105 protein-coding genes and 1 tRNA gene (2 of these 106 cut by a window edge) are annotated in these 111,292 nt (G+C 69.6%); 43 read left to right on the top strand and 63 right to left on the bottom strand.

Going from position 1 to position 111,292, the window contains the following annotated elements; all coding sequences use genetic code 11:
* Both ACZ5KW_RS02490 and ACZ5KW_RS02485 read left to right on the top strand, forming a co-directional pair.
* Positions 1–703, top strand: partial view of an extracellular solute-binding protein gene (locus tag ACZ5KW_RS02490; RefSeq protein WP_343779571.1) — the 3' portion only. It extends 446 nt beyond the left edge of the window; only the last 703 of its 1,149 coding nucleotides appear in the window; its start codon lies beyond the left edge, outside the window; it ends in the stop codon at positions 701–703.
* Positions 704–752: 49 nt separating this feature from the next.
* The gene (locus ACZ5KW_RS02485; RefSeq protein WP_343779568.1) at positions 753–3,074 is read left to right on the top strand and encodes a DUF7846 domain-containing protein; all 2,322 of its coding nucleotides are present in this window, start codon (positions 753–755) and stop codon (positions 3,072–3,074) included.
* 423 nt (positions 3,075–3,497) lie between these two features.
* Here ACZ5KW_RS02485 and ACZ5KW_RS02480 read toward each other — a convergent pair whose 3' ends face one another.
* The 3 genes from ACZ5KW_RS02480 to ACZ5KW_RS02470 all read right to left on the bottom strand — a co-directional run bounded on the left by ACZ5KW_RS02480 (position 3,498) and on the right by ACZ5KW_RS02470 (position 6,552).
* Entirely contained in the window at positions 3,498–4,151 is a 654-nt protein-coding gene (locus ACZ5KW_RS02480) for a dolichyl-phosphate hexose transferase (RefSeq protein ID WP_371152828.1), read from the bottom strand.
* 191 nt (positions 4,152–4,342) lie between these two features.
* Positions 4,343–5,986 carry a GMC family oxidoreductase gene (locus ACZ5KW_RS02475; RefSeq protein ID WP_343779563.1) on the bottom strand — a complete coding sequence of 548 codons (1,644 nt, stop codon included), beginning with the start codon at positions 5,984–5,986 and terminating at the stop codon, positions 4,343–4,345.
* Complete coding sequence (locus ACZ5KW_RS02470; protein ID WP_343779562.1) at positions 5,983–6,552, bottom strand: gluconate 2-dehydrogenase subunit 3 family protein; 570 nt, start codon at positions 6,550–6,552, stop codon at positions 5,983–5,985. The genes ACZ5KW_RS02475 and ACZ5KW_RS02470 overlap by 4 nt, the downstream gene beginning before the upstream one ends.
* A 113-nt stretch (positions 6,553–6,665) precedes the next feature.
* On the opposite strand from ACZ5KW_RS02470, the gene ACZ5KW_RS02465 reads away from it, so the two are divergent.
* From ACZ5KW_RS02465 to prf1, 5 genes are all read left to right on the top strand, one after another.
* On the top strand, positions 6,666–8,276 hold the full coding sequence (locus tag ACZ5KW_RS02465) for an ABC transporter permease (RefSeq protein ID WP_343779560.1): 1,611 nt from the start codon (positions 6,666–6,668) through the stop codon (positions 8,274–8,276).
* Between the two features lie 90 nt (positions 8,277–8,366).
* On the top strand, positions 8,367–9,302 hold the full coding sequence (locus ACZ5KW_RS02460) for an NAD-dependent epimerase/dehydratase family protein (protein ID WP_343779557.1): 936 nt from the start codon (positions 8,367–8,369) through the stop codon (positions 9,300–9,302).
* 56 nt (positions 9,303–9,358) lie between these two features.
* Complete coding sequence (locus tag ACZ5KW_RS02455; protein WP_343779555.1) at positions 9,359–10,099, top strand: deoxyribodipyrimidine photo-lyase; 741 nt, start codon at positions 9,359–9,361, stop codon at positions 10,097–10,099.
* Between the two features lie 55 nt (positions 10,100–10,154).
* Complete coding sequence (argS, locus tag ACZ5KW_RS02450) at positions 10,155–11,936, top strand: arginine--tRNA ligase (RefSeq protein WP_343779552.1); 1,782 nt, start codon at positions 10,155–10,157, stop codon at positions 11,934–11,936.
* A 427-nt stretch (positions 11,937–12,363) separates the two neighbouring features.
* Entirely contained in the window at positions 12,364–13,614 is a 1,251-nt protein-coding gene (gene prf1 / locus ACZ5KW_RS02445) for a peptide chain release factor aRF-1 (RefSeq protein WP_343779550.1), read from the top strand.
* A 62-nt stretch (positions 13,615–13,676) separates the two neighbouring features.
* Here the strand turns inward: prf1 and ACZ5KW_RS02440 are convergent, their stop codons facing one another.
* From ACZ5KW_RS02440 to ACZ5KW_RS02415, 6 genes are all read right to left on the bottom strand, one after another.
* Positions 13,677–14,120 carry a metal-dependent transcriptional regulator gene (locus ACZ5KW_RS02440; protein ID WP_343779548.1) on the bottom strand — a complete coding sequence of 148 codons (444 nt, stop codon included), beginning with the start codon at positions 14,118–14,120 and terminating at the stop codon, positions 13,677–13,679.
* A gap of 43 nt (positions 14,121–14,163) precedes the next feature.
* Entirely contained in the window at positions 14,164–14,649 is a 486-nt protein-coding gene (locus ACZ5KW_RS02435) for a ferritin-like domain-containing protein (protein WP_343779546.1), read from the bottom strand.
* Between the two features lie 174 nt (positions 14,650–14,823).
* On the bottom strand, positions 14,824–16,056 hold the full coding sequence (gene sufD / locus ACZ5KW_RS02430; RefSeq protein WP_343779544.1) for a Fe-S cluster assembly protein SufD: 1,233 nt from the start codon (positions 16,054–16,056) through the stop codon (positions 14,824–14,826).
* Between the two features lies 1 nt (position 16,057).
* Positions 16,058–17,488: a Fe-S cluster assembly protein SufB gene (gene sufB / locus ACZ5KW_RS02425; RefSeq protein WP_343779542.1), complete on the bottom strand. Its 1,431-nt coding sequence runs from the start codon at positions 17,486–17,488 to the stop codon at positions 16,058–16,060.
* Positions 17,489–17,540: 52 nt separating this feature from the next.
* On the bottom strand, positions 17,541–18,464 hold the full coding sequence (locus tag ACZ5KW_RS02420) for an ABC transporter ATP-binding protein (RefSeq protein ID WP_343779541.1): 924 nt from the start codon (positions 18,462–18,464) through the stop codon (positions 17,541–17,543).
* 145 nt (positions 18,465–18,609) lie between these two features.
* The gene (locus ACZ5KW_RS02415; RefSeq protein ID WP_343779538.1) at positions 18,610–21,441 is read right to left on the bottom strand and encodes a DNA-directed DNA polymerase; all 2,832 of its coding nucleotides are present in this window, start codon (positions 21,439–21,441) and stop codon (positions 18,610–18,612) included.
* Between the two features lie 102 nt (positions 21,442–21,543).
* Between ACZ5KW_RS02415 and ACZ5KW_RS02410 the strand changes: the two genes are divergently transcribed.
* The 3 genes from ACZ5KW_RS02410 to ACZ5KW_RS02400 all read left to right on the top strand — a co-directional run bounded on the left by ACZ5KW_RS02410 (position 21,544) and on the right by ACZ5KW_RS02400 (position 22,819).
* Complete coding sequence (locus ACZ5KW_RS02410; protein WP_343779536.1) at positions 21,544–21,717, top strand: DUF7331 family protein; 174 nt, start codon at positions 21,544–21,546, stop codon at positions 21,715–21,717.
* A gap of 122 nt (positions 21,718–21,839) precedes the next feature.
* The gene (locus ACZ5KW_RS02405; RefSeq protein WP_343779533.1) at positions 21,840–22,346 is read left to right on the top strand and encodes a DUF7322 domain-containing protein; all 507 of its coding nucleotides are present in this window, start codon (positions 21,840–21,842) and stop codon (positions 22,344–22,346) included.
* 26 nt (positions 22,347–22,372) lie between these two features.
* The gene (locus ACZ5KW_RS02400; protein ID WP_343779530.1) at positions 22,373–22,819 is read left to right on the top strand and encodes a DUF7346 family protein; all 447 of its coding nucleotides are present in this window, start codon (positions 22,373–22,375) and stop codon (positions 22,817–22,819) included.
* Positions 22,820–22,845: 26 nt separating this feature from the next.
* On the opposite strand, the gene rad50 is transcribed toward ACZ5KW_RS02400, so the two are convergent.
* The 4 genes from rad50 to ACZ5KW_RS02380 form a co-directional block, all read right to left on the bottom strand.
* Positions 22,846–25,539, bottom strand: coding sequence for a DNA double-strand break repair ATPase Rad50 (gene rad50, locus ACZ5KW_RS02395; RefSeq protein ID WP_343779528.1), 2,694 nt, complete (start codon positions 25,537–25,539; stop codon positions 22,846–22,848).
* Positions 25,536–26,945, bottom strand: a complete 1,410-nt coding sequence (mre11, locus tag ACZ5KW_RS02390) for a DNA double-strand break repair protein Mre11 (protein WP_343779526.1) — start codon at positions 26,943–26,945, stop codon at positions 25,536–25,538. Before mre11 ends, rad50 begins: the two co-directional genes overlap by 4 nt.
* Positions 26,942–27,328 carry a hypothetical protein gene (locus tag ACZ5KW_RS02385; RefSeq protein ID WP_343779523.1) on the bottom strand — a complete coding sequence of 129 codons (387 nt, stop codon included), beginning with the start codon at positions 27,326–27,328 and terminating at the stop codon, positions 26,942–26,944. The genes mre11 and ACZ5KW_RS02385 overlap by 4 nt, the downstream gene beginning before the upstream one ends.
* A 67-nt stretch (positions 27,329–27,395) precedes the next feature.
* On the bottom strand, positions 27,396–27,659 hold the full coding sequence (locus ACZ5KW_RS02380; protein ID WP_343779520.1) for a helix-turn-helix domain-containing protein: 264 nt from the start codon (positions 27,657–27,659) through the stop codon (positions 27,396–27,398).
* A gap of 195 nt (positions 27,660–27,854) precedes the next feature.
* On the opposite strand from ACZ5KW_RS02380, the gene pan1 reads away from it, so the two are divergent.
* Entirely contained in the window at positions 27,855–29,072 is a 1,218-nt protein-coding gene (pan1, locus tag ACZ5KW_RS02375) for a proteasome-activating nucleotidase Pan1 (protein ID WP_343779517.1), read from the top strand.
* Positions 29,073–29,208: 136 nt separating this feature from the next.
* Here pan1 and ACZ5KW_RS02370 read toward each other — a convergent pair whose 3' ends face one another.
* The 12 genes from ACZ5KW_RS02370 to ACZ5KW_RS02315 all read right to left on the bottom strand — a co-directional run bounded on the left by ACZ5KW_RS02370 (position 29,209) and on the right by ACZ5KW_RS02315 (position 42,140).
* Complete coding sequence (locus ACZ5KW_RS02370) at positions 29,209–29,340, bottom strand: hypothetical protein (RefSeq protein ID WP_343779514.1); 132 nt, start codon at positions 29,338–29,340, stop codon at positions 29,209–29,211.
* 100 nt (positions 29,341–29,440) lie between these two features.
* Positions 29,441–30,616, bottom strand: coding sequence for a DHH family phosphoesterase (locus ACZ5KW_RS02365; protein WP_343779511.1), 1,176 nt, complete (start codon positions 30,614–30,616; stop codon positions 29,441–29,443).
* 123 nt (positions 30,617–30,739) lie between these two features.
* Positions 30,740–31,642, bottom strand: coding sequence for an NAD-dependent epimerase/dehydratase family protein (locus tag ACZ5KW_RS02360; RefSeq protein WP_343779508.1), 903 nt, complete (start codon positions 31,640–31,642; stop codon positions 30,740–30,742).
* Positions 31,639–32,091 (bottom strand): DUF5791 family protein, encoded by a 453-nt coding sequence (locus ACZ5KW_RS02355; RefSeq protein WP_343779505.1) that lies wholly within the window; start codon positions 32,089–32,091, stop codon positions 31,639–31,641. The genes ACZ5KW_RS02360 and ACZ5KW_RS02355 overlap by 4 nt, the downstream gene beginning before the upstream one ends.
* Before the next feature lie 73 nt (positions 32,092–32,164).
* Positions 32,165–35,380, bottom strand: a complete 3,216-nt coding sequence (locus tag ACZ5KW_RS02350; protein WP_343779502.1) for a DUF7286 family protein — start codon at positions 35,378–35,380, stop codon at positions 32,165–32,167.
* Positions 35,374–35,985: a DUF7284 family protein gene (locus ACZ5KW_RS02345; protein WP_371152757.1), complete on the bottom strand. Its 612-nt coding sequence runs from the start codon at positions 35,983–35,985 to the stop codon at positions 35,374–35,376. The genes ACZ5KW_RS02350 and ACZ5KW_RS02345 overlap by 7 nt, the downstream gene beginning before the upstream one ends.
* A complete protein-coding gene (locus ACZ5KW_RS02340; protein ID WP_343779497.1) occupies positions 35,982–36,446 on the bottom strand; it encodes a DUF7285 family protein in 465 nt (154 codons plus the stop codon). The genes ACZ5KW_RS02345 and ACZ5KW_RS02340 overlap by 4 nt, the downstream gene beginning before the upstream one ends.
* A gap of 6 nt (positions 36,447–36,452) precedes the next feature.
* Entirely contained in the window at positions 36,453–36,953 is a 501-nt protein-coding gene (locus tag ACZ5KW_RS02335; protein WP_343779494.1) for a DUF7283 family protein, read from the bottom strand.
* A gap of 91 nt (positions 36,954–37,044) precedes the next feature.
* Positions 37,045–38,841 (bottom strand): type II secretion system protein, encoded by a 1,797-nt coding sequence (locus tag ACZ5KW_RS02330; protein ID WP_343779492.1) that lies wholly within the window; start codon positions 38,839–38,841, stop codon positions 37,045–37,047.
* Positions 38,838–40,814, bottom strand: a complete 1,977-nt coding sequence (locus tag ACZ5KW_RS02325; RefSeq protein WP_343779489.1) for an ATPase, T2SS/T4P/T4SS family — start codon at positions 40,812–40,814, stop codon at positions 38,838–38,840. Before ACZ5KW_RS02325 ends, ACZ5KW_RS02330 begins: the two co-directional genes overlap by 4 nt.
* Positions 40,815–40,918: 104 nt before the next feature.
* Positions 40,919–41,383, bottom strand: a complete 465-nt coding sequence (locus tag ACZ5KW_RS02320; RefSeq protein WP_343779486.1) for a DUF7311 family protein — start codon at positions 41,381–41,383, stop codon at positions 40,919–40,921.
* Positions 41,384–41,438: 55 nt separating this feature from the next.
* The gene (locus tag ACZ5KW_RS02315; protein ID WP_343779483.1) at positions 41,439–42,140 is read right to left on the bottom strand and encodes a DUF7310 family coiled-coil domain-containing protein; all 702 of its coding nucleotides are present in this window, start codon (positions 42,138–42,140) and stop codon (positions 41,439–41,441) included.
* 74 nt (positions 42,141–42,214) lie between these two features.
* Between ACZ5KW_RS02315 and ACZ5KW_RS02310 the strand changes: the two genes are divergently transcribed.
* Positions 42,215–43,294: a tubulin/FtsZ family protein gene (locus tag ACZ5KW_RS02310; protein ID WP_343779480.1), complete on the top strand. Its 1,080-nt coding sequence runs from the start codon at positions 42,215–42,217 to the stop codon at positions 43,292–43,294.
* 114 nt (positions 43,295–43,408) lie between these two features.
* Positions 43,409–44,107: a phosphoglycerol geranylgeranyltransferase gene (locus ACZ5KW_RS02305; RefSeq protein ID WP_343779477.1), complete on the top strand. Its 699-nt coding sequence runs from the start codon at positions 43,409–43,411 to the stop codon at positions 44,105–44,107.
* Between the two features lie 44 nt (positions 44,108–44,151).
* On the opposite strand, the gene ACZ5KW_RS02300 is transcribed toward ACZ5KW_RS02305, so the two are convergent.
* Positions 44,152–44,343: a multidrug transporter gene (locus ACZ5KW_RS02300; protein WP_343779474.1), complete on the bottom strand. Its 192-nt coding sequence runs from the start codon at positions 44,341–44,343 to the stop codon at positions 44,152–44,154.
* Positions 44,344–44,487: 144 nt separating this feature from the next.
* Complete coding sequence (locus ACZ5KW_RS02295; RefSeq protein ID WP_343779471.1) at positions 44,488–45,093, bottom strand: riboflavin synthase; 606 nt, start codon at positions 45,091–45,093, stop codon at positions 44,488–44,490.
* A 119-nt stretch (positions 45,094–45,212) separates the two neighbouring features.
* On the opposite strand from ACZ5KW_RS02295, the gene ACZ5KW_RS02290 reads away from it, so the two are divergent.
* Positions 45,213–45,482, top strand: a complete 270-nt coding sequence (locus ACZ5KW_RS02290; protein ID WP_343779468.1) for a DUF7533 family protein — start codon at positions 45,213–45,215, stop codon at positions 45,480–45,482.
* A 15-nt stretch (positions 45,483–45,497) separates the two neighbouring features.
* Here ACZ5KW_RS02290 and ACZ5KW_RS02285 read toward each other — a convergent pair whose 3' ends face one another.
* From ACZ5KW_RS02285 to ACZ5KW_RS02260, 6 genes are all read right to left on the bottom strand, one after another.
* Positions 45,498–46,538, bottom strand: coding sequence for a BGTF surface domain-containing protein (locus ACZ5KW_RS02285; RefSeq protein ID WP_343779465.1), 1,041 nt, complete (start codon positions 46,536–46,538; stop codon positions 45,498–45,500).
* A 72-nt stretch (positions 46,539–46,610) separates the two neighbouring features.
* A complete protein-coding gene (locus tag ACZ5KW_RS02280) occupies positions 46,611–47,990 on the bottom strand; it encodes a M24 family metallopeptidase (protein WP_343779462.1) in 1,380 nt (459 codons plus the stop codon).
* Positions 47,987–49,831, bottom strand: a complete 1,845-nt coding sequence (locus ACZ5KW_RS02275; RefSeq protein WP_343779459.1) for an ATP-dependent helicase — start codon at positions 49,829–49,831, stop codon at positions 47,987–47,989. Before ACZ5KW_RS02275 ends, ACZ5KW_RS02280 begins: the two co-directional genes overlap by 4 nt.
* Before the next feature lie 106 nt (positions 49,832–49,937).
* Positions 49,938–50,096 (bottom strand): DUF7563 family protein, encoded by a 159-nt coding sequence (locus tag ACZ5KW_RS02270; protein WP_343779457.1) that lies wholly within the window; start codon positions 50,094–50,096, stop codon positions 49,938–49,940.
* Positions 50,097–50,183: 87 nt separating this feature from the next.
* The gene (locus ACZ5KW_RS02265) at positions 50,184–50,366 is read right to left on the bottom strand and encodes an HVO_0416 family zinc finger protein (RefSeq protein WP_343779455.1); all 183 of its coding nucleotides are present in this window, start codon (positions 50,364–50,366) and stop codon (positions 50,184–50,186) included.
* 204 nt (positions 50,367–50,570) lie between these two features.
* Positions 50,571–51,113: a CDP-2,3-bis-(O-geranylgeranyl)-sn-glycerol synthase gene (locus tag ACZ5KW_RS02260; RefSeq protein ID WP_343779453.1), complete on the bottom strand. Its 543-nt coding sequence runs from the start codon at positions 51,111–51,113 to the stop codon at positions 50,571–50,573.
* A 139-nt stretch (positions 51,114–51,252) separates the two neighbouring features.
* Between ACZ5KW_RS02260 and ACZ5KW_RS02255 the strand changes: the two genes are divergently transcribed.
* Both ACZ5KW_RS02255 and ACZ5KW_RS02250 read left to right on the top strand, forming a co-directional pair.
* On the top strand, positions 51,253–52,092 hold the full coding sequence (locus ACZ5KW_RS02255; protein WP_343779451.1) for a proline dehydrogenase family protein: 840 nt from the start codon (positions 51,253–51,255) through the stop codon (positions 52,090–52,092).
* Positions 52,093–52,184: 92 nt separating this feature from the next.
* Positions 52,185–52,898, top strand: coding sequence for a DUF502 domain-containing protein (locus ACZ5KW_RS02250; protein ID WP_343779449.1), 714 nt, complete (start codon positions 52,185–52,187; stop codon positions 52,896–52,898).
* Positions 52,899–52,917: 19 nt separating this feature from the next.
* On the opposite strand, the gene ACZ5KW_RS02245 is transcribed toward ACZ5KW_RS02250, so the two are convergent.
* From ACZ5KW_RS02245 to ACZ5KW_RS02235, 3 genes are all read right to left on the bottom strand, one after another.
* A complete protein-coding gene (locus ACZ5KW_RS02245) occupies positions 52,918–53,847 on the bottom strand; it encodes a branched-chain amino acid transaminase (RefSeq protein ID WP_343779447.1) in 930 nt (309 codons plus the stop codon).
* A gap of 354 nt (positions 53,848–54,201) precedes the next feature.
* Entirely contained in the window at positions 54,202–54,927 is a 726-nt protein-coding gene (gene ribB / locus ACZ5KW_RS02240) for a 3,4-dihydroxy-2-butanone-4-phosphate synthase (protein WP_343779445.1), read from the bottom strand.
* Positions 54,927–55,685 (bottom strand): DUF120 domain-containing protein, encoded by a 759-nt coding sequence (locus ACZ5KW_RS02235; protein WP_343779443.1) that lies wholly within the window; start codon positions 55,683–55,685, stop codon positions 54,927–54,929. Before ACZ5KW_RS02235 ends, ribB begins: the two co-directional genes overlap by 1 nt.
* A gap of 259 nt (positions 55,686–55,944) precedes the next feature.
* On the opposite strand from ACZ5KW_RS02235, the gene ACZ5KW_RS02230 reads away from it, so the two are divergent.
* Both ACZ5KW_RS02230 and ACZ5KW_RS02225 read left to right on the top strand, forming a co-directional pair.
* A tRNA-Ala gene (locus ACZ5KW_RS02230) sits at positions 55,945–56,016 on the top strand.
* A gap of 413 nt (positions 56,017–56,429) precedes the next feature.
* Positions 56,430–56,558 carry a hypothetical protein gene (locus ACZ5KW_RS02225; RefSeq protein ID WP_343779441.1) on the top strand — a complete coding sequence of 43 codons (129 nt, stop codon included), beginning with the start codon at positions 56,430–56,432 and terminating at the stop codon, positions 56,556–56,558.
* Positions 56,559–56,696: 138 nt separating this feature from the next.
* On the opposite strand, the gene ACZ5KW_RS02220 is transcribed toward ACZ5KW_RS02225, so the two are convergent.
* The 4 genes from ACZ5KW_RS02220 to ACZ5KW_RS02205 form a co-directional block, all read right to left on the bottom strand.
* On the bottom strand, positions 56,697–57,110 hold the full coding sequence (locus ACZ5KW_RS02220) for a hypothetical protein (protein WP_343779439.1): 414 nt from the start codon (positions 57,108–57,110) through the stop codon (positions 56,697–56,699).
* Positions 57,111–57,148: 38 nt separating this feature from the next.
* Positions 57,149–58,450 carry a ribonuclease R family protein gene (locus ACZ5KW_RS02215; RefSeq protein WP_343779436.1) on the bottom strand — a complete coding sequence of 434 codons (1,302 nt, stop codon included), beginning with the start codon at positions 58,448–58,450 and terminating at the stop codon, positions 57,149–57,151.
* Between the two features lie 67 nt (positions 58,451–58,517).
* Entirely contained in the window at positions 58,518–59,351 is an 834-nt protein-coding gene (locus tag ACZ5KW_RS02210) for a hypothetical protein (RefSeq protein WP_343779434.1), read from the bottom strand.
* Positions 59,352–59,388: 37 nt separating this feature from the next.
* Positions 59,389–59,739, bottom strand: a complete 351-nt coding sequence (locus tag ACZ5KW_RS02205) for a DUF7562 family protein (RefSeq protein ID WP_343779432.1) — start codon at positions 59,737–59,739, stop codon at positions 59,389–59,391.
* Positions 59,740–60,033: 294 nt separating this feature from the next.
* Here ACZ5KW_RS02205 and ACZ5KW_RS02200 point away from each other — a divergent pair, with 294 nt between their 5' ends.
* Both ACZ5KW_RS02200 and ACZ5KW_RS02195 read left to right on the top strand, forming a co-directional pair.
* Entirely contained in the window at positions 60,034–60,516 is a 483-nt protein-coding gene (locus tag ACZ5KW_RS02200) for a cation:proton antiporter regulatory subunit (protein ID WP_343779430.1), read from the top strand.
* An 85-nt stretch (positions 60,517–60,601) separates the two neighbouring features.
* Entirely contained in the window at positions 60,602–61,837 is a 1,236-nt protein-coding gene (locus tag ACZ5KW_RS02195; protein ID WP_343779428.1) for a cation:proton antiporter, read from the top strand.
* Positions 61,838–61,933: 96 nt separating this feature from the next.
* Here ACZ5KW_RS02195 and ACZ5KW_RS02190 read toward each other — a convergent pair whose 3' ends face one another.
* From ACZ5KW_RS02190 to ACZ5KW_RS02180, 3 genes are all read right to left on the bottom strand, one after another.
* A complete protein-coding gene (locus tag ACZ5KW_RS02190) occupies positions 61,934–62,386 on the bottom strand; it encodes a DUF302 domain-containing protein (RefSeq protein ID WP_343779425.1) in 453 nt (150 codons plus the stop codon).
* A gap of 87 nt (positions 62,387–62,473) precedes the next feature.
* Positions 62,474–62,764 (bottom strand): DUF5789 family protein, encoded by a 291-nt coding sequence (locus ACZ5KW_RS02185; protein ID WP_343779422.1) that lies wholly within the window; start codon positions 62,762–62,764, stop codon positions 62,474–62,476.
* A 243-nt stretch (positions 62,765–63,007) separates the two neighbouring features.
* Positions 63,008–64,168 (bottom strand): aminopeptidase P family protein, encoded by a 1,161-nt coding sequence (locus ACZ5KW_RS02180; protein WP_343779420.1) that lies wholly within the window; start codon positions 64,166–64,168, stop codon positions 63,008–63,010.
* Between the two features lie 93 nt (positions 64,169–64,261).
* Between ACZ5KW_RS02180 and ACZ5KW_RS02175 the strand changes: the two genes are divergently transcribed.
* Together ACZ5KW_RS02175 and ACZ5KW_RS02170 are read left to right on the top strand one after the other, a co-directional pair.
* Entirely contained in the window at positions 64,262–64,438 is a 177-nt protein-coding gene (locus ACZ5KW_RS02175; protein WP_343779418.1) for a hypothetical protein, read from the top strand.
* Positions 64,439–64,514: 76 nt separating this feature from the next.
* Complete coding sequence (locus tag ACZ5KW_RS02170; protein ID WP_343779415.1) at positions 64,515–64,745, top strand: DUF7543 family protein; 231 nt, start codon at positions 64,515–64,517, stop codon at positions 64,743–64,745.
* An 82-nt stretch (positions 64,746–64,827) separates the two neighbouring features.
* On the opposite strand, the gene ACZ5KW_RS02165 is transcribed toward ACZ5KW_RS02170, so the two are convergent.
* Both ACZ5KW_RS02165 and ACZ5KW_RS02160 read right to left on the bottom strand, forming a co-directional pair.
* The gene (locus tag ACZ5KW_RS02165; protein ID WP_343779413.1) at positions 64,828–65,181 is read right to left on the bottom strand and encodes a VOC family protein; all 354 of its coding nucleotides are present in this window, start codon (positions 65,179–65,181) and stop codon (positions 64,828–64,830) included.
* A gap of 70 nt (positions 65,182–65,251) precedes the next feature.
* On the bottom strand, positions 65,252–66,652 hold the full coding sequence (locus tag ACZ5KW_RS02160; RefSeq protein WP_343779410.1) for a tRNA(Ile)(2)-agmatinylcytidine synthase: 1,401 nt from the start codon (positions 66,650–66,652) through the stop codon (positions 65,252–65,254).
* Positions 66,653–66,850: 198 nt separating this feature from the next.
* Here ACZ5KW_RS02160 and ACZ5KW_RS02155 point away from each other — a divergent pair, with 198 nt between their 5' ends.
* The gene (locus ACZ5KW_RS02155; RefSeq protein WP_343779407.1) at positions 66,851–67,822 is read left to right on the top strand and encodes a transcriptional regulator; all 972 of its coding nucleotides are present in this window, start codon (positions 66,851–66,853) and stop codon (positions 67,820–67,822) included.
* A gap of 5 nt (positions 67,823–67,827) precedes the next feature.
* Here ACZ5KW_RS02155 and minD read toward each other — a convergent pair whose 3' ends face one another.
* Positions 67,828–69,492, bottom strand: a complete 1,665-nt coding sequence (minD, locus tag ACZ5KW_RS02150; RefSeq protein WP_343779405.1) for a cell division ATPase MinD — start codon at positions 69,490–69,492, stop codon at positions 67,828–67,830.
* Positions 69,493–69,658: 166 nt separating this feature from the next.
* On the opposite strand from minD, the gene ahaH reads away from it, so the two are divergent.
* The 8 genes from ahaH (at position 69,659) to ACZ5KW_RS02110 (ending at position 77,850) form a co-directional block, all read left to right on the top strand.
* Entirely contained in the window at positions 69,659–70,015 is a 357-nt protein-coding gene (gene ahaH, locus ACZ5KW_RS02145; protein WP_343779403.1) for an ATP synthase archaeal subunit H, read from the top strand.
* Positions 70,016–70,019: 4 nt separating this feature from the next.
* A complete protein-coding gene (locus ACZ5KW_RS02140) occupies positions 70,020–72,233 on the top strand; it encodes a V-type ATP synthase subunit I (protein WP_343779852.1) in 2,214 nt (737 codons plus the stop codon).
* A 191-nt stretch (positions 72,234–72,424) separates the two neighbouring features.
* On the top strand, positions 72,425–72,679 hold the full coding sequence (locus ACZ5KW_RS02135) for a hypothetical protein (RefSeq protein WP_343779401.1): 255 nt from the start codon (positions 72,425–72,427) through the stop codon (positions 72,677–72,679).
* 22 nt (positions 72,680–72,701) lie between these two features.
* The gene (locus ACZ5KW_RS02130) at positions 72,702–73,280 is read left to right on the top strand and encodes a V-type ATP synthase subunit E (protein ID WP_343779399.1); all 579 of its coding nucleotides are present in this window, start codon (positions 72,702–72,704) and stop codon (positions 73,278–73,280) included.
* Positions 73,277–74,323, top strand: coding sequence for a V-type ATP synthase subunit C (locus ACZ5KW_RS02125; protein ID WP_343779397.1), 1,047 nt, complete (start codon positions 73,277–73,279; stop codon positions 74,321–74,323). The genes ACZ5KW_RS02130 and ACZ5KW_RS02125 overlap by 4 nt, the downstream gene beginning before the upstream one ends.
* Positions 74,320–74,649 (top strand): V-type ATP synthase subunit F, encoded by a 330-nt coding sequence (locus ACZ5KW_RS02120; protein ID WP_343779395.1) that lies wholly within the window; start codon positions 74,320–74,322, stop codon positions 74,647–74,649. Before ACZ5KW_RS02125 ends, ACZ5KW_RS02120 begins: the two co-directional genes overlap by 4 nt.
* A 1-nt stretch (position 74,650) precedes the next feature.
* Positions 74,651–76,426 carry an ATP synthase subunit A gene (locus ACZ5KW_RS02115; protein ID WP_343779394.1) on the top strand — a complete coding sequence of 592 codons (1,776 nt, stop codon included), beginning with the start codon at positions 74,651–74,653 and terminating at the stop codon, positions 76,424–76,426.
* Positions 76,427–76,428: 2 nt separating this feature from the next.
* Positions 76,429–77,850 (top strand): V-type ATP synthase subunit B, encoded by a 1,422-nt coding sequence (locus tag ACZ5KW_RS02110; RefSeq protein ID WP_343779392.1) that lies wholly within the window; start codon positions 76,429–76,431, stop codon positions 77,848–77,850.
* A gap of 51 nt (positions 77,851–77,901) precedes the next feature.
* Here ACZ5KW_RS02110 and ACZ5KW_RS02105 read toward each other — a convergent pair whose 3' ends face one another.
* Entirely contained in the window at positions 77,902–79,077 is a 1,176-nt protein-coding gene (locus tag ACZ5KW_RS02105; RefSeq protein ID WP_343779390.1) for a helix-turn-helix transcriptional regulator, read from the bottom strand.
* Positions 79,078–79,257: 180 nt separating this feature from the next.
* Between ACZ5KW_RS02105 and ACZ5KW_RS02100 the strand changes: the two genes are divergently transcribed.
* From ACZ5KW_RS02100 to ACZ5KW_RS02080, 5 genes are all read left to right on the top strand, one after another.
* A complete protein-coding gene (locus tag ACZ5KW_RS02100) occupies positions 79,258–81,234 on the top strand; it encodes a DUF7096 domain-containing protein (RefSeq protein ID WP_343779388.1) in 1,977 nt (658 codons plus the stop codon).
* On the top strand, positions 81,231–81,950 hold the full coding sequence (locus tag ACZ5KW_RS02095) for a DUF7345 domain-containing protein (RefSeq protein ID WP_343779387.1): 720 nt from the start codon (positions 81,231–81,233) through the stop codon (positions 81,948–81,950). The genes ACZ5KW_RS02100 and ACZ5KW_RS02095 overlap by 4 nt, the downstream gene beginning before the upstream one ends.
* 327 nt (positions 81,951–82,277) lie before the next feature.
* Positions 82,278–82,979 carry a V-type ATP synthase subunit D gene (locus ACZ5KW_RS02090; RefSeq protein ID WP_343779386.1) on the top strand — a complete coding sequence of 234 codons (702 nt, stop codon included), beginning with the start codon at positions 82,278–82,280 and terminating at the stop codon, positions 82,977–82,979.
* 118 nt (positions 82,980–83,097) lie between these two features.
* Entirely contained in the window at positions 83,098–83,487 is a 390-nt protein-coding gene (locus tag ACZ5KW_RS02085; RefSeq protein ID WP_343779384.1) for a DUF6276 family protein, read from the top strand.
* Positions 83,488–83,543: 56 nt separating this feature from the next.
* The gene (locus tag ACZ5KW_RS02080) at positions 83,544–84,632 is read left to right on the top strand and encodes a PAS domain-containing sensor histidine kinase (RefSeq protein WP_343779382.1); all 1,089 of its coding nucleotides are present in this window, start codon (positions 83,544–83,546) and stop codon (positions 84,630–84,632) included.
* A 53-nt stretch (positions 84,633–84,685) separates the two neighbouring features.
* On the opposite strand, the gene ACZ5KW_RS02075 is transcribed toward ACZ5KW_RS02080, so the two are convergent.
* From ACZ5KW_RS02075 to ACZ5KW_RS02035, 9 genes are all read right to left on the bottom strand, one after another.
* Complete coding sequence (locus ACZ5KW_RS02075; protein ID WP_343779379.1) at positions 84,686–85,039, bottom strand: hypothetical protein; 354 nt, start codon at positions 85,037–85,039, stop codon at positions 84,686–84,688.
* Positions 85,040–85,097: 58 nt separating this feature from the next.
* On the bottom strand, positions 85,098–86,603 hold the full coding sequence (locus ACZ5KW_RS02070; RefSeq protein ID WP_343779377.1) for a stage II sporulation protein M: 1,506 nt from the start codon (positions 86,601–86,603) through the stop codon (positions 85,098–85,100).
* Between the two features lie 93 nt (positions 86,604–86,696).
* Entirely contained in the window at positions 86,697–89,618 is a 2,922-nt protein-coding gene (locus tag ACZ5KW_RS02065; RefSeq protein WP_343779374.1) for a DEAD/DEAH box helicase, read from the bottom strand.
* Between the two features lie 121 nt (positions 89,619–89,739).
* Entirely contained in the window at positions 89,740–92,760 is a 3,021-nt protein-coding gene (locus ACZ5KW_RS02060; protein WP_371152732.1) for a PAS domain-containing protein, read from the bottom strand.
* A gap of 109 nt (positions 92,761–92,869) precedes the next feature.
* Complete coding sequence (gene kynU / locus ACZ5KW_RS02055) at positions 92,870–94,279, bottom strand: kynureninase (RefSeq protein WP_343779371.1); 1,410 nt, start codon at positions 94,277–94,279, stop codon at positions 92,870–92,872.
* Positions 94,280–94,372: 93 nt separating this feature from the next.
* Positions 94,373–97,057, bottom strand: coding sequence for a leucine--tRNA ligase (gene leuS, locus ACZ5KW_RS02050; protein WP_343779369.1), 2,685 nt, complete (start codon positions 97,055–97,057; stop codon positions 94,373–94,375).
* A 90-nt stretch (positions 97,058–97,147) separates the two neighbouring features.
* Positions 97,148–99,397, bottom strand: coding sequence for a hypothetical protein (locus ACZ5KW_RS02045; RefSeq protein ID WP_343779366.1), 2,250 nt, complete (start codon positions 99,395–99,397; stop codon positions 97,148–97,150).
* A gap of 69 nt (positions 99,398–99,466) precedes the next feature.
* A complete protein-coding gene (locus tag ACZ5KW_RS02040; RefSeq protein WP_343779364.1) occupies positions 99,467–100,288 on the bottom strand; it encodes a glycerophosphodiester phosphodiesterase in 822 nt (273 codons plus the stop codon).
* A gap of 250 nt (positions 100,289–100,538) precedes the next feature.
* A complete protein-coding gene (locus tag ACZ5KW_RS02035) occupies positions 100,539–103,205 on the bottom strand; it encodes a PGF-CTERM sorting domain-containing protein (RefSeq protein WP_464388579.1) in 2,667 nt (888 codons plus the stop codon).
* A 236-nt stretch (positions 103,206–103,441) separates the two neighbouring features.
* Between ACZ5KW_RS02035 and ACZ5KW_RS02030 the strand changes: the two genes are divergently transcribed.
* On the top strand, positions 103,442–103,831 hold the full coding sequence (locus ACZ5KW_RS02030) for a hypothetical protein (RefSeq protein WP_343779359.1): 390 nt from the start codon (positions 103,442–103,444) through the stop codon (positions 103,829–103,831).
* 28 nt (positions 103,832–103,859) lie between these two features.
* Here ACZ5KW_RS02030 and hisE read toward each other — a convergent pair whose 3' ends face one another.
* The 3 genes from hisE to ACZ5KW_RS02015 all read right to left on the bottom strand — a co-directional run bounded on the left by hisE (position 103,860) and on the right by ACZ5KW_RS02015 (position 105,011).
* Positions 103,860–104,183 (bottom strand): phosphoribosyl-ATP diphosphatase, encoded by a 324-nt coding sequence (gene hisE, locus ACZ5KW_RS02025; protein WP_343779358.1) that lies wholly within the window; start codon positions 104,181–104,183, stop codon positions 103,860–103,862.
* Positions 104,180–104,773, bottom strand: a complete 594-nt coding sequence (pdxT, locus tag ACZ5KW_RS02020) for a pyridoxal 5'-phosphate synthase glutaminase subunit PdxT (protein ID WP_343779357.1) — start codon at positions 104,771–104,773, stop codon at positions 104,180–104,182. Before pdxT ends, hisE begins: the two co-directional genes overlap by 4 nt.
* Positions 104,774–104,849: 76 nt before the next feature.
* On the bottom strand, positions 104,850–105,011 hold the full coding sequence (locus tag ACZ5KW_RS02015; protein WP_004598786.1) for a preprotein translocase subunit Sec61beta: 162 nt from the start codon (positions 105,009–105,011) through the stop codon (positions 104,850–104,852).
* A 180-nt stretch (positions 105,012–105,191) separates the two neighbouring features.
* Between ACZ5KW_RS02015 and ACZ5KW_RS02010 the strand changes: the two genes are divergently transcribed.
* On the top strand, positions 105,192–105,461 hold the full coding sequence (locus tag ACZ5KW_RS02010) for a thioredoxin family protein (RefSeq protein ID WP_004598787.1): 270 nt from the start codon (positions 105,192–105,194) through the stop codon (positions 105,459–105,461).
* A gap of 126 nt (positions 105,462–105,587) precedes the next feature.
* Entirely contained in the window at positions 105,588–105,737 is a 150-nt protein-coding gene (locus ACZ5KW_RS02005; protein WP_017342016.1) for a 50S ribosomal protein L40e, read from the top strand.
* Between the two features lie 86 nt (positions 105,738–105,823).
* Here ACZ5KW_RS02005 and ACZ5KW_RS02000 read toward each other — a convergent pair whose 3' ends face one another.
* Positions 105,824–106,465, bottom strand: coding sequence for an MBL fold metallo-hydrolase (locus tag ACZ5KW_RS02000; protein ID WP_343779353.1), 642 nt, complete (start codon positions 106,463–106,465; stop codon positions 105,824–105,826).
* A gap of 117 nt (positions 106,466–106,582) precedes the next feature.
* Between ACZ5KW_RS02000 and ACZ5KW_RS01995 the strand changes: the two genes are divergently transcribed.
* The 3 genes from ACZ5KW_RS01995 to ACZ5KW_RS01985 are packed head-to-tail and all read left to right on the top strand — an operon-like array spanning position 106,583 to position 108,017.
* The gene (locus tag ACZ5KW_RS01995) at positions 106,583–106,765 is read left to right on the top strand and encodes a DUF5786 family protein (RefSeq protein ID WP_006629442.1); all 183 of its coding nucleotides are present in this window, start codon (positions 106,583–106,585) and stop codon (positions 106,763–106,765) included.
* A complete protein-coding gene (locus ACZ5KW_RS01990) occupies positions 106,766–107,341 on the top strand; it encodes an endonuclease dU (RefSeq protein ID WP_343779351.1) in 576 nt (191 codons plus the stop codon).
* Positions 107,342–107,390: 49 nt separating this feature from the next.
* Positions 107,391–108,017 carry a uracil-DNA glycosylase gene (locus ACZ5KW_RS01985; RefSeq protein ID WP_343779349.1) on the top strand — a complete coding sequence of 209 codons (627 nt, stop codon included), beginning with the start codon at positions 107,391–107,393 and terminating at the stop codon, positions 108,015–108,017.
* A gap of 6 nt (positions 108,018–108,023) precedes the next feature.
* On the opposite strand, the gene ACZ5KW_RS01980 is transcribed toward ACZ5KW_RS01985, so the two are convergent.
* From ACZ5KW_RS01980 to phnD, 3 genes are all read right to left on the bottom strand, one after another.
* Positions 108,024–109,040 (bottom strand): PhnE/PtxC family ABC transporter permease, encoded by a 1,017-nt coding sequence (locus ACZ5KW_RS01980; protein WP_343779346.1) that lies wholly within the window; start codon positions 109,038–109,040, stop codon positions 108,024–108,026.
* Positions 109,037–109,843: a phosphonate ABC transporter ATP-binding protein gene (gene phnC, locus ACZ5KW_RS01975; protein WP_343779344.1), complete on the bottom strand. Its 807-nt coding sequence runs from the start codon at positions 109,841–109,843 to the stop codon at positions 109,037–109,039. Before phnC ends, ACZ5KW_RS01980 begins: the two co-directional genes overlap by 4 nt.
* Before the next feature lie 70 nt (positions 109,844–109,913).
* On the bottom strand, positions 109,914–110,984 hold the full coding sequence (gene phnD, locus ACZ5KW_RS01970; protein WP_343779342.1) for a phosphate/phosphite/phosphonate ABC transporter substrate-binding protein: 1,071 nt from the start codon (positions 110,982–110,984) through the stop codon (positions 109,914–109,916).
* Positions 110,985–111,113: 129 nt separating this feature from the next.
* On the opposite strand from phnD, the gene hisH reads away from it, so the two are divergent.
* Positions 111,114–111,292: the 5' end (the start) of an imidazole glycerol phosphate synthase subunit HisH gene (hisH, locus tag ACZ5KW_RS01965; protein WP_343779341.1), read on the top strand. 475 nt of this gene lie beyond the right edge of the window; only the first 179 of its 654 coding nucleotides appear in the window; the start codon lies at positions 111,114–111,116; its stop codon lies beyond the right edge, outside the window.

The following is a 111,292-nucleotide window of genomic DNA, read 5'->3' as shown; positions in this document are numbered from 1 at the left end:
CACGCAGGCGCTCCCCGACGACGTGACCGAGAAGGTCCGCGAGGAGTTCCGCACCGAACAGTGGGTCGGCACCTCCGGGCGCGCCCGAACGGTCCCGTTCAACACCGAGGAGTACTCCGAGGAGGACCTGCCGGACGACATCATGGCGTACCCCGAGGAGTTCGAGGGCGACCTCGGGTGGGCGCCGTCGTACGGCTCCGCGCAGGCGTTCATCACCGCGATGCGGCTGCTCGAAGGCGAGCAGGCAACCCGCGAGTGGCTCGAAGCGATGGTCGAGCGCGGCGCCACGACGTACCCCGACGAGTTCCGCACGTGTCAGGAGATCGCCGACGGCGAGATCGACGCCGCGTTCACCAACCACTACTACATCCAGCGCGTGCTCGACGGCAACCCGGAGGCCCCGATCGCGACCTCGTTCACCCAGGGCGACGCGGGCGCGGTGTTTAACGTCGCCGGCGCCGCGGTCATCGACACCGCCTCGGACGCGGACCTGGCGTCGAACTTCGTCCGCCACCTGCTCTCGGCGGAGGCGCAGGACTACTTCGCGCGCTCCACCTTCGAGTACCCGCTGATCCCGGAGGTCGAGCCGATCGGCGACCTCCCGTCGATCGACGAGCTCGACGTCCCGGACCTCGACCTCTCGGAGCTGTCGAACCTCGAACCGACGGTCGACCTCATGCGCGACGCCGGCGTCCAGCTCTGAGCGGACGCAGCGCTTCACACCACGCTCACGTCACCACCGCCTCCCGCTCGTGTCACTCCTGCCACCGTCCGTCCGTCCGCGCCGCCTCGCCGCTCGCCTCCGCGAGCGACTCGACCGCGCCGACCGGGTGAGCCTCGCCGCGGCGCTCGTCGCCGTCGCCGCCGGCGTCCTGACGTTCGCGGTCGCGGCCACCGTCTTCTCGCACCACTCCGCGAACCACGACGAGGGCGTCTACCTCACGCAGGCCGCGTTGCTGCTGGCCGGCCAACTGGAGTTCCACGCCGGGCCGCTCGCCGACGCGGTCCACCCGTGGTTCTTCATCGAAGACGCGGGGCGGCTCTACCCGAAGTACAACCCCGTCCCCGCGGCGACGTTCGCCGTCTCGATGGCGCTGTTCGACGAGCCGCGGGTGACCCTCGCGGCTGTCGCCGCCGGGAACGCCGCCCTCGTGTACCTGCTCGGGTCGATGACGGTCGGCCGCCGGGCCGGCCTCGCCGCGGCCGTCCTCTTCGCCGCGTCGCCGATGGCGGTCGCGACCTCCGCGGCGTTCCTCCCGTACGCGCCGACGACGTTCTTCAACCTGATCTTCGCGGTCGCGTACCTCCGGAGCGTCCGAGACCGGTCGCTCGCGGCCGCCGGCGTCGCGGGCGTCGCGATCGGGATCGCCTTCTTCTCGCGGCCGTACACGGCGGTGTTGTTCGCCGCCCCGTTCATCGGCCACGCGCTGTGGCAGGTGGGGTCGGCGGTCCGTCGCTTCGGCGCCGAGTCCGGGGCGTCGACACCGCGCGCGCTCGCGGCCCTCGGCCGCCGCGCGCTCGCAGTCGGCGGGTCCCGCGGCCTCCCGGGTCTGATCCGCCGGCACGGACTCACGGCGCTGTTCGGCACCCTCTTCGTCGGTGTCACGCTCGCGTACAACGTCCGAATGACCGGGTCGCCGCTCACGTTTCCCTACCAGGTCTTCGCGCCGATGGACGGGCCCGGCTTCGGCGAGCGGCGCATCCTCGGCCACTCGGTCGACTACACGCTCGGGCTCGCGCTGGAGTCGAACCGGTACGCCCTTCAGGAGATAGCGACCCGCTGGTTCGCTGCCGGCCCGCTCGGGACGGCGCTGGCGCTCGGCGGCGGCGCGGTCGCGGTCGGCGGGTGGCGCGCGAGCGGCGACCCCCGTGGGCTCCTCGACGGCGGCGCGGCGGGGCCGTCAGAGACGCGCGACGCGTCCGGTTCGGCCGCGTTCCGACGGACCGCGGCGCTGCTCGTCGTCGGCGTCGCGGTCTCGGTCGTCGTCGGCAACCTCTACTTCTGGGGGACACACAACGCGCTCGCCGAGCTCTCGGACCCCACCGACGGGCTCGCGTCGCTGTTCGGTCCGTTCTATCACTTCGACCTGCTCGTCCCGCTGTCGGTGTTCGGCGGCCTCGGCGTCGCCGCCGGCCACCGGGCGCTGTCCGCGGCCCGGACGCGACTCGTCGAGCGCGGCGTCTCGGCGCCGGCCGCCCGCGTCGCGCTCGCGCTCGTCGTCGCGGGCGCGCTCGTCGTCGGCGGACTCGCCGCCGTCGACGCGGCCGCGGACCCGATAGAACGCAACGCCGCGGTCGATGAGAAACACGAGGCCGCGTACGCCCCGTTCGACGAGACGACGTTCGGGAACGGGCTGGTGTTCGTCCCCGCGCCGTACGGCGAGTGGCAGAACCACCCGTTCCAGTACCTTCGGAACGGGCCGGGGCTCGACGGCGACGTCGTGTACGCGCTCGACCGCGATCCCGTCGAGAACTTCGCGGTGCTCGACGCGTACCCCGACCGGACGCTGTTCCGGTACGGCTACCAGGGGGTCTGGACCGCGAACCCGGACGTCCGCGTCACGCCGAAGCTGGAACCGCTGGACCGGCGGTCTGGTTCCCGGATCGACGCCGAGACGACCGTCGGCGTGCCGGACCGCGTCGCCCGCGCGCAGGTCCGCGTCGACCCGCGCCGCGGCGCCCTGGACGGTCCGGACCACGCCTCCTACACGGTGAGCGACCTCGGCGACTCGCTCGCGGTCGACTGGGCGGTGACGCCCGAGGGGGTCCGGCTGCCCGGCGCGGCGGCCGCGGGCGACCCCGACGCGGCCGAACCCGTCCCGTTCGATCCGGAGGGCGACGTGGTCGCCGTGACCGTGACGCTCGTCGACTCCGCGGGGTCGACGTTCACCTACCGGCAGGAGGTGACGGTCCGGGTGACGCAGGATGGAACCGTCGAGGCCGTCTGGCCGCCCGAGCGTTCGACCTGCCGGCTCGTCACGGAGTGCGGCAACGAGGGCACGTACCTCCCCGACGAGCCCGACGCGCACCCCGACTGGGTCGTCTTCGAGACGGACGCTGAATCGAGCGACTAATACGTCGATTTCTTATAAATAATTGTCACCAGACCGGCGGCGAACACCTCCAAAGCCCCAGCCGCGAGGTCGCAGTACGCTCGTTGCGCTCCTCGCTCGCTCCGCTCGCTGCGGTGCTTACGTCGCCTACTGCGACCTCGCGGCTGCCCCTTTGAGTCCCGCCCCGCACAGCACCGCCCCGCGCCTCACGCCTCCCCAGCCTCGTCGGTCGCCGTCGCTTTGCTCGGCGACCGACTCCCTCGCGCGTGCTGACTCGCGGCCGCCGAGGGCGGCCGCTCGCAGGCACGCGCCGACCGCCGTGTTCATTTATAAATAATCGGCGCTGTCGCTCACGAGTGTGAAAACGCCGCCGGCGGCGGTCCACTGTGCCCACAGTGTCCGTCCGGACCGCCGTCCGACGCCGGGTCGAGGAGGGAAGCGTCCTCAGAAGCGCCGCAGTTGTTCTTCGAGACAGACGGTGACGATCGACTTCGCGATGGCGGCGCCGCCGCCGATCGGGTCGAGCTTCGTCTCGCCGAGGCGCTCGGCGTAGCGGATCGGGCGCTCGCGAACGTCGTAGCCGCGCATCAGCGGGCGGACGAGGAGTTCGGCCGAGAGGCCGGTGTTCTCGGTCCAGCCGATGTCTTGGACCACGTCGCGGCGGTACGCGCGCATCCCCGTCGTGGTGTCGTGGACGCGCTCGCCCATCAGCAGGCTCGCGAGCGCGGCGAACGCGTGGTTGCCGAAGCGGTTGAACGCCGGCATCGCCTCCGCGCCGTGGTAGAGCCGGTCGCCGCTCACCACGTCCGCGCCGTCGTTGATCTCCGCGAGGAACTCCGGGAGCGCTTCCATCGGATAGGTGTCGTCGCAGTCGGTCGTGACGACGACCGGGCGGTCCGGCGTCAAGACCGCCTCGCTGACGGCGACGCCGTACCCCTGCGGCTCCTGCTCGATGACCTGCGCGCCGTGTTCGCGGGCGATCTCCGGCGTCCGGTCCGAGGAGCCGTCGACGCAGACGACCTCCGCCTTCCCGTCGGTCACCTCGTCGATGTCCTCGAGGACCGTCCCGATGGCCTCCTCCTCGTTGTACGTCCCCATCACGACGCTGAGGTCGTCGAAGGTGTACTCGCCGGCCTCTGTCGCGGTCTCGCTCTCCCCTTCGGCGTGCGCTGTCGCGCCTACGGCGCTCGCGGATCCGTTCGTCGCGTGTGCTGAGTCGCTCATTACGCGGTACTCCGTTCGGACGCACTTGAGTTTTTAGGTTTGCCTAAAATAGTGGCGGCGAGCCGTCAGGTCTCGTCCGCGAGCCAGTCCGCCACGCCGTCGCCGACGCGGAGCGCGAGCGCGGCGATGGTGAGCGTGGGGTTCATCGCCCCGCTCGTGGGGAAGACGGAGCTGGAGGCGATCCAGCAGTTGTCGAGGTCGTGGGTCCGGCAGTCGGCGTCGACGACGCCCCGGTCCGGGTCGTCGCTCATCCGCGTCGTGCCCATGTGGTGGTAGGCGGGACCGGTCGCGTCCGGGCCGGCGACCCACTCGACGTCGGCGCCGAGCTCCTCGAGGATAGACACCTGAATCTCGTTCGCGCGCTCGATGGTGTCGAGCGCGCGGTCGCCGACGGTCCACTCGATCCGCGGGACCGGGTTGCCGTGGTCGTCGGTGCGGTCGTCCGCGAGCGTCACGCGGCTCTCGGCGTCGGGGAGCTGCTCGACGAGCCCGCCCATCGCGACGTGGGTCCCGTACCCGTCGCGGAGGCGTTCCAAGAGCGCGTCCCCCCAGTCGTCGCCCGACAGGGCCATCTCCACCGGCGAGGGCCCGGCGTAGTTGAAGAACTCCAGCTTGAACGGCGCCTGCGCCTCGTCGGCCTCGTCGTAGAACTGGTCGCAGGCGCTGGTGTAAAAGCCGACGTGGTTCTGTCTGGTCGGCTCGTCGAGCGTGCCGCCCGCGCCCGCGAACAGGTGGTCCATGAAGAACTCGCCGACGTGGCCGCTCCCGTTCGCGAGCCCGTCCGGGTAGCGGTCGGACGCGGACAGGAGGAGGAGCCGCGGCGTCTCCACGCCTCCGGCGGCGACGACGAACGCGTCGGCCTCCTGTCTGTGCTCCTCGCCGTCCGGCGTCGCGTAGACGGCGGCGGTCACCCGGTCGTCGCCGTCGTGGTCGAGCCGCTGGACCGGCGCGCGGTCGATCACCGTCGCCCCCCGCTCCTCGGCGCGCTCGACGTGGACGGTCGCGTCGTACTTCGCGCCGCTCGGGCAGACGGGCTGGCAGGTGCCGTAGCCGACGCAGGGGGAGCGGTCGTCGTACGGCTCGGAGTTGCGCGCGTTCGGGACCGAGTGCATGTCGATCCCGAGCGACTCGCAGGCCTCGGCGAACAGCGAGTCGCTGTAGGACGGCTCGAACGCCGGCATCGGGTGCGGCTCCTCGCGGGGCGGCGCGTAGGGGTTGTCCGAGGCGCCGGCGACGCCCAACTCGCGCTCCGCCTCGGCGTAGTAGGGCCGGAGGTCCACGTAGTCGATCGGCCAGTCGGGGCCGACGCCGCGCTCGCGCCCGGAGTTGAAGTCGTCCTCGTGGAGGCGCATCACCATCCCCTGCCAGTGGAGCGTCGACCCCCCGACGCCCTTCACCCGAGCGTGGTTCAGCGGGTAGAACCGGTTGCCGGCGTTCTCGTGCGCGTCGCGCGCGCCGCCCACGCCCCACACGTCCGGGCGGTCGTAGAACGGTCGGATCGCGCGCTCCTGTCTGGCGAGGCGGTCCGCCGGGTCGAACCGCGGTCCCGCGTCGAGCACGACGACCTCGTGGTCTCCCGCCAGCCGGTCGGCGGCGAGGGCTCCCGCCGGACCGGCACCGATGACGCAGACGTCCGCGTCCGGGACGGGCGTCCTGTCGACCCCGTCGGCGTCCGACCGCTCGTCGCCGACGCTCTCGGCGCCGCTCACGGCGGCCCCCGCTGGTAGCTCTCCGCGCCGCCCGCGTACCCCTGCGGGTTCTCGATGCCGACGAGCTCGCCGCCGGTCGGAGAGGCGTACAGCGCGAGCAGTAGCTCGTTCACGACGTAGTAGCGCACCCGCTCCGCGGCCGTTCCGTCGGGGTTCTCCTCGGCCGTGTCTGCGCCGAGCTCCCGGAGCAACTCGTCTCGGTCCGCGGGCGGGAGGTCGGCGACGGGGGCGTCGTACCACGACCGCGCCGCCGACTCGACCTCGGCGACCGCCGCGCGGATCCCCTCGGCGTGGGGCGACCCGTCGAGGCGGCCGTCGAGGAACGCCCCGACGAACGCGTCGACCCCGGAGACCGCTTCGGGATACGCCGCCTCCGCGACCGCGCTCATCGCCGTCCGAACCGCCTCGTCGCCGGGCGGTTCTCCGCCGCCCCACGGGGGACCGTCCCCGTCGACTCCCGACCCGTCACCCCGCTCGTCGGCCGCCCGACGGACGCCGAGCGCGACGCCGCCGGTCGCACCGAGCGCGGCCAGCGCGGCCGCCGCGTCGCGTCGCGTCAGTTCCATAGAAGAGTTTAGGTAGCCCTAAATTCAAATATCCGTCGGAGCGCGCTCGCCGAGCGATCGGAACCCCTAACGCCGGCCGCGCCCTCCCCCCGACAACTCGCCTCTCCCCCACGATGACTCTGCGACATCGGCTCCGCGACCGCCTGACCGACGGCGACGGCGACCTCCCGCTCGGGCTCACGCTGCTTTGCGCGGCGATCGCCGCCACGCTCGTGTTTCCGCTGGTGTGGCTCGTCATCGAGGCGGTCGCCGTCGAGCGCGAGCGAGCACTGGACCTCCTCTTCAGCGCCGGGACCGCCGACGTCCTCCTCAACAGCCTCCTGTTGATGGGCGGCGTCACGGCCGCGTCCATCCTGATCGGCGTCCCCCTCGCGTACCTCACGGCTCGGACCGACCTCCCTTTCCGCCGCTTCTGGTCCATCGCGGCCGCCCTCCCCCTCGTCGTGCCGAGCTACGTCGGCGCCTTCTCGTTTGTCTCCGCGTTCGGCCCGCAGGGGGAGTTCCACGAGGTCCTCGCGCCGCTTGGCGTCGAGCGCGTTCCCGAAATATCCGGGCTCTCCGGGTCGATCCTCGTTATCACGCTGTACACGTACCCGTACGTCTACCTGACGACGCGGGCCGCGCTGCTGTCGTTCGACACGACGCTCCTGGAGGCCGCCCGCACGCTGAACCACGGGCGGCTCGCGGCGTTCCGCCGGGTGACGCTCCCGACCATTCGGCCCGCGATCGCCGCCGGATCGCTGCTCGCCGCGCTGTACGCGGTCTCTGATTTCGGTACCCCGTCGATCATGCGGCTCCCGGTGTTCACCCGCCAGATCTACGTCGAGTACAACGCGTTCGGAAGCGACTACGCCGCGCTGCTCTCCCTCCAACTCCTCGTCGTCGTGGTCCTCGTGCTCGCGTTGGAGTGGGCCGTGCGATCGGACCGAGAGACGAGCGGCGACGACGCGGGCCGGACCGAAGACCGCGTGTCGCTCGGGCGGCTTCGGTGGCCGGCGACGCTGCTCCCGGCCGGCGTCTCCGCGTTCGCGCTGCTCGTTCCGCTGTGGATCCTCGGACTGTGGCTGGTCCGGTCGGAGGCCGGCCGCCGGCCCTCGCTCGCGTTCGAGCCGATACAGGTGCTGAACTCGGTATCGGTCTCGGCGGCCGCGGCGGTCGTCGCCGCGCTCGCCGCGGTCCCGATCGCCTACTTCGCCGCGAACCACGACTCCCCGCTCGCGGTCGTCTTCGAGCGGGCGACGTACGTCGGGTTCGCGGTGCCGGGCATCGTGCTGGCGCTCGCGCTGGTGTACTTCGGGTCGGGGTACGCGCCGTGGATCTACCAGACCCTGCCGCTGCTGATCTTCGCGTACGTCGTCCGCTTCCTCCCGCAGGCGGTCGGGTCGACCCGGACGTCGATCCTCCAGGTCGACCGGCGGCTCGTCGAGGCCGGCCGCACCCTCGGCGAGTCGCCGACGGGCGCGTTCAGGCGCGTGACGTTCCCGCTCACGCGCTCCGGCATCGTCGCCGGGGCCGCGCTCGTGTTCCTCACGACCATGAAGGAGCTGCCGGTAACGCTGGTGCTCCGACCCACCGGGTTCGACACGATCGTCACGCAGATCTGGCGGGCGCAGTCGACCGCGCTCTACCAGTACGCCGTGGTGCCGACGCTCATCCTCCTCCTCATCTCCGGGCTCTCGATGGTCGTCCTCCTCGCGCAGGAGGGCGGCGAAGAGGGGCTGTGAGGCGACGCCGCGGGCGGCGCTCCGCTCGCGGGCCGTCGATCCCCCGTTCCGATCCCACACGTACTTATCCGACACCGCCGACGAACCGGTATGAACCTCGAAGATTCGCGGGTCCTCGTGACGGGCGGTGCCGGGCTCGTCGGGAGCCACCTCGCCGCCGGCCTGCTCGACCGCGGCGGGACCGTCCGCGTCGCCGACGACCTCTCGAAGGGAACCCGCGACCGGGTGCCCGACGACGTCGAGTTCGTTCAGGCGGACCTGACCGACCCCGACGACGTCGCTCGCGCGGTCACGGGCGACCTCGACGTGGTCTTCCACTTCGCGGCGTACACCGACACGAACTACGACGACGACCGCGCGCTGTTCGAGGACAACACCGCGATGACGTACAACGTCTTAGAGCGGATGCGCGAGGTCGGCGTCGACCGGTTCGCGTTCACCTCCTCGTCGACGGTGTACGGCGAGGCGCCGCGGCCGACGGCGGAGGACTACGCGCCCATGGAGCCGATCTCCGTGTACGGCTCCGCGAAGCTCGCCGACGAGGCGCTGATATCGACGTTCGCGCATTCCTACGGCGTCCAGTCGTGGGTGTTCCGGTTCGCGAACATCGTCGGGCCGCGCCAGCGCGGGAACGTGATCCCCGACTTCATCGAGAAGCTCGACGCCGACCCGACGCAACTGGAGATCCTCGGCGACGGCCGTCAGGAGAAGTCGTACATGCACGTCTCGGAGTGTATCGACGCCATCCAACACGTCGTCGAGCACGCGGACGACGCGTACAACGTCTACAACCTCGGCACGCGGACGACGACTTCCGTCACCGACATCGCCGACATCGTGAGCGAGGAGCTGGGCGTCGACCCCGAGTACAGCTACACCGGCGGCGACCGCGGCTGGACCGGCGACGTGCCCAAGATGCGCCTGTCGATAGAGAAGCTGTCCGCCCTCGGATGGGAGCCGTCGATCGAGAGCGACGAGGCCGTGCGGCGGAGCGCGCGGGAGCTCATCGACGAGATCGTGGAGTAGCGGCTTCCGTCGACCGCCCCATAACCCTTCTTACGCGAGCGCCCCTGTGTGTATACATGCAGCTGCATTGGCACCGTCGCAACCTCCGGCCGCATCCGAATCCGGCGCTTTCGGCCGCCCTCACCGCTGCCGAGCGAGCGGACTCCCGTGTCGTTTCGGCGTTCGTGCTGGACGACGCCATCTTGTCGCGTGCCAATGGGTTGGGCGTCGCGTTCATGCTCGGCTCGCTGCGCGCGCTTCGAGACTGGTACCGGGACCGCGGGAGCGACCTCGTGATACAGCGCGGAGACCCGACCGACGTCGTCGGTCACATCGCCGAGAGCGTCGGCGCTGAACGGGTCGTGTGGAACAGGGACCACTCGCGACTGGCCCGCCAGCGCGACCGTGCGGTTCGGCGCGCCCTCACTCGCGCCGGAGTCGCCTACGCGTCCGTTCCGAGCGGACGGCCGACCGAGCTGACACCGTCCGCCACGCCCCCTTCGGATCCGGCGGCTCGTCTGGCCACCCCGGACGCACTGCGTATCGAGAACGAAGCGGTGCCACGGCTCGAAGACCTCGGTGAGGACGCGTACGACTCCGCCCCGCTCACGTTCGGCACCGAATCCGCTCGAAACCGACTACGAGCCCTGTCGAACGGAACGACCTATCGTCAGTGCGACGAGCGGAGACGCCGTCAGTTAGCGCGATACGGTGAACGACTGCGCCCCGCGGCTCATTCGTATCGCGGTGCCGGTTCGCTCAACATCTTCGAACCCCCGCCCGCGCCGACCGTCCTTCGCTTCGCTTCGGGCGACTGACCCCCTCGCGCGCCGCTTCGGAAGGCCCTTTTAACCCGCCCGTCGAACGGACGGTATGTTCAGGCAGTTCCGGTCGGAGGTCGAGTCGGCGCTTTCCGCGGCGCTTTCAGACCTCGACCTCCCGACCGACGACCTCGGCATCGAACGCCCGCCGGAGGAGATGGACGCGACGCTCGCCTCCAGCGTCGCCTTCCGACTCGCGGGCGCGGTCGGCGACGCGCCGCCGAACGTCGCGGCGACGGTCGCCGAGGCGGTGTCGGTCGCCGACGCCGACTACGTCGCGAGCGTCGACACCGCCGGCCCGTACGTCAACTTCCACGCGAACGACCGCTACCTCGCGGACACCCTCGACGCGGCCGCGAGCGACACCGGATACGGCGCGCTCCCCGACAGGGACACCTCGGTCGTCGTCGAGCACACGAGCGCGAATCCGACCGGTCCGGTCCACGTCGGCCGCGCCCGGAACCCCATCGTCGGCGATGCGGTGGCGAACCTCTTGGAGTACGCCGGCTACGACGTCGACCGCCACTACTACGTCAACGACGCCGGCCGACAGATGGCGGTGTTCACGTGGGCCTACGAGCGCTTCGACGAGTCGGACCTCGACGCCGACCCCGCCCGCGACCGCGCCGAGTACGACCTCGTGCGCTACTACCGCAAGGGGAATTCCTTCCTCGAGGAGGCCGACGCCGACGACGTCGAGGCCGCGGAGGCGGAGATCCAGTCCATCCTTCAGGGACTCGAAGCCGGCGACGAGGAGACCTACGAGCGGGTCGGCGGGGTCGTCGACACCGTTCTCGGCGGGATGAAGGAGTGTCTCGGCCGCCTCCCCGCCGAGTTCGACGAGTTCGTCAAGGAGACGCGGTTCATGCGCGACGGCTCGACCGACGACATCGCCGCGCGGCTCAAGGAGACGGAGCAGGCGGTCTACGAGGAGGACGCCTGGCAGCTGGAGCTCGACGAGTGGGGGATCGACAAGAATCTCGTCTTCCTGCGTTCCGACGACACGAGCCTCTACACCACCCGCGACCTGGCGCACCACGAGTGGAAGTTCGACACCTACGACCGCGCCGTCACCGTCCTCGGCGAGGACCACAAGCTCCAGGCCGACCAGCTCGACGCGACCCTCGAACTGCTCGGCAACGACGCCGACCGGCTCGGCCACGTCATCTACTCGTACGTCAACCTCCCCGACGGGAAGATGTCGACGCGGAAGGGGACGGGCGTGATGCTCGACGACCTGCTCGACGAGGCCATCGACCGCGCCCGCGACGCCGTCGAGTCCCGGATGGACGACCGTATCCGCGACGACGACCTCACCGACGAGGACGTCGAACGCATCGCGCATCAGGTCGGGATCGGTGCGGTCCGGTACGACATCGTCTCGAAACAGCCCGCGAAGGCGATCACCTTCGAGTGGGAGGACGCGCTCGACTTCGAGGCGCAGTCGGCCCCGTTCGTCCAGTACGTTCACGCCCGCTGTGCCGGTATCCTGGGTGAGGCCGCGGCCGCCGGGATCGACGTTCCCGAGCCGAACGACCCCGTCGACGTGGACGCGAGCGTCCTCGAAACCGACGCCGCCCGCGACCTCCTGCGGGAAGTCGCGCGCTTCCCCGCGGTGATCGAGGCCGCCGCGGACGACTTGGAGCCGCACACCGTCGCGACGTTCACCCGCGAGTTCGCCGACGCGTACAACGCCTTCTACCGCGAATGCCCCGTGGTCACGGCCGAGACCGACGCCCTCCGCGACGCGCGTCTCGCGGTCGTCGCGGCCGCGAAACACACCATGGCGAACGCGCTCGACGTGTTGGGCGTCGAGGCGCCGGAGTCGATGTAGGATCGGCGCTGTCGAGTCCGGCCTTCCTCGGGTGCTGACCGAAGATCGGCGGCGAACACCTCTAAAGCCCCAGCCGCGAGGCGGCCGTACGCTCGCTGTGCGCTTCACTCGGTCGCTCACTCTGCTCGCTCCCTCGTTCCAGTGCTTGCGTCGCCTACGGCCGCCTCGCGGCTGCCCCTTCGAATCCCGCCCCGCACAGCACCGCAGCCTCACGCCTCCCCAGCCTCGCGGCTCCCTCCGCTTCGCTCCGGTCGCCGCGTCCCTCGCGCGTGCTGACTCGCGGCCGCCGAAGGCGGCCACTCACAGGCACGCGCCACCGCCGTCAGTTTATAAATACCCACGCGTTTAGCGATCCGTTTGAGCCCGTGTCGACGCGCCGGCCGAGAGGTCAAAGATTACTTACACGCACGCGACCGTATCTCGGACAATGAGTAGCGACGCACAGGAGGCGAACGCGGACCGCCGGAAGTACGAGTTCCGCAAGGTCATCGAGGAACTCAAAGACTTCGAGGGCTCCGGCACCCAGCTCGTCACCATCTACATCCCCGAAGACAGGCAGATCTCCGACGTGGTGGCCCACGTCACGCAGGAACACAGCGAGGCGTCCAACATCAAGTCCAAGCAGACCCGGACCGCCGTCCAAGACGCGCTGACGTCAATCAAGGACCGGCTGCGCTACTACGACACCTTCCCGCCGGAGAACGGCATCGTAATCTTCTCGGGCGCCATCGACGCGGGCGGCGGCCAGACCGACATGGTCACCCGGACGCTGGAGTCGCCCCCCCAGCCGGTCGAGTCGTTCCGGTACCACTGCGACTCGGAGTTCCTCACCGAGCCGCTCGAACACATGCTCGAAGACTCCGGCCTGTTCGGGCTCATCGTCTTGGACCGCCGCGAGGCGAACGTCGGCTGGCTGAAGGGGAAACGCGTCGTGCCCGTCAAGTCCGCCTCCTCGCTCGTCCCCGGCAAACAGCGGAAGGGCGGCCAGTCCGCCCAGCGGTTCGCCCGTCTGCGCCTAGAGGCCATCGACAACTTCTACCAGGAGGTCGCGGGGATGGCCAACGACCTGTTCGTCGACAAGCGCCACGAGCTCGACGGCATCCTCGTCGGCGGTCCCTCGCCCACGAAAGACGAGTTCCTCGACGGCGACTACCTCCACCACGAGCTCCAAGACAAGGTGCTCGGCAAGTTCGACGTCGCCTACACCGACGAGTCCGGGCTGAAAGACCTCGTCGACGCGGGCCAGGAGGCGCTCGCCGACCAGGAGATCGTTCAGGACAAAAACGACATGGAGGAGTTCTTCGAGAAGCTCAACACCGGTCAGGAGGCCACCTACGGCTTCGAGCAGACCCGCCGGAACCTGATCATGGGCTCCGTTGACCGCCTGCTCATCTCCGAGGACCTCCGCTCGGACGTCGTCGTCTACGAGTGTCCGAACGAGCACGAGGAGTACGAGGTGGTCGACGCCCGCCACTCGACGCCCGACCACGAGTGTAGCGAGTGCGGCGAGGAGGCCGCGGTCGACGAGCGCGAGGACGTCATCGAACACCTGATGGCCATCGCGGAACAGCGCGGCACCGAGACCCGGTTCATCTCCACCGACTTCGAGAAGGGCGAACAGCTGCTCGACGCGTTCGGCGGGATCGCCGGCATCCTGCGGTACTCCACCGGCGTCTAAGGCGGACCGCCGTCTCTCGAATTAGCGGCTTCCTCGCGAGAAAACGTCTCCCGTGACAGCCCTCACTGCTGTTCCGGTTCGACCGGCGTCGACGCGATCTCCAGGCACGCGCAGGCGTCGGACTCGGGGTCGAAACAGTCCGGACACTCCGGCTGTCGGTCGATGATCGTGTCGAGCCGCTCCGCGACCGTGTCGTCGATGACCGCCTCCAACTCGCGGGCCTCGGCTCGGAAGTCCTCGACGGCGAGGACGTTCGCGAGGAAGCGCTCGATGATACAGTAGGTCTGGAGCGCGTCTCGGGCCCTGATGATGCCGTCGTCGGTGAGGCGAACGCCCTTGTACTTCTCGTGTTCCGCGAGACCGCGCTCTTCGAGCTTGCCGATCATCTCGTTCGCGCTCGCCGGGCTGACGTCCAGCGCGTCGGCGATCGCGCCGGTCGAGGCGGGGCCGTCCTCCTGCTCCTGTACGACGTATATGGTTTTGAGGTACTGGTCTGCGGTGTTCACGGTGCTCCTCCGTCGGCGGTCGTCCTCGACTCGGTCCCTCGACTCATCGTCGCTCCATGACTGCCGTGACCTCGCTTACCCCGTCGGCCTCCTCGCTCCGGATCGCTTCGAGCGTCGCCACGAGCTCGTCGCGGTCGATCGAGAACTCCGCGTCGGACCCCTCGATCGCCTCGATGAGGTCGTCGTAGAACTTGTACGCCGTTTCCTCGTTGCACAGTTGATCGTACAACACGCCGTCGAAGTCGTCGGGCCGGGTCCGACCGTACCGAGCGTCGACGAGCGACTCTATCTCGTCGAACGGGACGCTGTCGACGCCGAGCCCGTCGATGAGTTCCTCCAATCGCTTGCGGTGTTCGGCGGACTCGTCGGCGGCGTCCGCGAGCAGCGCTTCGACCTCCTCGTCGAGTTCGGCGTCGAGGCTCTGGTAGTGGTGGTGCGCCCGCGCTTCCACGACCTCCTCTAGCACGATCCCGATCTGGAGGAGGCGCGCGAGCTGGTCGTCGGACGCCACGCGCGTTCCGACGCTCATCGTCGTCCCCGGCTCGATACGCCCGTTCGCATACGTACACAGTTCAGCGCCTCTGTGACTTAAGCGGTTCCCTCGCCCACCCGCCGGACGCGGCCGCGTCCCGGGCTGCGCGGCTCGGTCGTCGTCTCGACGAACTATCCGAAAAATACCGGAGATCCGCGCCCGAAAGCGCGGTTACTGGAGCCGCTCGAAGACGAGTTCCTTGACGTCGTCGCGGAACTCGTCGACCGCGATCTCCTCTAATACCGGCACGAAAAAGCCCTCGACGAGCATGTTCCGGGCCGTCAGCGAGTCGATCGACCGACTCTCGAGGTAGAACAGGTCCTCGGCGTCGACCTGGCCGACCGTGGCCGAGTGCGACGCCTCGGTGTCGTGGTTGTGGATGATCAGCTTCGGCGACGCGTCGGCCTCGGCGTCGTCCGACAGCATCAGCGTGTTCTCGCGCTGGTAGCTGGACGTGTTCCACGCGTCCTCCCCGACGTCCTGAACGCCCTCGTAGACGGAGCGAGCCACGTCGTCGAGCACGCCGCGGGTGACGAGGTCGGCCGTCGTCTGCTCGGCCTGGTGCCACACGCGGGCGTTGATGTCGAAGTGCTGGTCGTCGGTGCCGAAGAACGTCCCGACGATCTGGCTCTCGGAGCCGTCGCCGTTGAGTTCGGTCTCGACGTCGGAGCGGGTGAGCTTCGACCCGAAGTTGCTCTCGATCCAGTCGATCGTCGCGTACGTGTCCGTCACGCCGCGCTTCAGCGAGTAGGTGTACGCGTCCGAGTCGAGGTTCTGGAGCGAGCCGAACTGGACGTTCGAGTTCTCGCCCGCGACGACCTCGACGAGGTTCGAGAAGTACCGGTCGCCGTCGACGCTTTCCGAGGCGGCGGCCTCGCTATCGCCCGACTCGATCGATTCGAGGATCGTCACCGACGACGACTCCTCGGCGACGACGAGCGTCTGGCTGAACAGCGAGCGGGAGTTCATCTCCGCGCGCACCTTCACGTCCTCGACGTCGACGCCCTCGGGGACGTAGACGAACGTGCCGGTGGTGAACAGCGCGACCGACAGCGCCGTGAGGTAGTTGTGCTCGGGATCGAGCACGGAGCCGAAGTTGGCCTCGATGACGTCGCCGTACTCTTCGAGCGCCTCGGTGAACGGGAGGACGACCGCCTCGTCGTCGCCCGCCGTCCGCTCCGTCGCGTCCGACTGGTTCAGCGGGTCGACGAGCGACTCGAAGTCCAGCGCCTCCAGGTCCGTCCAGCGGCGCCCCGGCGTCTGGATGACGTCGGGCAGGTCGGCGGTCTCCAGCGCGGCGAGCGCGTTCAGACGGGTCTCCAAGAGCCACTCGGGCTCGTCGCGTTCGTCGGCGATGCGTCGTACCGTGTCCTCCGAGAGGCTCTCGATTGCTTGCGTGCTCATGTTATCCGAGCGAACCTTCCATCTCCAGCTCGACGAGCCGGTTCAGCTCGACGGCGTACTCGATCGGCAGTTCCTCCGTGATCGGCTCGATGAACCCGGAGACGATCATCTGTTTCGCGTCGTCGTCGTCGAGGCCGCGCGACTGGAGGTAGAAGACGTCCTCGTCGCCGATCTTCCCGACGGTCGCCTCGTGGGCGACGTCGACCTTCGACTCGTTGATCTCCATGTACGGCATCGTGTCCGAGGTCGACTCGTTGTCGAACATCAGCGCGTCACACTCCACGGCGGTCGAGGAGTTCTCGGCGCCGTCGGCGATGTGGACGAGGCCGCGGTAGTTGGTGCGGCCGCCGTCCTTCGCGATCGACTTCGACTCGACGGTGGACTTCGTCTCCGGCGCGTTGTGGTACACCTTCGCGCCGGTGTCGATGTCCTGGCCCTCGCCGGCGAAGGCGATGGTGATGTGGTTGTCGGAGGCGCCGCGGCCCTTCAGGATCGTCGACGGGTACAGCATCGTCGCCTTCGACCCCATCGACCCCGAAATCCATTCCATGCGCCCGCCCTTCTCGGCGATGGCGCGCTTGGTGTTCAGGTTGTACGTGTTCTTCGACCAGTTCTGCACCGTGGAGTACTGGACGTGGGCGTCCTCGCCGACGAACACCTCGACGCCGCCCGAGTGGAGGTTGAACGCCGAGTACTTCGGCGCGGAACAGCCCTCGATGTAGTGGACCTCCGAGCCCTCCTCGGCGATGATGAGCGTGTGCTCGAACTGGCCCATTCCCTCGGAGTTCATCCGGAAGTACGCCTGGACCGGCATGTCGACGGTGGTGTTTTCGGGGACGTAGACGAACGAGCCGCCGGACCAGATGGCGCCGTGAAGCGCCGCGAACTTGTTGTCGCTCGGGGGGACGCACTTCGTCATGAAGTGCTCGCGGACGAGTTCCTCGTGCTCTTGGACCGCCTCGTCCATGTTACAGAAGATGACGCCCTTCTCCTCCCAGCGCTCCTGCATGTTCTGGTAGACGACTTCCGACTCGTACTGGGCGCCGACGCCGGAGAGCGCGTTCTTCTCGGCCTCGGGGATGCCCAGTTTGTCGAAGGTGTCTTTGATCTCGTCGGGGAGTTCGGTCCAGTCGTCGACGCCGGCGCGGACGTCGACGTCCGGCCGGATGTACGGGATGATCTCGTCGACGTCGACCTCGCTCAGGTCCGGCTGGCCGGGCCAGTCGGTCGGCATCGGCATCTGCTGGAACTGTTCGAGCGCGCGCAGTCGGCGCTCCAACATCCACTCCGGCTCGTCTTTGTCCTCCGAGATGACGCGGACCGTCTCCTCGGTGAGGCCCTTTTCGCTTTTGAAGGCGGACTTCTCCTCCTTCTTGAATTCGAAGCGGGCCTCAGTGTCTGTCTCTTTCAGTTCGTCCTGTTGTGAGCTCATAGTGTGTTGTTACGGATTTCCGTGTTTACGTGTGTCGCGTGCCCGGATTCGGTTACGCCGTCTCGAAGGCGTCCTCGCGGACCCAGTCGTACCCCTCGTCCTCGAGCTTCTCGGCGAGTTCCGCGCCGCCGCTCTTGACGACTTCGCCGTCGAGCATTACGTGGACGTGGTCGGGTTCGACGTAGTCGAGGATGCGCTGGTAGTGGGTGATCTGGAGGATACCCGTGCCCTGCTCGTCGCGGAGCGCGTTGATCCCCTTCGAGACGTCCTGAAGGCGGTCGATGTCGAGCCCGGAGTCGATCTCGTCGAGCACGGCGACGCTCGGCTCCAACATTGCTGCCTGAAGGACCTCGTTCTGCTTCTTCTCGCCGCCGGAGAAGCCGGCGTTGAGGTACCGCTGCATGAACTTCTCGTCCATGTCGAGCAGCTCCATCTTCTCGGAGAGGATCTCCTGGAACTCGGCGACGCCGATTTCGCCGTCGTCCGCCGGCCCCTCCATCGGAGAGGTCTCGTACCCCTCCTCGTCGTCATCGTCGGCCTCGGCCGACTCCTCGTCTTCGTCCTCGAACAGCTCCTCCCGCTCGTCCGCCTTCGCGTTGAGCGCCTGTCGGAGGAAGTTCGTCATGGTAACCCCCTCGATCTCGGCGGGGTACTGGAACCCGAGGAAGATGCCGAGCGCGGCGCGCTCGTTGGGTTCGAGCTCGAGCAGCTCCCAGCTGTAGTCGTCATCGTCGAGGTCGGCGTCGATGTCTTCGACGTCCGCCTCTTCGAGGTGGAGCGTGATCGACCCGTCGGTCACCTCGTAGGCCGGATGGCCGGCGATCACCTTCGCCAGCGTCGATTTCCCGGAGCCGTTCGGACCCATCAGCGCGTGGATGTCCCCGGATTCGACCGTCAGGTCGACGCCGCGGAGGATGCGTTCACCGCCCTCTTCGGCCACTCGTGCCCGAAGGTCGTTGATTTCGAGAGTTGCCATTGTAGTCTCGTGCCTCGTGTGTGTACAGTGTATGTTACTGGGGTTAACGGTTACGAATCTCCACCTCAAAACTCGCAAATCGAATAAGAAATTTTCTACCGATCGAAAACTGCTTTCAGTAGGCGGGCTTCTCGCTCGCCGCCGCTCACATGAACGACCCGAGACCGGTCTGCTCTTGGCCGGTCTTGACCTCCTCCCACGACATGCCGAGCGCCTCTATCACGCGCTCTATCGGTCCTTTCAGCGTCTTGTCCAGCATCTTCTCCCGGTCGATTTCGAACTCCGCCGGCACCTGGTCCGCGTACTCGAAACAGATCACGTCCGGATCGCGTTTGAACTCCCCGTAGAGGGGATCCCGCTGCGGGTCGAGCCCCTCCTCCTCTTCCATCCGCTTCCAGAAGTCCGGATGGACTTTCTCTAAGTAGAGCCGCTTCGGCTTCGATCCGCTCCCGAAGTTCGTCCCGAGCATCAGGTTGGCGTACTTCGCCCCGCGGACCTGCGCGGTCGGAGTCTCGTAGGCGTCGAGCTTCTTGCCGATACCGCCCGGGATCCCGATGTCCTCGACGTCGACGTCGCCGTCGAGCACCCGCGCGATGACGTCCACGAGGTACGCTTTCACCTCCTCCATGTCCGCGTCGATGTCGTCGCCCGTGACGATCGTCTCGATGACGTTCTGCTGGACCTCCTTCGTGATACCGGCGATGTCCGAGCGCTTGTACTCGAAGCCGGTGATGTCGATGTCGTCGACGTCTTTCCCTTCCTTCCAGACGATGTGGCCCGCGTACCGCTTCTTCTTGCCCGCCTGGAAGAAGCGCCGGTAGAGCTTCTCGAACTCGATCTGGAAGCGATGGAATTCGGCGTTCAGCTCGTCGCGCGCGAAGTCGTCGTAGCGCTCGTTGATGTGGTCCTCGATCTCGAAGGAGGTCTCGATCGCCTCCTCCTTCGACATGTCAGATAAAGATAACATGACGCTGTCAGTATCTCCATAAGCCACCTGATAATTAAGCTCCTCTGCGGCCTCCTCCGTGAAATCGATGACCTCGCGACCGGTCGCTGTGACGGCCGCTGCGCCCTCTTTGTCGTAGAGACGGAACCGATCCCATCCCGTCACGCCGTACAGAGAATTCATAATAACCTTGACAGATGCCTGCTGTCGGTCGTACTGCTCGTACGGCTCGGTGCCGGGCTCGTGGTCGTTCCGGAGGGCCTTTTTCTCCTCGCGCTCGGAGAGCAGTTCGTCGACCATCTCGCGCATGATCCCGTCCGGCTGCTTCCGGAAGTGGGTCCCGTTGGGCGCGACGTACGTCTCGCCGTCGTACTCGTCGGGGTCGACCTTCGTCTCCGGGCCGGCGTTGATCGTCACCATACACATCGGGTAGAGGCTCTTCAGGTCCTGGACCGTCACCATCTCCTTGACGCCCGTGATCGGGTCGAAGACGGCGCCGCCCTCGAAGTCCTCGGACTCCTGTTGGCCCTTCGTCGGGAGCGCGAACTTCCCGAACGCCTTGTGGAGGACGTACATGTCGACGGTGTCGCCCGGAGTCGGCGCGTCCTCGATCTTACAGCCGACGAAGGTTCGAACCTCGTCCCAGAAGGCGATCACGTCCTGTTTCCGGTCGATCTCGACGCACAGCTCCACGTCGCGGATGCTGTACTCCAGCAGGCGCTCGGGGTCCTGCTCCCAGAGGTCGCCGATGTCGCCGGTGTAGCGCTCCTTGCCGACGCCGAGCTCGCGTTCCCCGACCGCGTCGAGGCGGTACGACTCCAACTCGGTGAACATCGTCCGCTTGTAGGCGTACAGCAGGTCGAACACGACCCGTCCCTTCACGTCCGGGCCGCCCCAGCCGGAGCGCCACACCTCGCCGATGCGGGAGAGCCGGTCGACGTCGAGGTCGTACTGGCTGCCGTCGTCGAGCACCTCCATTCGGTCGAGGACGTACGGCATGTCGAAGTCCTCGAAGTTCCACCCGGTGAGCAGGTCCGGGTCGGTCTCGTCGAGGTACGCGATGAACGCGTCGAGCATCGCGGCCTCCTCCTCGAAGGTGCGGACCTCGAAGTCGAGCGTGTCGCCGCCGTCCTCGGCGTCCACGATACCCTCGTAGTCCGGGAGGCCCTCGGGAGACGGCACCGCCGCTTCGGGAGCGTCGTACAGCCAGACGACGTACTCGTCGTCGTAGGAGTCGTGGCTGGTGAGACAGATGATCGGCTCCTCGCCGTCCTCCGGGAAGCCGCGTCGGTCGTCGACTTCGATGTCGAAGGTGTTCACGCGCATGTCGGCGTCGACCTCGGCGGGTTCGAGGTGCCCCTCGTGGACCTGAATGGTCCCGTCCTCGTCGTCGAGGCGACGCTCCTCGACGCGGATCCCGCCGTTGAGCCCGTTGTCGATCAGAAAGCGGTTCGGGAAGAGGATGTCCGCCTCGAAGCTGGTCGCGAAGTCGTCGCGGATGGACCCCACGTCGCGGGGTGTGCGGGTGACGATCCGAGTGAGCGGCTCGCCGCGGATGCTCTCGTACGGTTCGCCGTCCGGGTCCTCCTCACGGGTCCCGATCACCACGTCGTACTCCTCGACGGGGTCGCGGTCGATGTCGGCCGTGGGGACGTAGAAGTACGGCTCGACGCCGAGGACGCGGAGGTGTTCGACGGCGTCGTGGTCGGCGTCCCCGTCGACGTGTTCCGCGTCCCCGTCGACGTTCTCGGCCGGCCGCCGACCGAACACGTGAACGACCGGGTACTCGTCGCTGCCGTACCCCTCGACGGCGTAGTCGATCTGGGTGATCATCAGCTCGACGGTCCCGGTCGACTCCGGGAACTTCGCCTCGTCCACGTCGACGACGTCGCTGACGTGGCCGCGTCCGCCGCCGGCGACGACGGCCGCCTCCTGTGCGGCGAGGTCCGCTCGTTCGGTTTCAGTGCCGCCGTCGGCTCCGTCGCCCGCGTCTCCGCCCGACGAGAAGTCCGACAGCCCCGACTGAGTCATACCCGTCCTTCGGCGTTACCCGGCTAAAAAACTCGGCTTTCGGGTCCGGCGAGGACTCCCGCCACAGAAAGGCATTTAATGTGTTACGACTTACCAAGGTCTATGTCTTCGGACCCACGTTCCGAACCCCAGGCGGCTCGCCCGGCCGGTCACGACGCGGTCGACGCCGAGGTGGAGGTGTACGAGGACGACGGGAGCGTGGTGCTTTTCGACGCCGCGAACCCGCTCGCGTGGGTCGAAGCGAGCCGAACGGTACGGCTCGCCGACGCGATCTGACGGCGGGTCTTTCGCCCGCCCGACGCCGCTCCGCCGACTAGCCGCCGCGTCACCGCCGAGACCCGCCTCGGTGTTCGGGCCCGGACGGAACCCCTTTGCCCCGGCGCGGCGTACGCCGACGCGTGTTCAGCCTCGACGAGGACGACGAGGGCGAGATCTCCGTCGGCGAGAGCTCAGACGCCGAGCGGGAGATGACGCCCGACATCCCCAAGGCGCCGTCGGTGAAGACGTTCGACGACGCCGGCGACTTCGAAGGGGCGAGCGACGTGGATTCGGGCACCCTCCGCGCGTTCGTCGCCGCCGTCATCTACGCCAACGCCGCCGTCCTCCTCGTCGCGCTCGGTCCGATGGTGTGGTACTTCGAAGGGTGGTCTCGGACCGGTCCCGCACTGCTCGTCGTCGGCCTCCTGGCCGGCGTTCGGACTTACCAGACGTACCGCTCGTGGAACCGATCGCGGGACGACGGCGCGGACTCCGACACGGGCTCTGACGAGTCCGAATCCGAGGCAGAGAGCGATGCGAACGGAGCGGCCGCCGCCGACAGTGAGACGCTCCCTGACGACGAGACCGGTCCCGACGGTGTCGACGATACGGGTTCCGAGTCGGATTCGACCCGCCCGGAAGCGTAATGTCCGACGGCCGCGGCCTTTCACTCATGCAGACGGTTCGCGACGGCGACGGCGACACGTACCTCCTCGTGAAACGCTCCGCCGAGTCGAGTCGCGTACGCGACCCCGACACCGGCGCTGAGCGGTACGTCGACAACGGCGACCTCACCGTCGTCGACGGCGAGTCACCCCTCGAAACCGCCGCCTCGGGCGTCCCGGAACCGGTCCGTCGAACTCTCGGTGCGGTCCGTGACGACCGGTCGCTCGGCCTCCTCGCCGTGATCGTCGACGCGGGACCGATCGCCGCCATCGACCTCCTCGACGCCGCCGACATGTGCGAGTCCGACCTCCACGGCGCGGTCACGACGTTCCGCGCGGCCGGCCTCGTCGAGGAAGTCGAGGTCGCGGGACAGCGCGGGTACGAACCGACTCCGGTCGCGGTCGAGGCGATGGGCTCGCTGCGGGGCGACGCCGGCGCCGGAGCCGACCACTGACGCGGAAGCCGATCGTGGACCCGAGCTCAGTCGTCGGCGAGCGACGCGACGCCGAGCTCCGCCGCGTCCTCGCGGCGCACGGTCGAGCGGTTCGAGCGGGGGTCCTTCTCGACGGTGACCAGTTCGTCGGCGGCGCCGACCAGTTCGTCGTCGTGGCTCACGATGATAATCTGACGCACCCCGAAACCGCGCATCTCCTCGACGAGGCGCACCAGCCGCGAGACGTGGCCGGAATCGAGGAACACGGTCGGTTCGTCCAGGATGAGCGGCGGCGTCGGCGCGGCCCCCTCGATCCCCTCCGAGAGCAGCCGGTAGATCGCACACCGGAGCGAGAGGTTGAACAGGGCGCGCTCGCCGCCTGATAGCTGCTCCGGGTCGAGCGGTTCGCCGTCCTTCTGGTAGACGGTGAGGACGTACTCGCCGTCGAGCTCGATGTGCGAGTAGGCGTCGTTACCGTAGACGAGTTCGAACGTCTCGTTGAGGGTGCGTTCGAGCTCGGTGACGTTGCGCTGGCGGAGCTCCGCGCGCAGGTCGGCGTACATCGACTCCAGTTCGCTCGTCTCGTCGTGGAGCGTTTCGAGCGCGTCCACCCGCTCTCCGAGCGCCTCACGCTCCTCGCGGCGCTCCGCGAGCTCCGCGAGATCGGCTTTCACGCCGCCGATCGCGTTCTGGAGCTCGGTCCGTCGCTCCTCGAGCCGGTCGAGCTCTTCGGCGACCTTTTCGAGGTACTCCTCGGCGTCCGATTTTCGTCCCTTCGCGTCCTCGACCGCCTCCTCGTCGACCGCTTCCGCGAGCTCGTCGCGGCGGTCGCGCTTGTCGGCGAGCCGATCGCGCCGCTCGTCGTTCACCTCCGCGAGGCTCTCGCGTTTCTCCCGCCGCCGCTCGATCTCGTCTTCCGCGTCGGCGATCGCCGACTGCCGCTCTTCGACGGCCGTCACCGCCTCTCGGGCGTCGTCGACCGCCGCCAGTTCCGCCTCGAGTTCCGTCACACGCTCCGCGGCCGTCTCGGCCTGTCCGCGTTTCTCCGCGGCGACCTCGCGGGTCTCCTCGGCCTCCTCGCGCAGCGCCTCGGCGCGCTCGCGCTTCTCCGCCTCGGCGTCCCGCTCGCGCTCCGCCTCGGCCCGCTTCTCCGCGACCCGCTCTTCGAGCATCTCGACCGTCTCGTCGATCTCGTCGAGCCGGTCCGCGGCGGCCGCGAGGTCGTCGAGTTCGTCGATCCCGTCGTCGAGACTCGCCTCGCGCTCCCGAGTCTCGTTCAGCTCCGACTCCAACTCGGCGACACGCTCGCGGTCCTCGTCGATCCCGCTCGCGTGCGGCGAGTCCTCGACGGGCTGCCCGCACTCGGGACACTTCCCCGCCGCGAGCAGCTCCTCGGCCTCCTCGACGCGCTCGCGGGCGTTCTTCAGCTCCGTCGACAGCTCCGCGATCCGTTCGCGGACCTCGCCGCGCCGCTCGCGCAGCGCGTCGCGCTCGTCGGCCACGCCGTCGCGGTCGACGTCCGCGTCGGCGGCCTCGAACCGCTCGCGCAGGCTCTCCGCCTCCTCGCGGAGCTCCTGGATCGACGACTCGCGCTCGGCGACCTCCTCCGCCGCCGCCTCCGCCGCCGTCGCCGCCTCCTCGGCTTCGGCCTCGATCTCTCCGGCGCGCTCGGTGCGGTCGTCGGCCTTCCCGGCGAGGTTCGTCGCCTGATTGCGGAGCGCCTCGGCGTTCACCCGCTCGTCGTCGAGCTCCTCGCGGACCGCGGCCTCGCGGTCGTCGAGCTCCGACCGGCGCTCGGCGACGGCCTCGTCGGTCGCCGCGTCGAGCCCGGCGTCGTCGAGCCGCTCGTCGATCGCTGACTCGATCTCCGCGATCCGCTCGCGGGTCTCGCGGATCGCGTCGCGATGGTCGTCGCGCTCGCGTTCGGCCGACCGGATCGCCGCTTCGATCTCCTCGATCGCCGCCTCCACCGCCTCCAGCTCCTCGCGCTTCTCGGCGTGAGCCGACAGCGTCTCCGCGGCGGCCTCACGGGTCTCCTTCGCCTGTTCGCGCTGCGTCTCGTACCGGTCGATCTCCTCCGTGACCTCGCCGAGTTCGCTCTCGAGCTCGTTGAGTCGCTCGTGGAGGTCGCGGTCCTCCTTCGCGGCGATCTGCTCGTCGAGCTGGTCGAGCCGACCCCGCCGGTTCTCCAGAACGTCCTCGACGCCGAGCCTGGCGTCGCCGGCGCGCTCGCGGTACTCCTCCAGTTTGCCCAGTTGGAGCAGGTCGTCGATCGTGTCCTGTCGTTCACGGGGCGTCGCGTTGATCAGCTTGTTCACCTCGCCCTGCCGGACGTACGCGCAGTTGACGAACGCCTCCGCGTCCATCCGCAGGAGTTCGCTGACGAACTCTCTGACCGCCCGCGCGCCGTCGCGAGTCACGTCGCTCCCGTCGGTCGATTCGAGCGTACACTTGTGGTCGATCCGTCCGTCGTAGGACTTGAGCCGTCGCTCGACGCGGTAGGAGGTCCCGGCGTGGGTGAACCACAACTCGACCTCGGTCTCCGCTTCGCCGTTCGTGATCACGTCTTCGAGGGTCCCGTCCAGCGCCTTCGACCCGTACAGCGCGAAGAAACAGGCCTCGAGCAGCGACGACTTCCCGCTGCCGTTGAGCCCGTGGATGACAGTTACCCCCTCGGTCAGTCGCAGGTCCGCGTCGCCGTACGGTTTGAAGTTCGTGAGCCGCACGCGGTCGAATTTCACAGGTAGTCCTCCATGGAAACCTGCCCGTCCGTCGACGCCGACCCGGCGTCCGCGGCCTCCTCGGCGGGCGACTCCTCGGCGTCCTCACCTCCGCTGTCGACCTCGCCGTCGTCGGCGTTGACCTCCTCACCTCCGCTTTCATCACCGCCGTCGACCTCGCCGCCGTCGAGGTCGTTCCCGGCGTCACCGTCGAGGTCGTTCCCGGCGTCACCGTCGAGGTCGTTCCCGGCGTCACCGTCGTCGACGGCTTCGTCGGCTGCGTCCGGACTGACCGGATCGAACGCGCCGAGGTCCTCGTCCTCGTCGAGTCGCTCCTCGACCCGGCGTTTCACGGTCTCGCGGACGTTGGTGTCGGGGATCGCCTCCGAGCGGACGGCGCGTTCGACGTCGCGCGTAGCGGTCGAGAGCGACATCTCGTCGAGTCGGTCGCGGACCGCGTCCTCGGGGTCGGCGAAGCTCACGTCCACCTCGCCGTCGGCCTCGACCTCGCGCCGGTCCGCGACGCGGGCGATGAGCGCCCCCTCGTCGGTCGCGAACTCCTCGACTGCGGCCGGCGTCACCGGCTCGCCCTCGCCGGTGACCTCGACGTGAACCACGGCGTCCGCGAGGTCGTACTCGCGTACGCGCTCGCGAACCCGCGACTCGCCTTCGCCCTCGCGCAGTTCGACGGACACGAAGACGAACGGACGCGTGTTGAGCGCGCGGCGCCGGATCTCCACCCGGTCGTCGCCGCCCGCCGCGTCGGCGTCGAAGACGACGACGTTGTAGCCGCGGCCGTCGCGTTCGCTCGCGCTCGCGCGTTCGGTGGAGCCCGGGTACGTGACCCACGTGTCGGCGACCGTGGCGGTGTCCGGCGTGTGGTTGTCGCCGAGCAGCATGGCGTCGAAGTCGACGTCGCTCTCGGCCAGCACCGTCTCCGTGTCCCAGTCGGCGTAGCCGAACGGCTCGAAGAGGCCGTGCGCGACGAGCGCCGCGTGCCTGGCGCCGTGGTCGGCGAAGGCGTAGTCGAGGTCGTCGCGGCGCGACACCGGGACGTGATCGAGGCCGTAGAAGGCCGTGTCGCCCGCGACGACCGGCTCGTCGCCGAGTCGGGTCGCCAGCCCGAGTCGCTCGAAGAGGTCGAGCCACTGTCCGTCTCGGGTCGACTCGTGGTTGCCGACGACCGCGAGGAACGGGATGCCCGCGTCGTCGAGTCGCCGGAGGACCGAGATGGTTCCCATCAGGTCGCGGAGGTCGGGCCGGCGGTCGTGGAAGAGGTCGCCCGCGTGGACGACGGCGTCGACGCCCTCGTCGACCGCGTCGTCGACAACGGCCTCGAACGCGTCGAGGAAGTCCTGTCGCCTGACCGGCGACTGGTACTGCGAGTACCCGATGTGGGTGTCGCCGGTGTGGATCACCCGTGTCATCTGTCCGCGTCTTGGCCGGTGTCGGGCTTATGGATTCCGGGGCCGGAGCGGAAGTGGTCCGCGACGCCGTCAGGGTCTGGGCCCGGATCGCCGCCACCGCCGTTCTCGACGGTGTCGCCGGCCGCGACCCGTCGGAACCGGCGGTACGCGGTGAGCGCCTCGCATCCCCGTTCTGCGGTCGTCTCGTCGCCCGCGCGGTCCGCGGCGTCGACCGCCTCCGCAAGTCGGTCGAGTCCGACCGCGTCGGCGAATCCGGCCGCGCGCCGCAGGTCGCCGCGCGCGGCGTCCGCCTCGTCGATCACGGCGACGTACGGTCGTCTCGCGGTGTCGGTGCGCGTCGCGAGCGCGGCAAGCGCGCGCTTGACGGCGGTAGTCGAGACCACGGGTCGACTCGCGCGATATCGGATAAAAACGGTCGCCGGCCGGACCGGTCGCGCGGCGCTCGGCCGCTCAGACGCCCAGCGAGTACAGGCGCTTGCGAGCGTCGGTGAAAGAGAACCGGGAGTCGACGACGCCCTCGTCTTCGAGCCGCGAGAGCGCGTACCGTACGGTCCGCGGCGGGAGAAGGGTCTCTTCGGCCAGTTCGCTCTGCGTGAGCGTGTCGTTGTAGTCTAACACTTTCGCGACGAGCTTCGCGCTCGGGGGAAGGTCGCGAACGGCCGCCCAGCGATCCGCAGTCCCGTCTTCGGCGGTAACGGCGTCGGTCGTACTCATGCGTGTCTCGATCATTGGGATGCTGTATGATAATATTTACTATCCACTTTCATTACTCTCAAGAATAAACTATCGGACGACGGCGACGCCCGGTCGGGGAACGCTCCGCCGCCGTCGGGCGCCGATGCCGGCGAAACACGCCGCGTCGTGCCCCCACCCGAAACCTCTTATCCGCGAGACGCTTTAAGAGACACAATGAGCGATACGGTCGACGACGTCGACATGCCTTACGACGAGGGTGCGGCGTCGAAACAGGAAAAAATCGACTCCTTACAGGAGCGTCTCGACGTTCTCGAGTCGCAAAACGAGGAGATGCGCGACAAACTCCTCGACGCCAACGCGGAGAACAACAAGTACCAGCAGAAGCTGGAGCGGCTCACCCACGAGAACAAGAAGCTGAAGCAGTCCCCGCTGTTCGTGGCGACGGTCCAAGAGATAACGCCCGACGGCGCCGTGATCAAACAGCACGGCAACAACCAGGAGGCGCTCACCGAGGTCACCGATGAGATGCGCGAGAAGCTCGACCCCGACGACCGCGTCGCGGTCAACAACTCGCTGTCCGTGGTCAAGAAGCTGGAGAAGGAGACCGACGTCCGGGCCCGCGTGATGCAGGTCGAACACTCGCCCGACGTCACCTACGCCGACATCGGCGGGCTCGAAGACCAGATGCAGGAGGTCCGCGAGACCGTCGAGATGCCGCTGGAACACCCCGACATGTTCGAGGACGTCGGCATCCAGCCCCCGAGCGGCGTCCTGCTGTACGGCCCGCCCGGCACCGGCAAGACGATGCTGGCGAAGGCGGTCGCCAACGAGACGGACGCGACGTTCATCAAGATGGCCGGCTCCGAGCTGGTTCACAAGTTCATCGGCGAGGGCGCGAAGCTCGTCCGCGACCTCTTCGAGGTCGCCCGCGAGAACCAGCCCGCGGTCCTCTTCATCGACGAGATCGACGCGATCGCCTCGAAGCGCACGGACTCGAAGACCTCCGGCGACGCCGAGGTCCAGCGCACGATGATGCAGCTGCTCTCCGAGATGGACGGCTTCGACGAGCGCGGCGAGGTCCGGATCATCGCCGCGACCAACCGCTTCGACATGCTCGACCCCGCGATCTTGCGTCCCGGCCGGTTCGACCGCCTCATCGAGGTGCCGAAGCCGAACACCGACGGCCGCGAGATCATCTTCCAGATCCACACTCGGAACATGAACCTCGCAGACGGGATCGACTTCACCGAGCTGGCCGAGCTGACGCCCGACGCCTCCGGCGCCGACATCAAGGCGATGTGTACGGAGGCCGGGATGTTCGCCATCCGCGACGACCGCACGGAGATCACGCTCACCGACTTCCTCGAAGCCAACGAGAAGCTCCGGAAGGACGACGAGACCAACGTCGACGACTCGCTGGCGTTCGCCTGATCGGAGCCGGTCCCGCTCCCGTCACCGGGTCACTCGTTTCTCCGCGCTCGCTTTCTCGATCCCTTCAGCGCGCTCGCTTTCTCGATCCCTTCAGCGCGCTCGTCACTCGCCTTTGCCTCGCAGTCGAGCCGCTCGCCTACAGCGTCGCGACGGCGAGGTACGGGACGATGAAGAACAACAGGAACACCAGCCCGACCGCGATCCCGTAGCCGACGCCCACGCCGATCAGCGCCCGCCAGCCGTCGTCGACCGCGATGTCGATGCTCATACCACACCCACCGCGAGCCGCGAAGTTAAATCCGCCCGCTCGCTCGCGACGGCCACCCTCGAACCGCCGGTCGGACCGGAAGCCGCCGATCCCGATCCGGTCACACGTCGCCGGCCATCGCCCGGAACAGTCCGTCGGCGAGGGCGTCGCGGTCGACGGTCTCCGACCCCGCTTCTCCGGTGGGGTCGATCGCCGGTTCGATCGTCCCGCCGCCCATCCGGGAGTGACCGCCGCCGTTCCCGCTGTCGACGTCGTCCAGTACCGCCCCGATGGCGTTGCCCATGTGAACGCGGTCGTCTCGCGACCGCCCCGAGAGGTGGACCGTTCCCTCCCGCTCGCCGATCACCACGACCGCGCTGACGCCCTCCAGCTGTATCAGCTCGTCCGCCGCCTGCGGGATGGCGTCGACGTTGTTCACGCCGCCCACGTCCGCGACCGCGAACGACCCCTCGACGCGTCGTCCCGCAATCGCTCGGGCCTTCACCTCCAGCACCTCCGCGTCGACCGCGGGGTTCGCGATCCGGTCGAGCCGGTCCTGGTCGACGCCGGGGTAGAGGTACGCCGCCGCCGCGAAGTCCGGTTCGCTGGCCCCGACGGTGAGGTGTTTCGTGTCGGCCAAGATCCCGTACAGCAGCCCCGTCGCCGTGTCGGTCGACAGCGTCAGGTCGCTGCCCGTCTCGCTCGCGTGCTTGTCCGGCGGGACCGGCACCGCGTCGTTGTCCTGGAAGTACTCCGCGACGACCGAGGCGCTCGCCCCGTAGTCCGTCCGCACGTCGGTGAACGCCTCGCCGGCGCCGTCTCCGGGATGGTGGTCGACGACGGCCATCGGCAGCACGCCGTCGGCGCCGGCGAACCCCCGGGGCTCGTTGTGATCGACCAAGACGACCGACTCGGCCGCGAGGTCGCTCACGTGCTCTATCGGCTCCAGTTCAAGGTCCAGGACGGTTCGGAACGCCCGGTTCTCCTGGTGCCGGATCTGGCCCGGATACTGGATGGTCGCGTCGACGTCCACCTGGTCGGCCAGGGAGGCCACCCCGACGGCGGCCGACATCGCGTCCGGGTCGGGGTTCGGATGCATCAGCACCGTGATCTCGTCTTCGGCGGCCAACAGCCGACGGAACCTGATGCCCGGCGTCCGCCGAACGCGGAACACGACGACGGCGACTCCGACGACGATAAGCAGGACGAGCGCCACGCCGACGGCGATCTCCGGGTTCTGCCGGGCCATGGCTTCCGCCTGCGAGAACCGGTCGCCGGCCGCGCTCATCGCTCGCATGCGTTGTGGCCAGTCGCTCCCGATACATGAAGCTTCGTTGCCGTTCCGACGGACTGGAAGCGACGGAACCGACTGCGATCGAGTGACCCGGCGACGATCCGGCGTCCGGCCCGCCGGAACGCGCTACTCCGTCGTGGTCCGGTACGCGCGCACCGCGTCGCGGTACCCCGACCGGAACGTCGGGTGAACGAACTCGTAGCCGAGCTCTCGGAGGAGCGCGTTCGAACACCGCTTGCTCGTCCGGATCCGGCGCTCCGCGGCCTCGGAGAGGTCGCCGGCCGCGATCCGCTCGTCCTTCGACAGCTTCTCCGGGCGCGGCACGCCGCAGGCGTCGGCGAGCCAGTCGGCGAACGCGTGTTTGTCGACCGGTTCGTCGTCGACGACGAGGACGGCGCGGTCCCGTGCGCGGTCCGTCTCCAACAGGTGTCGGATCGACCCCGCGGCGTCGTCGCGGTGGACCATGTTGAGGTAGCCGGCCGTCACCGGTCCCTCCACGTACCGCTCCAGCCGGTACCGCTCCGGACCGTACAGTCCCGCGAAGCGGACGACCGTCCCGTCGATACCGGCCTCGGAAGCGCGCTCGACGGCGATCCGTTCGGCCTCCGCGAGGACCGCCGTCTTCTCCGTGGTGGGGTCGAGCGGCGTCTCCTCGTCGACCCAGTCGCCGTCGTGGTCGCCGTACACCCCCGTCGAAGAGGTGTACACCAACCGGTCCGGCGAGTAGGCCCGCGACCCGTACTCGTCGACGACGTTCGCCAGCCCGTCGACGTACACCGCTCGCGCCGCGTCGGCGCCGCGCCCGCCGGAACTGGCCGCGAAGACGACAGCGTCCGCGTCGGGCAGTCCTTCCAGCGACGCCGGATCGGTCGCGTCCGCGCGCACGGCATCCACGTCCGCCCCGACGGCGTCGACCGCGTCGAGCCCGTCGTCGGACCGACGGACGCCGGTCACCGTGTGGCCGCGGGCGTCGAGCTGGGCCGCCAGCGCCAGTCCGACGTAGCCGCACCCGACGACGACGACCCTCATGGCTTCCGGCGCTCGATGACCGCGAGGATCTCCGCGAGCTGGCCGAGCGTCATCGCGGTCCGCCCTTCCAGCGCCTGCTGGACCTCCTGTCCGGTGAGGTCGGCGTCGATCTTCGCGGCGAGCGAGTCGACGTCGAGGACGGCGGTCGCCATCCCCATCAGCAGGTGGTCACGGACCTCTGCGACCATCGCGTCGGCGCCGCGATCCGGCTCCGCCGCGGCGAGGACGGCTGCGGCGTCCGCGAGCGCCACTCCGCCGATGTCGCCCTCGCGGACGGCGGCCGCGTCCGCCTCGGTCAGTCCGACCTCGTCGACCAACCGATCGGTGCCGACCGTCGACGCTGCCTCCGTCACCATCGCCTCGAAGGCGGCGAGCAGGCTCGCCGCCGTCGGCTCGTCCGGGTCGACGGCGGGTCCGGGTCCGTCGCCGTCGACGACCTCGTGGAACATACCCGCACTCGGTCGCCGCGTCTCAAAACGCCTGCGGTCGGCCGCGTTCCGGTCGATACCCCCCGTCTGCGTCTCACGCCTCCGTACACTCGTCCGCGGTCTCCGGTGACGCGGTGAGCGGGCCGGGACACGGCCAGCCGCCGGACGTCTCCTCGCGTGTCCCGTCGACGTCGCCGACGCCCGGCGGCCCCGCGGGCACGGCGACGACGACGACGGTGCGCGTCTCGAACGCCACCGGCTCCGTGGCCCCCAACACGACCGACTCGCCGCCCGCGTCGACGCGGACCTCGCCGGGCGACCTGACGTACTCGAACGGGCGGTCTGGCGTGCCGACGTTCGCGCGGAGCGCGAACCGCGGGTACTCCCCGCGCACCTGGACGTTCCACGCGTTGACCGTCGCCACCCAGTATCCGGGGACCGGCGCGACCGGGAGTCCCGCCCCGACGCTTCGGACCGGCTTCGGAACTCGGTCGTCGGGGACCGACGCGACCGCCTTCTGCGCCCGGCGTTCGATCGCTGACTCCACTTCGTCGCGGCGGATCGCCCGCGACGCGGCCGTCGTCGCGTCGACGAAGCGGGCCGGCACGCGGACCGCGTCTCGCCCCGCGGACTTCCGCGTCGCGACGCGGAGCTCCGCCGCGAGCCCGATCCGCTCGGCCGTCGACAGCGACCCCACCCGCGCCGCCTCGCTCGCGACTCGGTCGGGGTACTCGCCGGCTCCGACGGCCACGGCCCTGTCGCCGAGCGAGTCGTAGCCCGCCGCGGCGCGCTCCAAGGCGGCTCGTCGCTGCTCACGCGAGAGCTCTGTTCGACCGGCGAGTCGCTCCGCTAAGGCGTCGTCGAGGCGTCGCAGCGAGGCGTCGACCCGTCCCGCGAGCGCGCGACGGTCCGCGCGCAGGTCGTCGTCGTCGGCCGCCGCGAGCGCCTCGTCGGCCGCGAGCAGTGACCGTCCGGCGACGCCGACGCGCACCGTGTCGTCGGTTCCGAGGAGGCGGTCTGCGATCCCGCCGGAGACGTCGCTGTACGGGAGCGTCGCGTAGTTCACGTTCCGGGTCACGAGCGGCCGCGTCGTCGTGCCCTCGACGCCGTCGACCCGCTCGCCGTCGACCGCGGTCCGCGGGAGGTATCCGGGCGACCCCTCCGGCGCAAACGTGACCGCACCGCCCGGTCCGCCCTCTCCGACGACGTACGTCCCCGAGTCGCGGGCGGCCTCGCGGCTGGCGATCACCTCGCCGACGGGCGGTCCGTCGAACGCGCCGTTCACTCTGTCGAGCAGGCCGTTCGCCGCCGACTCCCGCTTCGCGGCGGCGGACTCTAACTCCGCTATCACGGCGTCGAGGTACGCGACGCGGGCGGCGACGCGACCGCGGTCGACCGCGCTCTCGTACCTCGACGGGGCGTCGCGGAGCGCGGTGCGTCGGTCGCGTACGGTCGCCGCGAGGTCACGGTACGGGCTCGCCTCGCCGACCGCGGCGTCGGTCATCGACGCCTCGGTCTCGATGTCACGAACCCGCTCCGATAGCGACGAAATATCGCCGGCGACCCGGTCGAGGTCCGCCCCCGCCCGAGCGCCGTACACGACCGCAGACCGCGTTTCGTCGCCGCCCTCGACGGCGTCGCGCGCGAGTCGGTCGACATCGTCGCCGGTCTCGACGCCCAGTTTCTCCCTCGCGGCCGCCGGCGTGTCCGCGAGGTTCGGCCCCTCCACGTCGCCGCCCGCCGCAGCACCGAACGTCGCCGTCGGCCTGTCCGGCGCCTCCGACCGCGGCGCGTACCGACCGGTCAGCGACACGCGGACGCGGTACCGGTCCGTGGTCTCGTCGCTCGTGACGGCTCGGTCGACGCTGACGTTCCGAACCGTCCCGTTCGGTCCTCGCTCGACGATCTGGCGCTCCCACGTCGCGGTCGCGGACCGCTCGACGACGACCTCCCGGCTCGCGCCGCCGAACGGCACCGACTCGCCGGCCGAGACGACCCCGTCGTCGACTCCCGTCCGAAGGTCGCTCCCGCCGACCACGCGAAAGCGCTCCGTCCGGGAGGCGTCGACCCGGCGCCACGGCTCGGGGAGGTCCGACTGGGGACGGTCCGGCGTCAGCGGGCCGCCGTCGACGACGCGGGTCGTCGCCGTCCGTACGCTCACCTCGACGCGGTGGCTCTCGCGTACGATCGATTCTAAATTGTCGTGGACGCTGACCGCCGCGCGGTCGGCGGCGTGGCCGACCGCGACCGACGCCGTCTCGTCTGCCCCCCCGAGAGACGGGTCGAAGGCCGCGTCCTCGCTCGCCGCCGCCTCACGGTCCGTCGTCGTCTCACCGCTTTCCGTCGGCGTCGGCGCCCCGAGAACGGCGTCCGTCCAGGAGCCCTCGTGGACGCCGGTCGGCGACAGCAGGTCCGTCACGCCGGTCTGAGCGGTCGCGCGAGCGACGCCGCCGCGCGCGTCAGGGTCGCTAGTCCCGAAGACGTCCCGCTGGACGCGGACGATCCCGGCGTTCGTCGAGAGCTCCACGTGGCGGTTCGCGACGACGTTCTCCACCGGCGCGCCGGCGTACTGGCCGTAGCCGCGGGCCCACGCCATCGCGTAGAGGCTCGCGGTGACCTGCCGACCGAGTCCGGGCCCCTCGACAGGCCCGCGGTTGAGTCGCGCTTCGAATCGCTCCGTTCGCTCGTGAGCGGCCAGTGTCGGCACGGCGACGGTGACGGTCCGCGGTCGCGTCCGGTTCACGATCGTTCGGCCGCCGCGGGTCGCGGTGGTCGTGACGCCCTCGAAGGTCACTCGCGTCGCGGTGCCGTTGGCGGCCGGTTCGACGTGGACTCGCTCGCGGGCGGCGACGAGATCGTCCGGCGACGCGACCGCCGGCAACGAGGCGTTCGCCTCCACGCGGCCCACGTCGCTCTCGACCGCAGCCAGCGCGTCCGCACCGGCGATCGCGAGCCGGATCCGGAACGCGTCCTCGAAGGCGGCCCCCTCGCGGACCGCTTCGGTTCCCGCCCCGGACCCGTTTGGCGCGCGCGTTACCGGCTGCGCCGCCGCCTCGTGAGCGGCCTCGCGGGCCGCGCTCCTGAGCGCCGCGGTCGCGTCGGTCTCCACGCGTTCGACGGCGCGCTCGACGCGCCGGTCCTCGCCCACGAGCCCCTGCTCGGCGATCCCCGCGGCGTACGCCGAACTCGTCACCAACAGCAGCACGCCGATGAGCGCGAAGGGTACCCGCGCCCGCTCGTCGACGACGAACGTCGGCGTACGCCGTTCGTCTCCGGACCGACCGTGGCGTCGATCCCCCACGCTCACCACCTCCGAACGACGATCCGAACGACGCCCGCCGACCCGCCCTCTCGGCCGGGCCCGTCGACGGATCGACCCGGGATCGGCTGTCGAACGACCGCGACGGCGACGTCAGCGTTCCGCGGCGGTTTCGGACCGACGGCGACTCGCTTCCGAGACTCGGTCGTGGAGGTCGACCGATCCGGTTCGCCGATCACCCGCGCCGGGACCGCCCCACCGGCGCTCGGGACCGGAGACGACGCGCTCGCTATCCGTTCCGGAGCGGCGGCGGTATCACCGTCGGCCTCGTCGTCTCCCCGCACGGTCGCGTCCGCTCGCGTCCGCGGGCCGAGTCCCGCCCGGACGGCTTCGACGGCCCGGCCGTCGAACGCACCGTTGGCGTCTCGCTCGACGAGCAGCGCGAGCAACTCGGCACGGGTCGCGTGGACGCGCCGCGTTCCGTTGGGCGCGTCGCCGTCGCGGTACGTCACGGTCACCGTCTCGGTGACGAGCCGGTCCGCGGCGTCCGTCGCGGTCGGACCGTCTGGTGCGCCGGCGTCGCTCGCGCCGAGCACGACGACGCCCGCGGAGACGCAGAGCAACAACACGGTCACGTCGAGGACGGTGCTGGTCATCTCCACACCACCGCCCGGAGGGTTCCTCGAACGTTCCGGCCGGGAGCCACCCGGACCGTCACCCGCCTTTCGGCGATCACGACCGCGTCAGACGACCTGACCGCCGGCGGTCCCGGGGCCCTCGGACTCGACGCGGCCAGCCACCGCTCGCCGTCCGCTTCCAGTTCGACCGCGGTCGCGGTCCCCGGCGCCTCGAACTCCCGCATGCGACTCGGCTCGACGACGCCGCCGACGGACATCTCCCGCTCGGCGCGGTCGAGCGCCGCCTCGGCGTCGGCCCGGGACTCGTCGGGTCCGGCGTCGCCCAGCGCACCGGCGTATAGTCCGAGCGCCAGAGCGACGACCGAAACCGCGACGAGCGCCGCGAGCGGTTCGACGGCGGCGCGGTCGGCCGTCGAGAAGGACGCGGACCCCGCGTCCGTCGTTCCCGCCGCGTCCGGTTCCGTGGAACGAGGCGCCATCCGCTGTCACCCCACCAGTGTGACTCGGACCTCGCCGTAGTGAACGCGCCGAACTGTGATCCGATCCGGCGCCGGGGTCCACCGGCTCTCGACCGCCCGAGCGCGCTCGGCCGCCGCGGCGAACGACGCCGGATCGTCGAACGCGACCTGTGGGGGGACTCCGTCGAGGACGCGACGGAGCCGAGGATCGGTCGTCGCGTTCGATTCCGTCCCCGCTCTCGGCCGGATCACCGGCGTGATCCGCGGAGCGTCGAGCGCCGCCCGCGCGGTTCCCTGTTCGTCGCCGAGCGAAACGGACTCGTCGGTGAGTCTGATGCGGTCGGCCGCGACCCCGTGTTCGGCGGTCGCGGGGTACTCTCCGTCCGCCACCGAGTCGACGGTTCGCGCGACGCCGTCGGCGTCCGGCGGCGGCGAAGCGGGGAACGCGGCTGCCACGCCCGCTGTCGCGACGCTCACGACGGCCAGCCCGAGCCACGCGTAGGTGGCGTCGAAGTGGGTCTCGAACACGGGGCGGCTGGCCGCGGCCTCGTATATAAACGATCGCCGTCGCGACGCCGGCCGTTTTGCCGTCCCTTCGCCGTCGAGGTCGGCCTCCCTCTCAGATCAGGAGCCCGGCGCCGCCGAACGCGACGAGAAACGTCGCGGTCGCCGTCGGGAGCGCGATGCCGATCCGATAGGCCACGAGCGTCCGGTCGAACCCGCGTTCGAGGCCCGTCGCCAGCCCGGTGAGGAGCGCGGCGAGGAGTAGCACGTACGTCCCGACGATCCGTCCGAGTACCGGAACCGATAGGCTCGTCGCGCCGTCGGCAGCCGCGCTCTCACTTCCGGCCGCACCGGCACCGGCGGCCCCCACTCCGCCTTCCGTCCCGAGGCCACCGCCGAGCGCGTCCGCACCCGCGGCCGCTCCGGCGCCGAGCCCGCCGACGTCGACCGCGTCGATTCCGGTCGCGAGCGCGACGGTCGCCCCCCCGACGAGGGGCGCGAACACCGCGGCGGTGTTCGAGAGCGTCCCCGTCACGGTCGCCAGCTGTCGGCGAGCGTCGCGTTCGAGGTCCCGGAGCGACTCCAGCTGGTCAGCGAGTTCTAAGAGCACGTCACCCGCCGGGCGACCCTCTCTCGCGGCGACGGCGAGCAGGGCGACCGCCCCGCCAAGCCGGGGAGACGGGACGGCGGCGGCCGGTCCGCCCTGTCCGAGAAACGCCTCGCGGACGCCGACCCGCAGCGTGTCGCTGCGGCGGCCGGCTCGCTCGAACACGTCGCCGGTCGCGCCGTCGAGTCGCTCGCCGGCGTTCGCGACCGCGGTCTCGACGGCGATCCCCTCGGCCACGTCCCCGCCGATGACGGTCATCGCGTCCGGCAGTCCGCGCTCGATGTCGCGGACCTCCGACAACACCGCCCGACGGGGCCGCGCGAAGACGAACAGCGCGGCCCCGGCACCGACGCCGACGCCGGCGATCGGCCACGTCCACGCTGCGACGGCTCGTGCGCCGACGACGGCTGCTACGCTGCCGAGGACGCACCCGGCGACGAGCGCGTGGCCGCGTCGCTCCGGCACGTCGGGGTGGTCGCCGCCGATCCGCTGCGGCGGAAACGCGACTGGCCGACGCGACAGCAGCCACGCCGACGCGGCCGTCAGCCCGACGGGGAGCGCGACGAGGTATAGACCGGCGACGAGCCCGGAACCGATCGCGACGCCGGCGGCGGCGCCCGCGGGCAGCAGCGCGATCAGCGCCAGCGGCAGGAGCACACCGAACGCGTACAGCGCGGAGACCGGCGCTCGGACCTCGCCGACGAACGACGCGAGGCGGTCCGTCGTCCCCGAGAGCGTGGCGTCGAGCGCGCGGTCCAGACACCGCCCGCGGCGTTCCGGCGGCGCCGTCGCGGCAGTCCGAACGAGCGCGGCGGCGCGGTCGATGGCCGGGAACCATGGGCGCCACTCGCGGGCGAACGCCTGAAGCCCGCTCGTCGGACCGTCCGCGCTGCCCCGCTCGTGCCGGGAGAGCGCCCTCGCCAGCGGTCCGTCCCCCGTCCGGGCGGCGAACTCCACCGCGCGCTCGGTCGAGGGATCGAGCCGCATCCGCAACACGAGCCGACCGACGAGCCCCGGTGCCGCACCGAGCGCTCGCGTCCGCCGGAGCGACGCGAGCCACACGGGCGCCCGGTGCGTCGCGTGCACCGCTCCGACCCCGGCAGCCAGCCCGACCGGCGCGGCAGTCACCGCATCGGCAACGACCGCGGCGACGCCCGTGACTATTGCGCCGACCGCAACGCCGATCCGGTAGCCGGAGTCGACGACGCGTTCCGCGGGCACGTCCCATCCGAGGAACGCTACCGCCCGCCGCAGCTCCTCCGATGCGGTCGACTCCTCCGACCCGACCGAGCGTTCTCCGCTCATCGGCCGTCACCGCCGTTGCGCGTGCCATCGGCGGGGTACCGCGTCGGCGCGATCCGCCCCGCTCGAACCGCCTCTCGAATCCGATCGCTCCGCCGGTCGACGGCTTTTCGCACCGACGCGTACGATTCGCTCGGACCTCCGAGCTCCTCGATCAGCCGGCTCTCGCCGCGGTCGATACGTCCCGTGCCGACGAGGCCTCGACCGGTCCGCTCGAACAGCGGCTCGAAGCTCACGTCGCCGTCGTGATCGACGACTTCGACGATCGATTCGACGCGGTGGTCGTCGAGGACCGCGATCAGGTCCGTCGCGGCGAACGACGAGCGTGCGACCCCGAGATCGGTGACGACTCGTTCCTCGACCGCGGCCGGGTCCTCGCCGTGGATCGTTCCGAGGACCGTCTCGCCGGCGGCACCGACGCGCATCGCCTCGTACAGCGCCCGCGCCTCTTCGCCGCGCACCTCCCCGACGGCGATCGCTCCCCCGCCCATGCGGAGCGCCGTCCGGACCGCGTCCGCCGGGGCGAGTTCCGCTCCGTCGCCGACGCGGAGTCGCTGCGCGTCCCGCCCGGCGTCGGCGAGCGCACTCACGGGCAGCTCCGGCGTGTCCTCGATAGCGATCGACCGCGTCTTCGCCGGCAGTTCCCACAGCAGCGACCCGAGCGCGGTCGTCTTTCCGGCCGCCCGCCCGCCGGCGACGAGCCCGCACACGCCGCGCTCGACGGCGACCGACAGCGCTCCGGCGGCCGCGGGCGTGAGGGTGTCGACGGAGACCAGCCGAGCGAGGGTCCACGCCTCCGGGTCGCCGCGCCGGAAGGTGAACGAGAGCCCTTCGCTGGCCGGAGACGTCGCGGCGGCGACCCTGACTCGACCGGTCTCCGACTCGATCGTCGCGTCGATCGTCGGGGTCGCCCGCGAGAAGGACCGACCGCTCGATCGTCGGAGCCGCGACGCGAGCGTGGCGGCTCCCTCGGGCGGGAGCCGCACGTTCGTCCGACATCGCTCGCCGTCGAGAACCACGCGCAGCGGGTTGTCGGCGACCGGTGCGGTCACCGTCGCGTCGCTCACCGCGTCGTCGGCGAAGACGTGCTCGAAGGCGCCGTAGCCGTGGGTGTGCCGCCGCAGGATCTCGGCGAGGTCCGCCACGGGGTCGCCGCTGCCGGCCACCGCTCGCACCGCGCGTCCCGGCGCCCGGTCACCGCCGCTGGGATCGTCGAGCAACCGGTCTCTCGCGGCGGCCAGCGTCGCCACGGCGTCGGCGTCCAAGTCGGCCGGCGGCGGCGTGAGATGGTACGTCTTGAGCGGCCCGTCGCCGTCGTAGAGCCGGACCGTCGCCCCGGTGGAGACCGTCCAGCGGTCGACCAGCTCCGCACCCGGCGGCGGGGCGGCCGCGACCCGCGCGGTCGCGGCCGTCGGTCCGACGTGTGCTCGCAGGACTTCCTCCAGTTCGCGAGCGCGGTCGCCGCGGTCGTCATCCCCTTCGACCGCCGCTCCGGTGAGCGCCTCGACGGTGGACAACAGCCCCGTCTCGCTCGCGATTCGCTTCGCGGAGCCGGCGCGGCCGCTCGCTTCTCGCGCGGCGCCGAGCGGATCGCGGACGACCCGCTCGGCGAGCCGTTCCTCGTGGAACCCGATCCGTTCGCGGAACTTCCCTGCCGCGACTAGTAGGTCGGCAGCGCGGCCGGCGTACGACCGCTCTCGGCCGCGGTGGCGGGTCCGAATCACGTCGGCGTCGCGGTCGGTCAACGCCCCGATCACGGTCGCGAGACAGTCCGGGCTCGCGGCGAGATCGCCCCGCCCCCGACAGCCGTCGGCGTCGACGTCGAGTATCACCCGGTCATCGACGCCCGTCCCCACGGGTTCGCGGAACGTCGGCTCGCACCGACAACGGCCTGTTTCCTCGTCGATCCACGGGAGCGAACCGAGCGGCGTCTGGTCCACGCCGTCGGCGACCCGATCGGTGAGACCGAAGTTCATGGCGGGCGTGCCCGCGGTATCGCATATAAACGGTCGCTCTCTTCCCCCGATCTCTCCCGCTCCCGGCTTCCCGTTTGTTGCGGCCGCCTCGCCGCGAACTGCGCTCATCCGACTCGGTCGATACGGATCGTCGGTCCGCCGTCGTCGACGTACCGGACGCGGACGCGGCTCACTCCGCTCGGGCGGAGCTCGATCGGCGCGCCGACGAGGTCGACCTCCACCGATGCGGGCCCCGTTCCGACTCGCAACACGCGTTTCGGCCGGCCGTCGACCCGATACGCGAGGGCAACGGCGCTCGGGCGCTCCGGCGTCTCGACGAGCGCGACGCGCTCGACGGCCGCCGCGGTGAAGCCGGACGGAACGCGGACGAGGACGGTCGTCCGCGCGGCCATCTCGGGGTCGTCCACCGGCGTCGATCCGGCAGCGAGGCCTCCGATCGCTCGCTCCAACTCGTTCGCCTCGGCGCCGAGCCGGTCCGCAGTCGTCGTGACCCGTGCCGTCTCGACCGCGGGCATCGACGCCGTCAGCAGCGCGACCGCCACGAGGACGGTGAGAACGACGCGGATCACGGCCTCTCCGATCCCCCTTCTCCGGTCGCCGCGTCCGCCGGAACGCTCACCCCGGTCACAGCGACTCCCGAAGCCGGTCCAGCGCCTCCGTCGCCCACGCGCCTTCGTCGCTGCCGGCCCCGCGTTCGTCGCTGTCGATCCCCCTTCCGTGTTCGCCGCTGATGGCCCCGGCGTCGCCGGAGCCCGCCGCACCGTCGCCGGGCTCTCCTATTTCGCCGCCGTCGGCGCGTCCTCGCGACGGCGGACGGTCGTCGGGAAGCGCGGCGTCGAGGGCGCTCTCCGACGGGACGGCGCCCGCCTGCGCGCCCCCCGTCGCGTCTCGCGCTCGCGTCATGCGGTCGTCGCCGGCCGCAACGTCGGCGCCCTCACCGCTCGCGCCGGCGCCCTCACCGCTCGCGCCGGCGGCGTCCGCCTCCCGGTTCGCGGTCGTCGCTCGGGCCAGCGCGAGGTCCGCCCTGCGTTCGACCTCGCGGTTGACGGCCCTGACCGACCCCACGTAGCCGCGGACGGCCTGCGTCGCCGCCTCCAACTCGGCGACGCGCTCTTCGAGGTCATCGATCCGGGACTCGAGCCGCTCGCGCTCGGCCGTCGCCTCCGCGCCGGCGGCCACGTCCGCCGGCCGCGCGTTGCTCCCCGTGACCGCGCGCTCGACGGCGCGGAGTCGCGATTCGATCCGGTCGTCCGTCTCGTTCGTCGGCGTGGGGACCGACTCCGATTCAGCGGGAGTCGTGTCGCTCGCGTCCGTGTGGTCGGTCACGCGACCGGCTGGCCGCGCTTCCGTACTTAAACGCCGGGGAAACAGTATTATCGAGGGAAACGGTACGTTGCGACATGAAGGCAGTCCTCCTCGGCGTCGGACAGGCGGGCGGCAAACTCACGACCGCCCTCGCGGAGTTCGACGCCGATGCCGGCTACGGCGCGGTCTTGGACGCGCTCGCCGTCAACACCGCGTCCGCCGACCTCGACCCGCTTCCCCTCGAAACGGTCCTCGTCGGACAGTCGCGGGTCAACGGCCACGGCGTCGGCGGTGACAACGAACTCGGCGCGGAAGTGATGGACGAGGACGCGGTCGAGGTGCTCGACGCGCTCGCCCCGAAGATCACCGCGGAGGCCGAGGCCGTCTTCGTCGTCGCCGGTCTCGGCGGGGGCACCGGTTCGGGAGGCGCGCCGATCCTCGTCCGAGAGCTGAACCGGGTGTACGACGTCCCCGTCTACGCGATCGGCATCCTCCCGGGCCGCGACGAGGGAACGATGTATCAGGTGAACGCCGGGCGCTCGCTCAAGACGCTGGTGCGCGAGGCGGACGCGACGATCCTGCTCGACAACGACGCGTGGCGGTCGTCGGGCGAGTCCGTCGAGGGCGGTTACGCCGCGATCAACGCCTCGATGGCGAAACGGATCGGCCTCCTCCTCGCCGCCGGCGAGGCGGTCGAGGGAGTCGGCGAGTCCGTGGTGGACACGAGCGAGGTGATAAACACGCTGCGGGCGGGCGGGATGGCCGCGGTCGGGTTCGCCTCGGCGCCCGCGGCGGAGGACCCCGAAGAGAACGTCACCACGGTGATGAGCGCCGTCCGCAGCGCGGTGATGACCGGACTCTCGCTTCCGAGCGCGACCGACGCCGACGCCGCGCTGATCGCGGTCGCCGGCAACCCCGACCGGATCTCGCGGAAGGGCTCCGAGAAGGCCCGCAAGTGGCTCCAGGACGAGACCGGGTCGATGCAGGTCCGCGGCGGCGATTTCCCGCTCGACTCCGACCGGATCGCGGCGCTCGTCCTCCTCGGGGGCGTCGAGCGCTCACAGCGCGTGGAGGCGTTCCTGGAACGCGCCCGGCAGGCGGTCCGCGACGAAAAAGAAGAGACCCCGGACCCGGCCGCGGCGTTCGACAACGACGAGCTCGACGACCTGCTCTGAGACCGCCGACGGGACGCGTGTCGCGTACCGCGACTCCGGCCGTCGCGGACCGCCGCTCCCGCCGGCGAGACAGGTTCCGCACCTTTTTACTCTCGCCCGGTGGAGTCTCGCCCGATGACTAATCCGTGGGACGACTGGGACCACGTGCTGAAGGTCGATCCCGACAAGGACCTGCGCCCGGGCGAGACCTTCGAGGACGTCTGCCGGACCGGGACGGACGCGATCGAGATCGGCGGGACCCTCGACGTCACCGCGGAGAAGATGACCCGCGTCGTCGACGCCGCCGCGGAGTACGACGTGCCCCTGTATCAGGAGCCGTCGAATCCCGGCGTCGTCATCGACTCGCCGGCGCTCGACGGCTACCTGATCCCGACCGTGTTCAACGCGGGCGGCCCCTTCTGGATCACCGGCGCGCACAAGGAGTGGGTCCGCATCGACGACCTCGACTGGAGCCGCACCCACACCGAGGCGTACATCGTGTTGAACCCGGACGCCGCGGTCGCGGAGCTGACCGACGCGAACTGCGACCTCGCCGCGGACGACGTGGAGGCGTACGCGAAGATCGCGGAGCGCATGTTCGGCCAGGAGATCGTGTACATCGAGTACTCGGGGATGTTCGGCGACACCGAGAAGGTCGCGGCCGCTCACGACGCGCTCGACGAAGCCACCCTCTTCTACGGCGGCGGCATCCACGACTACGAGTCGGCCAACGAGATGGCCGCCCACAGCGACGTGATCGTCGTCGGCGACCTGCTCCACGACGAGGGCGTCGACGCCGTCCGCGAGACGGTGAGGGGCGCGAAGGACGCCTGAGCCGTCGCTGACCAGCCGCGCGACTCCTTCGTTTCACGTCGAGCTCACCCGCTGAGCCGTCTGGACGCGACCACCGCGACGGCGACGACGGCGACCGCGACGCCGACGCCCGTCGGCACGGAGCCGCCGGATCCCCACTCCCAGCCGAGGAATCGCGTGCCGACGATCGCGCCGCCGGCGACGAGGAGGCCGAAACCGTTGATCAACGCCGATCGGTCCGGAGGGCTGTCTGTCATCGCCGTCGCTCTACGGTCTTCTCGCTGAAAATTCATTCGTAACACTGACATTTCCGCGGCGCCGGCGTCCCCGGTCTCCACGTTCCCCTCCGAGGGGGATCGCTTCGCGTGGAGAACGGCCCCACCCGGTCGTCGGCGCGCCGGTCAGGCGTACCCGTCGAGCATGTTCTCGACGTACTTCGCGATCACGTCGACCTCCAGGTGAACCGGGTCACCGACCGACTTCGCGGAGAGCGTCGTCAGGTCGTAGGTCGTCGGGATGATCGCCACCTCGAAGGCGTCCTCGCGCTTCTCCGCGACGGTCAGCGAGATCCCGTCGAGCGTCACCGAGCCCTTGTCGACGAGGTAGTCGCCGTGGCCCTCGGGGATCGAGAACGCGAACCGCCAGTCCTCGCCGACGCGCTCGATTCCCGTCACCTCGGCGACGGTGTCGACGTGGCCCTGAACCACGTGGCCGTCGAACCGCCCGTCGGCGGGCATCGCGCGCTCGACGTTGACCGGGTCGCCCTCGCGCACCTCGCCGAGGTACGTCTTCGCGACCGTCTCGCTCGCGAGGAACACCTCGAACCACTCGCCGCCGTCGTCGCCGACGCCGTACTCCTCGACGGTCAGGCAGACGCCGCTGACGCTTATCGACTGTCCGTGGTGGAGGTCGTCGAACCCGTCGACGCCGATCCGCAGTCGCAGTCCGTCGTCGGTCTCGGTCCGCGAACGGACCGCGCCGGTCCCCTCGACGATGCCGGTGAACATACCCGAACTGGGGGCGGGCGACACATATCGGTTCGGTGTTCGGTCGGGGGTTGGACCCGCTCGCGGCGCCCGCGTCCTCGCCGCGTCCCTTTTGAACGCCGGGCGCCAACGCGCTCGCAATGAACCTCGGCCTGATGGACATGATCGGGCTGGCCGCGTCGCTCGTGTTCGCGCTGCCGCTCGCGAACTACGCCGTTATCCGGCTGATAGCGGGCGAATTCGCGCTCGGCGCCGGCCTGCTCGTCGTCGCCGCCGCGATGGTCGTGCTTCCGCAGTACTTCCTCGACCCCGGCCGAATCCTCCGCGGGCTGGTCTCGGGGCTGCTCCCGCGACAGCTCCGGGGCGACGACGACGCTGTCACCTCCGAGAGCGACTCGATCGAAAAATAGCTCGCTCTGAACCTCTCACTCCCGCGACCGAGCCACGAGGGCGACGGCGAGAACTGCGAGCCCGCTGACGACGACCCCGAACCCGGGCGCCTCGACGCCGAGGACACTGCCGTCCCCTTCGACCCCGATCGATTCGTCGACGACGAGGACCTCGCGAGCGTTCGACCCGTTGAGCGCCTCGTTCCCGTGAACGGTCAGCGTCGCGCGGTCGCCGTGGGCCGCCCGGCTCAGGTCGAAGGTCGCGTTCGCCGTTCCCCCCTCGACGGTCGCTTCCCTGGTCATGATGAACGCCGGACTCGCGTCTCCGGTCGAGCGGATCCGGACGCTCACCGTCTCACCGTCGTCGGCTTCCACCGGAACGCTCACTTCGGTCTCCGCCGGCTCGACGACGAGGTCGGCCGCCTCCACGTCCCCCTCGGTGACGGTGGCCGGCTCAGTCGATCCTTCGCCTCCGTCGCTTCCGCCGTCCGCGGTCTCGTCGCTCGCGTCGCCACCGTCTCCGTCGCTCCCGTCACTCGCGTCTCCGTCGCTCCCGCCGTCTTCCGCCTCCTCGACGACGAGAGTGGAGACATCGGCGGGGTCGCCGCCGACGAGCAGTTCCACGTCGTAGCCGCCCGGAGCGATCGCGCTCTCGAGGGACGTCTCGCGTTCGATCTCGACCGTGGCGTCGCCGTCGGCGGTCAGCGGGGTCCCGTCACCGCCGGTCTCCGCGTGGTCGAGGACCAACGTCGTGACGCCGTCGCCGCTCGGCGTCACCGTCGCGCGGAGTTCGTATCCGACCTCGTCCTCGCCTCCGACGACGACCTCGAACGCGTCGACGCCGTCTGTCTCGACGACGACCTCGGCGGTACCGTCCTCGCTCACGGTGATGACGTCCGTGCCGATTTCGGCCGTTCCGTCGGCGGCGACGGCGCCGGTCCCGGCGATAACGACGCTTCCGAGCGTCAACGCGGCCACGAGGAGCGTCACGGCCGCCGGAACTCCCTTCGTCACGATACGCCGGAGCGACTCGGACCCGGCGGTTTCGCCGGTTCCGACGGAGGGCTCGAATCGCATGCGCGTCTGGCTTCGAACGGTAGCAAAAAAGCGGCGCCGATAGCGCAAAGGGCGGTCGTAGCTACCGGCCGCTCACTCGCGCGCCTGCGGAACGATCCCGAACGGGTACTCGGCGAGTATCTCGTACCCTTCCTCCGTGACGACGACCGTGTCCTCGAGCCTGACCCCGCCGACCGCCGGGTCGTAGACGCCGGGTTCGACCGTCACGACGTGGCCCGGTCGCAGTTCGCCCGCGCCCGACAGCGACGGCGACTCGTGGAGGCTCACGCCGACCCCGTGGCCGGTGCCGTGGGTGAAGCCGGTCTCGCCCTCGCCGGCGTTGGGGTCGAAGCCGTAGGCGGCCAACTCGGCGGCCGCCTCGCCGTGGACGGTCTTCGCGGGGACCCCCGGTTCGACCTCTTCGAGCGCGGCCTCCCGGGCGGCCTCTACCGCGATGTACGCCCGGCGCTCCCATCCGCCGTCGCCGTCGACGACGAACGTCCGGGTCACGTCCCCGTAGTAGCCGTCCGGGCCGCGCGGCGACACGTCGAGCAGCACCGCCTCTCCGGGGCGGATCGGGTCGTCGCCGACGTAGTGGAGGTCGGCCGCGGACGGCCCGGCGCCGATCACCGTGTTGCCCGCGTCGCGGACGCCCCGAGCGGCGAGGGCTCGGTTCACCTCGCGGCGGAGCCGCTCCGTCGTCAGGGAGTCGCCCTCCCACCGGAGCGGCGGTCGCCGCGCGTCTCCCGAACCGTCGACGACGTCGCCCTCGGCGACCTCGCTCTCGGCGAGCACCGTCTCGGCCCGAGCCATCCCGGCGACCGCAGCGCGCTGGACGCGGCGCATTCGGTCGAGTTCGGCCGGAGTCTTGCGCGCTCTGGCGGTCGCGACCGCGTCCGTCGACGTCAACTCGATACCCGCACGCTCCAGGTACACCGCGGCGTCGTGCGGTATCGACGCCGGGGTGAGGACGGTCGGACCGCCGGCGTCGGTCTCGTCGTCCGTCCGCCGACCGGTGAGTTCGTCGACGACTGCGGCGGCGCGCTCGCCGGCGTGATCGCCGACGGCCTCGCTTCGGACCTCGCGGACGACCCCGTCGTGGAAGTCGGTGTCAGTGTCGGAATTGGGGTCGTTGCCAGTCTGATCGGCGAGCGGGTCGCTCGCGGCCGCAACGAACTCCCGCTCCGCCTGCTCACGGAACAGCGCGGGCGCACAGAGGACGGCCCGGCCGGCCCTCTCCGCCGCCGCGTCGCCGTTCGGCACCACGACCAGCGCGTACGGGCGGTCAGGCCCGCCGAAGCGGGTCAGGTAGCGTAGGCCGTCGTCGGAGCGGTCCCCGACCGCGACGAACGCGTCCGCGTCGGTCGCCCGGACGGCCTCGACGATCGGACGCAGATCGGTCCGGAGCGGGCGGTCGCTCTCGGTTCTGTCCGTGTCCGCGGTCTCGTCCGTGTCCCCGGCGTCGCCGCTCACGGCTCGGGTTCGGGTACCGCCAGCTCCGCCTGGACCTCCTCGACGAGGTCCTGTGCCGGCTCCTCGCGGAGTTCGTTGAACAGCAACACGCTGATCGGCAGCGTCGGGGCGCCGCTGATGAGGCTCTCCATTATCACGAGGCGCTCGCGGGCGCGGGACATCCCGACGTAGAAGACGCGGCGCTCGTTGTCGGTGAGCACCGGGACGGGGCTCGTCGACTTGGTGAACTCCTCGACGCCGTCGACATCGGTCGGGTCGTCGATGGAGGCGGCCATCTGCTCGACCACCTTCTCGGTGAGGTCCGTCGCCACGAACACGTGGTCGGCCTCGCGGCCCTTCGCGGAGTGGATGGTACCGACGCGGACGCGGTTCGGCTCCATCCCCCGGTAGTCGCCCTCGAAGTACGCGCCCATCGACTTGCGCTGGAAGCTCGTCACCTTCCGGACCATGTCGTCGGCGCTCGCGGTGTCCGGCATGAAGGGGATGTACTCGTCGAGGGTGTCGGCCGCGATCTCGATCAGGGAGACGTCGTCGGCGTCCGCCGCCTCCTCGCGGTCGTCGAGGAAGTCGTAGAACTCCTCGCGGTCGTGGGTGCCGAACGCCGACTCCTGTAGCATGTCGGCGAGGCGGCGCGCCTCCAGGCCGGTGACCGGTTCGTCGGCCTCGGCCTTCTCGATGGCGCTCACGTAGTCTTGGACCCGGTCGGTCCACATCCGGCCGTCGGTGAGCATCGAGAACGGAATGCCGTGGTCGATGAACTCGTCGATGAAGTCGAACATCTGGTAGCGCGCCCGGAACAGACACATCACGTCGCCCTCGTCGTCTTCGACGGTGTAGCGAACGTTCCGCACCAGTTCCAGCATCGAGGGCGACTCGATCGCTTCGACGGTGCCGCCCTCCTTGCGCGGGTGGAGGTCTTTTTCCTGCCGCTTGTCGATGTGCCGGATCTCCGCGTTAACGACGTTGAGGATCTCCGAGGGGAGCCGGTAGGAGTTCGGCAGGACCACGTCCTCGTCGACGTCGGTGTCCAAGAGGAGGTCGGGGTCGGCGCCCTGCCACGCGTAGACGACCTGGTCGTCGTCGCCGGCGATCAGCACCCGGTTCATGTGCGGGCGCCACTCCTCGAAGACGTTGTACTGGAGCGTGGTGATGTCCTGGAACTCGTCGATGATCAGGTAGTCGACGCTGGGGACGAGCGAGCGCTGCGCGACCCGTTCGAGCATGTCCGCGAAGCCGACGAGGTCGTTGTCGCCCTTGTACGCGCGCCACGCGCGGATCGTCTCCGGGATGTCGATCCGGTCGTCGTCGGAGGGCCACGTCGGGGTGTACTTGTTCCCCTGCTGGGCGTTCGGGTCCTCCTCGGGCGGGAGTCGGACCTCCTCGACGTTCCACTGGAAGGGAACGTCGTACCAGTCGGCCACGTCGCGCTCGGTGCGCTGGAGCCACTGCGAGGTGGCGATGATCTTGTTGCCGATGGTCGTCGAGCGGGCGGTCCGGCGGCCCGCGCCGCCGTGCTGGTCCTCGAACTCGATGCCGTAGTCCTCACAGAACGCCTCCTTGTCGTCCTCACCGACCACGTCGCCTCGCGACAGGTCGAGCAGCTCGTACGCCTTCGCGTGCATCGTACTCACGTTGCCTTGGAGGCTGCGCGGGGAGATGTCGAGCCGCTCGGCGAGCCGCTCGCGGATCTCGGCGGCCGCGGCGCGCGTGTACGAGACGACGAGCACGTCGCGGACTTCGGCGTCCTCGGTTTCGAGAATCTCCTCGACGCGGTCCAAGAGCGCGGTCGTCTTCCCGCTCCCCGGCCCCCCGAACAGCCGCGTCACCGTGGTATCAGTCATTGTTACTCCCAGATTCCGACTCTCCTTAAACGCCGTGGCTCGACATCCGTCGAGACCGGCTCCCGTTCGACGGCGTCGACCCCCCGCTCCGCCGCCGGTCGCCTCGTCAGTTGCTCCGCGTCGCGCGCGCTTCGCGAACGTCTCCACCGTCGCGGACCAGGTCCTCGCAGGCCGGACAGACCCGGGGCCGATCGACCTCGTTCGGAGTGAACACCCGAACGTAGTCGGTCGTAACGAACGAACCGCAGTTCTGACACGTCGGCATGTTCTCCACTATCGAGTAATTACACATAATACTACCGGGGAGTATGACGGAAAGAAAACGCCGCGGCGGGCTGCGGTGTCGCGAGCGTCAGCTCGGCCGCCAGTCGCAGACGTCACACCGCGCCGTTCCCTCCTCGTGAAGCGCACCACAGTCGGGACACTGGAGCTTGTTATACGATCGCTCCCAGCGTACGATCTCCGTCTCGTGGCCGCGGTCGGACAGGAACTCATCGAACACGTCGTCGTCCGAGCTGGGTGCACTACTGGACATGCGTGCTATGGTATGGCACATCGTCATATATATCTTTCCGCCGTTCTCGTCGTCGAGAATTCGGCGAACAGACGATCAACTTTCGATAGTGTATGTGTGTGAACGGAAGTTCAAACCGACTCTCCCTCGTCGCCGCCGGTGGTTCAGAACCGATCACCGCGGCCCCGTCTAGCCTGCGCTCTCACGGCCTCGGTCAGCGCGCGGTCACCACGGCTCGTTCTTCAGTCCGAGCGCGTAAGCCCCGACGTTCGTGACGACGTGGAGTATCGGCGTCATCACGAGGACGACCGCGAGGACCCCGGGAGTGAAGACGGAGACGGCCCAGTCGGTGTCGACGAGGAAGACGAACCCGAGCGCGACGACGACGAAGTCGAGCTGGTCGAGCCCCGGGAACGCGGCGCCGCGCTCGCGGCCCGACCGGCGCTTGAGGAACGAGGCGCCGATGTCGCCGCACATCGCCCCGAACGCGAGCGCGACCGCCGCGGGGAGCGCGAACGTCGGGAAATCGACCCCGAGCGCGGCGCTCGCGGGCTCGACGAGCGCGTTGAGCGCGAGCGCGAGGAGAACGCCCGCGAGGGTGCCCACCGCCGTGCCGCGCCACGTCTTTCCGTCGCCGAGCAGTCGGGCGCCGCGCCACTCGCGCCCACCGTCGATGGGACGCCCCCCGCCGGCCAACACCGCGGCGTTGTTGGGGACGTACGCGGGCAGCATCGCCCAGAACGCCGTCGCGACAAGCGCACCGATCATGTCCCCACGGGCGGTGCGCGGGATGTTATAAACCCCGGATCCGTCGCCGGGCGGTCGTCGTCTGTTCCGCGAGCGGTGCGTTGCGGTCACCGCCGCCGGGTCGGTAACAGTAAAGTTCGCGCCGTTCCGTGATTACGACATGATTCCCCCCATCGCCCGGCAGTTCGTCGCGGGCGAGAGCGTCCCCGTCGCTCTCGACCACGCTCGCGCCGCGAACGAGGACGGCATCGCGGTCATCCTGAACCTGCTGGGCGAACACTACGACGACCCGGCGGACGCCCGCGCCGACACCGACGCCTACCTCGCGCTGCTCGACGACATCGCCGACAGCGGCCTCGACGCCTGCGTCTCGGTGAAACCCTCTCAGATCGGGATGGACGTCTCGACCGACCTGTTCGAGGAACACTACCGCGAGATCGTCGCCCGCGCCCACGAACTCGGCGCGTTCGTCTGGTGTGACATGGAGGACGCCGACACGACCGACGCCACCCTCGACGCCTTCGAGTCCATCGCGGCCGACTACCCGTGGAGCGTCGGACAGTGTATCCAGTCGAACCTCAAGCGGACCGCCGACGACCTCGACCGCCTCGTCGACGTCCCCGGCAAGATCCGGCTCGTGAAGGGGGCGTACGACGAGCCCTCGTCGATCGCGTACACCGACAAGGCGCGCGTCGACGAGGCGTACCGCGACGACCTGACGACCCTCTTCGAGGGGCGAGACCGCGGCATCGCGGTCGGCAGCCACGACCCCGAGATGATCTCGCTGGCGGATCGGCTCGCTCGCGACCACGGCGCCGACTACGAGGTCCAGATGCTGATGGGCGTCCGCGAGGACGCTCAGCGCGACCTCGCCGCACAGGGGGTCGACGTGACCCAGTACGCCCCCTACGGCGGCAAGTGGATCTCGTACTTCTACCGGCGCGTCCGCGAGCGCAAGGAGAACCTGACGTTCGCGGCTCGGGCGGTGCTGGGACGGTAACCGCTCCTGCCGCTCGGTGCGGTTTCGGGTTCCCGATCCCCCCGTCACGTAGAAGCCCTCTTAAGGATTGCCGACACATACCAACGCGATAGATGTCCACGTGGAAACGCGACTTCGCCAGCGGGCTCATCGTGTTGGCGCCGCTCCTCGTTTTACTCTTAGTCCTCCGCTGGTTTTACCAGTACATCGAGTCGATCCCGCTGATCGACGACCTCCAACCTAACATCATCCCGGCGCCGTTAGAGCCGGTCTCTCGGGTGATAATCGCGATCGCGGTGTTCGCCACCGTCGTGCTGGCGGTCGGGTACTTCATGCGGACCACGCTCGGCCGCTTGGCGGAGGCGGCGGTGGACGACACGATCAACCGGATCCCGGCGCTCCGGGTGGTGTACAACGCCTCGAAACTCGCCATCGAGACGGCCATCTCCGGCACCGACGAACTCCAGAGTCCGGTGTACATCGAGACATGGCCCGGCATTCGCATGACCGCGTTCCGGACCGGGAAGAAGACCCGCGACGGGAAGATTGTCCTGTTCATGCCGACCGCACCGAACATCACCACTGGCTTCGTCATCGAGGTCGAGCCGGAACGCGTCGAGGAGACCGGCGAGACCGTCGAGGAAGGAATGACGCGCGTCCTCTCCGCCGGGTTCGCCGAGTCGGCTCACCAGGTTCCCGTCCACGAGGAAGAGCCTCCCGGCGGCGACGGCACCGGTTCCCCCGGCAGCTACGGACACGTCCGGACCGACGGCACGCCCGGCGACGGAGAGGGAACGGCAGCCGAGGGGAGCGGTTCGACCGAGTAACGAATCCGCGAGACGCGGCTTACAGGTACGTGAACCACTCGTCGTGGTCGTCGGTGCGACGTTCCACGAGGTCGAAGAAGGCGCTCTGGAGCTCCTCGGTCACCGGGCCGCGAGTCCCGGCGCCGATCTCGGTGTCGTCGACCGAGCGGATCGGGGTGACTTCGGCGGCGGACCCGGTGAAGAACAGCTCGTCCGCGGTGTACAGCTGGCCGCGCGAGATGACGGCTTCGTCGTGGACCTCGTAGCCGCGCTCCTCAGCCAGCGTGATGACGGTGTCGCGGGTGATCCCTTCGAGGATCGACTGCGCCGGCCCGGTCGTGTATATCTCGCCGTCGTTCACCATGAAGATGTTCTCGCCGGGGCCCTCCGCGACGTTGCCCTCCTTGTTGAGGACGATGGCCTCGACGTAGCCGTTCCGGCGCGCCTCCTCGCCGGCGAGCATGGAGTTGACGTAGAGCCCGGTCGTCTTCACGTTCGTCGGAACCTGCGAGGAGGCGTGTTTCCGCCACGAGGAGACCATCACGTCGACGCCGTCTTCGAGCGCCTCCTCGCCGAGGTACGCGCCCCACGGCCACGCGGCGAGGACGAGGTCGGTCGGGCAGTCCTTCGGCGAGACGCCCAGCGTGTCGTACCCGTAGTAGGCGATCGGTCGGATGTAACAGGACTCCAGATCCTGCCGGTCGAGCAGTTCGAGGGTCGCCTCGGTGATCTCCTCGCGGGAGTGTTCGATGTCCATGTCGTACATCTTCGCGGAGTCGAACAGCCGGTCGAGGTGTTCCTCCCACCGGAAGACCGCCGGTCCCTTCTCGGTGTCGTAACAGCGAACGCCCTCGAACACGCCGCTCCCGTAGTGGAGCGCGTGGGTGAGAACGTGGGTCGTCGCGTCCTCCCAGTCGAGGAACTCCCCGTTCTTCCAGATCGTGTCGACGTCCATCTCGTCAAAGCTCATAATTCGAGGTTGCGGCGGTCGGGCTTAAATCTGTGACATGCGGAGAACGCGGTTGGCTACGGACGCGTCGCCGGCAACGGCTCGGCCGATCGGTTATAAACGGTTGCTACTGGCGACGAGGAAACACTGCTAAAGCCCCACCCGCGGGCGGCTGTCCCCTTGAGCCCTCCCCGACGGCGACTGTACGACACCTCGCGCCTCCCCAGCCTCGTCACCGGACTACGTCCGGTTTCAACCGAGAGCTTCGCTCTCGCCCTGTCGCTCCCTTCGGTCGCGACTCCCTCGCACGCGCTCCTCGCGGTCGCCGGGGGCGACCGCTCGCAGGCGCGCGCCGACGGCCGGTGTTCCGCTCGCTTATTTCAGCGCCTCGACGAGGGCCGCGCCCTCGACGTAGGGGATGTCGCGCCGGGCCGCGTAGGCCGCGGCGTCCGCGGGCGAGAGCGCGTCGCCGGTCTCGTCGTCGAGCATCTCACAGACCACGGCGGCGGGCGCGGCGCCCACGGCCTCGGCCATCGCGAGACCGAGTTCGGTGTGGCCGGTCCGCCCGGCGAGGCCGTCGCGGTCGCCGCGGAGCACGTGGACGTGGCCGGGCGCGCGGAACTCCGCGGCGAAGTCTCCGGGGCCGTAGCCGGTCGGGTCCTCGCGGACTCGCCCGGCCGCCTTCGCCACCTCGACGATGGTCTTCGCGCGGTCCGCGTCGGTGATCCCGGTGAACGTCTCGCGGTGGTTCACCGGCAGCGAGAACGAGGAGCGGTCGTCGTAGTCGGGGTCGTCGTCGACCGCGGGGTGATCGAGCGCGTCCGCGAGGAACGGCAGGTCGAAGGCGTCGCCGACCGCGTCGTCCACAGCCACGCAGATCAGCCCGCCCGCGTCGTTCCGCATGTGCGCGACGGCGGCCTCGTCGACCGACCCTGCGGGGTAGACGATGTCCGTCTCGCCCTCGCGGTCCGCGAAGTCGTGGACGCAGACGGGGTCGCCGGCCCGGAAGGCGTCGAGCGCGCGCTGAACGGGATCGTCGGCGTCGGCGGACTCGGCGGCGCCAGCGCCCGGTTCCGCGTCGGCGTCGATGTCGGCGCGCATCAGGCGACCTCCGTCTCGACCGCTGTCGACTCGGGGTCGTCCGCGCGGCTCGTCGGCTCCACCCGGACCTCCACGTCGTCGCCGTCGTCGAGGTCGAGCGCGTCGCGCAGCCGGTCCGGCGCGATGAGCTCCAGTTGGTCGTCGTCGTGGTGGGTGCGGTCGGGGACGATGGCGTGGACCGTCTCGTAGCGCTCGTCGCCCGCGACGAGGGTGACCCCGTAGCAGGACGCCGCGCCGTAGGTGCGGTCTTCGCTCTCCCACGCGTCGATGGGAACGGCCTCGATGCCCGCCATCTCGCCGCGCCGGCGGACGCTCTCCTCGGTGAGGTCCACGTTGAGCGTCCCGGGGAACGGCTCGTAGCCGAGTCGCTCGCGGAACTGCTCGGCGTATCCGGGCAGGGTGATGTAGTGGCGGCCCTCGCCCATGCCGCCCGTGACCGCGCCGCGGAGGGCGAGTTCGACGTCCGACTCGAACAGCCGGCGGTAGTCGGCGTACTCGGCGCGGAGCGCGGCCTCGCCCGCGTCCGTCACCGAGACCCACTGGCCGTCGCTGACCACGTCGCGCTCGACGTAACCGGCGGCTTCGAGCGTCTGGAGGCGTCGGGAAGCGGTCTGCGTGGAGGCGCCGAGCCGGTCGCCGAGCGCCGCGCACGACACCTTCGTCTCGGAGAGGTCGCCGACGATTCCGACGTGTTTCAGGGCCGCGAGCGCGGCCGGGTCCACGTCGGTGTCTGCGTCCGTCGCCGTCGCATCTGACATACTCCGTAGTCGGTCGTCCGCACGCAAAAGGGTAACGAATATGGAACGCGTCTCAGAAACGTTACGGCATCGGCGACCGGGTTCGTCGACTGGTCCGTGTTAAAATCGCCGCTCCGGGTACCTAATCCCGTCGGTGCCGGCCGGCTTCGCGGCTGTCCGCGGATTCGCCCGAACCGGTTCGGTTCACGGGTGTGAGCCACACCCGTGCGGGTCGGCGAAAGGTAAGGTACAAATACGAACGGCAACTGTTTCGTTTTGAGGGCTCGTAGATCAGCGGCAGATCGCTTCCTTCGCAAGGAAGAGGCCCGGGGTTCAAATCCCCGCGAGTCCATGTTTCTGCGCCGCGAGCAACGTCGCGAGCGGCGCAAACTCGTAACGAGCTGGGATTTGAACCCTGCCAGTCGCGCACAGCGAGCGCAGCGAGCGAGCACGTCTGGTTCTGGTTCAAATCCCCGCGAGTCCACTCCTGCGTTCACTTCGTTCGGTTAGTCGTTCCCTCGCGTGGTCCCACTTGCTCACTCCGTTCGCTCGCGGGACCCCCGCGAGTCCATGTTTCTGCGCCGCGAGCAACGTCGCGAGCGGCGCGAACCTGTACCGAGCGAGAGTCGAACCCCACCAATCGCGCCGGTCCGCTCGACCCCTTGCCTCCTCGCTGCGTAGCCGTTCCGAACAGTCGGGAACACGGATTTCGAGGTTCTCGCCAGACCCACGCCGCTTATGTACCGTGAGTCAGTTTGGCCGAATATGGGCATCTCTCAGTTCCTTGAGGGTCAGAACCTCACGCACCGCCAGATGGGGGTTATCATGATCGTGTGGATACTCCTCGTCTCGATCGCCGCCGTCGGAATGCTGCTGTACACGTCCTCATTGTAGCCGATCCGGCGCGCGCGGCCGCGAGCGCAACCATACTTATCTCGTCCGTTGCCGGTGGCGGTATGCCACGCGATAGCCTCCCACGGCGACACGCTCTCCGCCTCGCGGCGGTCGCCGTCACCGTCTCGCGGCGGTCGACTACGCGCCGCCGTCGTCGTCCGTGTCTCCGCCGTGCTCGTCGGCGTCGGCCTCGCCTCCGTCGTCACTCTCGGGGTGCTCGTCGTCCTCGGACTCGACTTCGATCGTTATCGGCCCGTCGTCCGTCTCGGTCGTCTCGGACTCGAAACCGCCGGCCTCATCGTCGAGTTCGTCGGCGAGTTCGTCGGCGTTCGACTCCAGTTCGCTCAGGGCGTACCCGACCGCGTAGCCGGTCGACCCGCCGAGGAGGGCGCCGATTCCCGCGCCGACGGGCCCGCCGCGAGCGCCGAGGACCGCGCCGGTGAAGCCGCCGACCGTCGCCGCGCGCTCCGCGTCGCGCTCGGGGTCGCCGGTGGGTTCGAACGCGTCCGGTTCGCCTCGGTCCGCGTCGCCGCCGTGTTCGTGGGCGTCCATACCAACCGTTGTGGCCGCATCGGCCTATATCTCCCGCCTCACGCGCCGTGTTTCGCTTCCTCGGGGTCCTCGACGACCTCCACGCCGCGGTTGTTGACGGCGTACGGGTCGAGCCCCTGCTCTTGGAGGAACTGCTTGTAGAGCCGCTCGGCCGTCTCGCCGTCTTTCTGCTTGTCGCTAGCGTGGTCGCACAGCTCCACGAGGGTCTCCGGCACGTCGTTCTCGTGGACGATCCAGTGGTTGATCGTGTCCGAGAGCCGGCGGATGGGCGAGGTGAAGTGGCCGTAGATGTCGAAGTTGAGCGCGTGGTGACCCCCGAACGGGTCGTTCATGTACTTCGCCCGCGGCATCACCTTCAGCACGGCCCGCTGGATCTTGTTGAGCTGGCGCTCCGGCGACTCCTCTAAGGCGGCGTTGACCGCCTTCCGGGGGTCGTCGCCCCACGCCTCACCGGGGATCGAGACGCCGTCGAGCTCTTGGATCTCCTTTAGGGCCTCGTTCCACTGGTCCGGGGTCGGCTGCGGGTGGACGCGGTACATCGCCTCGACGCCGCGGTCCCACATCAGGGTGTGCGTCACCGCCTTGTTCGCCTTCAGCATCGACTCCTCGATAATGGTGTGCGCGCGGTCCCGCCGGGGGTTCAAGACGAGCGAGCCGTCCGCCTTGCGCTGTTCGTGCATCCGGTCGGCGAGCTCGAAGGCGAGGGCGTTCTCGTCGCCGAGCGGGAGCGAGGGGTCTTCGAGCCGGTTTTCACACTCCTTGTAGGTGAGCCGCTCGTCGGAGTTGATGACGGACTTGTAGATGTCGATGTCCTCGAAGGAGAGCGTCTCGTCGTCGATCTCCATCTCGACGGTGTGCGCGAGCCGGTCCTCGTTGGGGACGAGCGAGCAGACGGTCTCCGCCAGCACCGGCGGCAGCATGTGAATCGTGTAGTCGGGCAGGTAGACGGTGTTGGCGCGCTCGACCGCCTCCTCCCACATCGCGGTGTCCGGGGTGACGTAGTGGGTCACGTCGGCGATGTGGACCCACAGCCGGTAGGCGCCCTCCTCGCGTTCGATCGAGATGGCGTCGTCGAAGTCCTGCGCGTCGACCGGGTCGGTCGTCCACGTCGTCAGGTCGCGGAGGTCCTCTCGCTCGTCGATCTCCGCTTCGATCTCCTCGTAGACGCCATCGGTCCGCGCCTCCGCCTCTCGAAGCACCTCGTTCGGGAACTCGTCGCGGATCTCGAACTCCTCGAACAGCTCCTCGCGCTTCTCGGCGAGTCGGTCCGCGAGCTCCGGCGTGATCGTCACGGGGCCCTGGTCCTCCGCGGACCCGGGCTTCGGCTCGTCGTCTGACATACCTCCACCAACGCGGGTCCGTTAGAAAGGCCTGTCGGGCGGGGAGGAGAGCGCCCTCGCGGCCCGCTCAGACGACCGCCGCGACCGCGGGCGAGAGGCCCACCCACGCGACCACGAGCGCGACGGCGCCGATGACCACCGGGATCGCGGACCCGCCGACCAGTCGCAGCGCGGTCCGGCGCGCGCTCGCGTCGGAGACGATGAACGGCGACCCGTCCGCGAACCGTGATTTCACCTCGCCGACGGGCGCGTCAGGGAACGCCTCGCTGTCGCCGACGACCGTCACCTCGTCGCCGGGTCGGAGCGTTCGCTGGCGGTACCGACGCCGGGGGTCGTCGCCGATCGTGAGCGGACCGATCTCGTACCCCGTCTCCGTTGCGTCGACGGCGTCGACCGCGTCGACGAACCCACGCACGCGCTCAGGCGGCTCCTCGTCGGCGTCGACCTTGATCTTCTCGTCGACGTCGAGGGAGAACGTCGCCGCCGCCGGATCGACCCGGACGCCAGTTCCCCCGTCGTCGACGCGGAAGGGGACGCCCGCCTCGCCGCCGTCGATCTCCACCCACGACTGTCCCTCCCCTTGGCTGCGGAACTCGGACACGTCGTACTCGACACAGAGGCTGGAGTCGTCGCTGAACGGTGCGGGGAGCGTCTCGCCGTCGACCGCGGCGGCCCGCCCGGTCACTCGCACTCGGGACTCGGCGCCGTCGAGCCCGGCCGGATCGGTGGCCGTCGTTCGGAGCGCGCGAACCGCCTCGCGGGCGCCGGCCGCGCCGCGCGCGAGGAACACGAGGCCGACGATCAGCGCGCCGGCACCGACCGCGGTCAGGACCGGGTCGATACGTTCGATCGGGGCTGTGGCTACTACGTGAAGGGCGTCCGCGACGTGGAGGGCGTCCATGCGTACGGGCCGTCGTACCGAGACGTGACGGGTAGGCTTATCGGTCGCGGTCCGTGCGATCGCGGTCGGAGCGCCCCTCGTCCGAGCGTCCCCGGTCCGAGGGGTCGCGATCCGACCGCTCCCGTCCGTCGGTCGCGTCGCGTCCGCCGTCGTCGCTCGTCACCGCCTCGGCGTAGCGGTCGAGGAACTCCTCGTTGGTGAGCCCCTCGGCCTCGATCGATCGGACCAGCGATTCGAGCCCGTCGCGGGGCTGATGACAGATGTCGTCGTCGCAGCCGGCACAGAGGTACTCGAACTCCTTGTCGCGCCGGCTCCAGCGATCGCCCTCCTTGTCGTACTCGCGCGCGTTCTCCCGCGGCACCGACTCGCCACACGCGATACAAACCACCGTTTGCCGGCCTCCACCTCCCCGGGATCCCCACATATCGCGACCATCGGACTCGGCTCACTTAGCGTTTGGTACCCGGCAGCCGACCGTTAGACGAGACCTCGCCCCGCCCAGAGAGTCGCCGCCCCGGCCTCTGTCCCGCCTCCGCCCCGGCCTCTGTCCCGCCTCCGCCCCGGCCTCTGTCCCGCCTCTGCTCCACCTCCACCCTGCTTCCCCCCGCCTGCGCCCTAGTTCCCGCCCGGCGCTCGGCGTGCGACGTACAGACATATTACGGGTGGCCCCGCAGGGCAGGGTATGACGATTACCGAGTCCGACCTCCCCGGAGTCGGAAAGAAGTTCGAGATCGAGCTAGGCGGCGGCGAGGAGATGATCGTCGTCATCCACAACACGGGCAAACGCGAGGTGTTCCGCCGGACCGACCCGAACGCCGACTCCGAGAAGGCGTTCGAGTTCTCCGACGACCTCGCGCGGACCATCGGGTCGATCATCGAGGGGGCGCACTTCCAACCGGTCGAGCCGGAGACGCAAGAGACGACGCTGCCGGGCGGCATCCTCCTGGAGTGGTACGAGCTCCCCCCGGGATCGCCGCTCGTCGGCGAGACGCTGGAGAGCGCGGACATCGGGAACCGGACCGGGGTCGCGGTGGTCGCGATCCAGCGCGGCGACGAGGTGATCGACAGCCCGGGCGCCGAGACGACGCTGGGCGAGGGCGACACCCTGATCGTGGTCGGCACGCCCGACGACTGCGCGACGTTCGAGGAGATCCTCACCGGATGACCGGGCGGTCCCTCGATCTCGTCCGGTCCACCTCCGGCGTCGACCCCGCCACGCTCGTCGTCGACGGCCTCGGAGGCGATCGGTAGTGGCGCTGCTCGACGTCGGCGTCATGTTCGCCGCGGTCGCGGTCGCCGGCGCGGTCGCGCACCGCTTCGGCCAGTCCGTGATCCCCGCGTACATCCTCGTCGGCATGCTGCTCGGAGAGCACGTCCTCGGGCGGTTCTCCCTGCCCGCCCTCGGGACCGTCTACGTCCCCGAGACCGAGTTCATCGCGCTCGGGGCGGAGCTGGGGATCGTCTTCCTCCTCTTTTTCCTCGGGCTGGAGTTCAACCTCGCCCGCCTGCTCGCCCGCCGGCGGCAGATCGGGACCGCGGGAACGATCGACCTCGCGAACTTCGGGGTCGGGCTCGTCCTCGGCTGGCTCGTCTTCGGCGCGTTCGTCCCGGCGTTTCTCACCGCGGGCATCGTCTACATCTCCTCGTCGGCGGTGATCACGAAGTCGCTCATCGACCTCGGCTGGATCGCCAACGACGAGGCCGAACCCCTGCTGGGAACGTTAGTGTACGAGGACCTGTTCATCGCGGTGTACCTCTCCGTCGCGTCGGCGCTCGTCCTCGGCGGCGGCGACGTCGCCGCGGCCGCGGTCGACGTTGGGATCGCCCTCGCGTTCATCACCGCCCTGCTCGCGGTCGTCCAGTTCGGGACGCCGGTCTTCGACCGCATCGTGGCGACGGACAACCGCGAGTTCGTCGCGCTGCGGGCGGTGGCGGCGGTCGTGTTCGTCGCCGGGGCGGCGCTCGCGCTCGGCGTCAGCGAGGCGGTCGCGGCCTTCTTCATCGGGATGGCGTTCTCGGCGACCGAACAGCTCCACACGATCGAGACGCTCTTGGAACCGGTCCGGGACGTCTTCGCCGCGGTGTTTTTCTTCTGGATCGGCCTCGTCACCAACCCCGCCCTGTTCGCTGACGTCGCCCTCCTCGTCGCGCTCGCGGTGGTCGTGACCACGCCGACGAAGGTCGTCACCGGCTACCTCGCCGGGCGCGCGTTCGACCTCGACGCCCGGCGCTCGACGCGGGTCGGCCTCGGGATGACCACCCGCGGCGAGTTCTCGCTGATCATCGCCACGGTCGCGGTCACCGGCGCAGAATCGGGAACCTTCGATCCCGCCCTCGCCGGGACGATCAACGCCTTCGCGGTCGGCTACGTCCTCGTGATGGCGGTGTTGGGTACGACGCTGATGGGCCACTCCGCCCCCTTCGAGTCGATCGCGACCTCGTGGCTGGACTCGACTGACGGTAGCGACGCCGGAGCGACGAGATAGGCCGGCGACGCGGCGATCGGATCCGAATTCCGGGCCGCGCGCCATCGCCCAAGCTAAAATCATGCACCGGCGACCGGCGTCTCTGCGGGTCGCGACCTACGCGTCGGCGTCGAGTTCCGCGAACACGGCGTCGACCATCTCGCCGGTGTCCTCGATGATCGCGTCCATCTCCTCGTCGTCGACCGGGAGCCCGAGCAGCCGTGCGATCTTCATGATCGAGACGTGGTAGACGACCTGCTCGCCGGGCGACTCCTCCCAGACGATCATGTTACACGGGAACAGTCCCCCGATGCGTTTCTCGGTCGCGTCGAGCGCGCGGTCCGCCACGGCCGGGTTACAGGCGCCGAGGACGTAGTACGGGTCGCGGTCGGCGTCGACCTTCTCGTTCAACATCTCCGACGGAGAAAACTCCACGGGGATACCGAACCCCTCGTCGAGACACACCTCGCGGACGCGCTCGACGGCCGACTCGTGGTCGGTCGACAGCGTCGTCTTGGTCTCGCCGTACTCCTCGGGATCGAGTTCGTTCGGATCGAACGGGATCACCATGGGTCGACTCCGCGGCCGCCGAGTAAAAGACCCACGGCGGGCGAGAGCGCGCCCGGGAGCGCTCCCGGCACGGGAAGCCGGTCCGACCTACTCGGTCGCGACCGGTCCGCTCCCGACGAGGTCCTCGACCGCTCCGATGAACTCGCCCCGGCTCTCGAACAGCGGTACCTCCGAGTCCGTGAGCACGTCGTCGAGGGCCCGCGCGCCGTCGGGCGTTCGGAGCTCCGCGTCCCCTTCCTGCGCCAAGATGTCGCTGCGCGTCGCGGGCCACGTGAGCCGCGACGCGACGCGGGCGACCGGCTCGCCGGGCACGTCCGGGCCCGTCCCGAGTTCGACGGCCGGCTCCGCCTCCGCCTCGTCCGCATCGTTGTCGCTCATGCGTCGCGGTTCCGCTCGGGTGACACTAATGGTTTCGATGCGGGTCGCGGTCGCCGCCCCGGCGGTCCGACTGTGAGAATACACCCGGAATAATTCGGTAATACTGTTATTATATCCGGCGAGTACTTCCGGTTGGGGGCACGGCACACGACTCCCGGGTTCGCGTGTCGACCGTCGACACGTCGGTCTCCGTTCTCTCGCTTCGCAGTCGAGCGACGAGCCGCCGCTTTCTGCCTTCACCGGTCACCGCCAGCCGCGATCGGTCCGGTTCAGGCGTTCACAGCCGTCCTCGGTGACGACGACGAGGTCCTCGATCCGGCAGCCGAACCGGCCGTCGAGGTAGATCCCCGGCTCGACGGAACACACCATCCCGGGCGCTAACGGGCGGTCGTTGCCGCCGACGAGGTACGGTTCCTCGTGGACGTCCAAGCCCACGCCGTGGCCGGTGCGGTGGACGAACGCGTCCCCGTATCCCGCGTCTTCGATCACCTCTCGAGCGGCGCGGTCGACCGCGGACGCGGGGACCCCCGGCTCGACCGCGTCCACGCCGGCCGCCTGCGCCTCGCGAACCGCCTCGTGGACCGCCGCGTACTCCTCGAGCGGCTCCCCGCCGAAGGCGAGCGTCCGCGTCTGGTCCGAGGGGTAGCCGTCGACGCGCGTCCCGAAGTCCAAGACGACGGGCTCGCCCGCGCGTATCTCGCGGTCCCCGTGGCCGTGGTGCGGCTTCGCGCCGTTCTCGCCGGCCGCGACGACCGTCTCGAAGCTGACGCCGCGTCCCCCGCGGTCGGCCAGCCGCTCCGCGATCCAGTCGGCGAGGGCGGCCTCGGTCATTCCCACCGCGTCCGCGCCAAGATCGCGGAGGTCGCCGACGACCGCGTCCGCCACCGCGGCCGCCTCGCGGAGCGCCGCCAGTTCGGCCTCGTCCTTCCGGACCCGGAGGTCGGCGACGGCCTCGCTCGCGAGCCCCCACTCGGCGCCCGGCGCCGCCGCGCGGAGGTCCTGCGTGAACGTCGCCCACATGGTGTCGTCGACGAGGAGCCGCCCCGAACCGAGCCCCCGGTCGGCGAGCAGCGTTCGCGTCGCCGCCACCGGATCGTCGCCGTCGGCCCACGTCCGGACCGTCGCGACGCTCGTCGCCTCGCGGACCTGCGTCTCGTACAGCGCGGGCACGAGCAGCGCCGGCTCCGGGTCGGTCGCGCTCGCCGCCGGGACCACGAGGAAGAAGTGTCGTTCGCCGGGCTCCTCGGCGAACCCGGTGAGGTATTCGAGGGTACGGCTCGGGAACGCGACCAGCCCCGTCGCGCCGACTTCGTCCAGCCGCTCTGCGACCCGCTCGCGTCGCCGCTCGTGCGGTCGGGCCGGCTCTCCCGCGTCCGTCCCGCCCGCGTGTGCGTCGTCGGTCACGCGACGGGGTTCGGTCTCGGTATATAAGTAGGGTCGCGTTGACCGGGCGACAAGCGACGCATAACTACGGGTGATCGAGTGTTACGCGATATCATGTCGACCGAGAACGCCGCGACGTTCGACTGCCCCGAGTGCGACGTGACCGCGCCCTCGACGTCCGTTCCGTACGACTCGCTCGGCTACGTCGTCTGTCCGGTGTGCGGGTACGCCGGCACCCCGAGCGCGGGGGGGTCGCCGAGCCTCGAAGGGCCGCCGAGCGCGGGGGACTGACCCGTCGCGCGGCGCAGGTCCATGGCTCCCGTCCCGGAACCGCACCGCTTTAGCCGCGGGACGCGTCCGTACGGGTATGAGCTGGTCGCTAGGGCGCGACGACGGGACGATCACCGAGTGGGAGCGGTCGGACGGGTACGCGAGCGTCAGGCTCCGCGAGCGCGGGGCCGGCGGCTTCGTCGTCCGACTCGACGTGATGGAGCAGGCGGAAGACGAGTCGGCCTACGAGCGGGAGCGGTTCGACGACCGCGAGGAGGCCGAGGACCGGGCCGCGGCGTGGCGCGAGGCCCGCGACATCGGCGAGTGATCTCGGGACGGCACTCGCGACCGGCCGAGTGATCTCGGGACGGCACTCGCGACCGGCCGAGTAATCTCGGGACGGCGCCCGCTCAGTCGATGTCGACCGCCGGGTCGAGGAACGCCTGGCACTCGACGGTCCGCCCCTCCGGGTCCTCGGCGAAACACTGGTAGATGTCGTACGTCTCGTTCTGCTCCGGCTCCGTTACGACCGCGTCACCGAGGCGGTCCCGGACTGCGTCGACGCCGTCTCGATCCGGGTAGACGAACGTGAGGATGCCGCAGTCGTCGGCGTCGGCGCGCTCGCAGAACCCGAACAGGAACCCGTCGAACTCGAGGATCGTACAGTCGGGCTGTTCGAGTCGCACCGTCGCGTTCAGTCGGTCGCGGTAGAAGTCGACGACCGCGTCACGCCGCTCAGTCGCGTGGAAGACGATTCCGGTCACGTCGCTCCGCTCGCGCGCAGGACACTTCATCGCTTCGGGCGTCTCACTGGCCGCTCCGGGCCTCCCGTCCTCACCGCTCCGGTCGAGTCGGCGCGTCGAACCCGCCGCGGACGAGGGGCTTCGACACGTGTCGCCGCGCGCTCGGCGGGACCTCGTACCACCCCTCCTCCAGTTCCCGGTCGATCGGCGCGTCGACCTTCCCCGGCGCGCTCGTCCCGCAGTCGCGACACCGGTACCCCTGTCCCCGCCCCGCAGACGACATCGAGCGTCCGCACTCGGGACAGGTCGGGACGGCGGGCTCGGTCCTGACGAGGTCGCGTACTGCCAGCTTCTCTAGTTTCAGCGTGTTATCCGGCTCGTCGGCCGCCGGTCGCACCTCGTGTTCGCCGCACAGGGTCACCCGGTCGCCGGGGCGGAGCGCCCGGACGCGGTCGCGGAACCGACCGGTGGGGGCGAACGCGACGGCACAGAGCGTCCCGCCGTCGGCGCTGGAGGTCCCCGCGCGGCCGTCCCCGTCGTCCCGGTCTGTATCGCGGGCGACATCGACGCGGACGTGACCCCCCCGTTTCGTCTCCGGCGCGCCCGCGACGACCCCGGAGACGCGGTAGCCGGCGGCGTCGCGGAGGTCGCCGATCCGGCCGGGCGCGAGGTGGGCGTCGGTGCCCTGGTTCGTCAGGAACGTCGCCGTGCGGTCGACGACCTCCCCGTCGATGGCGGCCGCGACCTCCCGGCACGCCGCGGCGTCGTCGCCCCGGATCCCGTGGAGGATCGGCCCCGGAGCGTTCGGGACACAGACGGGAGTGCCCGTCTCGCGGTCGACCGTGTCCCAGACCGTCGGGTACCCCGCCTCCGCGGCGGCGAAGACGCTCTCGACGTCGACGTTTCGGGGGGTCCCACACCGGTCGAGTTCGCGATAGGAGATGTGTTCGACGGTCCAGTCGTCGAACGCCGCCGGCGCGCCCACCGCCGCGAGCGCCCCGATGCGTCCTCTGCCCGCGACCGAGTCGTCGTCCGCGCCGCCCGCCGACCCGACCGCGGCGTGCCGGAAGCCGTGTTCGTCCGCGAGTTCGACGGCCGTCTCGACGGAGAGGCGCTCTCGGAGCGCGCGCCGGGCGAACGCGGCGACCGCGTCGGGGATCGGCGAGCCGGTCGGATCGAAGGGGTCGCCCGCCACGTCGCGGTCGGCGACGACGACGCCCGACGAGGTGCGGGGGTCCGACGCGGCGGCGAACTCCGTCACCGCCTCGACGGCGACGTTCATGGCCCGCTCCGCGTCGATCCCGGTGACGTGGAGCGCGAGCGCCGCGTTCCCCCGCGTCTTGTGTTTCACGGCCGGGTTCAGGCGAACGAGGAGGCGACGCCGGACCCGACCGCCGGCGTCGGCGAGCCGCTCCGCGATCCGGGTCGCCACGTACGTCGTGCACATCCCGCGCTCGCGGGAGTCGGTGTCGTCGACCGCGACGATCGGCATGCGAGGGCGTTCGTGACGCCGGGTCAAGCCCCTTTCGAGGCCGGGCGAGCCCCCCTCTGCGCCGGCCGTGCGGGACCCGGTGGCGGTCGAGTATTTAACGGTTTCCCGCCGTAACGGCGGGAAATCGCACGCGGGCGGCGGTTTCTTCCGGAGAGGACTGACACAACGCATATATACGGCGAGCCGCTTACTCCGGCTATGTCCCGGACTGCGATCATCGGGAACGTCACCGCGATGCTCGAGGACGCCGGCTTCCTCGTCAGCGACCGGTGTGCGGTCCGGCCCAAGAGCTTCGACGTGGCGGCCCGCCGCGACGAGGACCTCCTGCTCCTCAAGATCCTCGGTAACGTCGACGCGCTCGACGCGGAGACCGGCGCGGAGATGCGCCGGCTCGGCGAGTACCTCCACGGAACGCCGATGGTGATCGGCATCCGGACCCGCGACGAGGAACTGAAGCCCGGCGTCGTCTACTTCCGACACGGCGTGCCGGTCATCAACCCCGACACCGCCTACGACCTGTTCGTCGAGGGGATGCCGCCGCTCATCTACGCGGCCCCCGGCGGCCTGTACGTCAGCCTCGACGGCGACCTCCTCGCCGACGAGCGCGAGGAGCGCGGCTGGTCGCTCGGCCGGCTCGCGACCGAACTCGGCGTCTCCAGGCGCACCGTCTCGAAGTACGAGGACGGGATGAACGCCTCCATCGAAGTGGCGATTCAACTGGAAGAGCTGTTCGACCAGCCGTTCTCCAGCCCGGTCGACGTGCTCGAGGGCGCGGACGACGTCCGCGACTCCGAGCCGACGCCGTCGGCGCCCGCGGCCGACCCGGACGACGAGCACGTCGTCCACGTGCTCACGAGCGCGGGCTTCACCGTCCACCCCACGGCCCGCGCACCGTTCAAGGCGGTCTCCGAAGACGAGGACAGCGCCGTGACGCGCGTGCTCACCGGCCACTCGGCGTTCACCCCCGCGGCCGAGAAGCGCGCCCGGATCATGTCTTCTATCGGTGAGGTGGCCCGCACCCGTTCGGTCTACTTCACCGAGGAGGACGAGAAGCGCGAGTCGGTCGACGGCACCGCTCTCGTCTCCTGTGCGGAGCTCGCGGACGTTACCGATCCTGAGGAGATTCGGGAGCTGATCCGCGACCGCGCCCGCGTTCCGTCCGAGGCCTGACTCGGCTATCGGCCGAGCAGTCGGCTGAAGAACCCGCCGTCCTTCTCGTCTTCCTCGTCTTTGCTATCACTCGTCTCGCTCTGTGAGCCGGCGGCTTCGTCGCCTTCGGTCCCGGTCCGGTCCGTGTCGCCGGCGTCCGCGGACGACCCCTCGGCGCCGTCCGCATCCGACGCCGCTCCGCCGTCGTCGTCGCCCTCGGACAGCACGGTGTTCATCGTCCCGGTGTCGTCGTCGCGGAACGGGATGCTCCCGGCCAGCTCGGCGTCGACGTCGTCTCCGGACGCCCCCGAATCGGCGGCCGGCCCGTCCGCGGCGTCCCGCCGCTCGCCGCCTTGGGCGGTCGCGTCGCGCGCCGTCTCGTCCGCGTCGGGGATCGAGTCCGGCTCCCCCTCCGTCTCGGCCTCGGGGCCGGTGGCCTCGAGCTCGGCGGCCGCCCTCCCGCCGGCCATGGACTCGTCACCGGCGTCGGTTCCGCCTGCTTCGTCGTCGCTCGCCGCATCGCCGACGGCCTCGCGAGTCGGCTCGTCGTTCTCGACGGGCTCTCCCGGGTCGCCGCGGGCGTCGCGTGTTTCTGCGTCCGTATCGCCGTTCACGTCTCCGTCCGCACCGTCGTCACCGCCTTCCTTCGTATCGTCGCCCACGTCTCCCTCCGCGTCGTCGTCTACCTTTTCGCCCGCGTCGCCGTCCGGTGGTTCGCTCTCGCTCGCGACGATGATGTCGTCGCCGTCGCCCGGCTCGGCCACGCCGCTCGCGTCGGGGTCCGCGACGATGATCTCCTCGTCGCCTTCGTCGTCGCTCGCTTCGGGTTCGTCCGGGCTCTCCGCCTCGCTTTCCGCCGGCTCGTCGTCACCGCCGTCCGGCTCGTCGTCGACGATCACCGCGTCGTCGTCACCGGCATCGGCCGCGTCAGCGTCGTCTTCGAGGTCGTCGTCGCCGGTCGCGTCGGCCGCCGGTCCGTCGAGTCCCGCCCCGGCGACGTCGACGCCGGTGAGCGCACGGGCCAGGTCACGGTACGCCCGGGTCGCCGGCGCGTCGGGCGCGACGGCCACCAAGGGTCGGTTCGCCGCCGCGGCCCGAGCCACCGCCTCGTCGTCCGGGATCCGACCGAGGACGGGTGCGTCCAGCAGGGCAGTGACGACCTCGTCGGTGTCGTCCGTCACGCGGGTGATCGCGGCGCCGGCGACCGTCCCGCCGAGGCGCTCGGTCAGTTGGCGCGTCTTCTCCGTGTCGCCGAGCGCGCTCCGCTCCGGCGTCGAGACGAGCAGGGCCTCGTCGGCGATCGCGAGCGGCAGCGTGGAGTCGTGCGACAGCCCCGCGCCCGCGTCGACGAACACGTAGTCGGCGTCGTCGAACGCCTCGACGACTCGGCGGAGCCCCGAGGGGTCCGCGGCCGCGTACGCGTCGAGATCGGTCGCGCCCGGCACCACTCGAAGCCCGGACGGGCCCTCGCGGACCGCCGCCTCCGGGTCGGCCTCGCCGGCCAAGACGTCGTGGAGGGTGATCTCGCCGGGCGTCACCCCCACGGCGTCCGCGAGGTTCGCCATGCCGAGGTCGGCGTCGATCGCGACGACGTCGGCGCCCGAGTCCGCCAGAATCGTCGCCAGCGCCGCGGTCGTGGTGGTCTTTCCGACGCCACCTTTCGCCGACGCGACCGCATACACCGTTGCCATACGGTGAAGTCCGACGACTGCTACTTAAATGTAGGCGGCGATACCCGCTGTCGACCGTCACGGTCGGCCCGCGACCGGATCGGGTCCCGGTCGCGAGCGGGCGAACCCCCGCGTACTTTCGCAAACACCTTATACGTCGCTTGTAGAGTTTCAGGCGATTAGTAGCATGGCGAGACCAGAGGTGCTCAACTCGATCAAGGAGGCCGAACGGGAGGCGGACGAGATCATCGCGGACGCGGAATCGGACGCCGAAGAGCGCCTCGCCGAAGCTCGAGAGCGCGCGGACGAGATCCGCGCCGAGGCCGAGGAGGAGGCGGAGTCCGAGGCCCAAGACCGGCTCGAAACGGCCCGCGCGGAGATCGAGGAGCGGCGCGAGGAGATCCTCGAATCGGGACGTTCCGACCGCGACGAGCTCGAACGCGAGGCCCGCGACCGGGTGGAATCGGCCGTCGACTACGCCGTCGAGCAGTTCGAGGCGGCCGTTCACGATCAGGCCGAGGAGGCGGTGGATGCTCAGGCCTGAGCAGATGAGCCGGGTGTCGGTGACGGGCTCGAAGCGCGTCATCGACGACGTCATCGAGGCGGCGTACGCCCACCACTCCCTGCACGTCACCGACTACGACGAGCGGTACGAGGGGTTCGAGCCGGGGACCTCCCTCGACGGCGCCGAGACCGTCAACGAGCGGCTCGTGACGGTGCGCTCGCTCGAAAGCATCCTCGACGTCGACGCGGACGACGCCGACGTCGCTCGCTCGCTGGACGACGACGAACTCGTCGACGAACTCGAACGCGTCCGCGAGCGGGTCAACGAGCTCAACGACGAGCGCGACGAGCTCCAGGCCGCGATCCGCGACCGGCAGGAGGAGATCGAACGGATGGAGCCGTTCGCGGAGCTCGGCATCGATCTCGAGTACCTGCGCGGCTACGACTCCGTCGAGGTCGTCGTCGGTGAGGCCAAGCCCGACGACGTCGAGGCGGCACTCGCAGACGCCGACACGATCGGCGCCTTCGACGTCTTCGTCGGCGGCGACGTCCTCGCCATCGTCGCGAGACCGACCGACGGCGACGCGGAGGGCGTCGTTCAGGACGCGCTCGTCGGCGTCGACATCGCGCTGCTCGACGTGCCGGACGCGGACGCGACCCCCGACGAGTACGTCGCGGAGCTGGAAGCCGAGCAGGCCGACCTCCGCGACGAGCTGGCGGCGGTCGAGTCCAAGCTCGAATCGGTGAAAGAGGAGGCGGCCGGCTTCCTGCTGCGCGCCGAAGAGCAGCTCACCATCGAGGCCGAAAAGAAGGAGGCCCCGCTCTCGTTCGCGACCACGGAGAACGCGTTCGTCGCGGAGGGCTGGGTGCCGACCGAGACGTTCCCCGACTTCGAGGCGGCGGTCGTCGACGCGGTCGGCGACCACGTCGAGGTCGAGGAGCTCGAGCGCGCCTCGTTCACCCCCGACGGCGACCACCACGCCGAGCCGGTCGACGGCGCGGGCGGCGCCGGGGCGGCGTCGGCCGACGACGGAAGCGCGGGGGCGTCCGCCGAGACGGAAGACGCGGTCGCCACCGACGGCGGCCACGCGACCCACGGTTCCGACGAGCCGCCGGTCGTCCAGAACAACGGCGGCGCGGCCGGTCCCTTCGAACTGCTGGTTCAGGCGTTCGGTCGCCCGAAGTACTCCGAGTTCGACCCGACGCTCTTGGTGTTCCTCACCTTCCCGGCGATGTTCGGGTTCATGATCGGCGACGTCGGGTACGGCGTCTTATACGCCGCCATCGGGGCCTTCATGTACACGAAGTTCGACGGCGCGTTCCGCGAGCTCGGCTCCGTCGCGATGTGGGCCGGCGGGTTCACGATACTGTTCGGCATCTACTACGGTATCGACCTGTTCGGCTACCACGCCTACCAGCTGCTCGGGATCCACTGGCCGGTCGAGGGGAAGGGCCTCTCGCCCGCCGACCTCGACTGGGGGCTCTCGTTCCTCGTCGTGAGCGTGGTGTTCGGCATCGTTCACCTGAACGTCGGCCACGTCCTCTCGTTCGTGAGCACGCTCCAGCAGCACGACGCGAAACACGCCGTCTACGAGGCCGGTTCGTGGCTGCTGATCCTCAACGGCGCGTGGATCTGGATCTTCAGCCAGGTGTTCCCCAACGCGAAGCCCGACTTCCTGTTCGAGGCCGTCTCGATCCTGACGTTCGGCGCCGTCTCGTTCAGCGGGTTCCCGGTCGCGGTCGGCTGGGCCGGCGCGGCCGCCGCGGCGCTCGGGCTCGTCCTGCTCGGGATCGGCGAGCCGCCGGAGCTGGCCGAGTTCCTCTCGCCCGTCGTCAACGTCATCTCGTACGCTCGGCTGATGGCCGTCCTGCTCGCGAAGGGCGGGATGGCGCTCGCCGTTAACCTGCTCGCGTTCGGCGCGTACATCGACGACGGCGGCGACGGGAGCTTCCATTTCATCTTCAGCGCCGACTACCTCGCCAAGGTGCAAGAGACCGCCGACTACGAGCTCGTCTTCGCGGGGATCACGACCGCGTTCGACCCGGCCTCCATCGGCCTCGTCGGGGTCGTCGCCCTCGTGGGCGGGATCGTCGTCGCGCTCGTCGGTCACCTCGTCGTCCTGCTGCTCGGGGTCACGTCCGCCGGCATCCAGGCGGTCCGCCTCGAGTACGTGGAGTTCTTCGGGAACTTCTACGAGGGCGGCGGCCGGTCGTACCTCCCGTTCGGTCGCGACCGGAAGTACACCCGCGACGACTGACCGGCGGCCCGACCGCTCGGTCTCGCCTTCCTTCGTTCGGCAACCCCGGTCTCGCAGCGAGTTCGAGACCGCGCTAGCCGCTGGGCTCACCTCCGTTTTCCCGTGGTCTCTTCGATCGTTTTGGGAAGCTTTATGACTCCTCTAGGGGCAAATAGCAACCGTTCGGAGACGAGCAACAGCAACTACTACCAATGTTTGAAGCTACCAACGCACTCGGGAACCTCGTACTGTCGACCGGTGGAACGCTGACTGACCCCAACGCCGCGGCAGCGCTCGCGGTCGGACTCGCGGCGCTCGGCGCCGGCTACGCGGAGCGCGGTATCGGGTCGGCCGCCGTCGGCGCGATGGCCGAGGACGAAGATCTGTTCGTCAACGGGCTCATCCTGACGGTCCTTCCCGAGACGATCGTCATTCTCGCGCTCGTCGTCGTCTTCATCGTCGGGTAACTCTTTCAGCGTTTTTCAACCAATGAGTTTGGAAACCGTCGTTGAGGACGTTCGAGACGAAGCCCGCGCGCGTGCGGAGGAGATCCGCGAAACGGCTCAGGAGGAGGCGGACGAGATCGTCGCCGAGGCCGAGGCCGACGCGGAGCGTATCCGCGAGGAGCGGCTCGCCGAGGCCGACGACCAGGTCGCCCAAGAGCGCGAACAGACGCTCTCGTCGGCGAAGCTCGAGGCCAAACAGGAACGGCTCGGCGCCCGCCGCGACGTCCTCGAAGACGTCCGCGACGACGTCGAGGCCGCGATCGCCGGCCTCGACGGCGACGACCGCCGCGAACTCACCGAGGCCCTGCTCGACGCGAGCCTCGCCGAGTTCGACGACGACGAGGACGTCGCCGTCTACACCCGCGCCGAAGACGTCGACCTGCTCGAAGACCTCGTCGCGGACCGCAACGCCCAGGTCGACGGCGAAGTCGACTGTCTCGGCGGCGTCGTGGCCGAGAGCGACACCTCCCGCGTTCGCGTGAACAACACGTTCGACTCGGTCCTAGAGTCCGTCTGGGACGACGAGTTGAAGAACATCTCGGAGCAACTGTTCGACCAATGAGCACCGCCGGGAGCCCGAACCCCGAGTACGTCGTCGCGCGGGTTCGTGCCCGCCGCGGCAGCCTCTACGGGGACGAGGAGTACCGCAAGCTCAGCCGGATGAGTCCGGCCGAGATCGCCCGCTTCATGGAGGAGTCGAGCTACGGCGCGGAGATCAACGCGCTCGGGAGCCGTCACGGCGGCGTCGACCTGATCGAGTACGCGTTGAACCGGAACCTCGCCGAGCAGTTCGACGCCATCCTCGACTGGAGCGAGGGGTCGCTGTACGGCCTGATAGCCCGGTACCTCCGGAAGTTCGACGCGTGGAACGTGAAAACGGTCATCCGCGGCGTCTACACCGACGCGGACCAGTCGGCCGTCGAGGTCGACCTGATCCGCGCCGGTGAGTTCGACGACCGCCGGATCCGCCGACTGCTGGAAGCGGACTCGATCGACGCGGTGATCGAGGTCTTAGAAGACACGATTTACGGGGCACCGCTGCGGGAGGCGTACGCCGAATTCGAGGAGACGGGCGTGCTGGTGCCGCTGGAAAACGCGGTCGACCGCGCGTTCTACGAGCGACTCCTCTCAAATCTCGGCGGCGACGAGCCGACCCGACAGTACGAGACGTTCCTCAAGGCGGAGGTCGACTTCCGGAACGCGACGAACGCCCTCCGGCTCGCCCGGTCGGGCGCGGACATCGACCCGGCGGCGTACTTCATCGAGGGGGGTGACCTGTTCACCCGCTCGTCGCTCGCGCGACTGGCGCAGAACCTCGACGAACTCGTCGAGTACATCGGCGACAGCCAGTACGGCGACGAGCTCGGTCCGGCGCTGCGCGAACTCGAAGAGGCCGGCAGTCTCATCGCGTTCGAACACGCGATCGACGCCGCGCTGTTGGCGTACGGCGACCAGCTCGGCACGATCCACCCGGTGTCGATCACGCCGGTGATCTCGTACATCCTCGCCAAGGAGCGGGAGACCGAGAACATCCGAGCGATCGCTCGCGGGAAGGAGGCCGGCCTGTCGGCCGACGAGATCGAATCGGAGCTGGTGATAACATGAGCCAGGAGATAGCGGTCGTCGGCAGCCCGGAGTTCACGACCGGATTCCGCCTCGCCGGCGTCCGAGCGTTCGAGAACGTGCCGGACGACGAGAAAGAAGAGAAGCTCGACGACGCGGTCGAGCGGACGCTCGACGACGAGGGCGTCGGCATCATCGTGATGCACGACGACGACCTCGATCACCTCTCGCGGGGGACCCGCGAGTCGGTCGAGGGGAGCATCGAGCCCGTCCTCGTGACGCTCGGCGGCTCCGGCGCCGGCAGCGGTGGGCTGCGCGACCAGATCAAACGCGCCATCGGTATCGACCTGATGGAGGAAGACGACTAATATGAGCAAAGCAGACACAACCGACGCCGTCTCTGACGACGGCGTCATTCAGAGCGTGAGCGGTCCGGTCGTGACCGCCCGCGATCTCGACGCCCGCATGAACGACGTCGTCTACGTCGGCGACGAAGGGCTCATGGGGGAAGTGATCGAGATCGAGGGCGACCTCACGACCGTTCAGGTGTACGAGGAAACCTCCGGCGTCGGCCCCGGCGAACCCGTCGAGAACACGGGCGAGCCGCTGTCGGTCGACCTCGGCCCGGGAATGTTGGACTCCATCTACGACGGCGTCCAGCGTCCCCTGGACGTGCTGGAGGGCAAGATGGGCAGTCCGTACCTCGACCGCGGGGTCGACGCGCCCGGCATCGACCTCGAGCAGGAGTGGGAGTTCGAGCCCACCGTCGAGGTCGGCGACGAGGTCGGCCGCGGCGACGTGGTCGGCGTCGTCGAGGAGACGGTCACCATCGACCACAAGGTCATGGTACCGCCGGACGCCCTCGACGAGGACGAGACCACCGAGGTCACCGCCGTCGAGGCGGGCTCGTTCGACGTCACCGAGACCGTCGCCGAGCTCGCCAACGGGACGGACGTCTCGATGCACCAGGAGTGGCCCGTCCGCGAGGCGCGCCCCTCCGAGAACAAGAAGACCCCCCGGACGCCGCTGGTGTCCGGACAGCGCATCCTCGACGGCCTGTTCCCCATCGCGAAGGGCGGGACGGCCGCGATTCCGGGGCCGTTCGGCTCCGGGAAGACGGTCACGCAGCACCAGCTCGCGAAGTACGCCGACGCGGACATCATCATCTACGTCGGCTGCGGCGAGCGCGGCAACGAGATGACCGAGGTCATCGAGGACTTCCCCGAGCTGGAGGACCCGGCCAACGGCAACCCGCTGATGGCCCGCACCTCGCTCATCGCGAACACGTCGAACATGCCCGTCGCGGCGCGTGAGTCCTGTATCTACACGGGGATCACGATAGCCGAGTACTACCGCGACATGGGGTACGACGTGGCGCTGATGGCCGACTCCACCTCGCGGTGGGCGGAGGCCATGCGCGAGATCTCCTCCCGGCTGGAGGAGATGCCCGGCGAGGAGGGGTACCCCGCGTACCTCGCCGCTCGCCTGGCGCAGTTCTACGAGCGCGCCGGCTACTTCGAGAACGTCAACGGGACGGAGGGCTCCGTCTCCGCGATCGGCGCGGTGTCGCCGCCCGGCGGCGACTTCTCCGAGCCGGTCACCCAGAACACGCTGCGGATCGTCAAGACGTTCTGGGCGCTCGACGCGGACCTGGCGGAACGGCGCCACTTCCCGTCGATCAACTGGAACGAGTCGTACTCGCTGTACAAAGACCAGCTCGACCCGTGGTTCGAAGACGAGGTCGCCGACGACTGGGCCGAGCGGCGGCAGTGGGCGGTCGACGTGCTCGACGAGGAGACGGAGCTACAGGAGATCGTTCAGCTCGTCGGGAAGGACGCCCTGCCCGACGACCAGCAGCTCACCCTCGAGATCGCGCGCTACCTGCGCGAGGCGTACCTTCAGCAGAACGCGTTCCACCCGGTGGACACCTTCTGTCCCCCGGAGAAGACGTACCTCATGCTGACGACGATCCAGACGTTCAACGACGAGGCGTTCGACGCCCTCGAAGCGGGCGTCCCGGTCGAGGAGATCGTCGACATCGAGTCGGCCCCGCGGATTAACCGTATCGGCGTCCAAGAGGACTACAACGAGTACATCGAGGATCTCAAAGCGGAGATCACCGAAGAGCTCCGGAGCCTCTACTGATCATGAAAGAGTATCAAACCATCACCGAGATCAGCGGCCCCCTCGTGTACGCCGAAGTCGACGAGGCGATCGGGTACGACGAGATCGTCGAGATCGAGACGGCACAGGGCGAGACGCTGCGCGGCCAGGTGCTCGAGTCCTCGGAGGACGTAGTCGCGATCCAGGTCTTCGAGGGAACGAGCGGTATCGACAGAGACGCGTCCGTCCGCTTCCTCGGCGAGACGATGAAGATGCCCGTCACCGAGGACCTCCTCGGTCGGGTGCTCGACGGGTCCGGTCGTCCCATCGACGACGGTCCCGAGATCGTCCCCGAGGAGCGACAGGACATCGTCGGCGCGGCGATCAACCCGTACTCCCGGGAGTACCCCGAGGAGTTCATCCAGACGGGCGTCTCCGCCATCGACGGCATGAACACGCTCGTCCGCGGTCAGAAGCTCCCGATATTCTCCAGTTCGGGCCAGCCGCACAGCGAACTGGCGATGCAGATCGCTCGGCAGGCCAGCGTGCCGGAAGAAGACGAGGGCGACGACGAGGAGGGCTCCGAGTTCGCCGTCATCTTCGGCGCGATGGGGATCACGGCCGAGGAGGCCAACGAGTTCATGGAGGACTTCGAGCGCACCGGCGCGCTCGAACGCTCGGTCGTCTTCATGAACCTCGCGGACGACCCCGCAGTCGAGCGGACGGTCACCCCGCGGATGGTGCTCACCACGGCTGAGTACCTCGCCTTCGAGAAGGACTATCACGTCCTCGTCATCCTGACGGACATGACCAACTACTGCGAGGCGCTCCGCGAGATCGGTGCGGCCCGCGAGGAGGTCCCCGGCCGACGTGGGTACCCCGGGTACATGTACACCGACCTGGCGCAGCTGTACGAGCGCGCCGGACGCATCCAGGGCCGCGAGGGGTCGGTGACGCAGATCCCGATCCTCACGATGCCGGGCGACGACGACACCCACCCGATCCCGGACCTGACCGGGTACATCACCGAGGGACAGATCTACGTCGACCCCGACCTCAACAGTCAGGGGCTCGAGCCGCCGATCAACGTCCTCCCCAGCCTGTCGCGGCTGATGGACGACGGGATCGGCGAGGGGCTCACCCGCGCCGACCACGCCGACCTGAAAGACCAGATGTTCGCGGCGTACGCGGAGGGCGAGGACCTCCGCGACCTCGTGAACATCGTCGGTCGCGAGGCGCTGTCGGAGCTCGACAACAAGTACCTCGACTTCGCCGACGCGTTCGAGTCGGAGTTCGTCGACCAGGGCTTCGACGAGAACCGCAGCATCGAGGAGACGCTGGAGATCGGCTGGGACCTGATCTCGATGCTCCCGAAGGACGCCCTCAACCGGATCGACGAGGAGTTCATCGAGGAGCACTACCGCGAGGACGACGCCGAGCGCGAAGCCGTCGAAGCCGCCGACTGATCCGGCTTCTCTCCACTCTTTCGCACCGATACCGACCAGCGGCCACGACGGTCAGTCCTCGTCGGTCGGGTCGTCGCAGTCGGCGAGATCGATCACGTTCTCGCGGCCGATTCGCAGCTTCTTCACCTCGCCGGCGTCGGCCATCCGAGAGAGCACGCGCGAGGTCTTCGACTTCGACCAGCCGAACGCCTCGACCACGTCGGACTGCTTCATCCGGCCCCCGCGCTCGCGGAGGGCGCGCCTGACCCGGTCCTCGTCGGTGAGGAGTTCCGGATCGACCCCGTCGGACCCGTCGTCGGTGACGAGCTCGGCCGCGGTCGAGTCGGTCTCCGCGGCGGTAGCGGCACCGCCGGCATCGTCGGCGGCGCCGTTGCGGTCTGTGGCGGCGGGATCTCCCTCGCGGTCGGTCCGCTCATCGCCGAGTCCAAGCCGACCGGTCCGCACGGCGTAGGCCAGGAGCGCGACCGCCCCGAAGACGAGAGCGAGCGCGGCGGGGAGAGGTGCGCTTTCGATCCCGCCCGAATCCGAACCCCTGTCTGCGCCGTTGACACCGGCGTCGCCAGCGCCTCCCGTCGCCGGCACGGCACGGACGCTCGGCCGGCCGTCGTCGAAGTCCTCGCGGCCGCGCCACTCGACGACGCCGTCGCCGACGTCGTCCGGTTCCGGGGAGACCGACTCGACCGCGTATCCGTCCGGCACCGAGACGGCCAACGCGTCGTCGGCGCTGATGAAGAACCCGCCTGCGAAGACGTCTCCGGCCACCACCGCATCGCCGTCGACCGCGGCGAAGCCGGTCCACGTGAAACGGAATCGCACGACGCCCCACCGCCGCGGGACCTCCTGTATCGCCGTGTCGGCCTCGAAGTCAGTCGCGCGCATCTCGCGGGCCGACGAACCGTTCGCTGCCGCGACGACGCCGGACATCCGCTCGGAGAAGGGATCGAGGTAGCGGCTCGAGTTCGAACGGAATCGCTCTTGGAACCGCTCGTACTCCGCGACGTCGGAGTCGTTCTCGAGTCGCGTCCGGAGGGTGATCTCCCACGTCGCCGACCCGTCGGCGGCTAGGTCGATCCGAGTGATCGTGTTGTCCGGCGCGGGCTGGTCGTCGGTCTGGGGGACGACGACCGACTGCGCGCCGGCGGGGACGGCCACTCCGAGGGCCGCCACACAGCAGACGGCGAGGAGGAGCGCGGCGATCGATCCGGCCGTCCGGCCGCGTCGTTTCATTGAGAGACAGTTCTTCCCCGCCCGGAATTAAACCCACAGATCGTCTCGCAGCGGCGTCGGGAAACGCGGTGAAACTCGGCGAAACGGTCCGTTCCGCGGACGCAAGCCGTCGGAACTCGGCGGAACGGAGCGCCACGGTCGTCCCGGTATATGTGGGTGGCGAGCCTCGCTGCGATCGTCATGCGAGGCACACGAATCCTGACCGTTCTCGTGGCACTGGGGCTCGTCGTGGGCGCCGTGCCCGGCGCCGCGCTGGCGAGCGCGACGACCGGCGGGGACGCGACGGGCATCGGATCGAACAGTGCGGCACCGAGCGGTATCGACGCGTCGGCCGTCTCGGCACAGACCGACGGAAACACGACGAACGGGAACGCGAGCGGTACCGACGACGGAAACGCGACCGGCGAGGTCTCGCGAGCGACGGTCGGCCAGCAGCTCGCGACGATCATCGCCGTCACCGACGACGAGGTGTCGAGCGACGTGGAGGCCTCGTCGCTCGACGCGGCGCTCGAGGAGGCAAACGAGTCCGAACGCGCGACGATTCTCGCGGAGCGATCCGCGTCGCTCCGCGAGCGCGCCGACGAGATCGTCGCCGACCAGCGCGACGCCCGCGTCGCCTACGAAGACGGCGAGTTGGCCCGCGGCGAGTTCGCGCAGCGGATCGCGGTCCTCGCCGGACAGGCGCGGACGGTCGACCGCGGCTTCGAACGGGTCGCGGACGGCGCGGACGGCGTCTCCGGGATCGAGCTTCGGGCCGCCGGATACGACCGGCCCGCGAACGCGGACGCCAGAGAGCGGCTCACCCGCGTGACGGGCACCGGCGCGAGCGCACTGCTCGCGCAGTACACCGCCGAGAGCGCGGGCGAGTTCTCCTTGGAGGTCGACGGCGGCGTCTCCATCGAGGTCGAGAGCGACGATGGCGAGCGCTCCCGCGAGATCGAGCGCGAACAGCCCGGTAACGGCACCTTCGAGGTGACCCAGAGCGAGGCGCTCACCGCCGCCACCGCGCAGCTGTCGACAGACGCCGACGGCGAGTGGACGCTTCGGTCCGTCGATCGCGACGAGGACGACGGCTACTACGAGTTCGAGTTCGCCCTCTTCGGTCCGGAGACGACCGGCGAGGCCGAGGTCAGCGTCGACGGCCAGACCGGCGAGATCTTCGAGTTCGAAGAGGAGATCGAGCCGCGGGAGCGAGACGACGGTGACGACGAGACGCCGCTGTCGATCGCCATCGTCGACGGCACGGCCGAGGCGGGTGCCACGGTGACGCTCCGTGTGACCGCCGCCGGCGAGCCCGTCGAGGGTGCGACCGTCGAGCTGGGCGACCGAACCGTCGGGACGACCGACGCGGACGGCCGGATCGAAGTGACGCTGCCCGACGACGACGAGGTCGAGATCGAGGTCGAGGACGGTGACCGCGACGGCGAACTGGAGATCACGCTCCGGTCGGAGACCGATGAGGACCGCGACGACGACTTCGCCGAGCGGTTCTCCGTCGGCGGCTCCGTCGAGAACGGAACCGTCGACCTCTCGGTGACCTACGACGGCGAGGGCGTCGACGGCGTCTCCGTCTCCGTCGACGGCGACCGGGTCGGAACGACCGGCCCGGACGGGACGCTCTCGTTCGACGCGCCCGCCGCCGACGACTTCGAGGCGGAGCTCGTGAAGGGCGCGTTCGAGGCCGAGATCGAGTTCGAGGTCGGTTCGGACGGTACGCTCGGGGCCGGAGACGTCCACGTCGGGGAACGCGACGACGAAAGCGATGACGACGCCGACGACGCGGAGGGTGGCGACGACGGGGACGACGACCGAGACGAGGACGACCTCTCTGTCGCCGTCGCCTCCGGTGAGCCCGCTCCCGGTGCCGCGGTGACGGTCGAAGTGACCGACGCCGCCGGCGAGCCCGTCGAGGGCGCGACCGTCGAGGTCGGAGGCGAGTCCGCCGGAACGACCGACGCGGACGGTCGGATCGAAGTGACGCTGCCCGACGATGACGAGGTCGAAATCGAGGTCGAAGACGGGGACCGCGGCGGCGAACTCGAGATCGAGTTCGGAGCGAACGATGACGAGAGCGACGAGGCAGAGAATGAAAGCGGTGAAGATGATGACGACGACGAGACTGAGGACGGTGACGACGACGAGGAGGAGGACGAGTGATCCGTTCCCGCGGTCTGACCGCCGCCGTCGCGGCGCTCGCGGTGATCGCCGTGCTCCTCGCTCCGGGGGTCGCGGCGATCGACGGTCCCGGGGCGAAGCCGGCGCTCGAGGAGGGATCTTCGTTCGTCGTCGCGCCCGACGCGGACGGCGACGCGACGGTCGCGCTCGTGTTGGCGTACGACCTCGCTGACGACGCCGACGAGGCGGCGTTCGAGGAGCTGCGCGAACAGCCAGAGAACGTCACGGCCCGGTTCGACGACCGCATGACGCGGATCGCCGAGCGGACCGCGACCCAGACGGGACGAGAGATGGGCGTCTCCGACGCGCGGGTCGAGGTCGAGTCGACGAACGGGACCGGCGTCGTCCGCCTCTCGGTGACGTGGACGAACCTCGCCGCGGTCGACGGCGACCGGCTGGTCGTGAGCGAGCCGTTCGAGAGCGCGTTCCGACCGGACCGACCCTTCGTGCTCGTCGCGCCCGACGGGTACGCGCTGGCCGACGCGACTGTCGAGGCGGACGCGACGACCTCGGCGGACGAGGGCGGCGCCGCGAGCGCTGAGTGGGATCCCGGCACGGATCTGTCCGGGTTCTCGGCCACGCTCGCGCCCCCGGAGGCCGGAGGCGTTACCGACGGCTCGCTGCCGACCCCGCTGGCGCCGACGCTGGCGCTCCTCGCGGTCGGACTCCTCACCTACGCCGGCTGGCGACGGACGTAGGCGGAGCGAGCCGCACGAACTGTCGCGATCGGCGCCGAACCGCACGGACCGAACCGGACCGAACCGATCGGCACGCCGGACCATCACGGGTCCCGACGGGTCATGTCCCCGCCGCCGACCCCACCGGACCCGAACGGGGATCGCCGTCCCGACCTCGGTCGTCAGGAGCGATCGCCCGCCGCTGTCAGAGGCACGCGATCCGTCCCATCTTCCGCTTTTTCTTTCGGACGCAGCCGACGGCTCCGCCGTCGTGCGGACACCGATCCGTCCCGCGACACGCCGCGTCTGAAAAGAATTAACCGCCTCGGAGCGGAAGCTATCCCCAAGATGGCCAAGGATGTCAAACCGACGCGCAAGAACCTGATGGCGATCGAGGACCGCATCGAGCTCTCCGAGCGCGGTCACGACACGCTCGAGCAGAAGCGCGACGGGCTCATCATGGAGTTCATGGACATTCTCGACCAGGCGCAAGACGTCCGGTCCGAGGTGTCCGAGAACTACGAGACGGCCCAGCGCAAGATCGACATGGCCCGGGCGATGGAGGGCGACGTCGCCGTCCGGGGCGCGGCCGCGGCGCTGAAAGAGCACCCGGAGATCACGACCCAGTCGAAGAACATCATGGGCGTCGTGGTCCCGCAGATCGAGTCCTCGAAGGTGCGAAAGAGCCTCGACGAACGCGGGTACGGCCTGCTCGGCTCCTCCGCGCGGATCGACGAGGCCGCCGACGCCTACGAGGAGCTGCTCGAATCGATCATCCTCGCCGCGGAGGTCGAGACCGCGATGAAGAAGATGCTCACGGAGATCGAGACGACGAAGCGCCGCGTGAACGCCTTGGAGTTCACGCTCCTCCCCCGTCTCTACGACAACCAGGAGTACATCGAACAGAAGCTCGAAGAGCAGGAGCGCGAGGAGACGTTCCGGCTGAAGAAGATCAAGGACAAAAAGGAAGAAGAGGAGGCCGAAGAGGAGGCCGAGGCCGCCGCCGAGGCCGCGGCCGCGGAAACCGAGGATCCCGAGCCCGCCGACTGACAGGTCGCGGTCCTCACCGACTCGCCATCGGCCGCCGCCTTCGGCCGTCGGACCCGCTCCTTGGCACCCCGCCGTCCCGACGCGTGTTTTAATTTGCGCGCAGCGCCTACCCCTCTCTATGTCCTGTCCTCACTGTGACGCCGAGGTCGTCGGATTCGCGGTGCCGTCAGCGCTCCGCGATCACGCGCCGGCCGACGCGGCCGCGATCTGTACCCGTTGTCTGCGCGTTGTGCCGGCTGACGAGGCTGGCCTCGCGGGTGACGTCTCCGCGGACCCCGACCTCTCCGCGGTCGACCCCGCGTTTCCGTCCGGCGAGGCCGGCATCGCGCTGGCGCTCTGTTGTGGCAAGCTGGATTCGTTCGCCTTGAACCGCGAATCCATCGAGGCCCTCATCGACCACGCCGAGCGGGCGGGCGCCGACGTCTTCGCGTTCTTGGGTCGGCTCGACGCGGCCGACGCCGCGTTCGACCTCGACCGGCGGCGGGCGGCGCTGATCGACTTCTTATGAGTCCCCCGTCGTCTTCGGACGTACATCTATATGCGTCCCCTCGATACTCATAACGAATGACCGATCCCGTTCGAGCGGACGGGGGCGAAGACGACGAGTTCTATCGGCGACTCGTCGGCCACGCGACGGAGGTGTTCCTGCTCCTCGACCGCGACCGAACGGTCCGATACGCGAGCCCGGCGGTAAGCGACACGCTCGGATACGACCCGGAAACGCTCGTCGACGAACGACTGCCGGAGTACGTCCATCCCGACGACTGGGAAGCGGTGGCCGACGCGCTCGACGCGGCCTTCGAGCGCCCCGACGAACCGACCACGGTCGAGGTTCGGTTCCGCTCGAGCGACGAGTCGTGGTCGTGGTTCGCGTCGACGGTCCGGGGGCATCCGGGTGGCACCGGCGGCGACGGCGTCCTCGTGAGCTGTCACGATATCACCGAGCGGGTGGCCCAGCGCCAGCGGCTCCAGCGGCAGAACGACCGCCTCAACGAGTTCGCGAACGTCGTCTCACACGACCTCCGGAACCCGCTCAACGTCGCACAGGGGCACGCGGCGATGCTCGCCGAACGCGTCGCGGCCGACGCCGACCTGCGGACGAACGTCGACGTAGTCCGTCGGTCGCTCGACCGCATGGACGACATCATCGACGACACCCTGACCCTCGCGAGGGAGGGACAGCCCGTCGGCGAGCCGGAGCCGGCCGAGCTGGCGACAGTCGCGCGGAAGAGCTGGGAGTCCGTCGCGACCGACTCGGCCACGCTGGAGGTCGTCGACGAGGCCACGCTGTACTGCGACGCGAGCCGCCTCCGAAACGTGTTCGAGAACCTGTTTCGAAACGCCCTCGATCACGGCACCGACGGGGACGGACACGTCACGGTCACCGTCGGCCGGATCGACGCCTTCTACACGACGACCCGCGCCGCCGACGACGGCGACGGGTTCTACGTGGAAGACGACGGGCGGGGGATTCCGCCGGCAGAGCGCGAGGCCGTCTTCGAACCCGGACACACGTCGACGGAGTCGGGCACGGGGTTCGGACTGGCGATCGTCAAACGGATCGCGGACGCTCACGGGTGGAACGTGACGCTCAGGGAGGGAAAGGCGGGCGGGGCTCGGTTCGAGTTCACCGGCGTCGCCTTCGTCGAGTGAGCGACCGATCCGGTCGAGTGAGCCATCAACCCGGCCGACCGACTGGTCCGAACTCAGAGGTCGATCCCGTCGGGATCGTTCCACTCGTCGTCTCCGTCGTCGCCCTCGTCCGCTTCGGTTCCCGCCGGACCGAGTCGCTTCTCGCCCTGCCGTGACTCGTGGACCGCGAACCCGCCGCTCCGCTCCTCGCTCCCGCCGGCGTACGGGTCTGTCTCGGGGTCGTAGTCCTGCTCGTCGCGCTCGAAGACGTACGCGAGGAACCCGAACAGCGGGACGACGAAGGAGATTAGCGCCCACTTGCGACGGTCCATCCCGTGGTTCGGCGCGTCGACGTACGCGTACCCGGCGAAGCCGACGAGCCACGCGAGCGGGACACCGACGAGGATGACGGCGACGAACGGCTCCATACCGACGCTTCGACCGCGCGGCAATAAGGTTGCGGGCGGACGGCGACTCCGGCGGCGCTCACAGGAACGGGCGCCAGTAGTACGGGCTGACGAACCCCTCGATGACGGCGGCGAGGCCGAGCAGGAGTCCGAGCCCGACGGTCACCCAGAAGCCGGTCTCTAACGCGTCGGCGAGCCGTTCGCGGCGCTCGTCGCCGCGGAACGTCCGCCACGAGACGGCGCCGAGGTGGATCCCGAGCGCTCCGGAGACGACGAGGGCGGGGATCTCGAAGATCCCGTGCGGGACCACGAACGCGACGAGCGCCGGGAGGTTCTCCTCCAAGGCGGCGGTGGCGCCTAAGGCGACGCCGTTGAACGCGAGCGAGGAGAGCGCGGGGACGACGAACCCGACGCCAGAGAAGGCGGTCGCGATCGCGACCCCCCAGTTGTTGCCGAAGAAGGCGAGCGCCGCCACCGGCGGGACGTGTCCGACCAACCGCCCCTCGATCGAGGTCGTGACCGTTCCGCCGAAGGAGCCGACCGCCACCCAGCCGACGGCGCCGAACCCGACCGCGGTCGCGACCGCGAGCGCGTGGTGGCCCGGCGTCGCCCGGACGAACCCGACCAGCTCCCGCCAGCCGCGCCGGAGCCCGCCGACGAGTTGGGTCCGAACGCCGGCCTCGGGCGGGTCGAGGGGGTCGACCGTGCCGCGGTAGTCGCCGTAGAGGACGGTCTTCAACAGGTCGAGCGCGGGCGCGACGACGACCGCGCTCGCGAGCGCGACGACGGCGCCGCCGCCGAGGAACGCCACCCCGGACGCGGCCGACGAGACGGCGATCAGCGCCCCGACGGCGACCACGAGGTACGCGGCGGCGTCGGTCGGGTTCGACCGCACGAAGCCGCCGGCGCCCTCGACCGCCTCGACGACGCCGGCGTCGTCGACGACGACGGCCACCGGCGCGAACGCGAACAGGACCCGGACGAGCATCACGGCGACGAAGCCGACGAGGAGGGCGGCGATCGCGACGGCAGCCCCGAGGAACGGGTTCGCGAGGAACGCCGCGCCGACCGCGAGAGCGCCCAGCGCTATCACCCCGACCCAGAGGAGGAGTTCGGCGACGTACAGCCCGAGGAACGTCGGCCACCGCGACCGCGCGCCGGCGATCCCGCCGACGAGTGCCCGCTCGCGGCGCAGGGTCGCGACGACGGCCGAGAGCTGTCCGGCCGAGATGACGGTGTACGCGAACAGCCCGAGGGCGGCCGTGACGAGGACGCCGCCGACGAACAGGATCCCGACGGTCGGCGTCAGGAGGGGTTCGAACGCGGGGGTCACCCCCTCTGCCCACGCCTCGAGCGCCGCCGGGTCCTGCGTCTCCGGCGGCGGCTCGAGTCCGGCCAGCGCGTCGCGGGCGGCCGCCAGTCGCCCGGTGAGTTCGAGGTGGAGGTAGATCCCGGCGAGCGCGACGAACGTGCCGAGACGGGCGATCACGGGAACCGCGGTGCCGAGGAGGTAAAAGGGGAGCAGATCGGCGGGACGGCGACGGAGGGTCGCTATCGTGGCCGTTACGGCAGCGGAGAGGTCCATACCGCTCGGTTCGGTCGTCCGGTACTTAAAAACGGGCGTGTCCTCCGAACGGGCCCCCGCGGGGTTTCGACTCGTTCCCTCGCGAGTTTCCGACTAGTCCCAGAACGACTGGGTCCGCGCGTACTCGCGCTCCTGCCGGAGCACGTCGCGGTAGAACTCGTCTTCGTCCTCGCGGAGCTTGTTGATGATCCGCGCGGCGTTGTGGGGGCCGACGCCGCGCGCCGCGAGGGCGATCACCGCCCGCTTGCCGTGCGTCTGGACGAGGCTCGCGGCGCGGTGGGCGCGCTCGGTGCGGCGCTCCTGCTCGTCGTCCTTCTCGGCCGCGCGCACCGCGGCGACCGTCTCGTCGTCCCACGGGTTGAGCGCCGCGATCCGGGTCGACCCGCACTCCGGACACTCGGGCTGGTCGCGGACGCGCCGCACCTTCGTCGTGTGCCGCCAGTCCGTGCAGTGGAGACAGAAGCAGATCACCCGGTCGTCCCGAATCCGCTCTCTGACGGTGTCGATCACGTCCGCGTCGGCGTTGTCGGGGACGAGGAACTCCGTGCCGGCGGAGCGCCCCGCGGTGCCGAGCGCGGTGCGCTCGCGGGCCACCTCGACCGCGAGCGAGCCGTCCCGAACCGCTTCGAGCAGTTCCGCGGTCTCCGGCACCGCGAGGTCCGCGTGGAACACCTCGCGGAGCGCCTCGTCGTAGACGGGCGTGTCCTCTAAGGCCGCGAGCAGTCGGTCGCCGCCGAACCGGCCGCGTCCCTCCTTGTACCGCTTGACCGCGCCGAACTTCGCGGCGACCTGCGCGAGCGTGAACTTCAGCGCGTCCGACTTCTTGACGGCCAGTTCGAGGTACGCCGCCAGCCGGTCGGGGTCGGTCGTCTCCAACACCTCGCGGAAGGTCCCGGGGTCGACGTCGTGTGGCACCTCGAACTCGATCCGGTACGGGTCCACGTCCATCCCGACCGACGACCCCGCGCGCTGGCCGACGAGCGCCGCGAGCAGGCGCGCGAGCGTCTCGTTCACCTCGTGGCCGAAGGCGGCGTTGACCGCGACGGTGCGCGCGCTCCCCTCGATCACGATCCGGTCGTCCGTGGGTACCGGGTGGCCGGCCTCGACGTGGTCGACGACGGCGCTCAACGCGTCCGCGGCCGTCTCCGCGTCGGTCGGATACCGCTCGGTGAGGTCGGCGGCGACCGCCTCGGGCGTCGACCCCGCGTCGAGGGCGGCCGCGGCCTCGCCGCGGATCTTCCCCACCTCCTCGGCGACGGGCTTCGGGACGGGGATCTCCCGTCCGACCCACGACGGGACCTCGCCGGTGGGGTCCGGAATCGGCGTCACGTTCACGCGCTCCTCCTCCTCGTCTATCTCCGTGATGCGCCACATCTCGCCGCGCTGGACGAACGTCTCGCCCGGGCCGGCGAAGTTGACGACGAACTGCTCGTCTAAGGTCCCGATCTGGCGCCGCGAGGACATGTCGTACACCTCGTAGGTGGACTCGTCGGGGATCATCGAGAGGTTCGCGTAGAAGTACTGCCAGGTCCCGCCGCTCTTCTCGAGCGTGTCAGTCTCCTCGTCGAGCCACAGCAGTCGGTTCCCGTCGAGTTCGCGGACGACCTCCTGGAACTCCGGCTCGGAGAGGTCGTCGAAGGGGTAGGCGTTCGTGACGGTCCGGTACGCTTCGCGGGCGTGGACCTCGCCCTCGTCCATCACGATCCCGACGATCTGGTTCGCGACCGTGTCGAGGCTCCCGTGGTGGATGTTCGCGGGCTCGACGAGCTCGTCGCCGGCCCGCCGCGCGATGGCCATCGCCTCGAGGGTGTCGTCGCCGCCCTGCGTCACGACGGTCCCCTCCGAGACCAGGTCGCGGCGGTGGCCTGCCCGCCCGACGCGCTGGAGGAGGCGAGCGACCTCGCGGGGGCTCCCGTACTGGACCACGTGGTCGACGCGCCCCACGTCGATGCCGAGTTCCATCGAGGACGTACAGACGAGCCCGTCGAGATCGCCCGACTTGAACCGGTCTTCCACGTCGATCCGCACGTCCTTCGACAGCGAGCCGTGGTGGAGCTCGATCTCGGTGACCTCGTCGGGGTCGGTCCCGGAGTCGCGCTCGTTCTCCGCGAGCGTCTTGAACCGGGAGCCGAGCGCCTCGGCGGTCTGTCGCGTGTTGACAAAGATCAGCGTCGACTCCTTGTCGGCGACGATCCCGCGGATCGTCCGGACGTGGCTCGCGGTCGCCTCGTCGACCGCGAGTTCGCCTGCGAGACGGGTGTCGGCGTCCGTGATCGCCGGGTCGAGGACGCGCACGTCGGTCCGCGTCCCGGCGGCGACCTCGACCGTCTCGAACGACCGGTCGCCGGGGCGGTCGGGGTCCCGTTTCCCGGTGCCGACGAGGAACCGTCCGACTTCCTCGGGGTCGCCCACCGTCGCGGAGAGCCCGACCCGCTGGAACGGCCCCGCGACGCGCCGGAGGCGTTCGAGCCCGACCGTGAGCTGTGCGCCGCGCTTCGCGGCCGCCAGCTCGTGGACCTCGTCTATCACGACGTGGGCGACCGATTCGAGCGCCACCCGCATCTTCGAGCCCGTCAGGATCGCCTGAAGGCTCTCCGGCGTCGTGATCAACACGTCGGGCGGGTCGTCGGCCTGCTTCGACCGCTCGTACTGCGTGGTGTCGCCGTGGCGCACCGCGACCTCCACGCCGAGCCGCTCGCCCCACCACTCCAGCCGGTCCATCATGTCGCGGTTGAGCGCGCGGAGGGGCGTGATGTACAGCGCGGAGATGCCCTCGCGCGGCGGGTCGCCGGGCGAGTTTCGGGCCTCGACGAGCGCGTCGAAGACGGGGAGCATCGCGGTCTCCGTCTTGCCGGTGCCCGTGGGGGCTAAGACGAGCGCGTTCTTCCCGGCCGCGAGCGGCGGGATCGCCTCGCGCTGGGGCTCCGTCGGCGTCGAGAAGCCCTGATCCGACAGCGCCGCGCGGACCTCGCTCCCGAGGTGCGCGAACGCGTCCATCCCCGACGGTTCCGCCATTGTGTGATCGCTCTCTGTTGGACGCTCGGGCGATTAAGCCCGTCGCCACCCGAGATCCGGACGCAGTGCGCGGCGCGAGCGACGCGCCGGACTCGTCGCCGCCGGAAGGTCCGCACACCGGTCACTCGGCGAGCGGCAGTTCGAGGGTAAACACGCTCCCCCTCGGGTCGTTATCTCCGACCCGCACGTCCCCGCCGTACTTGTCGACGAGCGTCTCGACGAGGTACAGGCCGATCCCCGTTCCCCCGCTTTCCAGCCCCTTCTCGCCCTCCTGAAAGATCTGCTCTTTGTGGTCGTCGGGGATGCCGGGACCGTTGTCGGCGATCGAGACGCGTACCGAACCGTCCGAAACGGCGGTCGAGACCGCGATTTCGGCCACCTCCTTGTCGTTGTGGACGACCGCGTTCGTCAGCAGGTTCCGGAACACCGCCTCCAACAGGTCGTCCGCCAACACCGTCACGTCCGGGATCGGCCCGTCGACGGAGACCGTCGCGCGGTCTTTCTCCGACCGAACCTGTTCGATCTGCGCGCTGAGCTCGGCGCGGAGGCCGACCGGCGTCCGGTCGGAGCCGACCTGTAACAACACGTCGGTGACGTCTCTGGCGGTCTCCGTGATGTCCGCCGCCTCCTTCGCCGCCTCGATGACCGTCTGCGCGTACGTCCGGCTCCGGTCGTCCGGGAGCGAGCCTTCGAGCAGCTCGGTGTAGGACTCGACCACCATCAGCTGGTTTTTGATGTCGTGGCGCACGACCTGGTTCAGCAGCTTGAGGTTGTCCCGCTGCTCTTCGACCGTCCGCTCGTACTCCTTGAGATCGGTGATGTCGCGGGCGTAGCCCAAGACGGCGTCTTCGTCCGTCTCCGCCACTTTATACGGAATCTTCGTCGTCTGGAAGATTCGGGTCTCACCGTCCGCCGTGGTCAGCGGCTCCTCGTCTATCGTCTTCGGCCCGCCCGACTCGAAAACCGCCAAGTCGTCCTGTCGGAACGCCTCAGAGTCGCCGGCGTCCGGAATGATCTCTCTCTCGGTCTTACCCTCGACCCCGTCCGGCGTCCGGCCGTACGCCGACGCGGTCGCCTCGTTGGCCAGGAGGTACTCGCCCTCGCGGTCCTTCACGAAGATTAGGTCCGGCACGAGGTCGATAATCTTCCGGAGCTCCTCGCGCGTCGCCTCGAGGGCCAACTCGTACTCCTTCCGCGACGTGATCTCCGAGAGCACCCCCACCAGCCGGCGCGAGCCGTCCTCGGACTCGACGAGTTCGGCACGCACCTCGCCCCACAGCTGCTCGCCGTCCGCGGTTCGGATCCGGTACTCCGTCTTGAGCGGCTCGTCGCCCGCCTTCGCCCGCTCGATCGCCCGCTCTAACGCCGGGAGGTCGTCGGGGTGGACGTACCCGGCGAACGCCTCGTAGGTGCCCTCGAACGTCCCCGGTTCGAGCCCGAACAGGCGCTCCATCGACTCGGTCCAGACCACCTCGTCGGTCGCGAGGTCCCACTCCCAGACCCCGGTCCTCGTGCCGTCGAGCGCGATCGTCAGGCGCTGTTCCGTCTCTTCGAGCGCCTGCTCCCGCTCCTTTCGGTCGGTGATGTCTTGGAACAGCCCCAACACGCCGACTATCTCGCCGTCCTCGTCGCACTGCGGGTCACCGACGGTCCTGACCCACCGAGTCCCGCCGGACGTCGTGAGGATCCGCAGTTCGAGGTCGTACGACTCGCCCTCCGCCGCCAGCCGGGTGAACGCCCGCTCGATGGTGTTGCGGTCGTCGGGGTGATAGAAGTCTAACGCCTCCTCCAGATCGACCGACTCGGTCGTCGGCACCTCGTGGATCCGGAACACCTCGTCGCTCCACGTGAGCGACTCGTCGACCAGATCGACCTCCCACCAGCCGATCGACGCGCTCTCTTGGGTGCGCTCGATGAGGGTTCGCGTGCGCTCCAACTCCGTCTCTCGGCGCTTCTGATCGTCGATATCGAGGTGGATGCCGACCGCCCGGAGGGGCTCTCCGTCCTCGTTCCGCTCGACGACCTTTCCGATGTCGCGGATCCACTTCCATTCGCCCGACGCGGTCCGCATCCGGTGGTCCGCGTCGTAGTACTCCGTCACCCCGTCCATGTGGGCGGACAGGGCGTCCTCGACCGCCGCGAGGTCGTCGGGGTGGACGCGGCGCTCCCACGCGTCGAGGTGCGCCTCGATATCGTCGAGCGAGTGGCCGAGCATCGCCGCCCACTGGTCGTTGAACTCGACCTCGTCGGTGGTCATGTCCCAGTCCCAGACGCCGAGCTGCGCGCCCTCGACCGCGAGTTCGAGCCGGTCTTTGATCTGCTGGAGAGTTCGCTCCCGCGTCTTCTGTTCGGTGATGTCGGTCGAGACGCCGCACACTCCGCGGATCGATCCCTCCTCGTCGTGTACGGGCGACTTCCGCGTCAGCCGAACGCTCTCTCCGGCGGGCGTCGGAACCGTCTCCTCGATCTCGATCTGCTCGCCGCCCTCGATCACTCTGCGGTCGTCCGCCCGGGCCTGCGCCGCGACGGGCTCCGGGAAGAGGTCCTCGTCGGTCATTCCGACGGGGTCCGCGTCGATGTCGAACACGTCGCGACACGCTTGGTTCATGAGGAGGTACCGCCCGTCGGTGTCTTTCAGGAACACCGCCGCGGACATCGTCTCCAACACGGTCTGGAACCGCCGGTACGTCCGCCGGTGTTCCCGCTCGCGTTCCTTCTGCTCCGTGATGTCGCGAGCGACGCCGACGATCTGCGTCACCGTTCCGTCCTCCGTGACCGGAGTCAGCTTCGTCTGCCAGTCCGTCGTCCCGGCCGGGAAGTCGAGTCGCTCCTCGTACTCGATCGTCGTCCCCTGCTCGACGCACCGGCGGTAGTTCGCTTCGACCGCGGCCCCCTGTTCGTCCCCGAGGACCTCCTTCGGCGTCTGCCCGAACATCGCGTCCTCGGTCAGCCCGGTCTGTTGCTGGTACGCGGTGTTGTTCTGCTTGAACGTGAACTCGCACTCGCCGTCCGTCCGCGCCACATCAACGAGAAATATCGCGTCGTCCGCCTCTCGGAACATCGCCTCGTAGGCGTTGGTCACTCGGTCATCGTCCGTCCCGGACCGACCCGCACTGTCGGTTGCCTGTGACTCTTTTCCCATTGTTTCTCTTATTACATCTACGCCATGTCGACTGATAATTCTGCGGATGTCAACGGCAGAACCGCCCCGTCAGTCGACCCCGGCCGCGGACTCCCACGTTCCGCGCCCGCTAGGTCACCCCGCCCTCGTTCGTCGCGTACGCCTCGTGTGCGTCCGAATCGAGGATCGCCTCGATCCCGTCGACCACTTCCAGCACGTCGGCGAAAGCGGTGTACGGCGCGGCCGGACAGACGCGCACGACGTTCGGCGGGCGGAAGTCGACGACGACGCCCCGGTCGTTGAGCGCAGCGCTCAGCCGCTCGGCCTCGGGGTGTTCTAAGGCGACGTGGCCGCCGCGGGCCTCTCGGTCGCGGGGGGTACCGACCGAAACCTCGGGGAGCCGGTCGTCGACGAGGGCGATGAGGAGGTCCGTCAGGGCGAGCGACTTCTTGCGCAGTCGTTCGATCCCCGCCTCGCGCAGGAGTTCGACCGACCCTTCGAGCGGCGCGGCCGACAGCAGCGGCGGCGTCCCGATCTGCCACGCGCCCGCGGAGTCGGCGGGGGTGTAGGTCATGTTCATCTCGAACTGCGTCGCCTTCTCGTGGCCCCACCACCCCGCCAGCGCGGGCGCGAGCCCGTGGTGGCGCTCCGCGACGTACAGCGCGCCGATCGACCCCGGCCCGGCGTTGAGGTACTTGTACGTACACCAGACCGCGAAGTCGACGCCCGCCTCGTCGAACTCGTGGGGCACGGCCCCCGCGGAGTGGGCCGCGTCGAAGCCGGCGTACGCGCCCGCCTCGTGGGCAGCCTCCGTGATCCGCTCCACGTCGAACAGCTGCCCCGACCGGTACAGCGCGGTCGGCATCCAGACGATCCCGACGTCTTCGTGCGCTTCGAGGGCGGCCTCGACGTCTCGGGGATCGATGGTCCTCCCGTCGCGGCTCGGAACGACACGGAGCTTCTCGTCCGGGTCGATCCCGCGCTGGCGGAGCTGCGCCCGGATCGCGTAGTGGTCGGAGGGGAAATCGAGGTCGTTGACGAGGACCGCGGGGTCGGCGTCGGGGTGGCCGTCCGGCGCCCACGTCCCGTCCGCGGCCGCGACGCCCTCGCGCTCCGGCCCGTTGCCGGCCAACAGCTCGTCGAGGAAGGTGCCGACGAGCGTGTGGATGTTCACCGTGATCGAGTTGCCGACGACCACCTCGTCGGGCTCGGCGCCGACGAGCGGGGCGAGCGCTTCGCCGAGCCGCTCCCCCGCGTCGAACCACGGCGGGTCGGCGTCGGTCCACCCGGAGATCAGCCGTTCGCGCCACTCGTCGACGACGCGGTCGAGGCTCGCGAGGGCGGCGTCGCTCGCGGGGCCGAGCGAGTTGCCGTCCATGTACAGCGTGCCGTCTGGCACGTGATACCGGTCGGCGAACGAAGAGAGGGGGTCTGCGTCGTCGAGCCGCGCGGCGAGCACCGCGGGATCGGCGTCGGCCGCGTCGCCCGCCAGCTCGTCGCCTGCGAGCGCGTCGCGCGCGGGGGCGTACGGGTCGTCCATACACGTGGGGGCCGCTCCGGCGACTAATCGCTTCCGGGCCCGGCCGGGCCGTCCGCCCGGACCGCCGAACCGACCCCGGGGGTCGCCGCTCCGTCACTCCACGATGTCGATGGCGGGGCGACCGGGCTCCGCCTTCCGGACCACGTCGTCGGGGGCGTCGGCCGCGCGCTCGACGCTGACCGGCGCGTCGAACTCGCGCTCGATCAGCCACGCGGCCGCGCGCAGGGCGTCGTACTCGGCGTCGCCGTCGAGCGTCTCCCGGAGCGCCTCGCGGTTCGCCTGGAGGTCCTGTCCGTAGGAGGCGGCCGCGTCGCCCCGTTCGCGGATGTGGCTCTCGGCCATCAGCTCCGAGATGAGGTTGTCGGCGTCGCTGTCGATCGCGATCGAAAGCGCGTCGTACTTCCAGTCCGGCGCGACGACGACGTCGATCCGCTCGGGGTCCTCGATGCCGGCGACCTCGACGATGTCGCGCACGTCCTCGCGGGTGTTCTCGACCAGCCGGCGCCGGCGCTCGACGGTGTCGCGGTCGACGCTCGCCGCCGGCCAGTCGGCCTCGGCGACGAACCCGTCGCGGCCCAGCGTCTCCCACAGCTCCTCGGCGAGGTGGGGCGCGACCGGCGCGAGCAGGCGGACCGCGACGTCGACCCCGCGCTCGAAGACGGCGGGGTGCGGGTCGGCGTACTCGCGGTAGCTCCGGAGCGTGCGGACGAGGTCCTGCGCCTCGCGGAGCGCGACGTTGAACGTCAGGTCGTCGTACTCCGCGCCGGCGATGGCGACCGCGGCGTCGGTCTCGTCGGCGACGTACGCGTCGATCTCATCGCGGTCGGCGGCCGCGGCGTCGCCGTCGCCGGCGAGCGCCACGTCGCCCGCGGCGTACTCGGCGACGAGGTCGTTCAGCCGGGTCAAAAAGCGGTGCGTGGACTTGACGCCCTCCTCGGACCAGTCGAAGTCGCGCTCGGGCTGGGCGGCCTCCATCATGAACAGCCGCGCGGTGTCGGCCCCGTACTCGTCGACGATGCGCTGGGGCGAGACCGTGTTGCCGACCGACTTCGACATCTTCTCGCCGTCCAGCTGGACCATCCCCTGCGCGAGCAGGTTCGTGAACGGCTCGCGGTGTTCCAGCCCCTCCTCGTCGGCCAGCACCTTCGTGAAGAAGCGCGAGTACAGCAGGTGCATCACGGCGTGCTCGATGCCGCCGACGTACTGGTCGACGGGCATCCAGTCGTTCGCGCGGTCGAGGTCGAAGGGCGCGTCCGCCAGCCCCGGCGAGACGTACCGCAGGAAGTACCACGAGGAGTCGACGAACGTGTCCATCGTGTCGGTCTCGCGGGTCGCGGGCGCGCCGCAGTCGGGACAGGTCGTCTCCTGCCACTCGTCGGCGGCGTCCAGCGGGTTCCCGGTCGTGTTGATGAACTCGGGCAGCTCGACCGGCAGGTCCCCCTCTGGGACCGGCACCGCGCCGCAGTCGTCGCAGTTGACGATCGGGATCGGCGTCCCCCAGTAGCGCTGCCGGGAGATGCCCCAGTCGCGCAGGCGGTACTGGGTCGTCTCCGCCGCGCCCTCGGTGTCGGCCGTGATCCGCTCCCGCGCGGTCTCGCTGTCGAGGCCGGTGTACTCGCCGGAGTCGATCACGACCCCGTCGTCGGTGAACGCCTCGTCGCTCACGTCCGGCGCGTCCGGGACCGTCTCGCCGTCCCAGTCGTCCGGCTCGGGGGCGATCACGGGGCGGATCTCGACGCCCATCTTCTCCGCGAACGCGTGGTCGCGCTCGTCGTGGCCGGGCACCGCCATCAGCGCGCCCGTCCCCACGTCCGAGAGGACGAAGTCCGCGACGAACACGGGGATCTCCTCGCCCGTGACGGGGTTCGTCGCGGTGAGGCCGGTCTCGACGCCGTTCGGCTCGTCGCCGTCCGGGTCGGCCTCGTGGTGGACGAACTCGTGGACCGCGTCGTCTTCTTCCGCCAGGTCCTGCGCGATCGGGTGGTCGGGCGCGATGGCGAAGAACGTCGCGCCGTGGATCGTGTCGATCCGGGTCGTGAACGCGGTGACGCTGCCGTGGCCTTCAACTTCGAAATCGACCTCGCTCCCGTACTGCCGACCGATCCAGTTGCGCTGCATCTGGCGCACGGAGTCGGGCCAGCCTTCCAGCCCGTCGATGGCCTCCAACAGCTCGTCGGCGTACTCGGTTATCTTCAGGAACCACTGGTCCAGCTCGCGGGTCTCGACGGGGGTGTCACAGCGCCAGCACAGCTCCGCGTCGCCCTCGACCTGCTCGTCGGCGAGGACGGTCTCACAGGAGGGGCACCAGTTCACCTCGGCGTCGCGGCGCTCGACGAGCCCCGCGTCGTGGAACCGGCCGAACAGCCACTGGTTCCACCGGTAGTACTCGGGGGTACAGGTGGTGACCTCGCGCTCCCAGTCGTAGCCGAACCCCATCGACTTCATCTGCCCTTTCATCGTGTCGATGCAGTCGAACGTCCAGTCTCGGGGGTTGGTGTCGCGCTCCTTGGCGGCGTTCTCGGCCGGCAGCCCGAACGCGTCCCACCCCATCGGGTGGAGCACGTCGTCGCCGCGCATGCGACGGTAGCGGGCGTACGCGTCCGTGATGGTGTAGTTGCGGACGTGGCCCATGTGGAGCTTCCCCGACGGGTACGGGTACATCCCGAGGACGTACGTCGGGTCTTCGGCGTCGTCCGGGACGTGGTAGACGGCGGCGTCGTCCCACGCCTCCTGCCAGCGTTCCTCCACCGTCGCGTGGTCGTATCCCTCCTGAGACATCTGCTTATATACGCGTGGTCGATTCGGCGCCCTATAGCTTTCCATCCGTTGGTGAGCGGTGGCACGGACGGGCGCCGGGCGCGGGTCGTCCTACAGCTTCTCCGAGTTCTGCGCCTGCTCGACGCGCTTGGTCGCCTGCTCGATCCGCTTTCCGGTCGCGTTCGCCAGCCCGGGCGGGAGCCCCTCTCGCGCGGCCGCGAGCCGCTCTTCGATCCGTGCGATCCGTTCGGTGACGTTCCCCAGCTGGCGGTTTGTCCCCTCGCGGTCGCCCTCGCGGGCGCGCTCCTCTGCCCGCTCCGCCGCCTCGACCGCGGCCGCGAGGGCCTTTTCGAGCCCGTTGACCGCGTTCGACGGACCGCCCGAGCCGCCGTCGCTTCCGCCGCCGGAGTCGTCACCGTCGTCGCTCTCCGCCGCCGCGGCCGCGACCGCGGCGCGCGTCTCCTCGGCCACGTCGGCGACGTAGCCGGCGAGCGGGGCCGCGCCCGTCTCCGGGCGGTCGATCCGGATCGGGTCTCGTCCCTCATCCCCGCCCGAGTCGTCGCCGTCGTCACTTTCCGACCCCGCCGAGTCCGGATTGACGCGGTACGCGCCGATCTCGTCGTCGGCGTCGCGGACCTCGGTCGTGTACGCGCCGCCGGCGTGAACGTAGGCCGCGTCGCTGCCGTCGACCGCGGAGTCGTAGATCCGCCCGGCGAAGTCGTCCTCGATCGCGGTCCGGGTCAGGTCGACGTCGCTCTCCGCGTCGTCGACTTCGACCTTCCGCGCGTCCTCGCGGGCGACGAGCGGTATCTCGCCGTCGACGCCCGCGGTCGTCACGGGCTCGTCCGCGGAGACGGTCAGGGCCTCGCTGTGAGGCGCCCGACCGGCGCCGTTGACCGTGAAGCGATGGCCGCCTTCGGGGACGCCGTTCGCGACCGCGACGCCGCCGGCGAACGTCGGGACCGCCTCGGGGTCGCTCTCGATCAGGACGAACGACTCGACGTTCGTCTCGGTCGTCGTCAGCCCCTCGCCGTCGGGCGCGTCGTCGCTCTCGGTCGCCTGCGTGACGCGCGCGACGACGGCGTCGAGCGCCTCGGCCGCGTCGTCGCCGAACGACGGGTCGTCGGCGATCGCGTCGTACCGAGCCGCCATCTCCGACCGGTGGTTCCCCGCGGTGACGTCGAGCGCGGGGTTCTCGTAGCGGGGCTGCTCCCACGGCACGCCGGTGGTCGTGATGTGGCTCGCGACGGCGTCCTCGACGGCTTGGGGGACCGCGAACTCGAAGCTGAGCTGCGGGCCGGTGAACGCCGCGATCTCCTCCAGCTCGGCGCTCTCCACGAGCTCGTACTCGACGACCTCGTCCGCGGTCTCGTCCGCGACCGGGTCCTCCCGGTCGGCGTGGCGGAAGGCCGTCCCCGTCTCCCGGAGCGGGAGGTCGGTCGGCGGCGAGCGCAGCGCGTCGAGCGAGCGGACCGCCAGGGCGCCGTCGACCAGCGACTCCTCGCTGACGGAGGGGAGGTCCGGGTGCTCGTAGATCGGTTCCCCCTCGTACTCGGGGACGACGAAGGGGAGCCGCGCCCCCTCGTCGCGGGGGAGCCCGTACGCGATCGGGATCCCGAGGAGGTCCTCCACGGTGTCGATCGTCGTGTTCGTGATGTCCGCGAGCAGGCCCTCCTCGCCGACGCGCTGGAAGCTGTCGGCGTCCTCGTTGACCGAGAGCGTGCTGGAGTGCGAGCCGAGCTCGGAGAGGATCCGCGGAACGACGCCCGGGTCCGGGTCGAGGAACTCGTTGTTCGGGACGCTCCGGGAGTGCGAGCTGGCGACGTACAGCTGGGGGTCGCCCGCGTCGAGGTCGACGAAGACGTGGAGCACCTCCCAGTCGTGCCAGTGGAAGTTCGCCGTGAACTGGTCGAACGCGGAGTAGAACCAGAACTGGACGACCGCGAGCGGCGAGTCCTCGTACCGCATCCCGTTGTAGAACACCGTGGGGTCCGGCGGCTCGCCCGCCTCGTCGTACCGCTCGTGGTAGCCGTCGAACGCCGCGAACCCGTCGACGACGGTCTCGCCGTCCTCCTCGGCGGCGTACGGGCGCGGGTCAGTCGGGAACCACGGCTCCGCGGAATCGAAGTACACCGTCGGCGCGAACCGCGCCGCGAGCTCGTCGAGCCGGTCCGAGTCGAGGTCGGTCGTCGCGGCGTCGTCCGGCCGCGAGCCGGAGCAGCCGGCGACCGCGGCGCTCCCGGCGCCCGCGAGCGCGCCGAGGACCGTCCGTCGGTCGACGCCGTTCGCCGGCGTCCGGTCGGGCGATTCTCTCCCGTCGGCCCCGCCTGCGCCGTCGCTGGCGTCGGAGTGCCGATTCATCTCGTGGGAGCATGTGAGCCGCACGAATAACCTTTCTGGCGGCTCTACGCCGCTCTCACCACTCCGTTGTCACGTCTCGCGCGGTCCGCGAGAGACGTCCGAGACGACGGCGTCGACGCCGGCGGCCGCGACCGCCTCGTACTCCCGGACCGAGTCGACCGTCCACGGTAGCACCCGCAGTCCGGCGTCTCTCGCGTGCGAGACGATGTCGGTCCGGAGACAGAGCTCGTACCGCGGCGACACCGCCGCACAGCCCAGTCTCGTCGCCGTTTCGACCATCGCCCGCACGTCCTGTGGCGGGTACGCCCACTCCGGGAGCCCCGCGCCCGCGGACCCGCCCGGAATCAGCGGCCGGAGGAACCGCGCCGGCACGGACTCGCGGACGCCGTAGACGGTCTCGACCGCCGGGTCGGCCGCGCGAACGGCCTCGATCACGGCGGGATCGTCGGCGGTGACGGCGAGGCCGTGGTCGCGACCCGCGGCGACCGCGAGCGCGTCCGCCGCGATCCCCCGCTCCTTCACGTCGAGCAGGACCCACGCGTCCGCGGGGACGGCGTCGAGCGCGGCCGCGAGCGTCGGTACCGGCTCGCCCGACCCCTCGACCGAGAGGCCCGCGAGTCGCTCGCGCGGCGTCTCGTCGACGCGGCCGGCCGCGTCCGTCACCCGGCCGAGGGTCGCGTCGTGGAAGGCGACGAGCTCGCCGGTGCCACAGCGCCGGACGTCGAGTTCGATCCGGTCGACGACGGCGGTCGCGGCCTCGACGGCCGCCACCGTGTTCTCCGGGTGTTCGGCCGCGAAGCCGCGGTGCGCGATGAGGGGCGGACCGGGGTCGCAGTCGACGCTCCCCTCGCTCGCGTCGTTTCTCCTGCGGTCGATACAACCGGGAGTCATCGCGACCGCACCGACTGCCAGCGGTCCGATCCGCCGGAGTACAGCCCTGCGGGTCGGCCCGTTTCCCGTTTCGGACTCAGACGAGTCGGTGTCGTTCACGACAGTGTCTCCGCTCGTAGTTCGACCGTGCCGGAGAAAAGTCCGCCGTCGCGAGGCCCCGATTAGCCCGGAGCCTCACCCATGAGCGGAGCCCTGCCGAATTTCGCGTGGAGCGAGTCATCCGGAGCCGGTTCGGGTCGGTACAGCGAAGTCACGAGGATTTCTTGTCGCCTCCGCCACCGAACAGTTGACTCTTCAACAGATACGCGGCGCCTCCAAGCGCCGTCACCGCCGTTCCGATCCCGAACCCCGGAGTGTCGTCATCCGTCTCACTTCTGTTACCGCCCGTGGCATTCTCTTCGTCAGACACGTTCTCGTCGTCGTTGTTCTCCCCTTCGGCCTCCGCCGCTTCGGCACCGCCCTCGTCAACCCTGCCGCCTACTGCGTCGATTGCCTCGGCCGCGGCCGCCTTGGCCTGCCCGTACGCTTCGAACGACATCGCCGTCTCCGCGGCCTGTGCCTTCGAGTTTCCGACCACGAGGTCTGCGCGAGTTACCTCGTCCCGTTCGTCCGCCTGTTTAATCGACGCACGCGCGGCTTCGATAGCGTCGAGAGCGGACCCCTCCGAGGTCTCCGGCGCGAGATCCTCCGGGGCTTCTGCCGCCACGATTATTCCCCACTCGACCAACTTCGGCACGGTCACGCGTCGCGATCCCTCCCGCTCAGCGACCTCCAAGTCGGTGGTCTCGCCAGGAGAGTAGTACCGAACTGCGGCCTCCGTGTCCGCCGTCTCTGGAAGTCGCACGCGGACCTCAGACTTCGTCGAGACCGAGTCGCTCTCCGGATCGTAATCGTAGTTGACCAACGGAATCACGGTCCGGTCCGGGTCGGACTGGCTGTGCGCGTGAACCGCGATATCGGCGTCGTCCGTCCGCCGAGCGGGCTCGACGCCGCGCTCCTCCAACGCGCCCGGTAGCGGACTCTCAGACTCGTCCTCCGACTCTCGCTGGCGGTCAAAGGGTCCCGTTACCACTGCCGCGCCGTCTCTCTCGAAGAGCGGCTTGACGTCGCTCCGGGGTCTGTACATCGAGTCTCGGTCGGGCACGGCGTCCGTACAGAGGATCGTCCCGCCGGCGTCGAGATACGTCCGAAGCGCGGCGACCTGCTCGTCTGATAGGCACTCCACGCCGGCTAGTACCACGGAATCGTACTCCGAGAGCCGGCTTAACTGGTCGGCGTCGTCCCAGAGGCGCGGGTGGCCGAACGTGAGGACGTCGTACGTGAAGCCCGCTTCTCGTAGGGCGTTCGCGGCCCCCGTGAACGCGTCGACCGGACCCCTCTCGTCGTCGCCGCCGAAATCCCAGGACCGATCTTGGCGCCAGACGTGAGTGGGAAGCGACCAGACTAGCGCCACGTCCCCGGCCGGTTCGAGACCGGTGAGGAACCGCTTGTGGGCCCACAGGAAATCGACGAATGAGGACAGTTCTTCGGGGACGACGCCGTCGCCGTTCACCCAGTTCGTCACCGACTCCTCCTCGGAGTATCCCTGCCTGTTCGTCAACGGGAGTTGGAAACGGGCCCCGGTCGAGTAAGCCTCTGCCAGTTGGAACCGCTGGAACGTGTCGTTCGCGGCACGCGGGTCCATTTCCTCCGGGAGGGATCGACTACGGGCAGAGAGGGTTCCTTTCGCGATAACCGGCTTCGAGAAGTTCCCGACCGACCGCATGATCTTGTAGTTCACGTCGGACGCCGGATCGCCAGTCGGGAACAGCTCCGTGTATATCATGTCCATCGAATCGCTGACATAAATGTTCGGCGCCTGCGGATTGCGTAGATTCCCCGTGAACTGGTTCGCGTACAGCGCGATGTCACCGTTCTCGGTCCGCTCGGGGAACTCCTCTTCAATGTGACTCCGGTAGTCTTCAAACCAGCCGTCGATCCCCTCGTGCTGGTGGAGCAGGTATTCCCGGAAGACGGGGTCCTCCCGTGGGTCGGCGTCATCCTCCGGCGCGAGCCCGTTCTCCCTCAGATACTCGTGAACGTCGAACGACTGGGGGTCGTCGACGCCGAACGTCGACAGCTTGTCCCCGGAGAGCGACCCGAGGTGAGACCGGAACGCGGACCGGGCCCACCGCGAGAAGTCCAGCCCGTGTAACCGGAACACGCCGACACCGTCGACGAAGAAGCCCGAGTACCCACTTTCGAACTGAGTGACAGTAGCGTTGAGCAGCAACTCCAGGCTGCCCGGTGCGAATACTGAAGGGGTTCCCAGCGTCTCGAACTCGAACTCGGTCTGATGTGGCTCGCCGTCGAACGTCTCACCGAGGATGTCCAACGGCGACTCCACCGGGGTGCCGTCCGGGAACTCCCACCCTGACTCCTCCGCGACGGGTCCGTACCGAGACTGGGCCTTCTCTTCGTCCGTTTCGATGTGAACGTTCATCCCCGACGTCGCGGGGAGGTTCAAATTCTCCGCGAGGGTGAACTGCCGGCGGTACCCCCGAAACGAGTCGTCGATTCGACCGTACTCGTACTTGAGCAACTGGTCGAAAGCGAGCACGTCTGGGTGTAGACCGAGCACCGTCTCCTGTATATCCCCGTTACTGGCCGCTTCCCAGCCGAAGTTCTCCCATCCCAGCAGGTACTGGATGCCGAACGCCGGTTGGATGAACGGGTCGTCCGGGTACGGCGGAATCTCGGTCTCCGCCTGCTCGGACGTATCCCGCAGCGTCGCGCCGGTCCTCGGATTCTTCGACGCCGCCCCGGACCCGGCGGAGAGTGCGAGCAGGCCGGCCGAAGACGTTAGCGCCGTCAGAAACCCGCGTCTGGACCGAGCCGATACCGAATCCGACGAGATGTCGATGACACGCTCGCTCATACTGATATGAATCTTATTTGAACGAACAAGTATAACTGTACCTTCGGTGGCAGTTAGCCGTTGAACCTGCGGTAAGCGTCTGCTACTCACAGCTGTCAATCAGCATAGGAACTGACGCGTCCGCGTTCGATATACTACTCATACGTACCGTTGTTCCGGGCCGTGGCACCTCCGGAAGTCGGTTTTCACGAACTCGCGGGAGAAGGTATTTGCGCCCGGCCGCCCGACGCCGCGGTATGGACGGAAAAAAAGCCCTCTACTACGCGGCGATCGCGATCGCGGTGTTGATCGGGATCTCGGTCGTCGGAACCGTCGTTTCCGCGCTGCTCGGAATCACCGTTTGGGCGGTCACGTCCGCGGTCCAGCTCGCCGTGCTGGCGGGGATCGTCTACGTCGCGTACAAGGCCGGGTCGTGGCTGCTGGGCGACGACGGGGACTCGCTCGGCGTCGACTCGGTCGGCTCGGGATCGTCGTCGGTCGACGCCGCGACGAGCCGGCAGGACCGCCTCCGTCAGCAGTACGTCGAGGGACAGATCAGCGAGGCGGAGTTCGAACGGCGGATCGGTGAGGAGTTGGAGACGGAGGATATCGACGAGATCGACCGCGAACTCGAACGGGAGCGATAGGACCCCGCGTCGCTCTCGCTCGTCGGAGTCAGAACCGGTCGCGGAGCTCTCCGCGGAGGTCGTCGACGTCGAGGTCCTTCATCGCGAGCAGGACGAGCAGGTGGTAGACGAGGTCGGCGCTCTCGGCCGTCAGCTCCTCGCGGTCGTCGTCTTTCGCCGCGAGGATCGCCTCCGTCGACTCCTCGCCGACCTTCTCTAAGACGGCGTTTTCGCCTTTCTCGTGGGTGAAAAGCGACGCCGTGTACGACCCCTCCGGCAGCTCCGCCTTCCGCGACTCGATGGTGGCGAACAGGTCGTCGAGCACCGGTTCTGGCGGCGCGTCGGCGCCTCGGTCCGCGTCGGGGTCGCTCACGCGACCACCTCCCGGTCGGGGAAGAACGCGAGGTCGTGGATCCGCGAGTCGTCGGTGAGCTCCGGGTGGAACGCGGTGGCGACGACGGGACCGTTCCGGACCGCGATCGGCCGCCCGTCGACGGTCGCGAGGGTCTCGACCCCGTCGCCGACCTCGTCGATCGCCGGCGCGCGGATGAACACCGCGTGGAAGGGGTCGTCGAGCCCGGCGATCGGTACCCTCGCCTCGAAGGAGTCCTTCTGGCGGCCGAACGCGTTGCGGTCGACGGAGACGTCGACGAGCCCCAAGGCGTCGACCCGGTCGTCTTTCGCGTCGCGCGAGCAGACGATGAGGCCGGCACAGGTGGCGAGAACGGGTTTTCCGGCCGCGACGTGGTCGCGGATCTCGGGGGCGATCCCCTCGCGGTGGATCAGCCGCGAGATGGTCGTCGACTCCCCGCCGGGCATCAAGAGCACGTCGCAGTCGGGCACGATACCCGCGTCGCGCACCTCGACGACCTCCGCGGACTCGTCGTGGGCGGCCGCGGCGTTGCGGACGGCGGCGGCGTGTTCGGCCACGTCGCCTTGGACGGCGATGACGCCTGCTTTCATACGAACTGATCGGGGAGCGGCGTGGAAAAAGGGCGCGCTACGCGGCGGTCTCGGTTCGTCCGCGGATCGGGCGGTCCTACGCGACCGTCAGCGAGAGGATCTGGACGAACACGCCGAAGAGGACGCAGAACGCGACGACCGTCTTGGGGTCGATCGCGATGGCGTTCCGGTCCTCGTTCTCGAAGTAGCGGACCAGTCCCGCACTGGACATCAGCCCGCCGGAGTTGGAACCACTCATAGCGAACACTCGTCGTCGCCGCGTCCTAAACGTTTCGCTCGCGGCCGAACGCCGGCGACGCCTCCTTCCAAATCACCGCCTACGCTCTCCCTCCCAATCGCCGCCTACGGGGCGGCCGGCCCCGGCGCGTACACGAGTGGGAAACCCTTATGCGCGGCCCCGCGATAGTTGATGCCGACTATGACCGTTCGATTGCTGGATTTCCACGCCGAGTGGTGCGGCCCGTGTAAGACCCAAGACCCCATCCTAGAGGAGATTCAGGAGGACCTCGGCGACGCGTTCGAGCTCCAGAAGGTCGACGTCGACGAGGAGCAGGACGTGGCGAACCAGTACCAGGTCCGCTCGCTGCCGACGCTCATCGTCGAGAACGACGACGGGGTCGTCGACCGCTTCGTCGGCGTCACCCAGCGCGAGGACATCGAGGCCGCCCTCACGGAAGCGGGCGCCTGAGCGCCGCGCCCGTTCGGTCTGCCGGCTTCGAGCCGGCTTCGCCTTCCGCGTTCCCGCGCCGCTGTGCGGTCCGTACTTCGCGCGTCGTCTCGCAACCTTTTACAGCACCGGCCGTCCAGTAGACGTATGGCCAGTTTCGACGCCGCCGAACGTCGCATGCTCGACCGACAGATCTGTATGCGCTGTAACGCCCGCAACGCCTCCGAGGCCGAGCGCTGCCGCAAGTGCGGCTACACCAACCTCCGCCCGAAGGCGACCGAACGCCGCGCCGCGTAATCGGCCGCCCTCGGACCGGCTTCGATCTTCTCCCGAACGGACCATTCGATCGCGAGCCGCGCGTCTCCCGCCCGCAGTTTCTCTCCCTACTCGTCCGGGTACTTCGGCTCCCGGCGCTCGGCCCGCTCGGTCGCGCGCTCGATCACCTCGCGGACGGTGTCCGTCCCGTCCGCGGCGCGGTAGACGCCGCCGTGGCCGGGGAACATCCCCCCGACCGTGTCCGGCAGTCGGGAGAGGATCTCCCGCAGGCTCTCGATCAGGCGCTCCCGTGACTGCCCGGCCATGTCGGTGCGGCCGAAGGACCCGTCCGAGAACGCGCCGTCGTCGTACACCACCACGTCGCCCGAGTACAGTCGCTCCTCGCCGACGAGCGAGACGTGATCGTCCGCGTGGCCCGGCGTGTAGACGACCTCACAGGGCTCGTCGCCGACGAGGACCTCGTCGCCGTCTCCGATCGCCACGTCCCGGAGCGGGTGGTCGGCGTACGCGAGGACCTTCGGATCGAACCGGTCGACGACCGCGTCGAGTTCGCCCACGTGGTCGTGGTGCTGGTGAGTGAGGACGACGTGGTCGAGCCCCTCGGCGCCGGCGTCGTCTACCGCGTCGGCGATCACGTCGTCGACGCCCGGCATCGTGCCCGCGTCGACGAGCGTCGTCGCCTCCCCGGCGACGAGGTACGCGTTACAGGTGAACTCCTCCGCGTCCGCGGTGACGGTGATCGGCTCCATGCCTCCACTCCCTCGCGGAGCGACAAAAGCGTACAGTCGGGGGCGAAACGGCGGACCGCCCGCTCGGTCGATCCGACCGTGGATTTATCTGCTACCCGCCGTTAGCTTTCATTACAAATGGGCTTTGGCAGCTACGACGAGTCCGAACAGGAGAACCAAGACCTGGACGCGGACTTCGACGACGAAGACGGTGTCCAGGCTGCCCAAGAGACCCACGAGGGGTCCGTCGACTACGAGCCCGGCGCCTCGAACGACGAACTCCTCGACCGGCTCCAAGAGATCAAATCCGAGGAGACGTGAGTGGGTCCGCCGAGCCGCACGCTCGGCATCGCCTTCTCCGACGCTCGTGACGCCAGCTACGCGGCCGGCGTCGTCGTCCGCGCCGACGGGACCCCGGACGGCGTCGCGTTCGCGCGCTGTACCGTCGGCGGGACGGACGCCACCGACGCGGCCGTCGACTGCTGGCGCGCCCTCGACCGCGAGGACGTCCGCCACGTCGCCTGCGCCGGCGTCGCGCCGGCCTGGTTCAACGTCCTCGACCTCGACCGCCTCTCCGAGACGCTCGACCGCCCCGTCTACGCCGTGAGCTACGAGGACAGCCCCGGGCTCGAACCGGCCCTCCGGGACGCGTTCGACGGCGACGCGCTCGCCGCCCGCTTGGACGCCTACCGCTCGCTACCGCCCCGAATTCCGGTCGATCCGTCGGACGACGGGCCGACCGGCGACTCCAGGTTCGTTCGCGCCGTCGGGATCGACCCCGGTCGCGCCGCCGCGGCCGTCCGCGGGCTCACGCGCGACGGCTTCCGACGCTGTGAACCCCTCCGCGTCGCGTCGCTCGCGGCGAGCGCCCACCGCGAGGCGGTCGCCGGCGAGTGAGGCCGCCGAGACCGACGCAACTTAGACGACGCCGGCCGGATCGATCGCCATGAGCGAACACGGCGACGGCGGGCTCGACGCGGACCTCCGGGTGCCCGCCTGCGAGCGCTGCCCCGCGTTAGTCGAGTCGCGGAGCCGGATCGTCGACGGCGTGGGCCCGACCGACGCCGACCTGCTGTTCGTCGGCGAGGGGCCGGGCGCGACGGAAGACGAGGAGGGCGAGCCGTTCGTGGGGCGCTCGGGCGACGTGCTCGACGAGGCGCTGCGGGACGCGGGGCTCGCCCGGGCCGACGTGCGGATCACGAACTGCGTCCGCTGTCGCCCGCCCGACAACCGGGACCCGACGAGCGAGGAGCTGGGGAACTGCCGCGGCCACCTCGAAGGCGAAATCGAGCGACTCGACCCCGAGCTGATCGTGACGCTCGGCAAGGTGCCGAGCGAGCACCTCCTCGACCGCTCCGTCGGGATCACCGCGGAGTCGGGCGACGTGGCCGACGCACGGCTCGCGGGCGAATCGCGGCGCGTGCTCCTCTCCGTTCATCCGGCGGCGACGCTGTACGACCGGAGTCAGCGCGACGGCTTCTTCGAAACGATCGCCCGGGCGGCCGAGCTGAGCGGGGTCGGAGAACGGGGCGAGAACGGCGGGGACGGCCAGTCCCGGCTCGGAGAGTTCTGAGCGCGGTCAGTCCCGCTTGGGACCGTCACCGACGCCGAGCCACTTCTTCGGGTTGAACAGGTCGCGGACGGCCTCGACGAATCCCTTCCCCTGGTGTTCGCCCGGGCGGAGTCGGGCGCGGATGCGCGAGGAGATGAGCTCGATGCCGAGCACAACGATGAACACCATCACCAGCCCGGCCGCGGTCTGTTGGAACTCGAAGAGGTCCTGGCTGTTCCGGATCATCAGCCCGAGCCCGCCGGCGCCGACGACGCCGAGCGAGATGGCGATCCGGGTGTTGATCTCCAGGATGTACAGCGTCCACGCGATGAACGAGCGGGACACCTGACTCAGCATGCCGAAGCTCACGGTCTGGGTGCCCGACGCGCCCGTCGACCGGATCGCCTCGATCGGTCCCTCCTCGATCTCTTCGAGGTCGTCGGTGAAGAGGCGGCCGAGGTTCCCGATGCTGTCGGTCGCGATCGCGAGCACCGCCGTCACCTGTCCCGGCGGGCCGACGGGGATGTACAGGAAGATCCAGACGATGGCGGGGATGGCGCGGATGCCGCTGAGGGTGCCGCGGAAGATGAAGTTGAAGGGGAACGGCGTGACGCGCTCGCTGCCCAGCACGCCGAGGATCAGCGCGAACGGGAAGGCGAACACGGTCCCCATGAAGCCCAAGAGGAGCGTCACGAGGCTCGCCTTCACCAGCGACTGCCGCGACGACTGGAAGCTCTCGATGATGTGGGCACCGCCGTCGCCGAAGCTCGCGGGGATCGCCCGCAGCCCGGTGATCCCCTGGTCTTTGGTGTAGATCGTGAAGTTCTGGAAGTCCGGCGGGAAGAACCCGGTCGAGATGAACTCGTACATCCCGGGGAGCCGCCCCGCGACGACGTTCGGCTGGAAGCCGATGAAGCCGAGCCCCCAGTAGGTGACGCCGAGGACCGCGACGAGCAGCACGCCCCACAGGACGTACTTGAGCCGGCGGAGCCGTTCGAGCGCGCGGAACTGGTCGTCGATCGCCGAGTCGGACGGCGAGCTCACGCCCGCTCACCCCCGTCGGCGGCGGCGTCGGCCTCGCCCAGTTCCTCGCTCGTCGTGCCGGTCGGGACGGTGTTGCCGTCCTGCGCGCTCCCGTAGTAGATCCGGTCCATCTCGTCCATCGTGAGGTCGTCGGCGTCGCCGTCGAAGATCACCTCGCCGTCGCGGATGCCGAGGAACCGGTCCCCGAACTCGCGCGCGATGTTCACCTGGTGGAGGCTGGTGATCGTAGTGAGGTCCTTCTCGGTCGCGGCCTTCTTGAGGTAGCGCATCACGTCCCGCGCCGCCTTCGGGTCGAGGCTGGCGACCGGCTCGTCGGCGAGGACGATCTCGGGGTTCTGGACCAGCGCGCGGGCGATCCCGACGCGCTGCTTCTGTCCCCCGCTCATCGACTCGGCGCGCTGGCCGGCCTCGTCTAAGAGCCCGACCGTCTGGAGGGCCTCGAGGGCGGTCCGCTTGTCCGCGTCGTCGTGCATCCCGAGGGCGCTCCGAACGAGCCCGTTCCGCGAGAGCGCGCCAGACAGCGCGTTGCCGAACGCCGTCTTGCTCTCGATGAGGTAGTGCTCTTGGAACACCATTCCGACCCCGCTGCGGTTCCCCTGAAGCTCCTCGCCGCCGATGCGGACGGAGCCGTCGGTGGGCTGGGTGAGCCCGTTTAGCACTCGCAGCATCGTCGACTTGCCGGCGCCGGAGGGACCGAGGAGGATGACGAACTCGCCTTCTTCGATGGTGAACGACACGTCGTCGAGGGCGACGGTGTCCTCGTCGTAGATCTTGCTGACGTTTTCGAATTCGATCGTTGGCATGTGGTGTGACTTTGTCCGAGAACGGACCGATCGTGTGAAAAACGATCCGAAGTGGGGACCGAGCGGGGTCTTACTGGCTGAAGATGTCCGCTCCGACGCCGAGCTCGTCGGCGACGTCGATGACGGACTGGTAGTCCTCCTGACTCGCCTCGCGGACGCGGCTGAACCAGAGGTCGTCTTCGGTGCCGTCCTCGCCGTCGGCACCGTCGTAGATGCTGTCCGGGCCCTCCAGGAACGCCTCTCGGATGGCGGACTTCACGTCGTCGCCCAGCTCGGGCGAGACGACCATCGGTGCGCGCGGGAGGCCCTCGTCCTCGTGGAGGGTCGTCGCGACTTCCTGCCACGCCTCGGGCGTGGGGCCGGTCTTCGTGTCGCGGACGAACCCGCCCATCGCGGCCGCGTCGACCTGGCCCTGCTCGAGCAGGGTGTACGAGCCGACGTGGCCGCCGGCGAAGCGCGCGTCGAACTCGGCCTGCGAGCCGTTGCCTTCGGGGAGCTCGCCGACGTCGAGGTCACCCTGACTCGACATGCTGTACAGCGGGTACAGCGCGCCGCTGGTCGAGAGCCGGTCGGAGAACGCGACCGTCTTGCCGGAGAGGTCGGACAGCTCGGTGATGTCGCTGTCGTTCGGCGTCGCGATGATGCTCTTGTACGTCCACCCGCCGTAGCCGTAGCGCTGGAGGATGACCTCCGCGTTACCGGTCTTCACGCCGAGCGCGGCCGCGAACGGGCCGGTCTCCGCGATATCGGTCGTCCCCTGTCCGAGCGACTGGATGATCGCGCTGTAGTTGCTACCGACGTTCCCCTCGACCGAGAGCCCGTCGGGCACCTCGTAGTTCTCTTGGAGGTAGCTCCCGACGTGGTCGAGGAGCGGGGAGTACTGGACTTCGAGGTCCTCCTGCGGGACCGACGGCGAGATGCCGAAGTCGACCTTGCCGTCGCCGCCGAACGTCATCTGTGAGTCGCCGCCGTCGGATCCGTCCGAACCGTCGGACCCATCGGATCCGTCCGAACCGTCGGACCCATCGGATCCGTCCGAACCGTCGGAGCCGTCGGAGCCGTCACCGCCGCCGCTACAGCCTGCGAGTCCAACGATACTTGCTGCGCCCGCGACCTTGAGGAATTGGCGTCGTCGCTCCATGAGGAGTACGTATTGGCGTTTTACTGATCTATCAAAAGTGTTGCTGTTCAAATATACGGACAAGTATATACTGCTCTGTAATGGATCCCCGATGGAAACTGACTTCCACGCAGGTGATGTATCGGTAACATGGACGAATCACCAACGGATCGAGAGGTGTCCGTCGCCCTCGTGGACTACGGCCTCGGAAACCTCCGGTCCGCGACCCGCGGGCTGGAGCGCGCGGGCGCCTCCGTCGAGATAACCGACGACCCCGAGGCGTTCGCGGCCGCCGACGGCGTCGTCCTCCCCGGCGTCGGCGCGTTTCG

This window comes from Halorubrum ejinorense (assembly GCF_055389685.1).
This window is presented reverse-complemented; position numbering and strand designations above follow the sequence as displayed.

What these genes read in the sequence shown, in the direction of transcription:
- ACZ5KW_RS02250 (WP_343779449.1), top strand. Translation starts at nt 52,185, where the DNA reads ATGTCCACGTGGAAACGCGACTTCGCCAGCGGGCTCATCGTGTTGGCG.
- ACZ5KW_RS02060 (WP_371152732.1), bottom strand. Translation starts at nt 92,760, where the DNA reads ATGGGAAAAGAGTCACAGGCAACCGACAGTGCGGGTCGGTCCGGGACG.
- ACZ5KW_RS02345 (WP_371152757.1), bottom strand. Translation starts at nt 35,985, where the DNA reads ATGACCAGCACCGTCCTCGACGTGACCGTGTTGTTGCTCTGCGTCTCC.
- ACZ5KW_RS02340 (WP_343779497.1), bottom strand. Translation starts at nt 36,446, where the DNA reads ATGGCGCCTCGTTCCACGGAACCGGACGCGGCGGGAACGACGGACGCG.
- ACZ5KW_RS02070 (WP_343779377.1), bottom strand. Translation starts at nt 86,603, where the DNA reads ATGGACCTCTCCGCTGCCGTAACGGCCACGATAGCGACCCTCCGTCGC.
- ACZ5KW_RS02110 (WP_343779392.1), top strand. Translation starts at nt 76,429, where the DNA reads ATGAAAGAGTATCAAACCATCACCGAGATCAGCGGCCCCCTCGTGTAC.
- ACZ5KW_RS02170 (WP_343779415.1), top strand. Translation starts at nt 64,515, where the DNA reads ATGAGCTGGTCGCTAGGGCGCGACGACGGGACGATCACCGAGTGGGAG.
- sufD (WP_343779544.1), bottom strand. Translation starts at nt 16,056, where the DNA reads ATGAGCACGCAAGCAATCGAGAGCCTCTCGGAGGACACGGTACGACGC.
- ribB (WP_343779445.1), bottom strand. Translation starts at nt 54,927, where the DNA reads ATGCGCGCCGACATCGACGCCGACGCGGAACCGGGCGCTGGCGCCGCC.
- ACZ5KW_RS02140 (WP_343779852.1), top strand. Translation starts at nt 70,020, where the DNA reads ATGAGCCGGGTGTCGGTGACGGGCTCGAAGCGCGTCATCGACGACGTC.
- pdxT (WP_343779357.1), bottom strand. Translation starts at nt 104,773, where the DNA reads ATGAAAGCAGGCGTCATCGCCGTCCAAGGCGACGTGGCCGAACACGCC.
- ACZ5KW_RS02040 (WP_343779364.1), bottom strand. Translation starts at nt 100,288, where the DNA reads ATGACTCCCGGTTGTATCGACCGCAGGAGAAACGACGCGAGCGAGGGG.
- ACZ5KW_RS02305 (WP_343779477.1), top strand. Translation starts at nt 43,409, where the DNA reads ATGACTAATCCGTGGGACGACTGGGACCACGTGCTGAAGGTCGATCCC.
- ACZ5KW_RS02465 (WP_343779560.1), top strand. Translation starts at nt 6,666, where the DNA reads ATGACTCTGCGACATCGGCTCCGCGACCGCCTGACCGACGGCGACGGC.
- ACZ5KW_RS02410 (WP_343779536.1), top strand. Translation starts at nt 21,544, where the DNA reads ATGTCTTCGGACCCACGTTCCGAACCCCAGGCGGCTCGCCCGGCCGGT.
- ACZ5KW_RS02130 (WP_343779399.1), top strand. Translation starts at nt 72,702, where the DNA reads ATGAGTTTGGAAACCGTCGTTGAGGACGTTCGAGACGAAGCCCGCGCG.
- ACZ5KW_RS02300 (WP_343779474.1), bottom strand. Translation starts at nt 44,343, where the DNA reads ATGACAGACAGCCCTCCGGACCGATCGGCGTTGATCAACGGTTTCGGC.
- ACZ5KW_RS02420 (WP_343779541.1), bottom strand. Translation starts at nt 18,464, where the DNA reads ATGGCAACTCTCGAAATCAACGACCTTCGGGCACGAGTGGCCGAAGAG.
- ACZ5KW_RS02065 (WP_343779374.1), bottom strand. Translation starts at nt 89,618, where the DNA reads ATGGCGGAACCGTCGGGGATGGACGCGTTCGCGCACCTCGGGAGCGAG.
- pan1 (WP_343779517.1), top strand. Translation starts at nt 27,855, where the DNA reads ATGAGCGATACGGTCGACGACGTCGACATGCCTTACGACGAGGGTGCG.
- phnC (WP_343779344.1), bottom strand. Translation starts at nt 109,843, where the DNA reads ATGCCAACGATCGAATTCGAAAACGTCAGCAAGATCTACGACGAGGAC.
- ACZ5KW_RS02010 (WP_004598787.1), top strand. Translation starts at nt 105,192, where the DNA reads ATGACCGTTCGATTGCTGGATTTCCACGCCGAGTGGTGCGGCCCGTGT.
- ACZ5KW_RS02105 (WP_343779390.1), bottom strand. Translation starts at nt 79,077, where the DNA reads ATGAAACGACGCGGCCGGACGGCCGGATCGATCGCCGCGCTCCTCCTC.
- ACZ5KW_RS02210 (WP_343779434.1), bottom strand. Translation starts at nt 59,351, where the DNA reads ATGGACGCCCTCCACGTCGCGGACGCCCTTCACGTAGTAGCCACAGCC.
- ACZ5KW_RS02290 (WP_343779468.1), top strand. Translation starts at nt 45,213, where the DNA reads ATGAACCTCGGCCTGATGGACATGATCGGGCTGGCCGCGTCGCTCGTG.
- ACZ5KW_RS02330 (WP_343779492.1), bottom strand. Translation starts at nt 38,841, where the DNA reads ATGAGCGGAGAACGCTCGGTCGGGTCGGAGGAGTCGACCGCATCGGAG.
- ACZ5KW_RS02075 (WP_343779379.1), bottom strand. Translation starts at nt 85,039, where the DNA reads ATGGAGCCGTTCGTCGCCGTCATCCTCGTCGGTGTCCCGCTCGCGTGG.
- ACZ5KW_RS02455 (WP_343779555.1), top strand. Translation starts at nt 9,359, where the DNA reads ATGCAGCTGCATTGGCACCGTCGCAACCTCCGGCCGCATCCGAATCCG.
- leuS (WP_343779369.1), bottom strand. Translation starts at nt 97,057, where the DNA reads ATGTCTCAGGAGGGATACGACCACGCGACGGTGGAGGAACGCTGGCAG.
- argS (WP_343779552.1), top strand. Translation starts at nt 10,155, where the DNA reads ATGTTCAGGCAGTTCCGGTCGGAGGTCGAGTCGGCGCTTTCCGCGGCG.
- ACZ5KW_RS02270 (WP_343779457.1), bottom strand. Translation starts at nt 50,096, where the DNA reads ATGCCGACGTGTCAGAACTGCGGTTCGTTCGTTACGACCGACTACGTT.
- ACZ5KW_RS02470 (WP_343779562.1), bottom strand. Translation starts at nt 6,552, where the DNA reads ATGGAACTGACGCGACGCGACGCGGCGGCCGCGCTGGCCGCGCTCGGT.
- ACZ5KW_RS01985 (WP_343779349.1), top strand. Translation starts at nt 107,391, where the DNA reads ATGAGCGAACACGGCGACGGCGGGCTCGACGCGGACCTCCGGGTGCCC.
- ACZ5KW_RS02265 (WP_343779455.1), bottom strand. Translation starts at nt 50,366, where the DNA reads ATGTCCAGTAGTGCACCCAGCTCGGACGACGACGTGTTCGATGAGTTC.
- ACZ5KW_RS02190 (WP_343779425.1), bottom strand. Translation starts at nt 62,386, where the DNA reads ATGGTGATCCCGTTCGATCCGAACGAACTCGATCCCGAGGAGTACGGC.
- ACZ5KW_RS02275 (WP_343779459.1), bottom strand. Translation starts at nt 49,831, where the DNA reads ATGACTGATACCACGGTGACGCGGCTGTTCGGGGGGCCGGGGAGCGGG.
- prf1 (WP_343779550.1), top strand. Translation starts at nt 12,364, where the DNA reads ATGAGTAGCGACGCACAGGAGGCGAACGCGGACCGCCGGAAGTACGAG.
- ACZ5KW_RS02155 (WP_343779407.1), top strand. Translation starts at nt 66,851, where the DNA reads ATGTCCCGGACTGCGATCATCGGGAACGTCACCGCGATGCTCGAGGAC.
- ACZ5KW_RS02120 (WP_343779395.1), top strand. Translation starts at nt 74,320, where the DNA reads ATGAGCCAGGAGATAGCGGTCGTCGGCAGCCCGGAGTTCACGACCGGA.
- ACZ5KW_RS02245 (WP_343779447.1), bottom strand. Translation starts at nt 53,847, where the DNA reads ATGAGCTTTGACGAGATGGACGTCGACACGATCTGGAAGAACGGGGAG.
- phnD (WP_343779342.1), bottom strand. Translation starts at nt 110,984, where the DNA reads ATGGAGCGACGACGCCAATTCCTCAAGGTCGCGGGCGCAGCAAGTATC.
- ACZ5KW_RS02045 (WP_343779366.1), bottom strand. Translation starts at nt 99,397, where the DNA reads ATGAATCGGCACTCCGACGCCAGCGACGGCGCAGGCGGGGCCGACGGG.
- ACZ5KW_RS02085 (WP_343779384.1), top strand. Translation starts at nt 83,098, where the DNA reads ATGTCCTGTCCTCACTGTGACGCCGAGGTCGTCGGATTCGCGGTGCCG.
- ACZ5KW_RS02415 (WP_343779538.1), bottom strand. Translation starts at nt 21,441, where the DNA reads ATGACTCAGTCGGGGCTGTCGGACTTCTCGTCGGGCGGAGACGCGGGC.
- ACZ5KW_RS02285 (WP_343779465.1), bottom strand. Translation starts at nt 46,538, where the DNA reads ATGCGATTCGAGCCCTCCGTCGGAACCGGCGAAACCGCCGGGTCCGAG.
- ACZ5KW_RS02200 (WP_343779430.1), top strand. Translation starts at nt 60,034, where the DNA reads ATGACGATTACCGAGTCCGACCTCCCCGGAGTCGGAAAGAAGTTCGAG.
- ACZ5KW_RS02310 (WP_343779480.1), top strand. Translation starts at nt 42,215, where the DNA reads ATGAAGGCAGTCCTCCTCGGCGTCGGACAGGCGGGCGGCAAACTCACG.
- kynU (WP_343779371.1), bottom strand. Translation starts at nt 94,279, where the DNA reads ATGGACGACCCGTACGCCCCCGCGCGCGACGCGCTCGCAGGCGACGAG.
- ACZ5KW_RS02175 (WP_343779418.1), top strand. Translation starts at nt 64,262, where the DNA reads ATGTCGACCGAGAACGCCGCGACGTTCGACTGCCCCGAGTGCGACGTG.
- ahaH (WP_343779403.1), top strand. Translation starts at nt 69,659, where the DNA reads ATGGCGAGACCAGAGGTGCTCAACTCGATCAAGGAGGCCGAACGGGAG.
- ACZ5KW_RS02225 (WP_343779441.1), top strand. Translation starts at nt 56,430, where the DNA reads ATGGGCATCTCTCAGTTCCTTGAGGGTCAGAACCTCACGCACCGCCAG.
- ACZ5KW_RS02325 (WP_343779489.1), bottom strand. Translation starts at nt 40,814, where the DNA reads ATGAACTTCGGTCTCACCGATCGGGTCGCCGACGGCGTGGACCAGACG.
- ACZ5KW_RS02125 (WP_343779397.1), top strand. Translation starts at nt 73,277, where the DNA reads ATGAGCACCGCCGGGAGCCCGAACCCCGAGTACGTCGTCGCGCGGGTT.
- ACZ5KW_RS02030 (WP_343779359.1), top strand. Translation starts at nt 103,442, where the DNA reads ATGGACGGAAAAAAAGCCCTCTACTACGCGGCGATCGCGATCGCGGTG.
- ACZ5KW_RS02480 (WP_371152828.1), bottom strand. Translation starts at nt 4,151, where the DNA reads ATGGGGACGTACAACGAGGAGGAGGCCATCGGGACGGTCCTCGAGGAC.
- sufB (WP_343779542.1), bottom strand. Translation starts at nt 17,488, where the DNA reads ATGAGCTCACAACAGGACGAACTGAAAGAGACAGACACTGAGGCCCGC.
- ACZ5KW_RS02360 (WP_343779508.1), bottom strand. Translation starts at nt 31,642, where the DNA reads ATGAGGGTCGTCGTCGTCGGGTGCGGCTACGTCGGACTGGCGCTGGCG.
- ACZ5KW_RS02295 (WP_343779471.1), bottom strand. Translation starts at nt 45,093, where the DNA reads ATGTTCACCGGCATCGTCGAGGGGACCGGCGCGGTCCGTTCGCGGACC.
- ACZ5KW_RS02160 (WP_343779410.1), bottom strand. Translation starts at nt 66,652, where the DNA reads ATGCCGATCGTCGCGGTCGACGACACCGACTCCCGCGAGCGCGGGATG.
- ACZ5KW_RS02400 (WP_343779530.1), top strand. Translation starts at nt 22,373, where the DNA reads ATGCAGACGGTTCGCGACGGCGACGGCGACACGTACCTCCTCGTGAAA.
- ACZ5KW_RS02260 (WP_343779453.1), bottom strand. Translation starts at nt 51,113, where the DNA reads ATGATCGGTGCGCTTGTCGCGACGGCGTTCTGGGCGATGCTGCCCGCG.
- ACZ5KW_RS02090 (WP_343779386.1), top strand. Translation starts at nt 82,278, where the DNA reads ATGGCCAAGGATGTCAAACCGACGCGCAAGAACCTGATGGCGATCGAG.
- ACZ5KW_RS02235 (WP_343779443.1), bottom strand. Translation starts at nt 55,685, where the DNA reads ATGTCAGATGCGACGGCGACGGACGCAGACACCGACGTGGACCCGGCC.
- ACZ5KW_RS02380 (WP_343779520.1), bottom strand. Translation starts at nt 27,659, where the DNA reads ATGAGTACGACCGACGCCGTTACCGCCGAAGACGGGACTGCGGATCGC.
- ACZ5KW_RS02015 (WP_004598786.1), bottom strand. Translation starts at nt 105,011, where the DNA reads ATGAGTGGTTCCAACTCCGGCGGGCTGATGTCCAGTGCGGGACTGGTC.
- ACZ5KW_RS02080 (WP_343779382.1), top strand. Translation starts at nt 83,544, where the DNA reads ATGACCGATCCCGTTCGAGCGGACGGGGGCGAAGACGACGAGTTCTAT.
- ACZ5KW_RS02355 (WP_343779505.1), bottom strand. Translation starts at nt 32,091, where the DNA reads ATGTTCCACGAGGTCGTCGACGGCGACGGACCCGGACCCGCCGTCGAC.
- ACZ5KW_RS02005 (WP_017342016.1), top strand. Translation starts at nt 105,588, where the DNA reads ATGGCCAGTTTCGACGCCGCCGAACGTCGCATGCTCGACCGACAGATC.
- minD (WP_343779405.1), bottom strand. Translation starts at nt 69,492, where the DNA reads ATGGCAACGGTGTATGCGGTCGCGTCGGCGAAAGGTGGCGTCGGAAAG.
- mre11 (WP_343779526.1), bottom strand. Translation starts at nt 26,945, where the DNA reads ATGACACGGGTGATCCACACCGGCGACACCCACATCGGGTACTCGCAG.
- ACZ5KW_RS02000 (WP_343779353.1), bottom strand. Translation starts at nt 106,465, where the DNA reads ATGGAGCCGATCACCGTCACCGCGGACGCGGAGGAGTTCACCTGTAAC.
- ACZ5KW_RS02035 (WP_464388579.1), bottom strand. Translation starts at nt 103,205, where the DNA reads ATGAGCGAGCGTGTCATCGACATCTCGTCGGATTCGGTATCGGCTCGG.
- ACZ5KW_RS01995 (WP_006629442.1), top strand. Translation starts at nt 106,583, where the DNA reads ATGGGCTTTGGCAGCTACGACGAGTCCGAACAGGAGAACCAAGACCTG.
- ACZ5KW_RS02215 (WP_343779436.1), bottom strand. Translation starts at nt 58,450, where the DNA reads ATGTCAGACGACGAGCCGAAGCCCGGGTCCGCGGAGGACCAGGGCCCC.
- ACZ5KW_RS02115 (WP_343779394.1), top strand. Translation starts at nt 74,651, where the DNA reads ATGAGCAAAGCAGACACAACCGACGCCGTCTCTGACGACGGCGTCATT.
- ACZ5KW_RS02135 (WP_343779401.1), top strand. Translation starts at nt 72,425, where the DNA reads ATGTTTGAAGCTACCAACGCACTCGGGAACCTCGTACTGTCGACCGGT.
- ACZ5KW_RS02370 (WP_343779514.1), bottom strand. Translation starts at nt 29,340, where the DNA reads ATGAGCATCGACATCGCGGTCGACGACGGCTGGCGGGCGCTGATCGGC.
- ACZ5KW_RS02255 (WP_343779451.1), top strand. Translation starts at nt 51,253, where the DNA reads ATGATTCCCCCCATCGCCCGGCAGTTCGTCGCGGGCGAGAGCGTCCCC.
- ACZ5KW_RS02365 (WP_343779511.1), bottom strand. Translation starts at nt 30,616, where the DNA reads ATGCGAGCGATGAGCGCGGCCGGCGACCGGTTCTCGCAGGCGGAAGCC.
- ACZ5KW_RS02435 (WP_343779546.1), bottom strand. Translation starts at nt 14,649, where the DNA reads ATGAGCGTCGGAACGCGCGTGGCGTCCGACGACCAGCTCGCGCGCCTC.
- ACZ5KW_RS02185 (WP_343779422.1), bottom strand. Translation starts at nt 62,764, where the DNA reads ATGAGCGACAACGATGCGGACGAGGCGGAGGCGGAGCCGGCCGTCGAA.
- ACZ5KW_RS02100 (WP_343779388.1), top strand. Translation starts at nt 79,258, where the DNA reads ATGCGAGGCACACGAATCCTGACCGTTCTCGTGGCACTGGGGCTCGTC.
- ACZ5KW_RS02220 (WP_343779439.1), bottom strand. Translation starts at nt 57,110, where the DNA reads ATGGACGCCCACGAACACGGCGGCGACGCGGACCGAGGCGAACCGGAC.
- ACZ5KW_RS02460 (WP_343779557.1), top strand. Translation starts at nt 8,367, where the DNA reads ATGAACCTCGAAGATTCGCGGGTCCTCGTGACGGGCGGTGCCGGGCTC.